At 70.5% G+C, this 115,343-nt stretch carries 100 protein-coding genes, 1 tRNA gene and 2 pseudogenes (1 of these 103 running past the window's edge); 45 read left to right on the top strand and 58 right to left on the bottom strand.

Going from position 1 to position 115,343, the window contains the following annotated elements; translation table 11 throughout:
• Positions 1–22: 22 nt before the first annotated feature.
• Entirely contained in the window at positions 23–595 is a 573-nt protein-coding gene (locus ABD269_RS16045; RefSeq protein WP_425572905.1) for a hypothetical protein, read from the bottom strand.
• Positions 596–816: 221 nt separating this feature from the next.
• Here ABD269_RS16045 and ABD269_RS16050 point away from each other — a divergent pair, with 221 nt between their 5' ends.
• Positions 817–1,308 (top strand): PH domain-containing protein, encoded by a 492-nt coding sequence (locus ABD269_RS16050; protein WP_344118450.1) that lies wholly within the window; start codon positions 817–819, stop codon positions 1,306–1,308.
• Between the two features lie 93 nt (positions 1,309–1,401).
• Here ABD269_RS16050 and ABD269_RS16055 read toward each other — a convergent pair whose 3' ends face one another.
• Positions 1,402–1,545, bottom strand: a complete 144-nt coding sequence (locus ABD269_RS16055) for a hypothetical protein (RefSeq protein WP_344118451.1) — start codon at positions 1,543–1,545, stop codon at positions 1,402–1,404.
• Between the two features lie 368 nt (positions 1,546–1,913).
• Between ABD269_RS16055 and ABD269_RS16060 the strand changes: the two genes are divergently transcribed.
• The 4 genes from ABD269_RS16060 (at position 1,914) to ABD269_RS16075 (ending at position 4,450) form a co-directional block, all read left to right on the top strand.
• Positions 1,914–2,351 carry a DUF6417 family protein gene (locus ABD269_RS16060; protein ID WP_344118452.1) on the top strand — a complete coding sequence of 146 codons (438 nt, stop codon included), beginning with the start codon at positions 1,914–1,916 and terminating at the stop codon, positions 2,349–2,351.
• 239 nt (positions 2,352–2,590) lie between these two features.
• On the top strand, positions 2,591–2,869 hold the full coding sequence (locus ABD269_RS16065; protein WP_344118453.1) for a hypothetical protein: 279 nt from the start codon (positions 2,591–2,593) through the stop codon (positions 2,867–2,869).
• Between the two features lie 493 nt (positions 2,870–3,362).
• The gene (locus tag ABD269_RS16070) at positions 3,363–3,752 is read left to right on the top strand and encodes a hypothetical protein (RefSeq protein ID WP_344118454.1); all 390 of its coding nucleotides are present in this window, start codon (positions 3,363–3,365) and stop codon (positions 3,750–3,752) included.
• 20 nt (positions 3,753–3,772) lie between these two features.
• A complete protein-coding gene (locus tag ABD269_RS16075; RefSeq protein ID WP_344118455.1) occupies positions 3,773–4,450 on the top strand; it encodes a methyltransferase domain-containing protein in 678 nt (225 codons plus the stop codon).
• A gap of 56 nt (positions 4,451–4,506) precedes the next feature.
• Here the strand turns inward: ABD269_RS16075 and ABD269_RS16080 are convergent, their stop codons facing one another.
• Positions 4,507–4,893: a PASTA domain-containing protein gene (locus ABD269_RS16080; protein ID WP_344118456.1), complete on the bottom strand. Its 387-nt coding sequence runs from the start codon at positions 4,891–4,893 to the stop codon at positions 4,507–4,509.
• Positions 4,894–5,291: 398 nt separating this feature from the next.
• Between ABD269_RS16080 and ABD269_RS16085 the strand changes: the two genes are divergently transcribed.
• Positions 5,292–5,825, top strand: coding sequence for a cytochrome P450 (locus tag ABD269_RS16085; RefSeq protein ID WP_344118457.1), 534 nt, complete (start codon positions 5,292–5,294; stop codon positions 5,823–5,825).
• 310 nt (positions 5,826–6,135) lie between these two features.
• Here the strand turns inward: ABD269_RS16085 and ABD269_RS16090 are convergent, their stop codons facing one another.
• Positions 6,136–6,831, bottom strand: a complete 696-nt coding sequence (locus ABD269_RS16090) for a TolB family protein (protein WP_344118458.1) — start codon at positions 6,829–6,831, stop codon at positions 6,136–6,138.
• A 382-nt stretch (positions 6,832–7,213) separates the two neighbouring features.
• Positions 7,214–8,254: a helix-turn-helix transcriptional regulator gene (locus ABD269_RS16095; RefSeq protein WP_344118459.1), complete on the bottom strand. Its 1,041-nt coding sequence runs from the start codon at positions 8,252–8,254 to the stop codon at positions 7,214–7,216.
• A 384-nt stretch (positions 8,255–8,638) separates the two neighbouring features.
• Here ABD269_RS16095 and ABD269_RS16100 point away from each other — a divergent pair, with 384 nt between their 5' ends.
• Complete coding sequence (locus tag ABD269_RS16100; protein WP_344118460.1) at positions 8,639–9,628, top strand: hypothetical protein; 990 nt, start codon at positions 8,639–8,641, stop codon at positions 9,626–9,628.
• Positions 9,629–9,658: 30 nt separating this feature from the next.
• Positions 9,659–10,561 carry an NHL domain-containing protein gene (locus ABD269_RS16105; RefSeq protein ID WP_486387805.1) on the top strand — a complete coding sequence of 301 codons (903 nt, stop codon included), beginning with the start codon at positions 9,659–9,661 and terminating at the stop codon, positions 10,559–10,561.
• 256 nt (positions 10,562–10,817) lie between these two features.
• Here the strand turns inward: ABD269_RS16105 and ABD269_RS35375 are convergent.
• From ABD269_RS35375 to ABD269_RS16125, 4 genes and pseudogenes are all read right to left on the bottom strand, one after another.
• Positions 10,818–11,001: pseudogene (locus tag ABD269_RS35375) on the bottom strand (ISL3 family transposase); the annotation flags it as partial.
• A gap of 104 nt (positions 11,002–11,105) precedes the next feature.
• Positions 11,106–11,471 carry a hypothetical protein gene (locus ABD269_RS16115; RefSeq protein WP_344118463.1) on the bottom strand — a complete coding sequence of 122 codons (366 nt, stop codon included), beginning with the start codon at positions 11,469–11,471 and terminating at the stop codon, positions 11,106–11,108.
• A 22-nt stretch (positions 11,472–11,493) separates the two neighbouring features.
• Complete coding sequence (locus ABD269_RS16120) at positions 11,494–11,862, bottom strand: hypothetical protein (RefSeq protein ID WP_344118464.1); 369 nt, start codon at positions 11,860–11,862, stop codon at positions 11,494–11,496.
• Positions 11,859–12,302: a hypothetical protein gene (locus tag ABD269_RS16125; protein ID WP_344118465.1), complete on the bottom strand. Its 444-nt coding sequence runs from the start codon at positions 12,300–12,302 to the stop codon at positions 11,859–11,861. Before ABD269_RS16125 ends, ABD269_RS16120 begins: the two co-directional genes overlap by 4 nt.
• Positions 12,303–12,939: 637 nt before the next feature.
• Between ABD269_RS16125 and rox the strand changes: the two genes are divergently transcribed.
• Both rox and ABD269_RS16135 read left to right on the top strand, forming a co-directional pair.
• Complete coding sequence (rox, locus tag ABD269_RS16130) at positions 12,940–14,367, top strand: rifampin monooxygenase (RefSeq protein ID WP_344118665.1); 1,428 nt, start codon at positions 12,940–12,942, stop codon at positions 14,365–14,367.
• A gap of 111 nt (positions 14,368–14,478) precedes the next feature.
• Positions 14,479–15,027: a hypothetical protein gene (locus tag ABD269_RS16135; RefSeq protein WP_344118466.1), complete on the top strand. Its 549-nt coding sequence runs from the start codon at positions 14,479–14,481 to the stop codon at positions 15,025–15,027.
• Here ABD269_RS16135 and ABD269_RS16140 read toward each other — a convergent pair.
• A complete protein-coding gene (locus ABD269_RS16140) occupies positions 14,997–16,028 on the bottom strand; it encodes an ArsR/SmtB family transcription factor (protein ID WP_344118467.1) in 1,032 nt (343 codons plus the stop codon). The genes ABD269_RS16135 and ABD269_RS16140 overlap by 31 nt on opposite strands.
• A 56-nt stretch (positions 16,029–16,084) precedes the next feature.
• Between ABD269_RS16140 and ABD269_RS16145 the strand changes: the two genes are divergently transcribed.
• Positions 16,085–17,311 carry an MFS transporter gene (locus ABD269_RS16145; protein WP_425572906.1) on the top strand — a complete coding sequence of 409 codons (1,227 nt, stop codon included), beginning with the start codon at positions 16,085–16,087 and terminating at the stop codon, positions 17,309–17,311.
• A 27-nt stretch (positions 17,312–17,338) separates the two neighbouring features.
• Here ABD269_RS16145 and ABD269_RS16150 read toward each other — a convergent pair whose 3' ends face one another.
• Together ABD269_RS16150 and ABD269_RS16155 are read right to left on the bottom strand one after the other, a co-directional pair.
• Positions 17,339–17,770: a nuclear transport factor 2 family protein gene (locus ABD269_RS16150; protein WP_344118468.1), complete on the bottom strand. Its 432-nt coding sequence runs from the start codon at positions 17,768–17,770 to the stop codon at positions 17,339–17,341.
• 145 nt (positions 17,771–17,915) lie between these two features.
• The gene (locus ABD269_RS16155) at positions 17,916–18,875 is read right to left on the bottom strand and encodes an alpha/beta hydrolase family protein (RefSeq protein WP_344118469.1); all 960 of its coding nucleotides are present in this window, start codon (positions 18,873–18,875) and stop codon (positions 17,916–17,918) included.
• A gap of 162 nt (positions 18,876–19,037) precedes the next feature.
• On the opposite strand from ABD269_RS16155, the gene ABD269_RS16160 reads away from it, so the two are divergent.
• The 8 genes from ABD269_RS16160 to ABD269_RS16195 all read left to right on the top strand — a co-directional run bounded on the left by ABD269_RS16160 (position 19,038) and on the right by ABD269_RS16195 (position 27,804).
• Positions 19,038–19,634: a TetR/AcrR family transcriptional regulator gene (locus ABD269_RS16160; RefSeq protein WP_344118470.1), complete on the top strand. Its 597-nt coding sequence runs from the start codon at positions 19,038–19,040 to the stop codon at positions 19,632–19,634.
• A gap of 153 nt (positions 19,635–19,787) precedes the next feature.
• Complete coding sequence (locus ABD269_RS16165) at positions 19,788–20,780, top strand: 3-oxoacyl-ACP synthase III family protein (protein ID WP_344118471.1); 993 nt, start codon at positions 19,788–19,790, stop codon at positions 20,778–20,780.
• Between the two features lie 232 nt (positions 20,781–21,012).
• Positions 21,013–21,867 carry an arylamine N-acetyltransferase family protein gene (locus tag ABD269_RS16170; protein WP_344118472.1) on the top strand — a complete coding sequence of 285 codons (855 nt, stop codon included), beginning with the start codon at positions 21,013–21,015 and terminating at the stop codon, positions 21,865–21,867.
• A gap of 307 nt (positions 21,868–22,174) precedes the next feature.
• Positions 22,175–22,651: a hypothetical protein gene (locus ABD269_RS16175; protein ID WP_344118473.1), complete on the top strand. Its 477-nt coding sequence runs from the start codon at positions 22,175–22,177 to the stop codon at positions 22,649–22,651.
• 120 nt (positions 22,652–22,771) lie between these two features.
• On the top strand, positions 22,772–23,320 hold the full coding sequence (locus ABD269_RS16180; protein WP_425572907.1) for a putative immunity protein: 549 nt from the start codon (positions 22,772–22,774) through the stop codon (positions 23,318–23,320).
• A gap of 269 nt (positions 23,321–23,589) precedes the next feature.
• Complete coding sequence (locus tag ABD269_RS16185) at positions 23,590–24,138, top strand: DUF1062 domain-containing protein (RefSeq protein ID WP_344118476.1); 549 nt, start codon at positions 23,590–23,592, stop codon at positions 24,136–24,138.
• Positions 24,139–24,289: 151 nt separating this feature from the next.
• Positions 24,290–24,940 (top strand): CatB-related O-acetyltransferase, encoded by a 651-nt coding sequence (locus ABD269_RS16190; RefSeq protein WP_344118477.1) that lies wholly within the window; start codon positions 24,290–24,292, stop codon positions 24,938–24,940.
• Between the two features lie 191 nt (positions 24,941–25,131).
• On the top strand, positions 25,132–27,804 hold the full coding sequence (locus ABD269_RS16195) for a glycosyl hydrolase (RefSeq protein WP_344118478.1): 2,673 nt from the start codon (positions 25,132–25,134) through the stop codon (positions 27,802–27,804).
• A 139-nt stretch (positions 27,805–27,943) separates the two neighbouring features.
• Here ABD269_RS16195 and ABD269_RS16200 read toward each other — a convergent pair whose 3' ends face one another.
• Together ABD269_RS16200 and ABD269_RS16205 are read right to left on the bottom strand one after the other, a co-directional pair.
• Entirely contained in the window at positions 27,944–29,308 is a 1,365-nt protein-coding gene (locus ABD269_RS16200; RefSeq protein WP_344118667.1) for a condensation domain-containing protein, read from the bottom strand.
• A 40-nt stretch (positions 29,309–29,348) separates the two neighbouring features.
• Positions 29,349–30,695, bottom strand: a complete 1,347-nt coding sequence (locus tag ABD269_RS16205) for a condensation domain-containing protein (RefSeq protein ID WP_344118479.1) — start codon at positions 30,693–30,695, stop codon at positions 29,349–29,351.
• Positions 30,696–30,976: 281 nt separating this feature from the next.
• Between ABD269_RS16205 and ABD269_RS16210 the strand changes: the two genes are divergently transcribed.
• Genes ABD269_RS16210 through ABD269_RS16220 form a run of 3 tightly spaced genes read left to right on the top strand, consistent with a single transcriptional unit; the run spans position 30,977 to position 33,338 of the window.
• A complete protein-coding gene (locus ABD269_RS16210) occupies positions 30,977–31,816 on the top strand; it encodes a class I SAM-dependent methyltransferase (protein WP_344118480.1) in 840 nt (279 codons plus the stop codon).
• Between the two features lie 23 nt (positions 31,817–31,839).
• Positions 31,840–32,109 (top strand): acyl carrier protein, encoded by a 270-nt coding sequence (locus tag ABD269_RS16215; protein WP_344118481.1) that lies wholly within the window; start codon positions 31,840–31,842, stop codon positions 32,107–32,109.
• Entirely contained in the window at positions 32,109–33,338 is a 1,230-nt protein-coding gene (locus ABD269_RS16220) for a beta-ketoacyl-[acyl-carrier-protein] synthase family protein (protein WP_344118482.1), read from the top strand. The genes ABD269_RS16215 and ABD269_RS16220 overlap by 1 nt, the downstream gene beginning before the upstream one ends.
• Before the next feature lie 27 nt (positions 33,339–33,365).
• Here ABD269_RS16220 and ABD269_RS16225 read toward each other — a convergent pair whose 3' ends face one another.
• Complete coding sequence (locus ABD269_RS16225; protein ID WP_344118483.1) at positions 33,366–33,950, bottom strand: hypothetical protein; 585 nt, start codon at positions 33,948–33,950, stop codon at positions 33,366–33,368.
• Positions 33,947–36,229, bottom strand: coding sequence for an NACHT domain-containing protein (locus ABD269_RS16230; protein ID WP_425572908.1), 2,283 nt, complete (start codon positions 36,227–36,229; stop codon positions 33,947–33,949). Before ABD269_RS16230 ends, ABD269_RS16225 begins: the two co-directional genes overlap by 4 nt.
• A gap of 214 nt (positions 36,230–36,443) precedes the next feature.
• Between ABD269_RS16230 and ABD269_RS16235 the strand changes: the two genes are divergently transcribed.
• The 4 genes from ABD269_RS16235 to ABD269_RS16250 all read left to right on the top strand — a co-directional run bounded on the left by ABD269_RS16235 (position 36,444) and on the right by ABD269_RS16250 (position 40,016).
• Entirely contained in the window at positions 36,444–37,514 is a 1,071-nt protein-coding gene (locus ABD269_RS16235; RefSeq protein WP_344118485.1) for an AfsR/SARP family transcriptional regulator, read from the top strand.
• A complete protein-coding gene (locus ABD269_RS16240; RefSeq protein WP_344118486.1) occupies positions 37,511–38,233 on the top strand; it encodes a DUF6585 family protein in 723 nt (240 codons plus the stop codon). The genes ABD269_RS16235 and ABD269_RS16240 overlap by 4 nt, the downstream gene beginning before the upstream one ends.
• Before the next feature lie 56 nt (positions 38,234–38,289).
• Complete coding sequence (locus ABD269_RS16245) at positions 38,290–39,045, top strand: PE-PPE domain-containing protein (protein WP_344118487.1); 756 nt, start codon at positions 38,290–38,292, stop codon at positions 39,043–39,045.
• 131 nt (positions 39,046–39,176) lie between these two features.
• Complete coding sequence (locus ABD269_RS16250) at positions 39,177–40,016, top strand: class I SAM-dependent methyltransferase (protein ID WP_344118488.1); 840 nt, start codon at positions 39,177–39,179, stop codon at positions 40,014–40,016.
• Positions 40,017–40,115: 99 nt separating this feature from the next.
• Here ABD269_RS16250 and ABD269_RS16255 read toward each other — a convergent pair whose 3' ends face one another.
• The gene (locus tag ABD269_RS16255; RefSeq protein ID WP_344118490.1) at positions 40,116–41,042 is read right to left on the bottom strand and encodes an SGNH/GDSL hydrolase family protein; all 927 of its coding nucleotides are present in this window, start codon (positions 41,040–41,042) and stop codon (positions 40,116–40,118) included.
• Positions 41,043–41,260: 218 nt separating this feature from the next.
• Here ABD269_RS16255 and ABD269_RS16260 point away from each other — a divergent pair, with 218 nt between their 5' ends.
• Positions 41,261–42,343: an alpha/beta hydrolase gene (locus ABD269_RS16260; RefSeq protein WP_425572911.1), complete on the top strand. Its 1,083-nt coding sequence runs from the start codon at positions 41,261–41,263 to the stop codon at positions 42,341–42,343.
• 45 nt (positions 42,344–42,388) lie between these two features.
• On the opposite strand, the gene ABD269_RS16265 is transcribed toward ABD269_RS16260, so the two are convergent.
• The 7 genes from ABD269_RS16265 to ABD269_RS16295 form a co-directional block, all read right to left on the bottom strand.
• Positions 42,389–42,462 (bottom strand) — tRNA-Met (locus tag ABD269_RS16265).
• 87 nt (positions 42,463–42,549) lie between these two features.
• The gene (locus tag ABD269_RS16270) at positions 42,550–43,512 is read right to left on the bottom strand and encodes an amidohydrolase family protein (protein WP_344118492.1); all 963 of its coding nucleotides are present in this window, start codon (positions 43,510–43,512) and stop codon (positions 42,550–42,552) included.
• A gap of 58 nt (positions 43,513–43,570) precedes the next feature.
• The gene (locus tag ABD269_RS16275; protein WP_344118493.1) at positions 43,571–45,145 is read right to left on the bottom strand and encodes a bifunctional 3-(3-hydroxy-phenyl)propionate/3-hydroxycinnamic acid hydroxylase; all 1,575 of its coding nucleotides are present in this window, start codon (positions 45,143–45,145) and stop codon (positions 43,571–43,573) included.
• Positions 45,146–45,148: 3 nt separating this feature from the next.
• Positions 45,149–46,387: a VOC family protein gene (locus tag ABD269_RS16280; protein WP_344118494.1), complete on the bottom strand. Its 1,239-nt coding sequence runs from the start codon at positions 46,385–46,387 to the stop codon at positions 45,149–45,151.
• Positions 46,384–47,298, bottom strand: a complete 915-nt coding sequence (locus ABD269_RS16285) for a fumarylacetoacetate hydrolase family protein (RefSeq protein WP_344118495.1) — start codon at positions 47,296–47,298, stop codon at positions 46,384–46,386. Before ABD269_RS16285 ends, ABD269_RS16280 begins: the two co-directional genes overlap by 4 nt.
• Before the next feature lie 84 nt (positions 47,299–47,382).
• Positions 47,383–48,885 (bottom strand): MFS transporter, encoded by a 1,503-nt coding sequence (locus ABD269_RS16290; RefSeq protein ID WP_344118496.1) that lies wholly within the window; start codon positions 48,883–48,885, stop codon positions 47,383–47,385.
• Between the two features lie 42 nt (positions 48,886–48,927).
• On the bottom strand, positions 48,928–49,527 hold the full coding sequence (locus ABD269_RS16295) for a TetR/AcrR family transcriptional regulator (protein WP_344118497.1): 600 nt from the start codon (positions 49,525–49,527) through the stop codon (positions 48,928–48,930).
• A gap of 239 nt (positions 49,528–49,766) precedes the next feature.
• On the opposite strand from ABD269_RS16295, the gene ABD269_RS16300 reads away from it, so the two are divergent.
• Positions 49,767–51,302 carry an alpha/beta hydrolase gene (locus ABD269_RS16300; protein ID WP_344118498.1) on the top strand — a complete coding sequence of 512 codons (1,536 nt, stop codon included), beginning with the start codon at positions 49,767–49,769 and terminating at the stop codon, positions 51,300–51,302.
• A gap of 24 nt (positions 51,303–51,326) precedes the next feature.
• Here ABD269_RS16300 and ABD269_RS16305 read toward each other — a convergent pair whose 3' ends face one another.
• The gene (locus tag ABD269_RS16305) at positions 51,327–52,136 is read right to left on the bottom strand and encodes an SGNH/GDSL hydrolase family protein (protein ID WP_344118499.1); all 810 of its coding nucleotides are present in this window, start codon (positions 52,134–52,136) and stop codon (positions 51,327–51,329) included.
• 171 nt (positions 52,137–52,307) lie between these two features.
• On the opposite strand from ABD269_RS16305, the gene ABD269_RS16310 reads away from it, so the two are divergent.
• A complete protein-coding gene (locus ABD269_RS16310; protein ID WP_344118500.1) occupies positions 52,308–53,465 on the top strand; it encodes a VIT1/CCC1 transporter family protein in 1,158 nt (385 codons plus the stop codon).
• A 232-nt stretch (positions 53,466–53,697) separates the two neighbouring features.
• Positions 53,698–61,299 (top strand): SDR family NAD(P)-dependent oxidoreductase, encoded by a 7,602-nt coding sequence (locus ABD269_RS16315; protein ID WP_344118501.1) that lies wholly within the window; start codon positions 53,698–53,700, stop codon positions 61,297–61,299.
• Here ABD269_RS16315 and ABD269_RS16320 read toward each other — a convergent pair.
• Positions 61,238–63,514, bottom strand: coding sequence for an MMPL family transporter (locus tag ABD269_RS16320; RefSeq protein ID WP_344118502.1), 2,277 nt, complete (start codon positions 63,512–63,514; stop codon positions 61,238–61,240). The two genes, ABD269_RS16315 and ABD269_RS16320, sit on opposite strands and share 62 nt — an antisense overlap.
• Positions 63,515–63,768: 254 nt before the next feature.
• On the opposite strand from ABD269_RS16320, the gene ABD269_RS16325 reads away from it, so the two are divergent.
• Positions 63,769–64,395, top strand: coding sequence for a hypothetical protein (locus ABD269_RS16325; protein ID WP_344118503.1), 627 nt, complete (start codon positions 63,769–63,771; stop codon positions 64,393–64,395).
• Positions 64,396–64,453: 58 nt separating this feature from the next.
• On the opposite strand, the gene ABD269_RS16330 is transcribed toward ABD269_RS16325, so the two are convergent.
• The 11 genes from ABD269_RS16330 to ABD269_RS16380 form a co-directional block, all read right to left on the bottom strand.
• Positions 64,454–65,044 carry a hypothetical protein gene (locus ABD269_RS16330; RefSeq protein ID WP_344118504.1) on the bottom strand — a complete coding sequence of 197 codons (591 nt, stop codon included), beginning with the start codon at positions 65,042–65,044 and terminating at the stop codon, positions 64,454–64,456.
• 175 nt (positions 65,045–65,219) lie between these two features.
• Entirely contained in the window at positions 65,220–65,531 is a 312-nt protein-coding gene (locus ABD269_RS16335; protein ID WP_344118505.1) for an NUDIX hydrolase, read from the bottom strand.
• 105 nt (positions 65,532–65,636) lie between these two features.
• Positions 65,637–65,786 carry a hypothetical protein gene (locus ABD269_RS16340; protein ID WP_344118506.1) on the bottom strand — a complete coding sequence of 50 codons (150 nt, stop codon included), beginning with the start codon at positions 65,784–65,786 and terminating at the stop codon, positions 65,637–65,639.
• 9 nt (positions 65,787–65,795) lie between these two features.
• Entirely contained in the window at positions 65,796–66,296 is a 501-nt protein-coding gene (locus ABD269_RS16345) for a S26 family signal peptidase (RefSeq protein ID WP_344118507.1), read from the bottom strand.
• Positions 66,296–68,230 carry an ABC transporter ATP-binding protein gene (locus tag ABD269_RS16350; protein WP_344118508.1) on the bottom strand — a complete coding sequence of 645 codons (1,935 nt, stop codon included), beginning with the start codon at positions 68,228–68,230 and terminating at the stop codon, positions 66,296–66,298. The genes ABD269_RS16345 and ABD269_RS16350 overlap by 1 nt, the downstream gene beginning before the upstream one ends.
• Positions 68,227–68,784, bottom strand: a complete 558-nt coding sequence (locus ABD269_RS16355) for a thioredoxin domain-containing protein (protein WP_344118509.1) — start codon at positions 68,782–68,784, stop codon at positions 68,227–68,229. The genes ABD269_RS16350 and ABD269_RS16355 overlap by 4 nt, the downstream gene beginning before the upstream one ends.
• Positions 68,693–69,409, bottom strand: a complete 717-nt coding sequence (locus ABD269_RS16360) for a MauE/DoxX family redox-associated membrane protein (RefSeq protein WP_344118510.1) — start codon at positions 69,407–69,409, stop codon at positions 68,693–68,695. Before ABD269_RS16360 ends, ABD269_RS16355 begins: the two co-directional genes overlap by 92 nt.
• A gap of 154 nt (positions 69,410–69,563) precedes the next feature.
• Positions 69,564–69,770 (bottom strand): hypothetical protein, encoded by a 207-nt coding sequence (locus ABD269_RS16365; RefSeq protein ID WP_344118511.1) that lies wholly within the window; start codon positions 69,768–69,770, stop codon positions 69,564–69,566.
• A 474-nt stretch (positions 69,771–70,244) separates the two neighbouring features.
• On the bottom strand, positions 70,245–72,293 hold the full coding sequence (locus ABD269_RS16370; protein WP_344118513.1) for an ABC transporter ATP-binding protein: 2,049 nt from the start codon (positions 72,291–72,293) through the stop codon (positions 70,245–70,247).
• 133 nt (positions 72,294–72,426) lie between these two features.
• Entirely contained in the window at positions 72,427–72,906 is a 480-nt protein-coding gene (locus tag ABD269_RS16375) for an NUDIX domain-containing protein (RefSeq protein WP_344118514.1), read from the bottom strand.
• On the bottom strand, positions 72,900–73,772 hold the full coding sequence (locus ABD269_RS16380; protein ID WP_344118515.1) for a phosphotransferase enzyme family protein: 873 nt from the start codon (positions 73,770–73,772) through the stop codon (positions 72,900–72,902). The genes ABD269_RS16375 and ABD269_RS16380 overlap by 7 nt, the downstream gene beginning before the upstream one ends.
• Before the next feature lie 565 nt (positions 73,773–74,337).
• Between ABD269_RS16380 and ABD269_RS16385 the strand changes: the two genes are divergently transcribed.
• Positions 74,338–75,462, top strand: a complete 1,125-nt coding sequence (locus ABD269_RS16385) for a GDSL-type esterase/lipase family protein (RefSeq protein ID WP_344118669.1) — start codon at positions 74,338–74,340, stop codon at positions 75,460–75,462.
• Positions 75,463–75,561: 99 nt separating this feature from the next.
• Entirely contained in the window at positions 75,562–76,425 is an 864-nt protein-coding gene (locus ABD269_RS16390; protein ID WP_344118516.1) for an alpha/beta fold hydrolase, read from the top strand.
• Between the two features lie 24 nt (positions 76,426–76,449).
• Here the strand turns inward: ABD269_RS16390 and ABD269_RS16395 are convergent, their stop codons facing one another.
• On the bottom strand, positions 76,450–77,793 hold the full coding sequence (locus ABD269_RS16395; protein WP_344118517.1) for a cytochrome P450: 1,344 nt from the start codon (positions 77,791–77,793) through the stop codon (positions 76,450–76,452).
• A gap of 253 nt (positions 77,794–78,046) precedes the next feature.
• On the opposite strand from ABD269_RS16395, the gene ABD269_RS16400 reads away from it, so the two are divergent.
• The 3 genes from ABD269_RS16400 to ABD269_RS16410 are packed head-to-tail and all read left to right on the top strand — an operon-like array spanning position 78,047 to position 80,411.
• A complete protein-coding gene (locus ABD269_RS16400; RefSeq protein WP_344118518.1) occupies positions 78,047–78,262 on the top strand; it encodes a hypothetical protein in 216 nt (71 codons plus the stop codon).
• Between the two features lie 60 nt (positions 78,263–78,322).
• The gene (locus ABD269_RS16405) at positions 78,323–79,603 is read left to right on the top strand and encodes an aminotransferase class I/II-fold pyridoxal phosphate-dependent enzyme (RefSeq protein WP_344118519.1); all 1,281 of its coding nucleotides are present in this window, start codon (positions 78,323–78,325) and stop codon (positions 79,601–79,603) included.
• Between the two features lie 31 nt (positions 79,604–79,634).
• The gene (locus tag ABD269_RS16410; protein ID WP_344118520.1) at positions 79,635–80,411 is read left to right on the top strand and encodes an SDR family NAD(P)-dependent oxidoreductase; all 777 of its coding nucleotides are present in this window, start codon (positions 79,635–79,637) and stop codon (positions 80,409–80,411) included.
• Positions 80,412–80,424: 13 nt separating this feature from the next.
• Here the strand turns inward: ABD269_RS16410 and ABD269_RS16415 are convergent, their stop codons facing one another.
• From ABD269_RS16415 to ABD269_RS16440, 6 genes are all read right to left on the bottom strand, one after another.
• Positions 80,425–81,651, bottom strand: a complete 1,227-nt coding sequence (locus ABD269_RS16415) for a beta-ketoacyl-[acyl-carrier-protein] synthase family protein (protein ID WP_344118521.1) — start codon at positions 81,649–81,651, stop codon at positions 80,425–80,427.
• Positions 81,648–81,962 carry an acyl carrier protein gene (locus tag ABD269_RS16420; RefSeq protein ID WP_344118522.1) on the bottom strand — a complete coding sequence of 105 codons (315 nt, stop codon included), beginning with the start codon at positions 81,960–81,962 and terminating at the stop codon, positions 81,648–81,650. Before ABD269_RS16420 ends, ABD269_RS16415 begins: the two co-directional genes overlap by 4 nt.
• Before the next feature lie 198 nt (positions 81,963–82,160).
• Positions 82,161–83,330: a Gfo/Idh/MocA family protein gene (locus tag ABD269_RS16425; RefSeq protein WP_344118670.1), complete on the bottom strand. Its 1,170-nt coding sequence runs from the start codon at positions 83,328–83,330 to the stop codon at positions 82,161–82,163.
• A gap of 97 nt (positions 83,331–83,427) precedes the next feature.
• A complete protein-coding gene (locus ABD269_RS16430) occupies positions 83,428–84,171 on the bottom strand; it encodes an SDR family NAD(P)-dependent oxidoreductase (RefSeq protein ID WP_344118523.1) in 744 nt (247 codons plus the stop codon).
• A gap of 164 nt (positions 84,172–84,335) precedes the next feature.
• Positions 84,336–85,115, bottom strand: a complete 780-nt coding sequence (locus tag ABD269_RS16435) for an SDR family oxidoreductase (protein WP_344118524.1) — start codon at positions 85,113–85,115, stop codon at positions 84,336–84,338.
• Positions 85,116–85,274: 159 nt separating this feature from the next.
• A complete protein-coding gene (locus ABD269_RS16440) occupies positions 85,275–86,441 on the bottom strand; it encodes a copper resistance D family protein (RefSeq protein WP_344118525.1) in 1,167 nt (388 codons plus the stop codon).
• A 255-nt stretch (positions 86,442–86,696) separates the two neighbouring features.
• Here ABD269_RS16440 and ABD269_RS16445 point away from each other — a divergent pair, with 255 nt between their 5' ends.
• A complete protein-coding gene (locus tag ABD269_RS16445) occupies positions 86,697–88,061 on the top strand; it encodes a glycosyltransferase (protein ID WP_344118526.1) in 1,365 nt (454 codons plus the stop codon).
• Between the two features lie 55 nt (positions 88,062–88,116).
• On the opposite strand, the gene ABD269_RS16450 is transcribed toward ABD269_RS16445, so the two are convergent.
• Positions 88,117–88,800 (bottom strand): alpha/beta fold hydrolase, encoded by a 684-nt coding sequence (locus ABD269_RS16450; RefSeq protein ID WP_344118672.1) that lies wholly within the window; start codon positions 88,798–88,800, stop codon positions 88,117–88,119.
• Between the two features lie 174 nt (positions 88,801–88,974).
• On the bottom strand, positions 88,975–89,778 hold the full coding sequence (locus ABD269_RS16455) for an aminotransferase class IV family protein (protein ID WP_344118527.1): 804 nt from the start codon (positions 89,776–89,778) through the stop codon (positions 88,975–88,977).
• Positions 89,779–89,902: 124 nt separating this feature from the next.
• On the opposite strand from ABD269_RS16455, the gene ABD269_RS16460 reads away from it, so the two are divergent.
• A complete protein-coding gene (locus ABD269_RS16460; RefSeq protein WP_344118528.1) occupies positions 89,903–90,382 on the top strand; it encodes a GNAT family N-acetyltransferase in 480 nt (159 codons plus the stop codon).
• 34 nt (positions 90,383–90,416) lie between these two features.
• Here ABD269_RS16460 and ABD269_RS16465 read toward each other — a convergent pair whose 3' ends face one another.
• Positions 90,417–90,899 (bottom strand): SET domain-containing protein-lysine N-methyltransferase, encoded by a 483-nt coding sequence (locus ABD269_RS16465; RefSeq protein ID WP_344118530.1) that lies wholly within the window; start codon positions 90,897–90,899, stop codon positions 90,417–90,419.
• Between the two features lie 84 nt (positions 90,900–90,983).
• Positions 90,984–92,075: an alpha/beta fold hydrolase gene (locus ABD269_RS16470; RefSeq protein WP_344118531.1), complete on the bottom strand. Its 1,092-nt coding sequence runs from the start codon at positions 92,073–92,075 to the stop codon at positions 90,984–90,986.
• A 104-nt stretch (positions 92,076–92,179) separates the two neighbouring features.
• Here ABD269_RS16470 and ABD269_RS16475 point away from each other — a divergent pair, with 104 nt between their 5' ends.
• Both ABD269_RS16475 and ABD269_RS16480 read left to right on the top strand, forming a co-directional pair.
• Positions 92,180–92,896 carry a TetR/AcrR family transcriptional regulator gene (locus ABD269_RS16475; protein WP_344118532.1) on the top strand — a complete coding sequence of 239 codons (717 nt, stop codon included), beginning with the start codon at positions 92,180–92,182 and terminating at the stop codon, positions 92,894–92,896.
• A gap of 72 nt (positions 92,897–92,968) precedes the next feature.
• Positions 92,969–94,093: a serine hydrolase domain-containing protein gene (locus tag ABD269_RS16480; RefSeq protein ID WP_344118533.1), complete on the top strand. Its 1,125-nt coding sequence runs from the start codon at positions 92,969–92,971 to the stop codon at positions 94,091–94,093.
• A gap of 65 nt (positions 94,094–94,158) precedes the next feature.
• Here the strand turns inward: ABD269_RS16480 and ABD269_RS16485 are convergent, their stop codons facing one another.
• The 4 genes from ABD269_RS16485 to ABD269_RS16500 all read right to left on the bottom strand — a co-directional run bounded on the left by ABD269_RS16485 (position 94,159) and on the right by ABD269_RS16500 (position 98,074).
• Positions 94,159–94,716 carry a hypothetical protein gene (locus tag ABD269_RS16485; protein WP_344118535.1) on the bottom strand — a complete coding sequence of 186 codons (558 nt, stop codon included), beginning with the start codon at positions 94,714–94,716 and terminating at the stop codon, positions 94,159–94,161.
• A 53-nt stretch (positions 94,717–94,769) separates the two neighbouring features.
• Complete coding sequence (locus ABD269_RS16490) at positions 94,770–95,903, bottom strand: catalase family protein (RefSeq protein ID WP_344118537.1); 1,134 nt, start codon at positions 95,901–95,903, stop codon at positions 94,770–94,772.
• Positions 95,904–95,914: 11 nt separating this feature from the next.
• Entirely contained in the window at positions 95,915–97,300 is a 1,386-nt protein-coding gene (locus tag ABD269_RS16495; RefSeq protein ID WP_344118538.1) for a Dyp-type peroxidase, read from the bottom strand.
• 177 nt (positions 97,301–97,477) lie between these two features.
• Positions 97,478–98,074, bottom strand: a complete 597-nt coding sequence (locus ABD269_RS16500) for a dihydrofolate reductase family protein (protein ID WP_344118539.1) — start codon at positions 98,072–98,074, stop codon at positions 97,478–97,480.
• Positions 98,075–98,331: 257 nt separating this feature from the next.
• On the opposite strand from ABD269_RS16500, the gene ABD269_RS16505 reads away from it, so the two are divergent.
• Entirely contained in the window at positions 98,332–98,730 is a 399-nt protein-coding gene (locus ABD269_RS16505) for an SH3 domain-containing protein (RefSeq protein WP_344118540.1), read from the top strand.
• Positions 98,731–98,789: 59 nt separating this feature from the next.
• On the opposite strand, the gene ABD269_RS16510 is transcribed toward ABD269_RS16505, so the two are convergent.
• The 3 genes and pseudogenes from ABD269_RS16510 to ABD269_RS16520 form a co-directional block, all read right to left on the bottom strand.
• Complete coding sequence (locus ABD269_RS16510) at positions 98,790–99,410, bottom strand: alpha/beta fold hydrolase (protein WP_344118541.1); 621 nt, start codon at positions 99,408–99,410, stop codon at positions 98,790–98,792.
• Between the two features lie 299 nt (positions 99,411–99,709).
• Positions 99,710–106,645 (bottom strand): annotated as a pseudogene (locus tag ABD269_RS16515) (SDR family NAD(P)-dependent oxidoreductase); the annotation flags it as partial.
• Between the two features lie 117 nt (positions 106,646–106,762).
• Complete coding sequence (locus ABD269_RS16520; RefSeq protein WP_344118542.1) at positions 106,763–107,875, bottom strand: alpha/beta hydrolase; 1,113 nt, start codon at positions 107,873–107,875, stop codon at positions 106,763–106,765.
• A 322-nt stretch (positions 107,876–108,197) separates the two neighbouring features.
• Here ABD269_RS16520 and ABD269_RS16525 point away from each other — a divergent pair, with 322 nt between their 5' ends.
• Positions 108,198–110,006, top strand: a complete 1,809-nt coding sequence (locus ABD269_RS16525) for a hypothetical protein (protein ID WP_344118543.1) — start codon at positions 108,198–108,200, stop codon at positions 110,004–110,006.
• A gap of 74 nt (positions 110,007–110,080) precedes the next feature.
• Here ABD269_RS16525 and ABD269_RS16530 read toward each other — a convergent pair whose 3' ends face one another.
• Positions 110,081–111,025: a GlxA family transcriptional regulator gene (locus ABD269_RS16530; RefSeq protein ID WP_344118544.1), complete on the bottom strand. Its 945-nt coding sequence runs from the start codon at positions 111,023–111,025 to the stop codon at positions 110,081–110,083.
• Between the two features lie 212 nt (positions 111,026–111,237).
• On the opposite strand from ABD269_RS16530, the gene ABD269_RS16535 reads away from it, so the two are divergent.
• From ABD269_RS16535 to ABD269_RS16545, 3 genes are all read left to right on the top strand, one after another.
• The gene (locus ABD269_RS16535) at positions 111,238–111,906 is read left to right on the top strand and encodes a DJ-1/PfpI family protein (RefSeq protein ID WP_344118545.1); all 669 of its coding nucleotides are present in this window, start codon (positions 111,238–111,240) and stop codon (positions 111,904–111,906) included.
• 20 nt (positions 111,907–111,926) lie between these two features.
• Entirely contained in the window at positions 111,927–112,406 is a 480-nt protein-coding gene (locus ABD269_RS16540) for a DUF2269 family protein (RefSeq protein ID WP_344118546.1), read from the top strand.
• A gap of 95 nt (positions 112,407–112,501) precedes the next feature.
• A complete protein-coding gene (locus ABD269_RS16545) occupies positions 112,502–113,965 on the top strand; it encodes an MFS transporter (protein WP_344118547.1) in 1,464 nt (487 codons plus the stop codon).
• 10 nt (positions 113,966–113,975) lie between these two features.
• Here ABD269_RS16545 and ABD269_RS16550 read toward each other — a convergent pair whose 3' ends face one another.
• Both ABD269_RS16550 and ABD269_RS16555 read right to left on the bottom strand, forming a co-directional pair.
• The gene (locus ABD269_RS16550; protein WP_344118548.1) at positions 113,976–114,839 is read right to left on the bottom strand and encodes a geranyl diphosphate 2-C-methyltransferase; all 864 of its coding nucleotides are present in this window, start codon (positions 114,837–114,839) and stop codon (positions 113,976–113,978) included.
• A gap of 72 nt (positions 114,840–114,911) precedes the next feature.
• Positions 114,912–115,343, bottom strand: the 3' end of a protein-coding gene (locus ABD269_RS16555; RefSeq protein WP_344118549.1) for a family 2 encapsulin nanocompartment cargo protein terpene cyclase. It continues 762 nt past the right edge of the window; only the last 432 of its 1,194 coding nucleotides appear in the window; its start codon lies off the right edge, out of view; its stop codon occupies positions 114,912–114,914.

The raw sequence follows: 115,343 nt of genomic DNA on the forward strand, positions 1-115,343 counted from the left end.
GGCGTCTCTGGATCTCTGGACCTTACGACGGCCCGTCCAACCCGCCAACAACGTAGGACCGGCTGATCGCCGTGTCGACGGGGCGGTCCGGGAACGCGCCGCGGATCGTCTCGGTCACACCGGCCTGCGTGATCCTCACAGTGTCCGGGGTGGCGACGCGCGTGGTGTCCTGCGAGGCGAGCGCATCCAGAGAGGCACTCAGCGCCGCCCACCATGAGTCCGGCAGCTTCGGCTCGTCCACCAGCCGGCCGCCGGATCGCACCGGGGCAGCGGCAATCAGATCCGTCTCGTCCGCCCGCCACATGGCCTCCGCACCGGCCTCCCGCCACGCGACTCCGGCATGCCACCGGGGCATCGCAACGCCACGGAGCACAGCCGCGCACTCGACACCGTTCCATCCCTGCCCGCCGATCCGCTCCAGCGGGCGCCGTTCGATCCGGACCCACGTGTCGCGGTCCGACAGCGCCCCGACCGAGCGGCGCTTACGCACCACCGATGCCCGGTCGAGCCGGACTTGGAGCGCCTGCTCGACGTGATCGAGAACTCGGTCGACGGACTTGGCCCGCAGGTCCACGGACACAGTAGAGAGCGCCATGGACCCGGTCTACCACTGACGGCGCCAGGGAACCGCTGACTCCGGTGGCAGAGCACCCATGGGCATGAAGGGGTGGCGAGCACGCCCTGGCCCGTCAACGTCCAAGCCGTCGTCGTACTCCGCGTGCGTGGACGGGACGGCAGCGGTCTCCTGCGTCCGAAACATAGGATATGGGCGTGCAAATGATTGAATTTCGTGCTGTTTCCCGCCGGTGGCAGTGGTTGACCGCCGCTGTCTTTCTCTTCGCTGGCGCGATCTTCCCGTGCTTCATCACCTTCGGCATGGGCTGGGACGAGTTCGGCCGCCGCTACCAGGAGTCGCCGCGCGGCAGAGGCCTGGGCTTCTGGTCCACCGGGATCTTCGTGATTGCGGCCATATCCCTCGTGGGGTGCTACTACTTCGCCGGGCGCACGTTCGTCGGGGCCGACGGCATACGCACCAGGACCCCGCTGCGGCGGCGGTTCATCCCCTGGGGTGACATCAAGTACATCGACGTGGACAAGGGGATCGACGAGCTCCTCGGCCGCAAGGCAGGACCCCTGTACCGGATCCGGCTGGACCTGGTGAACGGCAAGAGCCTCTGCCTGCCCGCACCGATGAGCCACGAGTTCGACTCCGACATTGAGGCGGCCAAGACCGCGATCATTCGCCGCCGGAAGACCTGGGCCGATCAGCCCTTCAACCGGATGCCGGAACCATCAACGAAGCCCTGAGCCAATGCGGTGGAGCGTGCCGCCCCTCACCGGTCGCCCCGGTTGAGGGTTCGAATGCTGAGAAGGTTCGGCACTCGACATCGCCGTGACCGGCTAGACCCAGGCCGCTGCCGCTCGGGCCAGCTCCGCGTCGTACTGGTCGGCATCGAACCGGAACTCCAGGGGCAGTTTTCCGTCGCCCCCGTTGTTCTCCCAGTCCGTCCAGTGCACATGGGCGCCTTCACGGCGGATGGTCACCCAGGCCGAGCCGCAGCACGAGGTGCTGCACTCCGCCGCCGCCATCATGACCCGGCGGCTGGTCTCCGTTGCGGCCAGCCCATAGCTCCCTGTAACGGGACATCCTTGTTTGATGGCAGGCCAGGTGCATCGATTCCCCGGACCAAGTCCCGCGAACTGCCCACCCGGTGGCCGTGCGGTGCGGCATGCTGCCCACGAACCGCAGATAGCACTGGAGGGCAGGCGGGGGCGTCCTGAAAGACTCGGAGTACCAAGACCTGGCCGCCCTGCGCGACGGGCAAGAACAGCACCAGCACGGATGGGCCACGGACGGCTGCGGCATCGGCTTCAAGGCCGTCGACCGTCTCCGCAAGACCGGCCTGTGCGAGATGGCCACCGCCGACACCCTCCTCCAGCTGCGCCCCGGCCCGCCACAGTGGGCAGCCCGCCTCACGCCCGAAGGCCACGACACTCTCGTCTACTTCCCCGCCCGCCAGGCCACCAGGCCCGCGCCCCGCCCCGCGCACGAGACCCCCGAGACGGCCCGGGAGGTAGAACTCCGCCCCACCGCCATGGAAGCCGTACGCCTCTACCTCTCCCTGGCCGACGACCTACGCCGGCCTCCCGCACCCGGCCTGACCGACGCGGTACAGGCAGCACAGCGCGCCGACTCGGGCAGCGGCTGGCGGCTGCACCTCACCGGGCCGCAGTTGGACTCCGTCGCGTATGCGCTGTGGCTGGAGACCCGCGCACGCTCCGCAGGCCCCGCGCACCGCCTGGCCCAGAACTACCGCAGTAAGTACGAGCCGACGAGCCGCAGCTCATGAGCGCACTCGCCAGCTTTGCCAGCTGCCTTGAGAGGGGACGCGTCTTTGTCGCAGCGACGAGGATCACACGGCCGCCGCTCAAGCGGTCCAGGCGTACCCGGCCCCTGGGGGTGTGCGCCCCCGGACGCCCCGTGCACCCGCACGCCGGATGCCGCCCGCAGGGGTACGTGGTGTGCTGGCTCCGGCATGGACCGTCACGGTGGCGGTGCGCGGGTGCCGGGCACACGGAGGAGACCTCGATGGCGATCTTGGTGAAGGCCGAGCTGGCGGGCGTGACGACCGACCAGTACGACGCCCTCAACGACAAGCTCCAGGCGCTGCCAGGCAACCCCTTCGAGGGCTGTCTCTCGCACGTCTGCGTCCCGACGGGCTCGGGACTGGTGATCTACAACGTGTGGGAGTCGGAGCAGGCCATGGAGAAGTTCATGGGGATCGTGCTGCCGGTGGCCCAGGAGCTGGGCCTGCCGCAGGGTTCGCAGCCGGAGATCTCGCCGGTCCACGGGCACTGGACGCCGTAGCATTCCCGGCCGAACGCGTCCGGTACGGGACCGGCGTCACCCTGGGGCGGGGAACTGTGTGACCAGCCACGCACGGCCCGCAGCGAACCGAGCGCCCATGCCTCGCCCGCAGTGCCTGGCGCTACTTCGTCTTACGCGTCGACGGCCCGGCCGCTACCTCGCCCTCGATAGTCGCGCGACCCGAGGAGCGTGGGCTGCAATGGCAGGAACGCGAAGTCTTGGGGCTCATGGCCGCAGAGGAATTGAAAGGCGGCGGCGAGACCAACGTTCTGCTGTCCGCACTGGACAGGAGGGGTCTCGGCGCCCTGGCCGCTGGGTTCCGCCGCGACTCCACCGCGCACAGACGGGCATCCGTTGCCGCTATGCGAACGGCAGTTGCACCTGCCGGCCGTCGCAGAACAGAGAATGCGCGAAATCCTCCAAGAAGCGGGCCGCGCCCCTGGAACTGCCCGACGTCGCGCGGGACTGTACGGAAGACCGGTGGGACGCCTACGTGGGCAGCGAAGAGGAGTTGGCGTTCCTCCGTGGTGACGCCCTGCTGCACACCGACATCAACCCGGACAACCTGACGGTAGAGGAGGTGGGCTCGTGGATCATCGACTGGGCATGGCCCACGTGCGGGCCCGCCTTCATCGACCCGGCCTGTTTCGTCGTGCAGCTGATCGCAGCCGGCCACAGCTCCGAGTCCGCCGAGTCCTGGGCCGCCGGGTGCACGGCATGGGCGAATGCAGATGCGAAGGTGATCGATGTGTTCGCCGGGGTTTATCTGCGAATGCTCCGTGCTATCGCCAACCGATGTCCCGATGAGGGGTGGCTGATGGCCATGGCGGAAGCGGCTCAGGCATGGGCGGACCACCGGGGCATCCACAAGACGGCACTGTAAGCCCACTGCGAAGTCGTTGCATGAGTCCTCCCGAACGACTCGTTCAGATCCTCACGAACAAGGGATCGCTCCCGCCCGCATCGCCCTGGGCCGAGGCTGTCGCCCAGGTACGGCGGGAGCTGTTCCTCCCCGGCGTCATCGAGGCCGACGACCGGACTATCGACCGCTTCCAGAGCCCGGAGCGGTGGATGCGGGCGGTCTACGGAGACCTGGCCCTCGTCACCCAGGTCAACGAAGGCCGCGAACTCGGCGAGAGCGCCTACCAGCGGCCCACGTCCTCCAGTTCCATGCCCTCGATCATGCTGGAGATGCTCGACCTCCTGGACGCCCAGCCTGGCCAGAGGGTTCTTGAGGTCGGCGCGGGCACGGGTTACAACGCCGCCCTGCTCAGCCACCGCCTCGGTTCCACCAACGTCACCACCGTCGACATCGACGGCGTCCTCGTTGAGCGGGCGGAGAAGAACCTGACCACAGCCGGGTACGAACCCCGCGTCGCCCGGGGCAACGGACATGAAGGCTGGGCGGCAGGCGCACCGTACGATCGGCTCGTCGCGACCTACACCGTCAGCGAAATCCCCAATGGCTCGACAGCCCAGGCAACATCATCCACTGAGAAACACCACGGCGCCGGTTCCCCCCTGAACGTCTCCTGGGGAAGCCGGCGCCGTGACTTGTGGGGTAGCGCGCTCAGTTGGTGACCAAAGCCAGGTTCACTCGGGTGGATGGCCACGACCGAGCCCCGGTGCTACTGGCCTTACCTGGTGGCCGTAGCCATCCGCGGACACTCTTCGGCTTTCTTCACGGCGCCGATCTTGACGGTCTTACCGACTGGCCGTCCTGGCGCCGGTGATTGATCACAGACCTTCCAGTTGTTGGGCCACAGGATGTGACGTCCTTGGCCGCTGACGTCCTTGGCTTCCACCTTCGTGCCGGCTCCAAGGGTGTTGTAAGCGGCCGTGAGGCTCTTGGACTTGAGGTCGGGCATGGGGGGATCAGTCTGCGTCTCCGCCACAGAGGCGACCGAGGTAGCGGAGGCGCTTGTCGGCACTGCGGTGAGCCAGAAGCCGGAGATGGCGAGGACCATGCACGTGGCCGTGATGGTCATCGTGTTCTTGCGGGGCCGGGCAGTGTGTTCAATCATCGAGGCGCCTTTCGTTTGAGTGCCGGACTCGATCTGCTCTCACCCCGTCTCTTGGATGCCACCCGAGCCAACGCTTCACTCAAACGGGGTACCGAGATATACGGGACGACCCCGCAGGGCTGCGTCACTGAGCATCGCTCAGGCGGGCCGGTACTCCGCATGCGGGACAGCTCGCTCCCACACCGCTTCGAACGCGCTCGTGCACAGCTTTAGCACCCGCTCGTCCAGAAGATCTTCACCCTCGGCTTCGCCCTCTCCCACAACGCCACCAGCCACCACATCCACCACGCCTCGACCGGTACCCCGGTCAGACCCCACCCGCGACGACCGCGCCTTCTCACCCGGATCGAGGGTGAACTCCCGGTCATACCAGCAGCCCTGTGGACCCACGGATGGGGATGCCCAAGCGCACCCCGCTGGCCGACATCGAGGCGGCCGACGTCACCATCCCCAAAGGCGCCCCCCTGGTCCTGGCCCTCGCCTCCGGCAGTCGCGACCTGCTGCGGTTCGACGACCCCGACCGCTTCGACATCACCCGCCCGGACAACCAGCACCTCGGTTTCGGCAGCGGCGTCCACAACTGCTTCGGCGCACCACTCGCCCGCGTCGTGGCCCGGACCGCGCTGAACACCCTCCTCGGCCGCCTCGACGATCCCCGCCTCGTCGAGGACCCGCCCCCTTACCGGTACGGGGCCGTCCTGCGAGGCCCCCCGCCACCTGCCCGTCGAAGTGTCCCCCCGGTGACTCCGGGCTCCGGACCCGCTGCGGACACACGACGATCCTTGTCCCGACCGAAAGCGTCACCGACACCCGTGACCACCACGCCGGGACCGGCCGAGTCGGCACGGGGGCCGCGGACAACGTCGAGATCACCGAACCTTGTTCCTTATGGTCGGTTGTCACGCAGAGCGGCGATTGTCTCGGGCGTTTGACGGTCTTGCCCACGTCGTAGCGGGTAATGGGCAGTGGGCGATCTCGTGGCGCTGCCACCGAACACGCACTGGGCCCCTGTCGCTCATCTCAGGCGGCGGAGAAAGACATCGCCGGTGTCGTTGGTGTCGCCGGGGACGAGGTTGTGCGCCCAGCTGTCGAAGAGCACGCGGTGGCCGGACCGGTCGACCGCGATGTTGCCCGAGGCGCCGGTGCCCTGGGCTCCGTCACAGCCGCCTTGCTGTCCCGGCTCTGCGCAGCCGGGCGGGTGTGCCCGGTCCGCATGTCATGGACATAGAAGCTCTCTTCGGGTCAGGGGGTGCTTCTCGCCGCGCCCAGGTTGTCGGCGAGCGAATGGAAGCCGATCTTGCTGCCGTCGGCGCTGATCACCGGCCATTTCGAGAAGTGGTTCGCTCGGCTGCCGTCGGAGGCGACGCTCACCCGACGGGTGGTGTGCTTCCAGCGATCCCGCACATACACGTCCTCCTGGCGTTCGCTCCCTCCGGGGGTGAGGTCGGTGCGGTCCGAGGTGAAGGCGACGTAGCGGCCATTCGCGCTGATCGCAGGGTAATTCGCGTCGCCCTGCCGGTTCTTTTCCCCCAGGAGGGGCTCGGTCCGTCCTGTCAGCCGGTCGCGGATGTAGATGTGGTGGTCCCGGACGTGGCCGGGCCCATTCTGTTCGGCGTTGGACGAGAAGGCGACGTATCGGCCGGTGGCGCTGATCGAGAACTCGTACACCCAACGCAGGTCCGGATCGGCGTCGCTTGCCACGTTGGCCTGTTCGACGGCCCCGCTCCGCAGGTCCTTGAGGTAGAGCGTGACGGTGCTCGGAGCACCGGGCAGCAGATTGCGCGCGCGGGATTTGAAAGCAGCGTAGTGGCCGTCGGAGCTGATCGCCGGGTCGAACGACATCCCGTTCGCCTGGGTGCCGTCCGCGGCGACGCTCACGCGCTCCAGGCGCGGGCGGTGGTGTTCCGTGCCGGAGGCGGTCGGCACCACCGCGGTCAAGGTTCCCAACGTGGCTGCCAGCACAGCCAGTTGTCTCGCGCCCCGCATGTTTCCCTCCCGGTGTCGTACGGTCGGGCGCAGCCAACCCCGGCGGGCATGCACCGGTCAACGGGGAGGGAGTGGATCCGGCCGTCGCCGGAGTTGGCTGGAGGCCCGCGCACGCTCCGCAGGCCCCGCGAACCTCATCTTCTCCGAGGAACACGTACTGGGCATCTCTGCGGGGCTGAGCGATGCCCGGTGCACGAACGACGTGCCGTCGTCGTCAAGCCGGGGCAGGATCGCGAGCACGATGAACACGATCGCAGCCGCACCGCTACTCCTTGGCCGGGGCCCGGTAGCCGCTGCTGTCGGGCCCCGACCGGCCTTCGAGCGGATTCGTTCGTCATGCCCCGAACGTGGCGAGCAGTTCGTCACGGCCGCTGACACCGGTCTTACGGAATACCGTCTTCACATGCGTGTTGACGGTGTGCAGGGACACGCACAGGCTGCGAGCGATCTGCTTGGGTGCCGCACCGGAATGCAGGTGCTGGACGATTTGGCGTTCGCGGGCCGTGAGGCCGTGCCAGGCCGAGAAAACGGGCAGCAGCAGGTCCCCTGTCGCTTCCTGAAGGATCACGGCGACATCTCCGTTACCGTCCGCGTCGAGTGTCTGGGCGTGAACGGCGATCCGGCGACCGAGAAACGCGGTGGGGCTGCAGGCGACCGGGCGCGGAGCACTCGGATCGATCAGGTGGCGACGTGCGGCGAGGCTGATCTCATGCATCGACACACCCGGCATCCACTCCGGCGCCAGGCCTCGTGCCGGATCGATCTCCCGCATCCATGCCTGTGCTTCGGGTGTGAGAGAACGCACCTCATGGTCGGCGCCGACGATGACAACCCCGGCCGGGAGGTGTGGCCGACCGAGGCCTGGCTCCCCAGCGGTGGCGTACCGTCGCAGCAAGGTGATCAGGGGCGAGGAGAACCGGGCGAGCCGCTCGGCGTCATCGGGGCCGAAAGGTCTGCCACCCTCCTCCCTCAGCAAAGCCAGAAGACCCCACGAACCCCGGCTGTCCCGCAACAGTAACCGCAGTTCACACCCGGCGCCGTGCGCCGCCAGGGTCTCCAGGGCGCGTCGGTGCCCTGGAGACCCCGGCACGGCGCAGTTGTCCCTGCTGATCAGCCCCACCGGGGTCGGCAGCCGGGCGATATCGACCGGGCTGAAGGGGTCCTCACCCAGATAGGACTCGGGTAACTGCTCCCGGACAAGACCGGGGCTGAAGTCGTGCAAGAACCCGAACGAGATCGCTCCGGTGACCGGATTCATCCCGAACAGACGTAGCCCGTCATGAGCCACCCAGGGGCCGATCGCCTGCGAGACCAGCTCGGCCAGTTCGTCCCGGACGAACCGCTCCCCTGCCTCCGCTTCCAGGCAACGTGCCACCTGGGACGCATCTCCGCGCAACGGCCACCGCCAGCCCCCGGCCGCGCCGCCTCGGCCATCGTTCGCTGAGGGCCGCGGCGCCATCGTCATGCGGCGCGGATGAACCCGATGTTTGCCGCTCCCCCTTCTGGAGGGTCCTTATGGCTCGAGGATGTCGAGAGAACCGGGAAACGGGAAGGGCTCGGTTCACTGCGTGGACCGCGGTGGGCCTTTTCCGGCCTGCTTGGACTCCAGCCGTGGGGGGCAAAGGAGAGGTTCCGCTCCGCGCGCCCATAGCACGGCCGTGGTCTGCGCCCACCTCCCCAAATCTGGGTACTACACGGGAACTCACGGCCGGGCCACAGTCAGGTATCCGTCCGTAGTCTGCGCAGAAGGAGGAAGACCATGCGAACTCCGACAAGATCCAAGCCCGCGCTCGCGCTGTTCGCGATCCTGCTGGCCGTATTCGGGGCTCAGTTGGGCGGCTCGGCGGCAGCGGCCGATCACAGGCCTCTTCCGCAGAGACCCGCGCAGGGGCGGTCCAGCGAAGTGGCGAGGTATCACGACGCGAGCGGCCGCATCACCGTGGCGGTCTTCAGTGAACTGGCCCAGCCGGCACAGGAGATCTGGACCGACCACCAGGTCCAAGTCACCGACCCTTCGATGATCGCTGTCGGCGGGGGCGCGACAGGAGCGGAGTATCCCTACGGCGCGTACCTGACCGCCTCCTATCCGAGCAACGACCTCTCGTCGTGGATCGTGTCCTCGAAGGACCACAACGGCCGCCGCCAGGCGCACGAGCTCAACGGCTACGCGATCGGCCTGAAGATCGAAGGCGTGGACAGGGACCAGTTACGCGCATGGATCAACTCGTGCAGCGGTTCCCGGCCCAGCGGCGCTCCGGCGCACTCCCCCCAGGCCGGCGCGAGCATCAATTCGGACCGGTGCGTGATGCTCGGTGGCGGGTTCAAGGTGGACTGGAAGGGGCCGGGTAACATCGCCACCGCCTCGTATCCTGCCATGGCGTCGTCCTCTTCCTCGGGCTCCACCTGGACGGTGCGCTCAAAGGACCACATGGTCGACGATTTCGCCAGGATCACCAGCTATGTGATGGGGATCCCGAAGTCGCTGCCGGTCGGCACCGTGCTCTCCCGCGCCTTCTCCGGGGCGGGGGCTGCGGCCCAACACCCCACCACCACGGCCCAGGTGGATGACGGATGGTCGTTGACCGGCATCGGCGCGAGGGTCTTCTATCACGCCGATGGCAGCCTGCTGTGGAACCTGCAGCCGGTCGTCAACGACACTCAGCAATATGTGATCGCGGCCTCCAAGGACCACGACAGCCCCGACGCGGCATCGATCGTGGCCTGGGCCATCGCCATCCGGCTCGTATGAGGTGACGAGCGTGCGGTATCGCGTGTTGCCTTGCGGCCACGCGGTACCGCAAATACTCCAGTTGCAGATGGGTGTGGTTCTTGTCCGGATAGCCTGGGGAATCGGACCCATCGGATAAGGCCCTGCGGAACAGCGCGGCAAAGCCGAGGGCGACGGCCGCAAGGCCATCGAGGCCCCCTGCGCCGGCCCACCGACCTGGCCATGGACCGGGCGGGCAACCTGTTCATCGCGGAGGACGTACGGGTCCGCCGGGTCGCACCGGACGGCACGATCGACACAGTGGCCGGCAACGGCACCCAGGCCCCCGCGAAAGACGGCTCCAGGGCCACCGAGTCGGGCTTCACCGGGATCGTGGGAATCACTGTCGACGGGGCCGGGGACCTGTACATCGCGGAGACCCGTACGCACCGGGTGCTCAAGGTCAGCCGAGGTGTCCTCACCATCGTGGCCGGTACGGGGAAGGGCGGGTTCAACGGGGACGGCGGCAAGGGGGATGGCGGCCCGGCCACCGGAGCCCAGCTCGGCACCGTCACCGGTCTGACGGTCGACCACAACGGCAACCTGTTCATTGTCGACAACCTGAAGCATCGCGTCCGCATGGTCGTCCAGGCCGCCCGGCCTCCCCGCAAGACCCGCACTGTCAGGGCCCTCTCGGGCTTCGACCGCCTCAACAACCAGCACGCCAAGCCAGGGGAGCCCTTCGGGCAGCCGCTGGAGGTGGAAGCCCGCGACACCCACGGCGAGTTCGTGCCCGGTGCCCGGATCCGGTTCGAGGTGGACTCCGGCACCGGATCGACGTTCGCCACCCCGAAGCCCGGCCGCACCGCCGAGGCGGACACCAACGACGACGGTCTCGCCACCGCGCCCCAACCCGCTACACGGCCCACGTCGACCCGCTGGACTGACCGACCGCCCGACCAGGACCGGCCATGACACCTACGGAACCGCCCGAGTCCGGCCCTTACGTTCCTACTTCCCATGCGACGCGGCTGCAGCCATCGCCGTTAAGGTTGCGCGGATTACCTACCATGATGACGCGATCGCAGACGAATGTCTTGTCCAGGTTCTTCATGTCCATGAATGCCTTGGCGCCGTCGGGAAAACGATCACCGGTGCAGTTGAATCCCCGGACTTCACTGCTATTGGTGGGTTCGTATCCATCCTGACAGGTGTATGTAGTGGGTTCGTCGGCCTGCGCACTTCCTGCCATTCCGAGCGTGCGGCGCTGGTATCGCTCCAGCACTCCAGGCACCTGCTCGCGGAAGGTGTGGCGGCAGCCGCGCGTGGGGCACACCAGACGCCGCAGCCGTACGCGGACCGCCACCCGCCGACCGTCGACCGGTACGTCGGCCACCACCTCAGTGATAGCCGTGACTGGGCGGCCGTCCCATTATGCCTACGATCCTGGCCCCGGACCGCATGATCCGGCACCAGGACGCCCCAACATCTTCACTGCCGCTTTTAAGGAGGATGTGGCTCAGGAGCAGGCGACGAGGTCGCAGTCGAACTTCACTGCCAGCGCGGCGGGGCTTCCGTCCGGTTTACCCCATGACGTGCCTCTTCCGGTTCCGGGATCGGCCGCCACGGTGGCAATTTCTCTCGTGCTGCACTGGGCGTCCTGGAAGAGGTGAGCCTTCTGGTTGGTCGCGTTGGTGACCCTGACGACCGGATAGGGGAGCTTGATGCACCTGCCCGAGGGCGGGTTGTTCATCTCTCCCGTTCGGCTGGCCGCGTTCTCGAAAACGAAGTGGCCGTTCGCCGCGTATGCCGGGGCTACACCCGCCGTGGTGGTGAGCAACGCTGCTACGGGCAGCGCGAGCAGGATGCTCATACGGTGCTTCATCCGGCCTCCCTCCTCGCCGTGCTCATGTGTGTGTGACCTCGATTTGGGTGTGACAGCTCGGGCTGGGGTTGATGTCCCGGGTGTGGAGAACCTCGCGGGTGCCGATGTAGGCGCTGGCTGCGAACTGCCGGACGTCGGAGCAGGGGCCGAGGTCGAAGCTCGCTGTGGCTCCTGACACCACGTGGCGCTGAGTCTGCAGCCGGATGACAGGGTCGCTGAAGCGCGCAACGGCGAGGTCGACCTCGTCCAGACCGAAGCCCGAGTGGTTGACGACATCAACCCGGTAGTTCGATGCGGCTGCCTGGCGTACGGCCGAAGCCGGCGAGGCGGGTGCGACCGCCGCGGTGAGTGCCAGTGAGGCGGCACAGATTGCCTTGACCGCGCTCCTCATCGGACTTTCCTGTGCATTTCGAGTGCTGACGTGCTCCGGATGGTGACGATGTCGTCGCAGCCGACGGGATCGGCGTCGACGTCACCGGTGGTGAACTTGCGCTCGCCGCCCACGAGGCCGCTGACCGCGTACTGCTTGACGTCGGAGCACGGCCCGAGATCGAAGATGATGACGCTGGAGGCCGGCACGTTGAACTGGTGGAGGATCTGGGTGACGGGCGTGCTGTTGCGAGTGAAAGCCAGCGCGATCTCGTCGAAAGCCTGGGTGGAGAAGTTGTCCACCTCGACTTGGTAGTTCTTCTCCTGGCGCATCATCACGTGTGGAGCCGACGCCGATGCCGTTCTCGTCTCAGCCGCATGCCCGGAGGCCGGAGTCGCGGCCAAGGCTGCGAGGCAGGCCGCTGTCACGGCCGTGGCGCGGTTGAGCAATGAGAATCGCATGGTTTCCCCCTGGACGAGCTGGCGGGGGCCAGCCCACCCGACCCCCTACGGTAAGTAGCGAAGCTATCGCCTGCCGTAGTGGACCGGCCAGAGCCTGATCGGGTGAATAGTCCGACAGTCATCGCCAGGCCACACGCGTCTCGACCGCATGAGCGTCGAACGCCTCCAGCAGGGGCGCCGGTTGTGGCAGCCGCCCGAACGACATCCTGATGAAGCGGGTGGTGCAGCGCGGTCCATCAGTTTCTCCGCCCGCCGCTCGGCGACCACAGTGCTGCCGGTGTCCACGCGGCCGAGACTCACGAGAACCGATAGATCGTCCCCGGTGAAGCGCTTCCCGCACACCGAGGGCTTGGCAATCCCGGCGCCATCGGACGTCGTCGAAGTCCCGGCGTCCTGCAAGGACTGGCTGTACGTCCAGAGCGGACGGCAAAAGACAAAGGCAAGGAGGTTACCCACTCCTTGCCACTCTCAATGTATAGCGCACTGGGGGCCTTGCGGCAAGGCCCCGGTCGTGCCGCAGAATGGTCGGCCAAGGCCAGGGCCTGCGGAAATGGCAGGTGTGGAGGTGCGGTGTGCGCGCCGCACGGACTGCGTGGAGCAGCTGGCCGGGGATCGATCTCGTTACATGGGGGAGTTCATGATCGACGTCATCGTGGTCGGCGGCGGACCGACCGGTTTGATGCTGGCCGGCGAGTTGCGGCTGCACGGTGTGCACGTGGTCGTGCTGGAGAAGTTGACCGAGCCGACCAAGGAGACCCGCGGACGCGGCCTGCATGCGCGCAGTGTCGAGCTGATGGACCAGCGCGGTCTGCTGGACCGGTTTCTCGCGGTGAGTGAGAAGTTCCGGGTCGGCGGTTTCTTCGGCGGCATCATGAAGGACTGGCCGGAGCGGTTGGACACGGCCCATCCGTACGGGCTCTCCACGCTGCAGCCGGTCACCGAGCGGCTGCTCAACGAGCATGCGCTGGAACTGGGTGCCGAGATCCGGCGCGGTTGCGACGTGGTCGGGCTGAGCCAGGACGAGGACGGGGTGACCGTCGAGCTGGGAGACGGCACGCGGCTGCGCTCGCGCTACCTCGTCGGGTGCGACGGCGCCCGCAGTGCGGTGCGCAAGGGGCTCGGTGTGGGTTTCCCCGGTGTGCCCGCCAAGGTCGAGACGCTGCTGGGCGACATGGAGATGACCGAGGATCCGGCGACGGTCGCCGCGGTCGTCGAGGAAGTCCGCAAGACCCAACTGCGGTTCGGCACCATCCCCAACGGGGACGGGACGTACCGCGTCATCGTGCCCGCCGAGGGTGTGGCCGAGGACCGCGCGACCGCGCCGACCCTCGAGGAGTTCAAGCAGCGGCTGCGGGCGATCGCGGGCACGGACTTCGGCGTGCACTCGCCGCGCTGGCTGTCCCGGTTCGGCGACGCCACCCGACAGGCCGAGCGCTACCGGGTCGGCCGGGTGCTGCTGGCCGGCGACGCGGCGCACGTCCACCCGCCGACGGGCGGACAGGGGCTCAACCTCGGTGTGCAGGACGCGTTCAACCTCGGCTGGAAGCTGGCCGCCGCGGTCGGCGGCTGGGCGCCGGAGGGGCTGCTGGACAGCTATCACGCCGAACGGCACCCGGTGGGCGCCGCCGTGCTGGACAACACCCGTGCGCAGATGGCATTGCTGGGGACCGATCCGGGTGCGACAGCGTTGCGGGAGCTTCTCTCGAAGCTGATGGATTTCGAGGAGGTGAACCGGTACGTGACCGGGATGATCACCGCGGTCGACGTCCGCTACGACTTCGGCGAGGGCCACGAACTGCTCGGCAAGCGGCTGCGGGACGTGAAGCTGAAGCAAGGCCGCCTCTACGAGCTGATGCACGGCGGCCGCGGACTGCTGCTCGACCAGACCGGCCGGCTCTCGGTGGAGGGCTGGGGGGACCGGGTCGACCACGTCGTCGACGTCAGCGAGGAACTGGACGCACCCGCGGTGCTGCTGCGGCCGGACGGCCACGTGGCATGGGCCGGTGAAGATCAGCAGGATCTGCTCGGCCAGTTGCCGAAGTGGTTCGGCGCTGCCGCCAGCTGAGTGCGCAGCCGTGGCGACGGGAGGCGGTGAGCCTGCCGCCTTCCGCCGCCCGGTTTCCGTCCGTCTCCTCGGGCGCAGTATCGAGAGGGTGGTGCAGCGGAGGGGGAGACCATGACCGTGATCGTCGGGCTCGTACACAACGCGCGGGTGCACCTGGGCGGGGACTCGGCAGGTGTCTGTGGCCTGAGCCTCACCGTCCGCCGGGATCCGAAGGTCTTCCGCAACGGCCCCTACGCCATGGGCTTCACCACCAGCTTCCGCATGGGCCAGCTGCTGCACCACGCGTTCAAGGCGCCCAAGCCCAAGGGCGACCTGGACCGGTTCATGACCACCGTCTTCGTCGACAGGCTGCGCACCTGCCTCAAGAACGGCGGCTGGTCGCGCAAGGACTCCGAACAGGAGAAGGCCGGGACGTTCCTCGTCGGCATATACGGCCGCCTGTTCGCCGTCTACGAGGACTACCAGATAGCCGAGCCCGCCGACGGATACGCAGCCGTGGGGTGCGGGGACGAACTCGCACTCGGCGCTCTGCACGCCACCGCGGGCCTGGGCCTCGCACCACGCAAGCGTCTGGCTCTGGCTCTCGCGGCTGCCGGCCACCACAGTGCCGGAGTCTCCGAGCCGTTCAGTTACGTCACCGCGCGGAAGCCCCCCTCCTGATCGTGATCGGGCCCGGAGGTCCGGCGCTCTCCGATCAGTTGGTCGCCGAGGGAGCTGCGGCGGTACAGAACCTGGCGTCCGTCGCGCGCCCGGGTGACGAGGCCGGTCGCGTACAGCACACGCAGGTGCTGGGACACGGCGCTCGGAGTGACCCTCAGGCGGCGGGCGAGCTCGACCGTGGGCAACGGCGCGTCGAGGAGGCCGAGCAGTCTCGCCCTGGGCGCACCCAGAAGGGACACGAGAGCAGGTGCGTCCGCGGTGGGCGCCGGGGCCCAGAGCGTCGCCACTCCGCGGCTGGGGTACGCCAGCATCGGCGGTTCCTCCGGGCTGACCGGCGGCGCGGGCTTGTGGGAGAACACGGACGGTACGAGCAACAGCCCCCGGCCGGACGCCGCGACGTGGTGCCGGCTGATCATCTGGTCGATGTGCAGTACGCCGTCGTGCCAACGCAGATTCGGGTGCATGTCGGCGAACAGCAAACGGGCACCGCCCACGGCCAGTTGCCGTGCGCGGTAGGTCATGTCGGCTTCCAGGAGCAGCCGCATCTGCGGCCACATCGGCTCGACGGCCACCTCCCAGTACTGCCGCAGAAGCTCGCAGATGGCATCGCGGAGTCCGACGACGGGCGCGTCGTCGGCGGCGGTGGCATCGTGCAGAGCGTCGGGGAGCGGGCCCGGCGCGTGCGTGGCCAGCAGATCGCGGCGGACGAGGGCGGGGGAAGTCCGGCGGACGACGGCCAGTTCTTCCTCGAAGGACGGGGCGAAGATCGCGGGCCGCGGGGTCAGGAAGTCGGGAAGGGTACGCCTCACCGCGACCAGGGACATCAGCAGGTCGGTGTCGAGCGTGCCGAGTCCGCCGAGAACGGACCTGCGCCATGGGAGGTGCAGCGCGGACAGCCCTGGCTCGCGCAGCACCCGCAGACTGAGGACGGTCTCGTGCATGGGGGAGAGGGCGAACCGGGTGTCCGCGAGGTCCTCGACGCCGAGCTCGAAGCTGATCATTAAGCCATACGCTACATCGATTGGCGGCGGCGTACGGGTGCCGTGAACTGCCAGGTATGACACACACGCAGCTCACGCACGGCGCGTGGCGCATGAACCGACGGATGGTCCTGATCCTGGCCACGACCTGCGCCGTCGGCGTGGGCAACATCTATTTCCCGCAGGCGATCAGCCCGCTGGTCGCCGCCGGGCTGCGCGAGTCGCCCGATGCTGCCGCCCTGGTGGTGACCGCGACCCAGATCGGTTACACCGCCGGGATCTTTCTGCTGGTGCCGCTCGGCGACCGGATCCCGCACTGCCCGTTCCTCGTCACCCTGCTCACCCTCACCGGCATCGGCCTGCTCGCCGCGGGCTGCGCCCCAGCCCTGCCGCCCCTCGTCGCCGCCAGTGCCCTCATCGGCCTCACCACCGTGGCCGCCCAAGTCGTCGCTCCGCTGGCCGCCGGGCTGGTGGCCGCCGACCGCCGCGGAGCGGTGATGGGCACGTTGCTGAGCGGGTCCATCGGCGGCATGCTGCTGGCGCGCACCTTCAGCGGGACGCTCGGCGAATGGCTGGGGTGGCGCGCCCCCTATCTGGTGGCCGCGGTGCTGGTCCTGCTTCTCGCGACCGTCCTGGCCCGTACCCTGCCGGTCACTACCCCGCCCTCGCGCCAGCCGTACCCGGCGCTCCTGGCCGAGTCGTTGCGCCTGCTCCGTACCGAGCCGGACCTGCGCCGTTCCTGCTTCTACCAGGCGACGTCCTTCGCCGGGTTCTCGGCCGTCTGGACCTGTCTGGCGCTCCTCCTCACGGGCCCGGCCTACGACTTGGGCGCCCAGGCGGTGGGGATGCTCGCCCTGGTCGGCGCGGCGACCATGCTCTGCACCCCGTTCGCCGGCCGTCTGGTGGACCGCAAGGGATCCGATCCGGTGAACCTGGTCTGCATGCTCGGGGCTCTCGTCTCGGCCGCAGTCCTCGCCGAGGGCGCCCGGGGTGGCGCGCCGGGTCTTGCCGCCCTGGTTCTGGGCACGTTGCTGCTCGACGTCGCGATGCAGTCCGGCATGGTCGCCAACCAGGCGCGGGTGTTCGCCCTGCGTCCCGACGCCCGCAGCCGGCTCAATACTGCCTATATGACCTGTGCTTACCTGGGTGGCAGCGGAGGCTCCTGGGCCGGGCTGCGCGTCTACGGACGGGCCGGGTGGCGGGGCGTGTGCGCGCTCGTGGCGATTCTCGCCGCCCTCGCCCTGGTCCGGCACTTCGTGGCGCTGTACGGCCGAAGGCCCCGATCGGCGGAGACCGCACAGTGACCCACAGAATCCGATCCCGGGCACGGCTCAGCGCAGTTGGTCGCCCCAACCGCCCTGGATCATCGTCTGGAACGCCCATGAACCGTCCCGCCGGATCAGGATGTCGGCGTAGCGGAGCCGTTGGGTGTGCCCGTCGGTGGTCATCACCGAGTCGGTGAAGACCACGGCGATCGCGGGACCGAGGAAGACCGGTGTGCGGGTGGACTCGAAGGTGATGCCTTCGGCGCCATCGCCCATCACCCGGGTCATGGTGTCGATGAACCGCTGCCGGTCCCACTGGGCGCTCGCGCCCTGCCCTTCGGCGTTGTCGCTCACCAGGTTGAGCGGGAAGACCGCCAGGTCGGCCATGCGCTCGATGTCACGCCGGCCCGCGGCGGCGTCGTAGTCGGCGAACCACTTCTCGATGCTCGCCAGTTCCTCGTCGGTGGGCTGGTAGGCGGTGTCGGGCGGGATCGTCATGCTCTTTCCTCCGTGCCGTCGTGGGTCCAGTTAATCAAATTTGACTAGCACGGAAGGTAGCTCGGCGAGATCTGTGCCGCAAGCCGCCTCCGGAACTCGGCGGTGAGGCCGCTGGGTTGCCGGCAGGCGGCCCGACGATTTCGGCTTACTTTGATTCGACTCGTCCGAGCGGGTCGGGGTCGGCCGTCAGCGCGTCACGCGCCGCCTGCCAGGCGGCATCCCCGGGGTAGAGCTCCGTGCGGAGGTAGGCCCAGGTGAGCCGCTGGACCGCGGAGACTCGCTCGGGGTTCTCATCCGTGGTCTCGGCGACGTCATATCCGGAGACCCCGCCGAGCCCGTGCTCCGCGTCGAACAGGGTGAGCAGGGACTTGGGGCCCGGAGAGAGGAAGTACGGATCGGCGTGCCAGTCAGGGCCACGAACCGTCAGGTGGGGGGAGTCGTCCTTGTCGCCGGCGACCACGAGCGCGGGCGTCGTCATCTTGGAGAAGTCCGTGGTCGAGAGGAAGGGAAGATTCGCGGCCACGGACTCGGTGAGGGCATCGCCGCCCCTGCCGGGCGCGGCAAGCAGGACACCCGCCTTGATGCGGGGCTCGGCCAGGTTCGCTTCCGTCCCGTCCTGCGGATCGGTGAGCCGGGCGCCCAGCAGCAGGCTCGCGGTGTGCCCGCCCATCGAGTGCCCGGCCACGGCGACCTTGCTCCGGTCCAGGCGCCCGAGGAGCTGCGGGACGGCGGTCTCGATCGCGTCGAGCCGGTCGAGGATGTGTTTCATGTCCTCGGCCCGAGATCGCCAGTACAGGGGCGCCCCGGGGGTGTCGGGGTCCAGGCTCAGCGTCGTGGAGCTCAGATGGGTGGGCTGTATCACGACGAAACCGTGCGCCGCCCAGAAGTTGACGAGGGGGGCGTAGCCGTTCAGCGAGGAGAGGTGGTTCGAGTGGCCTTGGCCGTGCGAGAGGAGGATGACCGGAAGGTCGTTCCCGGTCACGGGCGCGGAGACCCGTACCTCCAGATCCACGGCGCGGCCGGGCGCCGGCAGCACCGCCGGGCTGACCGAGAGGACGGGAGCGGGTGAGCCGGCGATGGCGGCTGGGCGGGTCGATTCGCTCATGATGCGTATGTCCCTTCAACGGCCTCTGCTGCCGGTCTCATTCGACAGGCAGGGGGGCGGTCAGGAGCATCCGGCTTCAGCTAAGCTGAAAGCGGAGCATTGTTCCGTTTAGTATGCGGAGCGCTGTTCCGCTTTGTCAACGGTCCTCGAAAGGAGAGCTCGGTGCCCGCTGCAAGCCAGCCCGGAGAGGTGCCGGCCCGAAGCAAGCGGGTCGACGCGCTGCGCAACGAGCAGAAGCTGCTCACCGCCGCCGCCGCGGTGTTCGTCACCTCCGGCGTCGATGCGCCGATCCGTGAGATCGCTGCCAGGGCGGGCGTCGGGATGGGGACGATCTACCGCCACTTCCCGACCCGGGCGGATCTCGTCGTCGCCGTCTACCGCCACCAGGTCGAGGCGTGCGCCGAGGCCGGCCCGAGCCTGCTGGGCGGTGCCGACTCCCCGCTCGAGGCACTCCGTCAGTGGGTCGACCTCTTTGTCGATTTCCTGGTCACGAAGCACGGACTCGCGGACGCGCTGCAGTCGGACAGCAGTGGCTTCGACGCGCTGCACGCCTACTTCCTCGACCGCTTGGTGCCCGTCTGCGCGCGATTGCTCGACGCCGCGGTCGCCGCTGACGAAATCAGGCCCGGTACGCACGCCTACGAACTGATGCGCGGCATCGGCAACCTCTGCATCGGACGTGACAGCGACCCCCGCTACGACCCCCGCCGATTGGTCGAACTGCTCCTTCAGGGGCTACAGCGGCCGCAGTCGTCCTGATATCGACGGAGGGGGCACAGGCAGGCCGGGGCGGGTGGGGATTGTCTGACCCTGAGAGTGGCCGGAAAAGGTACGTCCTGTTGCTCCGTCAGGACCCTGTCGCGATGATCATCCCCGGTTTCTCGGTCGTTCGGCACTTCAAGGAGACACTTCATGGCGGTTGGGATTGTCGGTACGGGCTACGCGCTCGGGTCGGACATAGTCGACAGTACCGAGCTGGCTCTCTCCCACGATCTGGAGCCTGACTGGTTCGTGCGGCGGACCGGTACCCGGCAGCGGCGCGTCTACGCCGAGGGCGAGAGCCTGCTCTCCCTGGCGGCCGACGCGATCGGCAAGGCCTGCGCTGATGCGGGGGTCGCCCCGCAGGAGATCGGCAGCGAGACCCTGCTGATCTTCCCTCAGGTCGGCATCCCCACGTACCTGGTTCCCTCCCAGGCGGTCCTGCTGGCCGAGCGCGCAGGCATCCGGTGCGCGAAGACGATGAGCGTGGACGGCTCGTGCGCGGAGGTGATCCCCGCGCTGGAGACGGCGATCACCATGCTGGAGGCGGGCCGCTGCGAGCGTGCGATCGTCGTGGCCGGCCAGGACGCGGTCAACCTCTCGGGCCACAAGGACCTCAGCCTGGCCGGCCTCTTCGGCGTCGGCGCCGCGGCCGTCGTCCTCTCCCGCGACGCCGACCACGGGATGAAACTTGACGTGCGCGGCAGCCACTGGGAGACCCACCCGCAGCGCTGGGAACTCGGCACCCAGCCCGTCCACTCCAACCGCAGGACCGACGAGGGCTTCGAGGTCAGCATCGGCTACTACACGATGCAGGGCCCCGAGATCGTCCAGGCCTCCCGCAGGCTCGTCCCCCCGGTCGTGAACACCGTCCTCACCCAGGCCGGCTGGACCACCGACGACCTCGACGTGGTCTTCGTCCACCAGCCCAACACCCGGTTCCTGCAGATCGTCATGAAGGCCTGCAAGATCAGCATGGACATCGTCCCCAACCCCTGCGCCGACATCGGCAACCTCGGCCCCGCCAACGTCCTGGCCACCCTCGCCATGACCCGGGAGGAAGGCACCCTGCAGCCGGGCACCCGGGCCCTGCTCTTGTCCTTTGGTGTCGGCTTCTCCTGCGGAGCCATCGCCGCCGTTCTGTAGAACCACATGCCCGCACCGGCGCCGCTGGGCCACGCCGCGCCGGATCCCCGACACGGGCACCCCTGCGGCGCGGTCCACGGACGACGCACGCGATCGAACCGTCGCGTCGGTCCCCGGTCCTAGGTCCAAATGGTGAGGGTCATAGGACCCCCTGGCAGAGGTCCGGGGGACACCGGCCGCCTACGGTCGGAGCAGCGGAAACGTTGAACCCTTGACCACGAAGGCTGGATCCATGACGAAGACGGACGCTGGAAACGGATGGCACGGCGACGAGTTGGACCTCGACGCCTATCTGGCCCGGATCGGCTACGAGGGGGAGCGGGCGCCGACGCTGGAGGTGCTGCGCGGGGTGCAGCGGGCGCATGTCACGTCCATACCCTTCGAGAACCTCGACGTCATGCTGGGCGTGCCGATCCTGCTGGATCCGGAGTCCGTGCAGGAGAAGCTGGTGCGTAGCCGGCGCGGCGGCTACTGCTTCGAGCACGTGGTGCTGTTCGCCGCGGCGCTGGAGCGGCTGGGATTTGAGTTCACGGGGCTGATGGGGCGGGTGACGCTGGGCACGGAGAAGATCCTGCCCGCCACGCACGCCCTGCTGGCGGTCACGGCCGTCGACGACGAGCGGCTGTGGCTGTGTGACGTCGGTTTCGGCAAGGGGCCGTTGGAGCCGGTCGAGATCGCCGACGGGGTCGAGGCGGACCTGGACGGCTGGCGGTTCCGGATGGAGCGGCGGGACGGGGTCTTCGGCATCGACCACTGGTGGCTGTACCAGCACGGCGAGGACGACTGGCTCGACCGGCACACCTTCACGCTGACCCCGCAGCACACCATCGACTATGTGGTGAGCAGTCACTATGTGGCGACCAACGCCCGTTCCCCATTTGTGAAGCGACCGTTTGTGCAGGGGTTCAGCGCCACCCGTCACGACCGGCTCGACGCCACCACCTGGACCACCTTCCGGCCGGACGGCTCCTCGACCGAGCGGAAGATCGACCCGGATGAGCTGGGGCAGGTGCTGGAGGAAGGCTTTGGGATTGTGGTGGGTGCCGAGGAGCTCGCGCGGCTCAGGGACGGGCTCGACTCCGCCTGATCAGGCCATTTGGGGGCGCGGGCCAGGCATGCGGCGGTGCGTGTGCGCATGGCTGGAATGAGTGGGTCCGCTTGGTGACGTCGGTGTCGCGGGTCTCGTCGGGGCCGCCGCCGATGAAACCGCCGACGTGAGAGCCTGGCTCTCCCTGGCCCCTGCGCGTGCATCGTCCGACCCGAACGGATCCGGCCTCCGGCCCGCCGCCCCGGGGCTGGCCAGTTCCCTCACTCCGCCATTGCCGGTTGCCCGTTCCCTCGAGATGATCACCTCTCGTGTCGAGTCGATCACTCAGACGAATGGAGACCCAGACGTGGCACCCCGCATGGTGTTCCGAGCCCTCGCCGCAACTGTCGCCGTGGCGACCTTGAGCCTGCCGCTCACGCAGGCCGCGTACGCCGCCGCCGAGCCTCAGCACGCCGCCTCGGCGAGCGCCCGGGACGACGACAACCCGTTCCGGTGGATGGAACTGGACGGGCTGAAGGCCGAGTTCCGGTTCATGTGCCCGGCGGGGCGCTGCGTGGGCTACTGGTCTCTGGCCCTCACCGAGGACGTGGCCGCGAAGACGTACGCGGGTGGGAAGTTCTTCGCCTACGCCCCCGCGACCGGTGACTTCGGGTTCTTCCTGGACACCGACATAGCCGCCCGTACCGTCGACCATCCGGAACAGGTCCGGCTGATCGACAGCGACTTCATCCGGTCGCACCCCCGGGTCGAGGTGCGCTACGGCAACCCGGAGCAGCCTCGCAAGGCCAAGGTCGTGGCCTCCGCCACGACGCTGATGCTCTAGGACCGAGTGGAGCCCTTCCTCCCGATCGACGGGTTCGGACGCCGGCAGCCCGCAGTTCACCCCCGTGCTCAAGCGAGTAGCGAGTACGGGGGTGGCCGTCTGCCGGTGTGGTTGGCGAGGATGACACTCGTGGTCAACGAATCCGGCGAAATCATTCTGAGCAAGCAGGACCTCCGCGAGGTCACCAGGTATGCCACCGAGATCGCGCAGGAAGTCCTGGAGATCTTCGAGAGAGCGCACCCGGTCGACCCGCGGCCTCGCGATGCGATCGACGCCGCTTGGGCTTTCGCCCGGGGCGGCGAACGCGGGAAGGTACTGCGCGATACCGCGTGGGCGGCGCTCAAAGCGGCCCGAGAGGCGGGCACCGCTGCCGCGGGCGACGCGGCGCGAGCGGCGATGGCCGCGGCATCGGCTGCATACCTGCATCCATTGGCCGACGCCCATCAGGTGAAGCACATTCTTGGGGCAGCGGCCCATGCGGCGAGAGCGGCCGAACTTGTGGCGGGTGATGATCGACATGTGGGTGCCGATCGCATCCAGCAAGCTTGTCGGCGCGCGACACCAGCTGTCGTCGACGTGCTCAGCCGCTACCCCGCGGCACCGCCTGGTGGAGGGCGCGTAGGGGAGATGCTTCGCGATCTGGACGAGGCCCTGCGCAGCCGCTTCTGAAGTCACCCGGACCCCAGGGCGATCGCGACTCAGTACGCGCCGTAGGGGTCTGTCCGGCGGTCATGTGGCTGGTCTGTCAGTGAGGCGCCCGAAAACCAGTGGAGCAGCGCCGCTGTGCGCCGTTACCGTGCTGCCGAACCAAGTCGTCTGGTCAAGGACGTGCCGTTGTACACCCTGTGAGACCTCCCGAGCGCTGAATCGTCGCGCGTCGCGCATGTGCGCCGCGCTCCTTTTTGCTGCGGACTTCTCACCGAAACCGGTGTACTTCTGTGCTCAAAAACTGGGTGGTCGTGCCCACCTGCCTGCCGCTCGTTCGCCGCCGCTGCCACGCGTGCGCGTCCGAGCACTTCCGGGCAAGCGGGAAATTTCGCGTCAACGCCAACCACAAGCTCATCGACGCCTGGCTTCTCGTGCTCTGTACCGCTTGCGGGGAAACCGCAAAGCTCACGGTCCTGGAACGGATGAATGTGCGCTCCGTACGGCCCGAGCTGCTGGACCGGCTGCACGACAACGACCCCGTCCTGACAGCCGAGTTGCTCCAGGATCCGGTCGTGCGGCGCCGTAATCGCATCGCCCTCGACTGGGACGACGCCTGGCGCCTCGACACCGGCGAGCCGGATCACCTGGACCGCGAGGTGATCGACGTCTCGGTCCGCTTCGCGGCGCGGATCCCCGTCCGGGCGGTGCGGCTGGTCGCTGAAGGTTGCGGTCTCTCGCGGGCCGGGATCGAGAGGCTGATCACGGAAGGGAAACTCGTTTCGGCAGTCCGGCTGAGCGGCAGGCTCTCCGGCGACTTCACCTTCACGCTCAAGCGCTGAGCCCTCCTCGGCGCCACGGCCCGATCCTCACACCGGCCCCGGCGAACGCCGGGGGCCGGTGTCCTGAGCCGGTATTTCGGTGTTCCGGTCGGCGCGATAGCGCGATCATGGGACCGGACACTGACACGCAACCCGTAAGGAATCGCTCGCCATGCCTGTGCCTGCCGACCCGACGGTGGTCCACCCGATGCCCGGTCAGCCGCGGGTGGTGCTGCTCAAGCCGCTGGTGAAGTCCCCGTTGATCGAGGTCGGGGAGTACTCCTACTACGACGACCCGGATGACCCGACCGCGTTCGAGACACGCAACGTGCTCTACCACTACGGGCCGGAGAAGCTGGTCATCGGCAAGTTCTGCGCGCTGGGCACGGGAGTGCGGTTCATCATGAACGGCGCCAACCACCGCATGGACGGCCCCTCGACCTTCCCCTTCCCCACCATGGGCGGCTCGTGGTCCGAGCACTTCGACCTGCTCACCGGCCTGCCGAACCGAGGGGACACGGTCGTCGGCAGCGACGTCTGGTTCGGCTACGGCACGACGGTGATGCCCGGCGTACGGATCGGGCACGGCGCGATCATCGCTGCCGGCTCCGTCGTCACCACGGACGTGCCCGATTACGGGATCGTCGGCGGCAACCCGGCCCGGCTCATCCGTACCCGCTACAGCGATCGGGACGTCGCCCGGCTGCTGGCGCTGGCCTGGTGGGACTGGCCCGCGGAACACATCACCGAACACGTACGGACGATCATGTCGGGCAGCATCGACGAACTCGAAGCCGCCGCCCCGGATGCCCGCCGTATGTGACGTGAGGACGGGAGTCCCGCTCGGTGGCGGCGCGCGTACAGCTCGGCCGCGCCGCGCCCCACCGGGATCGGGCCGGAATGGCAAACTCCATCCCATCTTTCCCGGCTTCATCTTCCGTTCTGTCGCGAGCACGCCAAGCTCTCCCCGCGTCGGGCCGCATTCAGCGCCCGGTCGTAGGGAGGAGAGCGCAAATGATGCGCCAACGGTATCGGCGGCGGTTCATGACCTGCGCCGTCGTGGCCGCCGCGTTCGGACTGGCCGGCGCGCAGTCGTTCGCGGCGTCGGGTGACACCAGACCCCGGCCCTGGAACGCGCGCCACCAGGCCGACATCGGCCGCCGACACGCCCAGGCCCTCGTGTCCGGCCATTCCGCCCTCGCGGCGCCGGGAAACAGCGACGGTGGTTCCGACGAGGCGGAGAACTCCGCCGAGGGCACCGCCCAGTACACCGAGGCCCGTACCGCTCCCGGTGTGGTCGCGCCCGGTGCGTACGGGGCGGCCTGGTCCCAGCTGCAGTCGATGCGGCACACGAACGGAGACTGGTCCCACGTCACCAAGAAGGCCTACAACTCCGACGATCCGCGCTATCGCGATGTGAACTCCAACTCCAGCGGCGGCTCGGGGAACGTGACGGGCCGGATCACCGGGATCGCCGCCGACGACCAGGGCTATGTGTACGCGGGCGGTGCCAACGGCGGTGTGTTCCGCTCGCGCACCGGCGGCGGGCACTGGGAGCCCATCGCCGACAAGCTGCCCTCGCTGTCGACCGGCACTCTCGCGCTGGACGGCTCCCGTCGGCTCTGGTACGCCACCGGCGAGTCCAACACCGGCGCGACGTCTTTCGTCGGCACGGGCGTCTACGTGCTGGCCGACCCGCGGCACGGGCAGTTCCGGCCCGGCGGCCGGGTGGGCGGCGCCGAGCTGGAGAGCACCGTCATCCACGCGCTGCGCTTCGCCGGCACCACGGTGTGGGCGGCCACCAGCCGGGGTGTGTGGTCGCACTCCACCGCCACGCTCTCGGGGCCGTGGAAGCTCGAGTTCGCGCCCAACCCCGACTATCTGCCGGGTGGTTCGAAGGCGTCCGATCCCAGTGCCCCGTACAAGAACATCGCCAACGACATCGCGGTGGACCCGAAGGACCCGGGCAAGGTGCTGCTGGCCGTCGGCTGGCGCGGCGGGGACGGCTACAACGGTCTGTACGGCAAGCAGGGCGGCAGCTGGAAGCCCGTGACCGGGATCGGCGACCTGCCGACCGACAGCGGCGACGTCGGCAACGTGACGTTCGGGGCCGCCGCCGACGGCTCGCGGCTGTACGCCGTGGACCAGTCCCCGGCGCAGACGGCCGCCAATCCGGACAGCGGGCTCAAAGGCGTGTACGTCTCCAAGAACGGCTCGCCGCTCGGGCCGTGGACGCAGATCGCCGACTACAACAAGCTGAGAACCTCGGGCTCGGCGCTCCAGAGCGCCGGCTACATGCCGGGCGTCCAGTCCTGGTACAACCAGTTCCTCCAGGTCGACCCGGCCAATGCCGACCATGTCTACCTGGGGCTTGAGGAGGTCTTCGAGACCAAGAACGGCGGTGCGAGCTGGATCACCCCCGGCCCGTACTGGAACTTCCCCTTCCCCTGCTGGAGCATCGACCCCACGAAGCAGACCGGCGACTGCTCGCCGACCACCCACTCCGACCAGCACGCGGTCGCCGTCGGCAGCTACAAAGGCAAGACCTGGGCATATGTGGGGAACGACGGGGGCATCTACCGCCGCCCGTTGAACGGCGCGGTCGACTCCGGCGGGCACGCCAAGGACTGGCAGTCGCTGAACGACGGCACCATCGACACGCTTCAGTACTACTCGGTCGGCGTCGGCAAGGACCGTACCTACGGCGGGACCTCGGTCACCGGCGGGCTGCAGGACAACGGCCAGTCGATCCTGCGCGGCCGCGACAAGGTCATGGGATCGAACTTCGGCGGCGACGGCGGGGACACCATCACCGACCCGGAGAACGGCTGCAACATCGCCCAGGAATACGTCTACCTCGACATGTGGGTCACCCAGAACTGCGGCGTGAACAAGGGATCCTGGGCCACGGACCCGTCCAAGGCCACCGAGTACGAGGTCGCGCCGCCGGACAAGGACCTGGGAGGCGCGGGCGCACGTTTCATCGCACCCATCATCTCGGACACCAAGGACACCAACACGTGGGTGGCCGGCGGCCGTCACGTGTGGGTGCAGAACAAGGGCTTCGCGATCCGGTCCGGCGGGGAGTGGAAGAGCCGCTACGACCTCGGTGAAGGCCATGTGGCCACCGCCGTCGCCTCTTCGGGCGGCACCGTCTACGTCGGCTGGTGCGGCCCCTGCAACAACCAGGGCTTCAGCCGCGGCATCGCGGTCGGCAACGCCGACGGTACCGGCTGGCACCAGCTCGGCCTCCCCGTCGACGGCACGATCCCGAACCGGTACATCTCCGGCTTCGAGGTCGACCCGTCCGACGCCCAGCATGTGTACGTCGCCGTCAACGGCTTCTCCCGCACGTGGACCGAAGGCCCGGGCGCCGGCGTCGGCCACCTCTTCGAGTCCCGTGACGGCGGGGTCAATTGGACGGACATCTCGGAGAACCTGCCCGACGTCCCCGCCAACACGGTCAGGCTTCTGCCGAACGGCGGCCTCGCCCTCGGCACCGACCTGGCCGTCTTCTACCGCCCCGCCGGCGCGCACCAGTGGCAGGTACTCGGCAATGACCTGCCCACCACCGCCGTCCTGCAGCTGAAGCTGGGTCCCGACGGCAACCTGTACGCCGCCACTCACGGACGCGGCATCCGGTCCTTCGACGTACGGCTGAACCTGTCGAAGCGGCCCACACCGTGAACACCCCTGTTGTCAGGACTCCTTGACGGATGCCATGCCTGTCAGGGTGGCCTGACAGGCATGGGAGTTTCGGAGGAGTCCCCGGCCGCCGATCTGGGAGGCCTCGACAACCCCCAAATGGTCAGCCTCCTGGCTCTCTTCAGGGTGCCGGGCGAGGACCGGACGCTGCGCTGAGCATGATCTCCCTGACCCGCTCGAGGTACTTCGGCACACCCGTCACGGCCTCCGGGGTGTCCGGCATGCTGACCACCAGGTCGGCCCGGTCGGGGAACCAGTTGAGCCACAGCGATACGCCGCTGGCGTTGTCGGGGCCGGTCAGGACCGTCGCGTCCGTACGCAGGTAGTCGCAGGAGCCCGGTGCGGCCCGTCCGTCCACATAGGACGCCATCGGGGGGATGGCCGGGGCGTCGCCGTCTTCGAGGAGCAGTTCGAGCGCTCGGTGCAGCGGCACGTCGTATCCCGCGCGGGCTTGCTGGAAGCCTTCCTGTGCGGCGGCGATCGCACCGGCGAGAGTCGGCGAGGCGGGCAGCCGGAACAGCAGCGGCACGAGGTTGACCAGCCAGCCGTGCACCTGGAGCAGCCGTGGGTAGGCCCTGGTCGACACGGCGGTGAGCACTCGGTAGACGTCGTTGCCGGTGAACTCCCGCTGTGCGAGAGCCAGCGCGGCGAAGGCGCCCGCGCCGAACCCGCCGCCGTGCCGGGCGCAAAAGGCGCGGAACGCGCGTGCCTCGGCACCGGTGAGCACCGGGTAGTGGAGCCGCGTGGCGGCAAGCAGTTCGCCGGCGTCGTTGCCCAGCCCGACGGGGAAGTCGGGGAAGCCGCCGTCCTCCACCGCCAGGAACTCCGACCATGCGGCGAGCTCCGGCGCGGCTGCCGTCAGTGACGCGGAGCGTTCCCGCTCGCGGCGGTTGTGGTCCAGATAGCCGAGTGCCGGTGCCAGGTCGAGCGAGGCGTCGCAGTAGGCCGCGTGGTACCTGGCGCGGATCTCGTCGAACAGCAGGGCCAGGGAGTGTCCGTCGGTATAGGCGTGGTCGACCGCGAAGTACACCGTGGACGCCGTGTCCCGTCGGATCACTCCGGCCAGCACACCCGGCCGGCCCGCCGTGGTCTGCTCGTCGATCCGCCGGTGCAGGTAGGTGCGCAGGTCGTCCGTGTTCGTGAAGTCGCCCACGCGCATGGGAAGCACCGTGAGGGATTCAGGTGGCAGACGGAACCCGGCCAGGTTCTCGGGCTCGTACCAGGTGTGGAAGGCCTCGTGTCGCTGCACAAGCCCTTGCCACGCGTCGGTGAGCGCGTCGAGATCGGCCCGGCCCGCCAGGTCGAACGCCATGGCCACCCAGGGCGACTGCCGTCGTCCGGCGGCGCGGTTGGCGGCCGCCGAGAGCAGGTGCGCCTGCTGGAAATGCGAAGCGGGCACGTCGTGCGGTACGGGGGTCCGGTCGGTGGTCAGCTCGAACTCGACCACTTCACCCGGCTCGGGTCGCCAGTCGAGGATCTGGGTCATACGCACGGTGGGGTCTCCTCCTCCATCGGGCGGCGGGCGGCTAGGCGGGCGTGGGTACGGCTTCGGTCCGGTGGCCGTCCGCGACGCGGGCGGCGGCGTGCGCGGCGGCCAGAACGAAGCGTTCGACGTTCGCGCGCGCAACGGCCGTGTCGGGGAAGCGTGTTGACAAGTGCACGCCGCGCTCACTCCTGGTCAGCCACACGTACACCTCGGCCGGACCGTGGATGCGGCTGCGCAGCATCATGTCTTCCGGCTGTGGCGGGCTGCTGCCCACCACCCGGCGCACATCGAGATAGGACACGACGAACCGGGGGTGGATCTCCGTACGCAGCATCCGGCTGATGTGAGGCAGCGAACTGCCCGGCCCCGGGCTGCGACGGCGCAGTTCGGCGGCGGCGAGGGCGACGGTGTCGGCGAAGGCCGACCCGGGAGCCGTCGGGATCCGGACCGGGTGCAGGCCGACGAACCAGCCCGGCGCCGCTCGCCACCGGTCGGGCCGGGTGTTGGCCAGACTCACCACGGACAAGTGCCGCTCACCCGCGACCTTCGCCGCGGCGAGCGCGAGGCAGGCGAGCAGCCCTGCGGCGGTGGTGCCTCCGCCGTCGCGTGACGCGGCGGCGAACCTGGTGGCCGCCGGTCCGTCGAGCAGCCAACGGTAGGAGCTGCACTGCGTGAGCTGCCCCTCGGACGGGCCGAGGGGCAGAGGGAAAGCGGGTGTCCTGCCGCGGGCGTTGCAGAGCAGGCTCCGCCAGTGGTCCGCGTGCTCGGACCCCATCGGCAGCCGGTCGACCAGGCTTCGTTCCTCGGCACCGAAGTCCAGGAAGGTCAGCCCGGGCATGTCCACGGCGCGGCCTGCCAGGGCGCCGCGGATCTGCCCCGGGATCATGGCGAGCGTGTAGCCGTCCACGACACCGTGATCCGCCCCCGCGAACACCGTCACCCCGTCCGCTCCCTCGACCGTCGCGAAGACCACCTGCGGCCAGCCCAGCGCTCCGGCGCTGCGGTCGAAGAACGCCTCGATCTGCCGCCGGACCGAGGCGCCGTCGGCGAAAACGCCGATGTCATCCCGGCACAGCGTGAGCATGCTCGCGGGGAGCGTTCGGCGCACGCAGCGTTCACGGGTCGGCACCAGCGTGCTGCGCAGATGCTCATGCCTGCGCAGCCAGGCCGACAACGCGGAGCCGACCTGGTGCCGATCGACCCGGCCCACGCCGAACGACACCCCGACCCACGCCGGATCCACATGCTGCGGTCCCCGCGCGGCCGCGGCACGTACGTGGTGCTCGTGGACGAGTGCGGGTGCTCGTGGGTCGTCCGCCCAGGCCGAGGCCGGGGCGGTCGGTGTCCAGAAAACCAGACGGCCGGCGGGGACCGTACTGTCGCTCAATTCTGTGAACTCCAATGTCTTACCGACCCGACCGAATGTGACGCCGGCCTCGAATCACTGTCACGATGCTCTCTCCTTGATGCCTCGGTGCGACTCGCCGAAGCTATCCGGTCGCGATGGAACCAAGATGAAACAGAGATGTGCTTGCTGGTCACACGGATCAGGATGGGGTCACGGGAAACTCGCCTCTTGTCGCTCCTTGAGCGCGCTGGTAGCGTCCGCTCCCGTCATTCATTCCGGACCGCGTCGATTCGTCGACCGCATTGACGGAAGGTCAATTCATGAACGCACGGGCAGGCACCGAATTCCCTCAAGTCATGGGCGGCGCAAAGCCGTCCATGGACTACGCCGAGCTGCGTCGCGACCCGGAATACGCCGAGTTGAACCGCGCGCTGCTCGATCTGGTCCCGGTCGGCTCCGGGCCGTCCGTCCTCGATCTGGGGTGCGGGGACGGAGCCGTCAGCGAGCAACTGCTGCTGCGCGACCCGGCGATGTCCCTGGTCGGCGCCGACCCCGACCCCGCCCTGCTCGACGAGGCACGGGCCCGTCTGGGTCACCGGGGCCGTTTCGTCGTGGGCGACGCGGCCTCCGTCTCCCGGTTGTTCCCACGGGACGCCTTCGACACCGTCGTGCTGGCCAACTGCATCCATCTCGTCCCGGACCTCGCCGAGGCGCTCGACGCGATCGGGGAGGTTCTCGCCGGTGGCGGACGGCTGGTGTTCAACTCGGCGTTCTACTCGGGTGCGGAGGACGCGGCCGATGTGCCGGTGTACGCCGAGCTGGTCGGCACGGCCCGCCGCGTCGCCCGCAAGCGCGGGCTCCCGCTGGCCCGGTCGGCCGCCGGCCGGCCCGCGGGGCTGCGCAGGAGTGCCGGGGACTATCAGGCCGCTCTCGCCGCGGGCGGTTTCACCGGTGTGGCCACCACCGAGCGGGCGTTCACCCTCGGCCGGCGCTTTCTCACCGCATTGTGCTCGACCCCGATGTTCGCCACCGCCGCGCTACCCGGTATCGACCGGCATATCGCCGCGGAACTGCTCACCGAGACGTTGGAAAGGCAATACCGGCGCGCCCCGTTCACGATCACCCGGCGCTGCGTGTACTTCTCCGCGATACGGCCGTGAAAACATCACGAGAGGAATTTCTCATGACCGAGGTAATGAACGTGGTCACCCGTGCCATTGTCGATGTCCGGCCGGACCTGGGCGTATCCCGTACGGAAATCACCCGCGACTCGGCTCTGTTCTACGCCGCCGATCCCGACCAGCCGGTGCTGGGACTCGATTCCATGGAGGCGCTCGAGCTGATCGCCGCGCTGGAGCAGGAATTCGGGGTCGAGCTGGCGGACACCAGCATCAGAATCACCGACCTCCGTACGGTCGGGGACGTGGTCGACGCCATGTCCGGGGCGCTGTGATGGCAGAGGCGGCGCGCAACCGCGTGCTGGTGACCGGCATCGGCGTCGAGTCGTGCGCGGGCGGCACACCGGACGAATTATGGGACGCCCTGTCCGCGGGACGGCCCGCGATCTCGGCGCTGGAACTCGAGCAACCGCTGCCATGCCAGGTCGGCGGCGTGGTCAGGGGGTTCGACCCCCGGGAGCACCTGTCCGCCCAGCAGGTCCGCCGTACCTCGCGCTTTCAGCAGATGTTGTTCGCCGCGGCGATGAAGGCACGGGCGGACGCGGGGCTGCGCACGGCGCCGGGGGCGCTGTACGTCGGCACCGGCGGCGGTGGGCTCGACGAAGCCGCGCAACTCGTGACCGTCCTGCGTCAGAGCGGGTGGTCGCGGATGAACCGGCTCGGCCTGCTCCGCCTGCTGCCCAACCAGGCCGCCGGGCTCGTCGCCCAGGAACTGGACATCACGGGTCCGGTGCTCACCATCTCGACCGCCTGCGCCTCCTCGACGGACGCCATCGGAGCCGGAATGCGCGCGGTGCGTGACGGCACCGCCGACGTGGTCCTCGTCGGCGGTGTGGAGAGCTGGCTGGACCTGCCGTGCCTGGCATCGTTCTGCCTGCTGGACGCGCTCTCCCAGCGGCCTGCGGCGGAGGCGGCCGGCGCCTCCCGGCCGTTCGACCGTGACCGCGACGGCATGGTGCCGGCCGAAGGCGCCGCCGTGCTCGTGCTGGAGTCCGAGCGGTCCGCGCTGCGCCGCGGCGCGACCGTGCACGGCGAGGTGCTCGGCGCCGCGTCCACGTGCGACGCCCACCACGCCGTGGCTCCCCGGGCGGACGGATCGGTGGCGGCCAGGACGATCGAGCTGGCCTGCGCCGACGCCGGTCTCGACACCGCTGCCGTGGACCTGGTCAGCGCGCACGGAACTTCGACACCGCTCAACGACCGGGCCGAAACCGCGGCCATCAAGCTCGCGTTCGGCTCTTACGCGCGACATGTGGCCATCACGGCGCCCAAGTCGGTCATCGGCCACGCCTGCGGGGCGTGCGGGATCCTGGAGAGCGTCGGCGTGCTGCTCGCCATCCGTGACAAGTATGTGCCGCCCACGGCGAATCTGGAGAACCCCGACCCCGACTGCGACTTGGACTACACCCCGATGGTGGGCCGGCCCGTCCCGATCAATGTCGCCATCAAGCAGAACTTCGGGTTCGGCGGCCAGAATTCGGCGGTGGTGTTCGGAGCCGCGTGACAGTACCGAGCCGTCAGGCGGTCGTGGTCAGTGGCCGCCGCTGGGGCGGTCGCAGCCGGAGTGGTCGGGGTAGCCGCCGAAGGCCTCGGCCTGTGTGGAGTCCCGGCTCATCGTGCCCTCCAGGCACAGGGGAGAGGCGTCGACGTCGATGAGGAAGCCGACCCCGGTGGGGCCGTTCTGGTACGACTGCACCTTCCCGGTGGAGTAGCCGAGGCCGGTGAGCGCGCTGCGGACGCTCTCCGGGGCGAAATCACCGCGCTTGCGCAGTGGTTCGAGCGCACTCTTGACGCGCCCGACGGCCGCGAGCCCTTCGCAGCGCTGCCGGCCGTGCAGGGGAAAGGGGACCATGAAGCCGTGGTTCTCGGCGTAGTGGTCGGTGGGCGGTACGGCCGGATCAGAGGTGCCCGCGGTCGTCGGCGGCGCCGGTGCGGAGCTCTCGTCGGGGCACGGGAAGTCGGTCGGCGTGCCCGGCGTCGCCACGGCGGCCTGCGAGGACTTGGCCGCACCGGCGTCATCCCCTGAACGTTGCGTTCCGCACCCCGCCGCGAACATGGCCATCACCGCCAACGGCAGCATCCCGAGCCGGATCCCTGTCGCCCTGGTCATCGTCATGCCCTGATTCTCCCCGGCGTCGCGGCGGGGGCCGAGTCGGGGTAGGTGCGGGCGAGGTGGTCCTGGAGGCGCGCGTGGCGGAACTGGTAGACCGCGCCGGCCTGGCGGAGCACGCCCCGCTGGTAGGCGTCTTCGAGGAAGGCGACGACGGGCCAGGGCAGCCGGCCGGTCAGCGGCAGCCAGATCCGGGCGAAGACCGCCCACTGGCCCCAGGCGGACAGGCAGAGTCCGTAGCCGAGGGCACCGCCGAGTCCGCTGATGAAGCCGAGCTTGAGCCCGGACGCCAGACTCCAGATGAACACGCTGCCCAGGAGCGCCGAAACGGGCCGGATCAACGCCCCGGCCCCGAAGGCGACGAGGAGCCCGAAGGCGGGTGCCCAGACGATGAATTGGGCGACGACCGCTCGGTGGTTCGTGCGCAGCAGGCTGACCGGATTGACGGCGGACCGGATGTCGAGAGGGGTTTCGAGAAGGGCCAGGAGCCCGAAGGCGGGGCCGGCCGCCAGCGTCAGCACGAGCCCGAAGAACACGCCGTCGTCGAAGCCGATGGCCAGGGCGTCCGGGAGGCTGCGGCGGTTGAGGACGCCGACGAGCACTCCGTGCGTGAAGCCGTAGCTGAAGCCGAAGACGATCCCGCACAGCGACCCGATCAGGAATCGGGTGCCGGTTCCCTGTCTGGTCCTGCCTGTTCTGCCGAATATCTTCATGCCCACGTTGGACGGTGGCACCGCGGTGTCCTTGGCCGCGACCATGAACCAGTGGGCGATCCCGAAGATGATTCCGGCGAGGGGTCCCACCAGCAGCCCGTCCGCGAGCTGGAAGCCGAGGGGGTCGAAGAGGACCCCGATCAGGTTGACGAGCCCGATGGTCAGACTGATCACCAGTGCGGTCACCAGCGTGCGGGTGGAGCGGCGCAGCCCTGAACCGAGGCGCCACCATTCCAGGTTGGGGGTGTCGAGCCGGGTCAGGTGGTGGGCGAGGTAGCCGAGCCAGTGCCGGGCGCGCTCCGGGTCGACGCCGTGGTGCGGCCCGCCGCCCGGGCCATGCTCCGGCCGGAGACGGTAGGCAGTGGCGATGAAGTTGTCGAGGAGGTGGACCTCCAGCTCCTCGGGGCTGCCGAACCGCCGGGTGTCCAGGAGCGCGGCCGGGTCGCGGCCGGGGGTGTCGCTGTAGACGGCGCGGGCGAGCGTGACCATCAGCGGGGTGGTCAGCACCGTGGCGAGATTGGCACTGCCCTGGCCGCGCGGCTGCTCGTGCAGCTCGCTCAGCACGGGCTCCCACGCGGTCGTCGCGGGGTCCCCGCCGCGGGCCTTGCGCGTGGTGCGCGGCAGGTAGTCGGCCAGGTCGCTCAGGGTGAGATCGGCGAGCTCCACGGCGGCGGCGGACGTGAGCACGTCGGTCTCGGCCACCGCGGCGGCGTACTCGGACGGACGGCTCGTCAGCAGCAGGGGAAGCGTCGTGGCGTTGAGCGCTTCCAGCGCGGGGCGGTTCAGTCCGTCGGCGATCTCGTCGAAGCCGTCCAGCACGGGGAGCACCCGGCCGGTCTCGACCAGCGCGGCGGCGAGGCTCGGCCCGCCGGGTGCCGGGGCGGCGAGACCGGGATGGTCGCGGGTCAGTTGTGCGGTGAGCCAGTCCCGGAACGTGATGGCGGTGGGATCCCACGCGCCGATGGTGAAGATCACCGGTACGGCCTCGGTGCGGGCCCTCGACTTCACGTAGTCCAGGAGGAACCGCGTGGTGAGGATCGTCTTACCGGAGCCGGGCCGGCCCAGCACCACCAGCCGCCCGGACGGTATTCGCCGGTACACGCCCACGATCTCGTCCAGCCGCCCGCCGAGGTCCAGCGGGCCGTGCGTGCCCCCGGCGGGCAGGCGCCGGATGTTGGCCCAGTGGTCGGTCAGCTCTTCGGGAGCCTGCCGCCAGCGCACCGGCAGCGGGTACGGATCGTGCACCTGCCGCTGCTCCTCCTCGCGCTGCCAGCGGGCGGCCACCGCGTGGGCGAGCTGCTCGGCGACGTCTGCCAGGGTCTCGTGGAACACCGAAGCCGGTTGCCCGGTGACCGGTTCGACGTGATCGGGCGAGTCGTCGGGCCGGCTCTCGGGCCCGGTCCGGTGGACGGCGGCCGCCAGTAGTTCCTCGCGTTCGGCCGGTCCCAGCCCGAGGGCGTCGGCCAGCAGCCGCACAGTGGTCACCCTCGGGTCGGCGCGCTCACCGGTCTCCAAGCCGCGGAGGGTGCGCACGCCCACTCCGGCGCGCTCTGCCAGGGTCTCCTGAGTCATTCCCGCGTTGTGCCGCAGCCGCCGTAACAGCGCGCTGAACTCACTGGACACAGGTCACGGCCTCCCCCTCGAATAGGTGGTTTCCCCAGGTGAGGGACTCTAGCGCGGCGACCGGCCGCATACGGCCGGTCGCTTGGCCTGTCCGCTGTCCGGCGCCGGGGCCAGCGTCGAGGGCATGCGCCGCAGGAAGCGGCCCGAAGCCCGGGGAGCCACGATGCCGATCACCGCAACCACCGGCCAGCCGACCGCCACCACGCTCAGGAACCAGGAGCGCGAGGTGCTCTACGCGGTCGGCTGCGGCCTCAGGGACAACGAGATCGCCGCCGTCCTCGCCATCCCCGAGGACGCCGTGGCCGGACACCTCGCACGGATCCTCGTCAAACTCGAGCTGCGCGACCGGGCCGCTGCCATCGTCCACGCGTTCGACTGCGGTCTGGTCGCCCCCGGCCGCGGCCCCCGCAGGCGCGCGACGGGCCCGGTGTCATCGGCCGGTACCCGTCGTGCGCCCGAGCCGCGGTTGCAGATCTCGATGCTCGGACCGCTGCGGGCATGGCGCGACGGACAGCCCCTGGACCTCGGTCACCTGCGCCAGCAAGCCGTACTGACGGCGCTGGCGCTGTGCCTGGGCCGGACGATCAGCCAGCAGGAACTGCTCGACGGGGTGTGGGGGGAGGAGCCGCCGAACACGAACGTGGTGCCGGTGTACATCTACCGGCTGCGCAAGATCCTGCGCGGAGGCGGCAGTCCGGACTCGGTGATCGAACGCGATCGGTGCGGCTACCGGCTGCTCTCAGGCGCGGTCACCGTGGACGTGGCGCGCGTGGAGGAACTGGTCACCGCGGCCGGTGCGGCCGAGCGGGCGGGCGAACTGACCGAGGCGGTCCGTGCCTGCTCCCAGGCGCTTGACCTGTTCCGCGGGGAGCCCCTGGCCGGCCAGCCCGGGCCGTTCGCCGAGCTGGAGCGGCTGCGGCTCACCGAACGCAGGATCGTCCTCGTGCAGCGGAAGCTCGAGTGGCAGCTGCGGCTGGGCCGGCACTCCGAGGCGATCGCCGAGCTGTCGGCCCTGGCCGTGGCGCAGCCCCTGAACGAACCGGTCGCCACCATGCTGATGCGCGCGCTCTACCTCGGCGGCCGACAGGCCGACGCATTGGCCGTCTTCGACCGCACCCGCCGCCGTCTGGCCGATGACCTGGGGGTCTCTCCGGGCCGGATGCTGCGGCAGACGCACCAGATGATTCTGCGCGGGGACGAAGCCTGCCTCGGCCTCACCGGACCCACGCGATGACCGGACCGATGCGGCGTACGCGCAACGAGGAGCTGCTGCTGGCGAGGATCTCGGCGGCGGCCGGCCGCGAGCACCTCGGCAGGCGGCGCGCCACCTACGCGGGAGCCGCGCACACGGCACACGCGAAGGCCCTGCGGGACCGGGGGATCCGCGGCCTGTCGGCCCTCCTCCGGTACGGCGGGCCTTCCCCGGCGAACGCGCGCGATGACGCGCGACTGGACCTGTACGAGTACGGAATGACGGTCGTCGTCAAGAGGCGGATCCACGTCGTCCGTTACGACACCACCTCCGTATTCCGGACGAGCACCCCGCACTCGCACGACGCGGCCCACGTCGGGACCATCTACACGCTCACCGGCGTCGACGGGGAGCGGGTCGTACTGCGCGGCGGGCCGGAGCACGGCGACGCGGAGGAATGGTGGTCCGAGATCCAGCTGGGCGTCACCCGCGCCCAACTGCCCCTGGCCCTGTCCGCACTCGACAAGGGCGAGCGCCTGACCTTCGGTGACATATGGCTGACCAGGGAGGAGGTCGGGTACGGAGAGACTCGCGCACGGTGGCCGCAGATCCGGAACATCTGGATCCGGAAGGGCGCCGTCAAGCTCGACATCGACGGGACGTGGCACGAACCGGGCTGCAGGATCTCCGAGATCCCGAACCTCTTCCTCCTCCGTGCGCTCGTCGAGCTGTTTCATCACAATGTCAACGGCTGTGACTAACGTTGCATCGCTTCACGGAAGTTGCGTGCTGTCCCAAATCGAGGAGGAACACATTGATGACTCCGGCCCGCAGATGGAAGACGGCCATCCGCGCCGTCGGCGCGGCAGCGGCCATGATGGCCGTCACCGCCCTGGCGCCCACCGTCGCCCACGCCGATCCGGCGCGTCATTACTACCTGGAGGTCGGCGGCACGGGCTCGGCAGCGCCCGCGCCCGACTGCACCAGCAGCTACACCTTTGCCAATAAGCACCTCAACGGGGGCATACCGGTGCCCGTCTGCTATCCGGCGAGCGCCGGACCCTGGCTCAACGGCCACAACGTCCCGGACCTGACCGCACCGAACTTCGACGCCAGCGCGCGCGAGGGATACCGCAATCTGCTGGCCGCCGCCGAGGACACCCACCGTCGCGACCCGGACGCCCGTCTCACGATCGTCGGCTACTCACAGGGCGCGCAAGTGGCCGACCAGGTGCTCCAGACGATCGCCAGCGGCGGCACCGGCATCCCCCGCTCGCAGGTGAACGGCATGCTCTACGCCGACCCGATGCAGCCGGGCACCGGCATCTGGGCCCGGCTGCCCAAGGGCTGGAGCGCCCTGGGCTTCACCTCTCCCGGCGCCGGCCCGGCGAAGCTCGAGGGCATCCCGGTGCAGCGCTTCTGCATCCGCACCGACGGGGTCTGCGACGCGACGTCGCTGACGTCCGTCAGCGGCTTCCTGACCCAGCACCCCAAGTACTGGCAGGACGGCAACATCATGACCAAGACCATCGGCAACGACGGTGGCGAAGGGATCGTCTGGTACGACTCCTGACCGCCGGCCCCGTTGGCCGTGCCGTGATCCGGGCCGTACGTGAACGCCGCTATTTTCTCGGCAGCCGATGGGTAACGGCCTGGGTGTGCGGTCGCCGCGTGGCGGCGCGCTGTCCATCACGGAGGTGGAGCATGACGCAGTGCCCCGGGGCGACCCCGTACCCGATCCCGCCCGCGGTCCAGGAAGCGTACGGCCCGGCCGATCTCGGCTCGATGCCCCTGTTCGCCGGGGGATTCATCAACTTCGGCTACTGGCAGGGCATCGACCTCGACCAGCCGCTGACCGAGCACGACCGGATCAGCAGCGAGCTGGCCATGTACCGCCACGTGCTCGCCGCCTTGGCGCCCACCGAGGGACTACGGGCCCTGGAGGTCGGCTGCGGGCGGGGGATCGGTAGCGCGGTGGCACTGGAGGAGTACGGCTTCGCGCACGTCACCGGCATGGACATCCATCCGCAGCAGCTCGAACGGGCCCAGCAGGCCAACTCCGGCCTGCTGGCCCGCCACCCGGAACAGCTGCGCTTCGCCCACGGCGCGGCGGAGAGCATGCCGTTCGGCGACGGCGAGTTCGACCGCGTGCACAGCGTCGAGGCCGCCCAGCACTTCCGCGACCTCGACGCGTTCGCCCGGGAGACCGCACGCGTGCTGCGCCCCGGCGGCCGCGCCGCCGTCGCCAGCTTCTTCGTCCCCGACGCCGACCCGGCCCGAGCCGCACGGCTGGCCGAACTGCTCGACTCCTTCGCCACCGGCCTCGACGTCGCGCACACCATCCCCCTCCTGACCGACAGCCTCGAACGGGCAGGCCTGACCGGAATCCGCGTCACCCCGATCGGGACATCGGTATGGACCGGCTGGGACCGCTGGCTGGCCAAGACGTGGAAGCCCGACACGTGGCCTCGCAATTTCCTGCGGGCCTACGGCGAAGGAATCCTCGACTACTTCACGGTCACCGCGGAGCGGCCGGAGAAGTGACGGGCGAATCGACGGCCTTCAAGCGCGTCCGAGGCATCACCCCCAGGAATTCCGCGCGGGCACCACGCCCGCCGCCCCGGCGCAGGATCCCCGGACCGTTCAGCCGCGGCTCAGAGTGTCCTGCACGGCCTCGGCCATGCCGGCTTCGCCCTTCGCGTTGGGGTGGAAGGCCATGGCCTGGAGGGGGTTCACGGGCACCATGCCCTCGACCCAGCGGTCGTCGCGGGGCTGGCAGGCGTCGTGTCCGACGGTCCGTGTGTAGGTGTCGACGTAGGTCGCGCCGGCCGCTTTCGCCTCATGGCTCAGCATCGTATTGAGGCTGCGCATCGTGTCGCGCAGGTAGGGAATGTCGCCCACCGGCAGCCGCAGGGAGGTCTTGCAGCCCTCCGCGTCCTCGGACTTCTCCGAGAGGAACGCGGGATAGCCGACGACGAGCACGCGCGCGTTCCGCGACCGCTCGTGGATCTCCTTGAGGACGTCGGCGACCTTGGGAGCCGTCTGCAGGATGCGCTCTTGGAGCTCGTCGACGCCGCCCGCGGTGTAGCGCCGCTCGCAGGGGTTGCCGTCCGGGATCGGCCGGAGCGCGTAGGTGCAGTTCTTGATGATCTCGCCGAAGCCGATGTCGTTGCCGCCGATGCCGAGCGAGACCAGGGTGGTGTTCTCCTTGAGCGCGTCCAGCTGCGCGGGATTGTCCATCCCGGGTTGCGGCCGCCACATGTCGTTCGTCGTGGCGCTGCCGCAGCTGATGTCCCGGAAGCTTTCGGGCGTCAGTGAATGGGCGGTCAAAGACGGGTAGTTGCTGTTGGAGCGCGCACACCAGGAGCCGTCCTGGACCGGGATGAAGGGGCCGGAGGTGAAGGAGTCGCCCAGGGCGACATAGTGCTCGGCTCGCGGCCGCGGGGCCGACTGGGGCGCGGCGGTCGCAGGCGCGAGGGCGCCTGCGGTCAGGGCCGCCGCGGCGCCGCAGGCCGCGAGAGCTAAGCGGGCTCTGCGTCGGCCGGCCGACGCAGTGGGGGTACAGGACATCTCTGCCTCCTCGTGGTGGAAGTTCCGGGCGCCACATTCGAGGGCGGCATGACCGGCGTCAATCGACATCCCTAAATGTCAGATAAATGTGGCCGGATACCCGGACTTCAGCGTCCAGTTGGCCGGGCTTGACGGAATCGTCCGCGACTCGATGCGTTCGGACGCGGGTTCGTGCAATCCTCCTTGACATCCCAAGACGCTTCAGGAGGCACAGCGTGATCAAAAGACTCGTAGTGCTCATCACGGCCCTCGGGCTGACCCTCTTACCAATAACCGGCGCCGCCCAGGCTCAGGGCACCACCCAGGCCCGGGCCGCCGCGCCGAGTGATACGGCCCCGCCGCCCCTGACCGACGGCTACGGCCTCACCCAGGTCGGCACCGCGACCGGCACCGCCATGAACTTCGTCATCACCGTGACCACGCCCCAGGTCGCGGGCCGGCATCACATCAAGATCATCCTGCCGAGCGACTACAACGCCGATCCGGACAAGCGCTACCCGGTGCTGTACTTCCTCCACGGCGCCGGGGACGACCCGGTCAACCAGAACTACCCGGCTCTGTTCAAGTCCAAGTCGATGATCACGGTCGTCCCGGACGGCGGTCTGCGGGGCTGGCACGCCGACTGGCGTGACCAGAACACGGCCGCCGGCGCACAGAACTGGGAGACGTTCCACATCAACCAGGTGATCCCCTTCATCGACGCCAACCTCCGCACCATCGCGGCCAAGAAGGGCCGGGCCGTCGCGGGCGTCTCGATGGGCGGGTTCGGCGCCTTCCACTATGGCCAGGACCACCCCGAACTGTTCAGCCAGGTCGCCTCGTTCTCCGGTGACATCGACCTGTCGGTGGACTCGATGGACCTGCGTCTGGCCGTCGTCGCCTCACTCACCAACGCTGCCGGCGCGCTCTGCGGCAACATCTTCGGCAACTGCAACGGGCCCTACGGTCCCACCGTGTCGAGCGACGCCCTCTTCGGCTCCCCCTACCCGGTGTTCAACGCCGACTGGAAGTGGAATCAGATCGACCCTTCCCGCCACATGGACAAGCTGAAGGGCATCGGCATCTCGATCTACGTCGGCAACGGCAACGGCAACCCCCTCGAAGCGGAATTCTGGCTGGAGGGAGCGTCCAAGCACGTCAGGGACAACCTGAACGCCCTCGGAATGCCCTACTACTTCGCGGACTACGGCAACGGCTCCAAATGGGGCCCGAAATGCAACGGTGGCCACAACGGCTACTGCTGGGCACAGGGCCTCGAGGACTTCATCCCGCGCCTGGAGCAGGCCTTCGCCTCCTCCTGACAGCGATGAAGGCCCGGCAGCCGAGCTGCCGGGCCTTCATGCGAGTAGCGGGGACAGGATTTGAACCTGCGACCTCTGGGTTATGAGCCCAGCGAGCTACCGAGCTGCTCCACCCCGCGTCGTTACGGTGAACAGTACGGCATCGAACCGGTGAAGCCGAATCGGCCATGGGGGAGCCGGTGCGGTCCGCTCCGAAGCCGCGAAGGTCAGCCGAGGCGCAGGAGCCGCTCCGCGTTGGTGTGGGCGATCTTGTTCAGGTCCGCGGCGCTCAGCGGGAGGTTCCGGAGGAAGCCGACGGCCTGGGCGCTGGACTCGTACGGATAGTCGATGGCGAACATGACGTTGTCGATGCCCACGGCGAGGACGGCTCCCAGGAGGGCGCTGGTCGCCATGACACCGCTGGTGGTGATGTGGAAGTTGTCGATGAAGTATTCGGAGGGCTTCCTGGCGAGCTTCACCTCGGACTGGACGAAGGGCAACCGGGTGTCGAGGCGGGACAGGTGGAAGGGCAGCAGCTCGCCCATGTGGCCGAGGATGACCTTGGCGGTGGGGAACTGGTCGAACAGCCCACTGGTGATCAGGCGGAGCGCGTGGGCGCCGGTTTCGGCGGCCCACGCGTATGTCGGTCCCATGAGCTCCGGCCGGTCCTCGAACACCGGCCAGCCGAGGGCCGCGCTGTTGGGGTGCAGGTAGAGCGGCACGTCGTGCCCGGTGAGCGCTTCCCAGAAGACGCGGAACCGCGGTTCGTCGAGGTAGTGGCCCAGGGTGTGGCCGTTGACCAGGACGCCGGACAGGCCGAGGTCGTTCACCGCGCGGCCGAGCTCGCGGACCGCGGCGGCCGGATCCTGAAGGGGCATCGCGGCGAGGCCTGCGAACCGGGTGGGATTCTCGTGGACGACGCCGGCGAGGACGTCGTTGGCCAGTTGTGCGTCGGAGACGGCGACGGCGGGGTCCGGCTGCATCTGCACGCCGGGATTGGTGAGCGAGAGCACCTGCATGTCGACGCCGTGCTCGTCCATGTCCATCAGACGCAACTCGGTGAATTCGGGCAGCCGGCGCTCCAGGTCGGCCAGATACGACGGCAGGAACTTCTGCGGCTGATGCAGGGCCGCCCCGGCGGTGGCCATGGCGGGCACGCTGAACGCTTCTTCCAACGCGATGATCTTCATGGCGGATCCTTTGCACTTAGGAGATGGCACGGCCGGGCGCTGCGCCCCGAATCGGCAGTCACGTCAGAACGCGCTCGGCCAGGTCATGCACCAAGGCGTCCGCGGCTTGTGCGTCACGGGCTCCGCCGAACACCTGGAAGTCGGGGCGGATCGCGACCACGGAGGCGTTGAGGCGCTTGAACCAATGCGCGTACGTGCCCTCGGCGTCCTTGAGCCCTTCGGGTCCGAAGTGGGCGCTGCGGCCGCCCAGTCGCCGCCAGGCGGCACGCCGCGGAGGGGAGAGGAGCTCGACCGGGTCCCGGTCGCGTCCGAGGAGGAGGAAGCCGGGCGGGGCGATCACTTCGTCCAGGAGCGCCGTACGCCCTCCGCCGCCCACCGTGGCCTGCAGCCCGAGGTTGCCTCCGACCCCGTCGTCCCGCAGGGTGCCGCCCCGTAGAAGCCAGTTCTTGTGAGCGTCTTCGATCCCCGCGGTCGCGTCGCGTTCGAGCTCGGCGTCGCGCCGCGCGGTCTGCTCCGGATCGAGCATGCAGATGAGCCGGCCGATGGCCACGGTCTCCTTGACGATCTGTGCGACGTGCGCGGAGCGTTCAGCGGTGTAGTCGTCGAGGAGGGATTCCTTGCCCTCTCCGTTCACCAGCAGGGCCAGGCGCCAGGCGAGGCTGGCCGCGTCGCGGATGCCGGAGTTGAAGCCCTGGCCGAGGAAGGGAGGCATCTGGTGTGCGGCGTCGCCGGCCAGGAGCACGCGACCCTTGTGCCACCGGTCGGCCCAGCGGCCGCGGAAGGTGTAGCGCGCGTGCCGGACGAGGTCGGCGTTGCCGGGGTGGATGCCCCAGGGGGCGAGAAGCTGCCAGGCGTTCTCATCGGTGTCGATGCCGGCCGGGTCGTCCGTGGGCATGACCATGAACTCCCAGCGCCGCCGCCCCGGACCGGCCGGCACCAGGGTGGTCGGCCGCGCGGGACCGAGACGCTGGCAGGCATAGGGAAGCCAGGTTGGCGGGGTGTGCGGAACGACGTCGACCACCACCCAGTCGCGATCGAAGCCGAGGTCCGTCATCTGTGGTCCGAGCAGGGAGCGGACGGTGCTGTTGGCTCCGTCGCAGCCCACCACGTACGCCGCGCGCACGGTGCGGGGACTGCCGTCCGCCACCGCGGCGAGTCCGGTGTGCGGCACGACGGTGGCATGGACCGCGGACCCGTCGTCCGTGAAGCCCTCCAGGGCGAAGCCCCGGTACTGGTCGATCAGCGGGTCGGCCCGTACGCGCCGCTCCAGCACCTCCTCGAGGTCCGGTTGCGAGAAGCCGGACATCTGGGCGTACCCCGAATCGGATTCCAGCGGATAGCGCGACTCCACCAACGTCCGCCCGGAAGAGTCCGCGAAGCTGAAGCGCTGCCCGTCCTGGCCCCAGGGCTCCAGCAAGACGGAGAGCTCCTCGCCCAGGCCGAGCTGCCGCAGGACGCGCTGGACGTCGTGGCTCATGGCCACGGCGCGTGGCAGCGGGTAGGGCCGCGCCCACCGTTCCACCACGCCCACGCGCAGCCGGTGCTGTGCGAGCAACAGCGCCAGCACCTGACCGACCGGACCGGCTCCCGCGATCAGTACGTCGCAGTCGAGTTCTTCGATCTCGTCGGTCATGGCTCAGCCCAGCGGTCCCATGTAGGTCTGGTCGGCATATGTGTCGGACAGCGGGGCGAGCGTCTCGGGCCACGGGTCGGTCACAGCGCGGCGCAGCCCGGCCGGCCTGGGCCTGCCGTCCCACCCCACCTGCTCCATATAGGAGTACAGGCAGACCAGGTGACCGTCGGGGTCACGGAGATGCGCCGCGTAGTCGATACCCAGGTACAGCTCCGGCGGTACGCCCTCGACCAGGGCGTACCCGGCGTTCACCAGATGCTCCACCGCGGCCCGCAACTGGGCGTAGCTGCCCACCTCCATGCCCACGCTGAGGCACGAGGTGTGTTCGCTCAGACCGAGCCGGCCGCGCAGCGCCTTGTCCACGAGGACGAAGGTGTGGTGCTCGGTGCCGCTGCGCAGGTACACGATGCGCTTGCCCCGGTGCTCGGCCTCTTCGACGACCTCGAAGCCGAGCAGCCCGGTGTAGAAGGCGAGCATCTCCGCCATCCGCTCGGTGAACATCGAGACCGGGCCGATCCCGGTCACCTTGAAGGGGCGTGGCAGGAGGACGCCGCCGACGTCGTGGGTCTCCTTCAGGTGTGCCTCGGACGGGCTCCAGCCGGAGTGGATGTCGATTCCCCGCTCCAGTGCTTCGCGCACCTCGGCGGCCTCCGACATCTGGGGCAGCGGTGGCACTTCGTCGAAGCCGCGGTCGTGCATGCCGTGCGGCCTGGACCGGCGCGTCCAGCCGATCTGTTCCATGCCGTAGTACAACTCGACCGTGTTGTCGTCCGGGTCACGGAAGTAGACGTGCCAGTTGCCGCCGGGCATGTCCCGGCCGGTGCGCCCGATCTCCACTCCGTGCGCGCGCAGGTACGCCCCGGCGTCCACGACTTCCCGCAGGCTGCCCACCTGCCAGGTGATCTGGCTGAGCGTGATGTCCTTCGCCTTGCGGTCGTTGCCGTTGAGGACGCCGAAGGTGCGGTGTGCCAGCAGCAGCGCGTGGTGGTCCGAGGAGTTGCTGGTGAAGATCATCCGCGGGTCGGTGACGACCTCCTCCACGACGGGACGCAGCTCCGGGGGCACCTGGTCGAAGAGGCTGACCTCGTCGGTGACGCGGAAGCCGAGCAGGTCGGTGTAGAAGGTGACCGCTTCGTCGAGGCGGTCCATGTTGAGGCCGAAGTGGCCGAAGCGCCGGATCTTGAAGGGGCGGGGCAGGAGGATTCCGCCGACGTCGTACTGCTTCGGTGCCGTGGTCGTCATGGCTGTTCTCCTTCCTGGCCGGTGCCGTCGGGGTGGCCGGGGCCCGCTGTCACGGGGTTGCGCAGCTCCCCGATGCCGGTCACCCAGCTGACGAGCGTGTCGCCGGGCTTGAGGAAGAGGGGCGGCTCGCGGAAGGCGCCGACGCCGGCCGGCGTGCCGGTGAAGATCACGTCGCCGGGCAGCAGCGGGCATGCCGCGGAGATGCGGGCGACCAGTTCGGCGACGGTGAAGACCATGCCGCCGGTCCGGCCCTTCTGCATGAGCCGGCCGTTGACGCTGCAGCCGAGCTCCAGGTCGTCGGGGTCGTCGAGCTCGTCGGGCGTGACGAGTACGGGGCCCATCGGCCCGAACCCGGGGAAGGACTTCCCCATCGAGAACTGCGGTGCGGCACCGGCGAGCTGGAGGACGCGTTCGGAGATGTCCTGGCCCACGGTGAGGCCCGCGACGTGGCGCCATGCCTGCTGCTCGGAGACGCGTTCCGCCCGCCGTCCCATCACGACGACGAGTTCGACCTCCCAGTCGACGTTCCGGCTGGGCAGAGGGATGGCGTCGTAGGGGCCGGACAGACTGCTCCTGAACTTGGTGAAGACCAAGGGAGTGTCGTGCTGCGCACCCGTGGGGAGAGCGTCGCCCTGTGCCCCGTGGCGGGCGGCGGCCTCCGCCACATGGTCGAGGTAGTTGGCACCGATACCGAAGACCTGGCGCGGTGCCGGGACGGGGTTCTGCAACTGGTCGAGGGGCAGCCGTTCCCCGCCGTGCTCGTATGTGGCCGCCCAGTCGACCAGTGCGTCCCAGCTGTCGAAGATGCGCGCGGGATCGGCCGGGAACCGGCCGCCGCTGGCTCGTTCGATGTCGATGGCCGTATCACCGTCGACGAGGACCGGCCGGTTTGCCATCACTCCGAGGCGCATGATGACGCCCTCCTTTCGATCTTGTGGTGCGCGTACAGATCGTCGACTGTGGCGACCAGCAGCCGCTCGCGCGGCGTCCAGGGGCTACATATGGACGACAGGTGCGGCGTCGACGTCCTGCCGGGGTACGCCGCGGCGGTAGAGCAGGCCGCTGACGATCAGGCCCGCGGCGAAGAAGCCGGCGGCCCACCAGTAGGCCGTGGAGTAGCTCTCCAGGGCGGCCCGGGCGAGGACGGCGGGATCCTTCGGGTTCTTGTCCGCGAGGTAGTGGGTGGCGGCACCGGTGGAGAGAGTGGTGAGCAGCGCGGTGCTGATGGAGCCGCCGACCTGCTGCATGGTGTTGACGGCGGCCGAGGCGACGCCGGCGTCCTCGGCTGCCACGCCGGAAGTTGCCAGGCTCATCGCCGGGGCCATCACCAGGCCGATGCCGAGCCCCGTCACGATCAGCGGTGGCATGACGCCCGAGGCGTAGCCGCTGGTCAGGTCGAGGGCGGTCATCCAGGCCAGGCCGCAGGCGGCGAGGCCCATGCCCAGCGGCACGACCGGCTTCGGGCCGACTCGCGGAATGAGGACATTGGTCGCGAGGAGAGTGGTGACCATCAGACCGGCGACCATGGGCATGAAGGCCAGGCCGGTCCTGGTCGGGGTGTAGCCCAGGCTCTCCTGCATGTAGTACGTCAGGAAGAGGAAGACGCCGAACATGCCCGCGCCACTGATCAGTACGGCGAGGAAGGAAGCGCCGCGATTGCGGTCCAGCAGGACGCGCAGCGGCAGCAGAGGGTGGGCGGCCTTGGTCTGCCACCAGGCGAACGCCACCAGCAGGGCGGCACCGGCGAGCAGGAAGCCCCAAGTGGCCACCGAACTCCAGCCATGGCTCTCGGCGTTGGAGAAGCCGTAGACCACGCCGAACAGGCCGGCCGAGACCAGTACCGTGCCGGGGACGTCCAGGGCGGAGCTCTTGTCGCGGGCGCCGCGGGTCAGCAGCAGGGCACCGCCGACGAAGGCCATGGCGGCGAAGGCCAGATTGACGTACATCGTCCAGCGCCAGTCGAGATACTCGGTGAGCACGCCGCCGAGGAGCAGTCCGATGGCGGCGCCGGCGCCCGCGATGGTGCCGTAGACGCTGAACGCCTTCGCGCGTTCCTTGGTGTCGGTGAACGTGGTCGTCAGCAGCGACAGCGCGGCGGGTGCGAGCAGGGCGCCGAACAGGCCCTGTCCCGCGCGGGCGGCGACCAGCATGCCGAAGCTGTCGGCCGCGCCGCCCAGGGCGGAGGCGCCGGCGAAGCCGACCACTCCCACCAGGAACGTGATCTTGCGGCCGAACAGATCGGCTATTCGGCCGCCGAGCAGCAGCAGGCTGCCGAAGGCCAGCGCGTACGCGGTGACGACCCACTGCCGACTGCCGTCGCTGAAGCCCAGGTCGTGCTGGGCCGAGGGCAGGGCGATGTTCACGATGGTGGCATCGAGGACCACCATCAGCTGGGCGACGCAGATGACGGCGAGGACCCACCACCGGTGGCGGGGCGCCCGGTCGGCCGGGGCGGGTGCGGTGTCGACGTCGGTCACGTCGGCAGTGGTGCGGGACATGGTGTGAATCTCCGGAAAGGGGGCGGGCCGGGGGAGGCCGGGTCAGGAGTGCAGCAGCGCGGGCAGGAGCGCGTGGTCGACACAGCTGGTGAGGAAGTCGGCATCGGCGAGGCCGCCCGACAGCAGCGGGCGAGTGACCGTCACGCTGAGAATCAGTTGCGGCAGGAAGTTCGCGGCGGCGGGCCGCGAGGCCAGCTCGCCACGCTCGACGGCTCGGTCGACGACCCCGATCAGGTCGTCGGACCAGGGCTCCACCAGCGAGGTGCGCACCGCTGTGGCGAGCTCCTCGTCCGTGAGCACGGCGTGCGCCATCGCGGAGATCAGAGCGGTGTCCTTCGCCGCCTGTGTGGCCAGCAGCTCGACCATGGTCAGCAGATCGCCGCGGAGCGTGCCCGTGTCGATCTCCTCCGGCTTCATCGGCCGCGTGGCGTAGAGCGCGGCAGCCACAAGCTGCGGTTTGCCCGGCCACATCCGGTAGAGCGTGGCCTTGCTGCAGCGCGCCCGGGAAGCGATCAGGTCCATCGAGAGGCCCTCGTAGCCGACCTCGCGCAGCACGTCCAGCGCCGCATTGAGCAGATCCATCTCCCGGTCGGGGGTCATCCGGGGGCGGCGGACGCGTGCGGCCTCGGTGTCGTCGGGCATCGGGACCTCCATTTGGTACGGAACAGTTTCGTACCATCATGGTAGGCCGGGCTCGGGAGAAACGCAACCGTACTATCTGCCGCCCGACGGCATGGGTGGGGCAGGCCCCCGCAGGATTCGGGGGACAGCCGGAGTGGTCATGGGCGGGTGCGTCACTAGCGTCTTGATGCATGACACATGTATTGAATGGCGAGAGAACAGCCTCTTCGGGAAGGCGCCGACGACACCGCGCCTCGGCCATGGGCCTCGCCCTTGCCGCCTGTCTCGCCGCGGCCCCCGAGGCCTTCGCCGCCCCCGTGACCGCACCCGCCGCGGCGACACCCGGGGCCGGTCTCGACCGTTACCACCGGCAGCGCCTGGACTGGGGCAGCTGCGTCAAGGGCCCCGACGACACCATGGGCCGCGGCCTGGAGAAGGCCGGCGCACAGTGCGCGGACGTGACCGTGCCGCTCGACTACGCCGACCCCGGAGGCCGTACTATCACCGTCGCGATATCCCGGCTCAAGGCCACCGACACCCGTCATCGCGTGGGCCCGCTGTTGGCCAACTTCGGCGGCCCCGGCGGGCTCGGACTCGACGGCCCGCCGGTCGTCCGCAAGTCGATGAAGGGCGTCGGCGCGCGCTACGACATCATCGGCATGGATCCGCGCTTCGTCGGCCGCAGCACCCCGCTCGACTGCCACTGGCCCGTAGGCCACTCCATCTTCTCGGCCGGCCCCGACCGGGCCGGCTTCGACCGGCAGGTCGCCCTGCACAAGGACCTGGCCGCGAAGTGCCGTGCCACGAACGCCTCCGTGCTGCCGTACGTCAGCACGCGCAACACGGCCCGCGACATGGACGTCATCAGGGCCGCGCTCGGCGCGCGGAAGCTCTCCTATCTGGGCTACTCGTACGGCACTTACCTGGGTACCGTCTACACCCAGATGTTCCCCGGGCGCTACGACCGGGTGGTCCTCGACGGGACGATCGACCCGCGCCGTTACAACCCCCGGCTGATGCGCGGCGCCGAGCCGGAGAACGAACAGGCGCTCGCCGGCTGGGCGGCCTGGGCGGCGAAGCGGCACGACACCTACGGCCTCGGCCGCACCCGCGCCCAGGTGCTCGCCACCGTCGACCGCGTTGTCGAGAGGTCCGCGCGCGGGCTGACCCTCGGCACCGCCCCCGATGTCTTCCGGCTCGACGACTCCCAGGTGCCGACCCTGATCTTCAGCGGGATCGCGGAGGACACCGATGCCGCACGGGCGGTCTTCGGTGAGCAGATGTCCGTGTTGGCCAAGGCGGCGCAGGGCCGCCCGACCCGGCTCTCGGCGGAGTTCAAGGAGCTGCTGCAAGCGAACGTGACCGGCAGGAATTCGCACTTCGGCAGTGTGCAGACGGCCATCCTGTGCGGGGACGTCGCTGCCCCGCGTGACCCCGAGCAGTACTGGCGCGACATCGAGCGCAGCCGGGCCGCCCACCCGCTGTTCGGCCCGCTGACCAACAACATCGGCCCGTGCGCCTTCTGGGACCGTCCGCGCGAGGAGCCCACACAGGTGCGGCACGACGCCCCGGCACTGATCGTGTCCGCCACGGGCGACCCGCGCACCCCCTACACGGGCGCGGTCGCCCTGCACGGCATGCTGCCCAGCTCCAGGCTCATCACCCTGAAGGGCGCCAATCAGCACGGTGTCTACGGTTACTACGGCAACACCTGCGTGGACGCGCAGGTCAACTCCTATCTGGCCACGGGTGAACTCCCTGCGAACGACCGGACTTGCGTCAAACCGACCGGCTGAACAGGACGACACCGGCCGCCTCGCTCACATGCGGGCGGTCCCGGTGAACGCCGGAAGATAACCCTGTGCATGACCGACAGCCGTGGGGTGGTACGACTCGCCGACAGGGAAAGTGGCGGAACGGATCCAAGGCGCCTCGGAACAGATCTCGTGCCCGGTGAAGCGCCCCCTGACATCCGCGAACGCGAAGCCGTGACCGGCGGCCCGCTTGGCCATGACCGCGTCCAGCACATCGGCGGCCTCGTCGATGGCGGCCCGCCTCGTCTCGCTCATGCCGAGCAGACAGCTGCCGTGCCGCGCGAAGAGCCGCGGGTAGCCGAGGACGACGACGCGGGCGGCGGGAGCCTTTCCCCTGATGGCGCCGTACATCGCGTCCAAGTCGTGGGGGAGGGTGCGCTGGATGTACGTACGCGCCTCGGCGACCCGCGTCTGGCACGCGTTCTCTCCGCCGAGCGCGCAGGTCTCCATCACCTCGCCGAACCCCGCGTCGTTGGCGCCGGCGGTGATGCTGATGAGCGCGGTGCGTCTGTCGAGCGGCCGCAGCTGACTCGCGACGACGTCTTTGGTGGTGGCCCCGGAACAGGCCGTGAACGCGAACTTCCTGCCCCGATGGGCCGCCGCCCACAGCGCCGGGTAGGAGCTGGAGCTGCGCTTGCACTCTCCGCTGCCGTCGTCGTAGTGGCCGGCGCCGAGGCCGGAGGAGTAGGAGTCGCCGAGGGCGACATAGCCGTCGACAGGCGGCGCGTCGGCGCGGGCGGTGACCGCCCCGCCTCCGGCGAGCAGCAGTGCGGACAGCAGGAGGGCGAGTCGCCGGCGGCGCGGTTTGTGGGTCATGTTCCGCTGAACGAGCCGGAGCACGGGGCGGATACGGGAGTGTCCGCCCCTCTCCTCGATAACGAACGGTGACCCGCGAGTACAACCCGTATGCGGGCAGCATGCTCGTAGGCGATGGGCGGTATATTGCATATTGTCCAAATGTGGGGGCGGCTCACGATGGGCCAGGCGATGAACACCGACACGCATGACCGTGACGCCCGCGCAACCCGGCGGGCGGCCGCGCGGTACCGGGAACTGCTCGGCTCCGAACGGCGGAGCGCGGCGCTGTACCGGGGGCTCGCGGAGAGCGCCGCCGGGGAACAGCAGCGGATCTTCCTGGAGCTGGCCTCGGTGGAGGAACGGCACGCCGCCCACTGGGAGGACAAGCTCACCGCCCTCGGTGCCCGCGTCCCCGGGCCCTGCCGGCCGGGGCCGCGCACCAAGCTGCTTTCCTGGCTGGCCCGCCGGTTCTCCGTCGACGAGGTCCTGCCGTTCCTGGAGCGCGCCGAGCACTCCGACGCCGGGCTGTACGAGGGCGACCCCGAGGCCGCGCCGGGGATGGCCGCCGACGAGCGCTCGCACGCCCGCGTGCTGACCCGGCTGCGTGACGAGTCGCAGGGTGACACCGGCGAAGGCGGCCGGGCGATCGCCCGGCGCGAGCGCTGGCACCGCAGCGACCGCTCCGGCGCGCTGCGCGCCGCCGTGTTCGGCGTCAACGACGGCCTGGTCTCCAACGGCTCCCTGGTCATGGGATTCGCCGGCTCCGGAGCGGCGGGCACGACCATCCTGTTCGCCGGAGTCGCCGGGCTGCTCGCCGGCGCGTTCTCCATGGCCGCCGGCGAGTACATCTCCATGCGCAGTCAACGGGAAGCCTACGAACGGGAGATCGCCCTCGAGGCCGAGGAACTGCGCGACGACCCCGAGGCCGAGGCCGAGGAGCTCGCGTTGATCTACCGGGCCAAGGGGCTGGACGGTGACGAGGCGCAGCGCGTCGCCGCGACCATCATGAAGAACAGCGACACCGCCCTGGACACCATGGCCCGCGAGGAGCTCGGGCTCGACCCCGACGAACTCGGCTCGCCCTGGTCGGCGGCGTTCTCCAGCCTCATCGCCTTCGCCCTCGGCGCGGTCGTGGTCGTCCTTCCCTACCTGTTCGGCTCCGGCACCGCCGCACTTGTCGTCGCGATCGCCCTGGCCGCCACCGCCCTGTTCGCCGTCGGCTCCACCCTCGGACTGCTCAACGGCAGAACGGCCCTGCGCTCGGGCGCGCGTCAGCTCCTCGTCGGCGCCGGTGCCGCTCTGGCCGTCTACTTCATCGGACACGCGCTCGGCGCCGGTCAGATCTGATCCGACACGTCCTCGGCTCTTTGGCGGCGAGAACGGCGAGAACGGCGAGAACGGCGAACACGGCGAACACGGCAGGAAACTCCCACGCTTGCTACCCGAATGGCACGGCGGATGAACACAACCGACATATCCGCATGAGTTATGTTCTCGCGCATCGTGCCGTGCGGCACGCTCCTGCCCAGCCCGTCGGGCGTTCCCGCCCCTCGGCTCTCAAAAGGAAAGCTGTTCGTACATGCGTGATAAAAGGACCGCGGTTCTGGATCCGGCGATCGCGGTGGTCGGGGTGGCATGCCGCTTTCCGGGAGGCATCAAGGATCTCGACGGGCTCTGGGAGGTGTTGGAGCAGGGCCGCGACGTGATCGGCGAGGTGCCGGCCGACCGCTTCGAGTCGCGCCGGTTCGTGGACACCTCGATGCCGCGCGCCGGGAAGAGCTACACGGCCGCGGGCGGATTCCTGGACGACGTCGCCGGATTCGACGCGGGCTACTTCGGCATCGCGCCGAAGGAAGCGGCCCGGATGGACCCCCAGCACCGGCTGCTGATGGAGCTGGCCGTCGAGGCGCTGGACGACGCCGGTATCGCCCCGGACCGGCTCGCGGGGTCGGACACGGCGGTGTACGTGGGGGTTTCGGACACCTCGTACGGCGGTCTGCAGATGACGGCGCCGGAGTCGGTCAACGCGTACACGATGTCGGGGGCCGCCTCCTCGATCGCCGCGAACCGGCTGTCCCACTTCTTCGACCTGCGCGGTCCGAGCATGGCGGTGGACACCGCCTGCTCCTCGTCCCTGGTGGCGCTGGACCGGGCGTGCCGCACCCTGCGGGACGGCACCAGCCGCTCCGTGCTCTCCGCCGGTGTCAACGTTCTGCTCAGCCCCTACCTCTACGTGGGGTTCTCCCAGGCGGCGATGCTCTCGCCCACCGGCAGGTGCGCGTCCTTCTCGGCCCACGCCGACGGGTTCGTGCGCGCGGAGGGAGGCGGCCTTGTCGTCCTCAAACGGCTCACGGACGCCATGGCCGACGGCGACCGCGTGCACGGGGTGATCCTGGGCAGCGCGTCCAACAGCGACGGCCGGACGATGGGCCTGGCGCTGCCCAACGCGGAGGCGCAGGAGGACCTGCTGCGCGCCGTGTACGCCGAGGCGGGCGTCGGCCCCGACGAGCTGGTCTACCTCGAAGCGCACGGCACCGGCACCCTGGTCGGTGACCCGCTGGAGTGCCGGGCCATCGGACGGGCCATCGGCAGACACCGCACCGGCGGGGTGCTGCCGATCGGATCGGTCAAGACCAACATCGGGCACCTGGAGCCCGCTTCCGGCATGGCGGGCCTCCTCAAGGCCCTGCTGGTACTGCGGCACAAGGTGATCCCGCCCTCCCTGCACGCCTCCCCGCCCAACCCGGACATCGATTTCACGGCGCTCAACCTCGCACCCGTCGACACGGTCCGCCCGCTGAGCGGCGCCGAGCGCCCCGTCGTGGGAGTGAACTCCTTCGGCTTCGGGGGCTCCAACGCCCACGTCGTCGTCACCGCCTCCCCGGCGCTTCCCTCCCCGCCACGGGAGAGCGCCCCTGCCGCAACTCCCGCCGCGCAGGGCGAGACGCTCCCGGTGATCGTCTCCGCGCGTACCGCGCAGGCGCTGGAGGAGGCCGCGACCCGGCTGGCCGACCGGCTGGCGGACGCGACGCCGCAGGAGTTCTACGACATCGCGTACACCACGTGTCTGCGGCGCGGCAAGCACCCGCACCGGGCGGCGGTGCTGGCCACCGCCGGCACCGCCGCCCAGCGGCTGCGCCGGTTCGCCGGTGAGGCCGCACCCGCCGGCGGGGGAGAGGCGGGCGCGGCGGAGCCCCCGGCCATTCCCTCCCCGCGGGACGACGAGGCCGTCGGCACCACCGCACAGGCGGTCGACCACGGACGCGTCGCGTTCGTCTTCTCCGGCAACGGCTCGCAGTGGGCGGGGATGGGAGCCGAACTGCTCGCGAGCAGCGAGGCGTTCAGGGAAGCCGTCGCGGCCGTCGACGCGGCCCTCGCCCCCCACCTGGGCTGGTCGGTCACGGAGGAGCTCACCGTACCCGCCGACCGGGCGCGCCTGGAGCTCACCGAGATCGCCCAGCCGCTGCTGTTCGCCGTGCAGGTCGGCGTGGCGCGGATGCTCCAGGAGCAGGGCGTCGTCCCGCACAACGTGCTGGGCCACAGCGTCGGGGAGGTCGCCGCCGCCCATGTCGCCGGCGCCCTCGACCTGGAGCAGGCCGCGCTGGTCGTCGCCGTGCGCAGCCGGACCCAGGCGGCCACCGCCCACATGGGCCGCATGGCCGCCGTCGGCCTGCCGGTGGCACGCGCGGAGGAACTCCTCGCCGCCCGCCCCGGGTTGGAGGTGGCGGCGGTGAACAGCGCTCGGGACGTGACCGTCGCAGGGCCCGCGGCACAGGTCAGGGACTTCGCCGAGGAAATGTCCCGGCAGGGAGTGATCTGCAAGGAACTCGACCTGGACTACGCCTTCCACAGCGCCGCGATGGATCCGATCCGGGAACCCCTGGCCAAGGAGCTGACCGGACTGCGGCCCGGCCCGGCACACATCGCGATGATCTCCTCCGTCACCGGCGGACCGGTCGACGGCACGAGCCTGGACGCCGACTACTGGTGGCGCAACGTCCGCGAGCCCGTCCGGTTCGCGACGGCCGTCGAGCACGCCCTCGACGACGGCGCGGACGTCCTCGTGGAGATCGGGCCGCACCCCGTGCTCCGCTCCTACCTGCGACGGATCGCCGCCTCCCGGCCCCGTACGCCGATCGCGGTGACGCCCACCCTGCGGCGCGGCATCGACGCACGCGCGGCCATGCGCCAGGCTGTGGCGGCACTCATGGCCCAGGGCGCCCGGTTCGACTGGAGCGTGCACTTCCCCCGGCGGGGCCGGGTGACCGAGCTGCCTGCCTACCCATGGCAGCGGGAGCGCCACTGGAACGGCACCCCGCAGATGTGGCTGCGCACCAGCGGTTCCGGGCTCCTGGAACACCCGCTCCTGGGCGAGCGGCTGCCGTCCCCGCTGCCGACCTGGCAGGGTGCCGTCGAACCGGCCCTGGTGCCCTGGCTGGTCGACCACAAACTCGCCGGCTCGGTCGTCGTCCCGGCCACGGCCTACATCGAAATGGCGCTGTCGGCCGGGCGCCTCACCCTCGGCGCGGCCACGGAAGTGGACTGCCTGGAGATCGCCCGCCCCCTGGTCGTGCCCTGGGCGGACGCCGGCAGCGTACGGGTCCAGTTGGCGATGACCCCGGACGACGGGCTGGTCGAGATCACCAGCACCGACGCGCAGACCCGCCAACCACGCCCCCACGTACGGGCGAGGGTCCGCACCCTCCTCGGCCGGACACCCGCGCCCCTGGACATCCCGGCCGTCCACTCGCGCTGCGCGCGTGTGGTGACCGGCGAGGAGCACTACGAGGCCGTCGGGCGCGCCGGTCTCCAGTACGGCCCCGCCTTCCAGGTGCTGCGCGAACTGCGCGCGGGCGACGGCGAAGTGCTGGCCGCCTACCGGCACGACGCCCCCGCCGAGGAGTACGAAGCCCACCCCGCCCTGCTGGACGGAGCACTCCAGGCAGGTGCGCCGCTGCTCGCCGACGCGGTCGCCGACGGCGAGGTGTACCTGCCCGCCGCCATCGGAGCCGCCCGGGTATGGCGCACTCCGGCCGCCTCCGGATGGATCCATGTGCGGCAGCGGTCGTCCACGGCGAACGAGGCCTGCTGGGACATCGTCGTCACCGACGAGGACGGAACGGTCACCGCCGAACTGCAAGGGTGCCGGCAGCGGCGCCTGGCCGCCGGTCACCGCACACCGCTGACCTCCCACCACACCGTGCTGCGCGCCGCGCCGCACGCCCAGGAGCCGGTGGCCGACAAACCACCCGTCACCCCCTCGGACATCGCGGCAGCCGCGGCCGACCAGGTGGCAGCGCTCCGCGAGGACTGGCACCAGTACCCCTACGAGCGTTTCGTGGCGATGCTCAAGGAAGCGAGCGCCCACCGGCACGCCGCGGCCGTCGCGGCGCTCCTTCCCGACACCTCCGCGCCCTTCGACGTCACCACCCTCCTCGCGGCAGGCATGGACCCGCGACGCACCTCCTACTTCGAAGCGATGATCCCGGAAATGCTCCGCCACGGCCTGCTGGAACGGGAGGCGGCCGACCGGCTGAGACTGACCCGGACGACCTTCGCCGACCAGGAACTGCTGCGCCGGCTGGTACTGGAATTCCCGGGTGGTTCGACGGAGACCCGGCTCGCCGTCCGCGGCCTGCGCGACGTCCTCACCAGCGACGGCACCGACCCCATGGAGCTCCTGCTGTCGGACGGCAGCCTCACGGACGTCGAGCAGCTCTACGACACCGCCGTCATCAGCCGCTTCCACAGCCGTCTCGCGCAGACATTCCTGCGCGAGGCGGTACGGGCCTGGCCCGCCGACCGGCCACTGCGCGTCCTGGAAGTGGGCGCCGGCACCGGTGGCGCGGCGGCCGCCCTCCTCCCACTGCTCCCCGCCGAACGCACCCAGTACGTCTACACCGACATCTCACCGGTGTTCCTGGCCCGTGCCGAACGGCGCTTCGCCGCATACGACTTCGTGACCTACCGCCCCTTCGACCTGGACGCCGACCCCGACGGCCAGGGACTGCCCGAGGCGGGCTTCGACATCGTCATCGCCGCCAACGCCCTGCACACGGCCAAGGACCTCGGCGCGGCACTGCGCCGCGTCGCCACGCTGCTGGCCCCCGGCGGACTGCTCCTGGCCGCCGAGTCCCACGACCCGTACCTTCTCGCGCCGTACTTCGGCACGCTGGACAGCTTCTGGAACCGCACCGACCACGAGGAACGGCCGGATTCGCTGCTGCTGCCCGCCCACCGGTGGCCGGACCTGCTCACACGGTGCGGATTCACCGACATCGTGCAGACCGGCGACGACGCCCCGCCTTGTCGCGACGGCTTCTCCGTCATCCTCGCCGCCGCCCCCGATCGCACCGTCGCCTCCCCGCCCCCGGGTGACACGCCGTCGGCCCGCTGGGTCGTCGCCGCGGAGACCCCCGGCGAAATGGCGCTCGCCGAGGCGGTGGCCGGGCTCCTCCCGCGCGCCGACGGCATGGAATCCCAGGCGCGTCCGGTGGGCGAGGATCCGGCCGACTGGATGCCCGAGCGGTTCGGCGACGGCACGGCCCTCTGCCTCGTCCTGGGTGACACACCTCCGCGCGACCCCGGTGACCTGGTGGCGCTCACCACCCGGCGCGCGGCCCTCCTGCGCACCGTCTCGGCGGCCTGCGAGCGGCTGCCGGAGAACGCGCGAGCGCCGCTGACCGTCGTGACCCGGCCCAGCGGCGCGCTCCCGGCCCCCGAGCGGGCCGCCGCCACCCAGGACGCCGCGGTCTGGGGGATCGCCCGCAGCCTGGCCAACGAGGAGTCCCGGCTGACCGTCCGGGCCGTCTCGCTCGACCGCAGCGGGGAGACGGCCACCGACGCGCACCGGCTGACCCGGGAACTCCTCGCGGACCACACCGAGACCGAAGTCGTGATCACATCGAGCGGCGGCAGGTTCGTACCCCGCGAGATGGCCCTGCCCGTCGACCACCGCATGGTGACGCCCACCGGACCGGACACGTTCGCCCTCGACGTACGCACCCCCGGCCTGTCCTACCGACTGGCCTGGTCCGAACAAGCACCGGTCACAGCGGGACCCGGCCAGGTCGCGATCGCCGTACGGGCTGCCGCCCTGAACTACCGCGACATGATGCAGGCGGTCGGACTCCTGCCGACCGAGGCGATCGAAGGCACCTGCACCGAGAGCGGCCTCGGTCTGGAATGCGCCGGGGTCGTCACCTCCGTCGGCCCCGACGTCACCGGATACCGCCCGGGCGACCGGGTGTTCGCACTGGCACCCGCCTCCCTCGCCTCGCACACCCTCACCGCAGCCCAGGCCGTCGGCCACATCCCCGACGGGATGAGCTTCACCGAAGCCGCGACCCTGCCCGTCGTCTTCTCCACCGTCCACTACAGCCTCGACCACCTCGCCCGGCTCTCGGCGGGCGAGACGGTCCTGGTGCACGGCGGGGCGGGCGGCATCGGGCTCGCGGTCCTCCAGTACGCCCGCCTGCACGGCGCCCGCGTGATCGCCACCGCGGGCACCCCGGCCAAGCGGGAACTGCTCCGCCACCTGGGGGTCGACCACGTCCTCGACTCCCGCAGCCTGGACTTCGCCACCCAGGTCATCGACGTCACCGGCGGAGCCGGCGTGGACGTCGTCGTCAACTCCCTCGCGGGGGAGGCCATCACCCGCAGCCTCGAACTCCTGCGGCCCGGCGGCCGCTTCATCGAACTGGGCAAGCGGGACATCTACGAGAACAAACCACTCCTCCTGCGCCCCTTCCGCAAGAACATCGCCTTCTTCGGCGTCGACCTCACCGCACTGGCCTTCGACCCCCACGCCGGCGCCAAGCTGTTCGCCGACGTCACCGAACACGTACGCAACGGGTCCTACCGCCCGCTTCCCCACCACGTGTACCCCGCCGCCCGGGTGGCCGAGGCGTTCCAGCTCATGCAGCACTCCCGCCACGTCGGCAAGGTCGTCGTCGCCCTCGACCCGCTGGACGAACCGGTGCGGGTCGAGCAGCGCACCCAGGCACCGGACCTCGACCCCGACGGCACCTACCTCGTCACCGGCGGCCTCAGCGGCTTCGGCGCCGCCACGGCCGGCTGGCTCGCCGAGCGAGGCGTACGGCACCTGGCCCTGGTCAGCCGCCGGGGCGAGGAGTCCCCCGAAGCAGCGGACCTGCTGGCGCGGCTCGGCGAGCGTGGCGTGCGGGCCACCGCGTACGCAGCCGATGTCTCCGACCTCTCCGCGATGCGACGCGTCATCGACGAGATCGACGCCGGCGGGCACCCGGTGCGCGGCGTCGTCCACTGTGCGATGCACCTCGAGGACGACCTGCTGACCACGCTCACCGACGAGCGGTTCTCGGCCACCCTGATCCCGAAGATGGCCGGCGCCATGGTGCTGGACCAACTCCTCGGTGGCAGGGAACTGGAGGTGTTCCTGATGTACTCCTCCGGCACGACGCTCCCGGGCAACGTCCGGCAGTCCAACTACGTGGCCGCCAACCTCTGGCTGGAAGCCCTCGTCCGCAGACGCCGCGCCGACGGAGCGGCCGGACAGGCGGTCGCCTGGGGCGCCATCGGGGAGACGGGATATGTCGCACGCAACGAACTCACCAAGCCCCTGACCTCCGCCGGCATCGAACCCCTCGCGCTCCGCGAGGCCTTCGCCGCCGCCGACCGGCTGCTCGGCCGCGACACCGACGTGGCGGGCGTCGGACGCTACAACTGGGCCCGGCTGCGCGCCTTTCTCCCGGCCCTCGAAGCTCCCCGCTTCACCCTGCTGCTCCCCGAGCGGATGGACGACGCGGACCGCACACGGGAGGAGATCCTGCGAGCCCTGGCGGGCATGACCCCCGAGGAGGCGGTACGGGCCGTCGCCGACAATCTGGCACAGCTGCTGGCCGAGGTCCTGCACATGGAGCCCAAGGACCTCGACCACAACCGGCGGCTCGACGAGTACGGACTCGACTCGCTCATGATCGCCGAGACGCTGGTCCTGCTGCGCAGGCGGTTCGACGTCGAGATCCCACCGCTGGAACTCCTGCGCAGCGGCGGCACCATCACCGACGTCTCGCACCTGGTGCTGCTGCGCCTCGGCCTCGCGGGCAACCCCGACAGCACCGGGACGAGCGAAGCGGCTGCTACCGAGGGGGCCGTGGCGGTAGGTGCCCAGGCCGGGGAGCGGACGACGTCACCGGTGTGAGCGAGGTGTCCCGGGGGCCCGGCACGCCCTCGACGCCCCCGTCCCCGGACCGGTGCCACCGGTCCGGGGACAGGCGCCGGTGCAGCGCGGCGAGGGGCCGGGGCGCCCACCAGTTGGCGTGACCGGTCAGCCGCATGAAGGCGGGGACGAGCACACCCCGTACGACGGTGGCGTCGACCAGGACCGCCAACGCCAGCCCGCAGCCGAAGAGTTTGAGCAGGACGATGTCGGAGGCGACCAGGGGGAACAGTGCGGCAGCGAGGATGGCCGCCGCGACCGTGACCGTCCTGCCCGTGCGGGCGATTCCGGCGACCACGGACGCCCGGTGGTCGCCCGAGATCCGGTACTCCTCCTGGATGCGCGAGATGAGGAACAGCTCGTAGTCGACCGACAGCGCGAAGGCGGCACCGAAGATCAGCACCGGCATGGAGGTGTCCAGCTCGCCCGTGACCGTGAAGTTCCCGAACAGGCCCCGGAGATGACCGTCCTGGAAGACATGGACCATGACCCCGAAACTCGCGCTCAGACTCAGGGCCCCCATCAGCACCGCCTTGAACGGGATGAGCACCGAACCCGTGAAGAGGAACAACAGCAGCAGGACGCTGCCGACGACGATCGCCGCCGCCCATGGCAGGGCGTGGAGGATCGCGTTCTCCGTGTCCAGCAGCCGGGCGGGACGTCCGGAGACCAGGTGTGGACCCGGCGCGGGCAGCGCACGCAGCTCCTCCACCAGGCGCTCGTCCCCGGACGGGGAGCCGCTGCTGGTCACGGCCAGCCAGGTCGCGCCGCGGGTGATGTACAGGAGCGAGCCGACTGTGGGACCCGCCGTCAGTCGGCCCCGCGCGTAGACACCGCCCGCGGTGGAGACCTCGCCCACCGAGGGGAGGGCGGAGACCCGGCGCGCGTAGGCGTCCAGCTGCTCCTGCTGGTTCACGGCGTCGACGTCGGTCAGCACCACGGCCAGGGTCCGGTTCCACGGCAGGTCGAATTCGCGCTCGATCCTGGAGGCCGTCGCGTGCGACTCCACCCGAGCCGGCAGGACGCGCTCGTCGGCGACACCGAAGCGGACATGGGCGAAGGGCAGCGCCAGCGTCACCAGGAAGAGGGCCGCCAAGCCGCCCACCGGCACCGGCCGAGCCGTCGCGACCCGGGCCGCGCGGTGCCACAGTGACACATGGCCGTCCCGCCGCGGCCGGCGCAGCGGCGCGAACAGGTCGCCCCGGTCGATACGGGTCCCGATGACGGACAGCAGGGCGGGCAGGACCAGCGCGGTGGTTGCCGCCGCCAGCGCCACCACGCTCATCCCCGCGACGGCCAGGGAGCGCAGGAAACCCAGCGGGAAGAGGAGCAGCGTGCTCAGACAGATGACGACCGTGGCCGCGGAGTACATCACCGTCCGGCCCGCCGTGCGCATCGTGCGGGCGATGGCCTCCGCGGTGCCGATGCCGGTGGTCACCTCCTCCCGGTAGCGCGTGACGACGAACAGGCCGTAGTCGATGGCCAGTCCGAAGCCGAGCGCGGTGGTGATGTTGGATGCGAACGCCGAGACGGGCATGACCGCCGTCAGCAGCCGCAGCACCGCGAACGTGCCCGCCACGGCGAGCCCCCCGACAGCCGCGGGCAGCAGGGCGGCCGTCAGCGAGCCGAACGCGAACAGCAGGACCAGCACGGCCAACGGCGCACCGACCAACTCGGCCTGGAGCAGCTCCCGTCCGCTGACCTCGGTGGCCTGCGCCATCACCCAGGCCGGGCCGGTCGCCGTGACCCGGAGCGGACCGTGCCGGCCCGTCAGTCGCGGGACCAGCGCCGCCGCACGCCGGGCCGCCACGTGCTCACCCCCGGCGAGGTCGACGGTGACGAGGGCGGCGTGCCTGTCCCTGCTCAGCAGCCGGGAGTCGCCGACGGTCCAGTAGGACAGCACCCGGCGCACCCCGGGCTGCTCCGCGGCCTTTCGGGCGAGCTCGCGACCCGCGCGGTCCACGGCGGGATCGGTGACGGGCGCGTCGGCCCGTACGTGCAGGACGAGGTCGGGAATGCCCGCGTCGAACCGGTCTTTGAGGATCTTCTCGGCGTGCGTCGCCTCGGTGCCGTTCGCGATGTAGCCGCCGTTGGACAAGCGGGCGGGGGAGCCGGCCGCGGCGAGGGCCAGCAGCGCGCCGAGCATCAGTGCCGTCGCCAGCACCCACCACGGATGGCGGACGGACCACCGGGCCACCCGGCCCCCTCCCGCGCCATGCCTTCGCGGACGGGCTGTTGGATCGGGCACGGAACGGCGCCATCGCATGTGCGGGTCCTTTCGTCGGCGGGGCGATCATGACGAAAGGTGCTCCACTGGAGCAAATGGCTTGTAGGCCGTGTGGGCTATTAAAGCGGGGCAAATGTGGCAAGTCGTGGATGGTTCGGCTAGCTTGCGTCACCCGCGCTCGACCGAGCGACCGCATGAACCTTCAGTGGCAAGGGAAAAGACACATGCCCGACAGGGCTCACACCATCCACACCGCCGGAGCCGCCCGGGTGCGCCGCGGCATCAAGGCGCTGGCAGTGACCGGAGCGACTCTCGTCCTGCTCGTGACCGGCACCACCACCGCTCGCGCCCAGCCGCGGGTACGGGCTTCCGTGCGGGCAGGTGACACCCTCAAGTGCCACCTGCAGACCGCACCGGGCGGCCGGATCACCTTCTCGCCCGCCGTCTCCAACGTACCCAGGCGCATCTCCGCCCACGGCACCGTCGACCTGGACAACTGCACCTCGCCCAACGGCCGTCAGCCACGGATCAAGTCCGGCCGGCTGGTGCTAGGCGGCAGTGGCCTCGCGACCTGCTCCGGAGCGACCGGCGTGCAGGGCACCGGCACCGTCACCTGGTACTCCGGCCCCAACCGCACGGGCCGCACCCTCGGACGGACCACGCTCCAGCCCGCCTCCCACGGCGGCCAGGGCTACACACCGGTCGACACCTTCCTCAGCGGCACGGCCACCTCCGGCCTCATGTCGGGCCGCCCCTTCTCGGGCACGGCGGTGCCCACCAACGACGTCAGGAGGTGCTTCACGGCAGGCCTGGGCTATATCGAAGGGCGCGGCAGCCTCACGGTCGGCTGAAGGTCTCGGCCGGAGGGCACCGCGTGGTGCGCGGTCCCCTTCGGCGGATCCGACCGGATCAGGCCTTGAGCAGGAGCCAGCCCCCGAGGCCGCCGCACATGCTCGCGTTGAAGGCGCCGGCGCGGTAGCCGGCCGGAATGGGCTGGTAGGGGCACATGTACTCGCCGGCGCGGGCCAGTTGCGTGAACCACGAGCCGATGTTGCCGCAGCCGGCGTTGATGTGGCCGGTGTTCACATAGCCGGGGGTGATCGGCGAGCCCGCACAGGTCCACTGGCCGTCGCGGGCCAGCTGCATGAACCAGGAGTCGATGCCACTGCAGCCGGTGGCATTGTGGAGGGTGAGCACGTAGCCGGGAGGTATCGGCGAGGTGGCGCAGGTCCAGATCCCGTCCCGCACGGGCTGATTGAACCAGGCGCCGGCACCGTTGCACCCGTTCGGATTGCGGAGGGTGACCACGTAACCCGGCGGTATGGGCGTGCCGGGGCAGGCCCACCCGGGGGACGCCTGGGCGGCGGCACTGGCCGTGCCGGCAGCCGTGCCGGTGAGGGCGGCCACCAGCAGCGCGACCACCCCCACCGCCGCGGCGAGCCGGCTCCGGACCACCGCCACCGATGAACGACCGAGCACATGGCGATACTTGATGTTCACTTCACACCGGTCCAATCGACGGATCCACGAGGCGCCGCACGATGACCGTGCGGCGCCGGGCTGCAGAGCTGAAGTGACCCTAGTGGGAACCGATGCGGTTGATCATCACGGAAGGGACACATCATCAACCTGACCGGAAACCGATATGAGGAACCGTCAGCTGTCCCCCTTCCCGCTAAGGATCCGAGCGGGGCGGCTGGGCGACGGGATGGCGGTGGACGGGAGGCAGCCCTGGCAGGAGCCCGGGCCAGACCGACTCCAGGACGTGCGCACTGGGGGTGAACAACGCCGCGCCGAGACAAGGCAGGTCGGCGGGGTCGTGCCATTCCCAGCGCCGGATGAGGTGCGGTTCCCGCACGACCGGGTCGCCGGAGAAGGCGGCGACGCGGACCGCATCCAGCAGGTTCCGCTCGGCCCTGGACAGGGTGCGGAAGGACTTCCCTTGTCGATAGTGCTCGTCCCATTCGGTGGGGCGGGTGTGTCCCATCGTGGTTCTCCTCCCTCGCGAAGTCGTCGGCCGTCTCACCCGTCCTCACCCGTTCCGGGCGGCATCGCCGCTTGGTACGCGGCCGCCTGCAGGGTGAACATCCGCTCATGCAGCGCAGCTGCGAGCCGTGGCCAGGTTCTCGAACTCCTCCTGCCGCAGCCATACTTCGCGCTGCCAGGCGGGAGTCGCGAGGGCGAGGACGGCTGGCACCACGTGCAGCCGGAAAGCGGGGAACTCAATGCCGTGATCAGTCACCTCGCGAGCCTAATGGCCCCGCCGGGTGCGCAGCACCGTGCCCAGGACCCGGGCAGTGGGGAAGAATCCGGCCTGCCTGGAGTCGTAACTGTTGTGCGCGTTGTCGCCGATCAGCACGAGCGCCCCGGGCGGTACACGTCCGCCGTCCGAGGCGGACGACGCCGGGACCCCGGGCGGGAGCGGGTCACCCGCGACCGCCGCCACGCGCTTGATGATCCACTCCCGTCCGGCGGGTACGGCGGCCTCCACGGTGGGTGGCGCCGGTCGCCGCCGTATGTCCCTCTCCCCGCCTTGTTCCACCACTCGTTCCACCACGATCACCCGTCCCACCGCGTATCGTCCCCCGCGCCGGACGAGTACCCGCTCCCCGTCGTGGAACGCCGGCTCCATGCTGGCGCCCCGTACGGTCACCACGACCAGCGTGCGCCTCAGCACCACGATGGTGAGCACGCCCATGCCCAGGCCCCAGCGCAGCGCCGCCGTTCGGCGCCCGGAGGACCGTACCGCCATCAGGCCACCTCCTCCGCGGTCGTCCGGGACGCGTCGGCGCCCAGCTGGTAGCCGGAGGCCTGGAGCGTGAAGAGCCGTGCGTATGCGCCGCCCGCCGCCATCAGCGAGTGGTGGTCCCCGCGTTCGGCGATCTGCCCGTCCTTGAGCACGACGATGAGGTCCGCCTCCCGGACCGCGCTGAGCCGGTGTGAGATCAGCAGGGTGGTGCGCCCGCCGCGGTGGGCCCGCAGCGAGGCGTGGATCTCGTGCTCCGCTTCCGCGTCCAGTCCGGCCGACGGTTCGTCGAGGATCATCAGTTCGCGCCGCTCCCGGGCGTCGCGCAGGAAGGCTCTCGCCAGTGCCAGCCGCTGCCACTGCCCACCCGAGAGGACCACACCCGTCTCCGGGTCGTTCTTGTCCGCTTCCATGAAGAACATGCGGGTGAGGAGGGTGTCGTAGCCTCGGGGGAGCGCCATCAGCTCCTGGTCGATCCGGGCTTGTCCGGCGGCCTCGCGCAGCAGCTCCCGTGACCGGTCGTCCGGTTCGCTCAGCGTGCTCGGTTCGCCGAGCGCGATGTTCTCCGCCGCGGTCATGTCGTACTGCATGAAGTCCTGGAAGACGGCGCCCACGCGTCGCCGCAGCTCCGCCGGGTCCACCTCGCGGATGTCCACTCCGTCCCACAGGATCGCGCCCCGCGTCGGGTCGTAGAACCGGCACACCAGCTTCACCAGCGTGGACTTGCCCGCACCGTTCAGCCCGACGAGCGCGAGTGCCCGGCCGTGCGGGATGTGCAGGTTGACGCCGCGCAGCACCCATGGATGGTCGGCCGAGTAGCGGAACCACACGTCGCGGAACTCGATTCCGCGGCGCAGTCGCGGCAGGTCGACCGGCGGCTCCGGTGCGGCGAGGTCCGGCCCGGCCGTCGTCACCGCCGTGAAGTGGTCGAACATCAGCAACGTGTGCTGTCCCTGCGCGGCGTCCCCCGCGAGTGAGACGAGGGCTCCCTGTACTCCGGCGACGGCGGCCACGAACATCGTCACGTCGCCCACCGACAGCGCCCCGTCGCGCGCGGCGAGCACCGCCCACAGCAGCCCGCCACCGGAGACGAGCGCGGCCAGCAGCCCCAGCCCCGTCTGCACGGCGGTCTCGCGCAGGTTCATGACGCGCTTCGCCGTGTTGGCCGCGCGCCGCTGCGCGAGCATCCTGTCGCGCAGCAGCGAGCCGATGCCGAAGAGCCGGATCTCCTTGGCGGCCTCCACGCTGGAGAGGAGGTCGGTGTAGAAGAACTCGCGCCGCTCGACGGGGCCGATCTCCCACAGCATCCGCGCCCGCCGCCGCGCGAGCGCGACCTCGGACCACAGCACGGGAATCCCCGCGGCCAGGACCACCCCGGTCATGACCGGGGTGAGCAGGAGGAGCGAGCCGAGGAAACCGGCGACAGTGATCCCGGTGCGGACGGTGCCCAGGAGGCTGTCGAGGGTCCGGGTGGCGGCCTCGTGACCGGCCTGCTGGGCCAGCCGCAGCCGGTCCAGGAAGTGCGGGTTCTCGAACCGCCCCAGCCCGGTGAACCCGTCGACCGCGACGAACAGCCGGTCCTTCATCACCAGCCCCACCCGGCGGTCGAGTTCCGCCTGCGCGAACCGCAGGCCCTGGCCCGCCACCACCGCCAGGAGCCCCAGCCCGGCCAGCCCGGCGCCCAGCCCCACCAGCCTCCCGGTCATCCCGCGCATCACGTCGTCGAGGACGAACTTCGTCAGCCACGCCGTGGCCACGGGCACCGCGCCCACGGCCACCGTCAGCGTCGCGTAGAGAGCCACCGTCCCGGGAGCGGCGCGGGCCGTGACCGCGAGGACGGCGGCGATCCGCCGCAGCGCGGCCCCGGCCCGCGCCGGACGGCCGGGGGGAGCGCAAGAGGGGTCGGCCGTCTCCCGGGAGGTCTCCTGCGAGTCACTCACGGCACCCGTACCGGCACCTCGGGCAGGGACAGGTGCGCCGAGTCGGAGGTGACGACGACCCTGCCGTCGGTGTCCGGCATGACTTTGAGGACGGTGGGGAACGCCATGATCTCGAATGCCAGACCCACGGCCTCCTCGTTGCGCGCCTGAGTCACCACCTGTGCCACCGCGCGCAGTTCATCGATCATCGGCCTGATCTGTTCGGCCTCGCCGACCACCGTGGCGAGCACCCGGGCCCGGCCGCCGGGCATCGTCCGCGCGTGTTCCACGAACCTCGGCAGCAACTCCTTGCACGGCCCGCAGTTCGGTGTGAAGAAGCCCACCAGCGTCTCGCCGGTCATCATGTCGCGGCTGACCGGTTCGCCGTCCACGGTGTGTGCCGTGAACTCGCCCACCTGTTCGCCGAGTTGGATGGACGATCGCGGGCCGTTGGTCGCTTGTGATCTCAGCAGTTCACCGTGTTCACGCAGGCGTTTGACCACGCCCACGGTGAGGATCAGATCCAGCGTGCACAGTGCTCCCACGAGGACCAGGACGCTGATCAGAACCGGCATGGACACCCCTTGTCAGTTGCGTATGTGCCTGCGGTCGTGCGTGTTTGCGTGGTCGTGCATGTGCCTGCGGCCGCCTCGGCGCGCTGTCCGCGTGCGGTCCGGTCGGCGCGAAGAGCGCGGCCAGGTCGTCGAGCAGGGTCACCAGAGCGCCCAGGATCAGCCCGGCCACCGCTGCCACCGCACCGCCCGCCGCCGTGGCCTTCGCCGTCCCCCCGAGCGCCGCGAGGGCGCCGCCCACGCAGACGGCGATCAGGAATACGTTGCGTACGACGTGCCGGGGGCCGAGCGGAACCGTCGTCGCGCCGAAGCAGCGGCAGGACGTCCGCGCGCCCCGATGGACCGAACGGGCGATGACGACGGCAAACGCGCTCAACAGAACGGCTGCCAGGGACAGTCCCGCGGCCGTCGCCTCATCCGACGGCGTCACGAGCAGCACCCAGATCGCGCCCTCCGCTGCCACCACCGCTCCTGCCACCGGGGCGGTCGGCCCCGACGGTGCCACGCCGAGGGCGGCGACCGAATCCACGAAGGCGGCGAACGCGGCCCGCCCACGCGCCTTGCTCCAGAAGGAAACCAGGAAAACCACGCCGATCAGAGCGCGGCTCGCGATCACGAAATACTGCACGGCGCTCCTCCGCGTCGGTGGCGCCGCGCGCGGGGCGCGGCGCCGGGAGCGGCCCCCGTGTTGTCCGGAGGGGACCGCCCGTCGGCTGCCGTCGGCGACGACGTACCCGTACGAGGGAGCCGTCACCGAACGGTCAGCGTGGACACGAATCGATTCAGCAGCCGCGGCAGCCGGAGCAGTCGAAGCCACCGGCGCTGTTCTTGCAGCAGTAGGCGTTGCAGTCACACTGCCCGCCGTACGCCTTGTTGCACTGCCAGCACTGCGGCCAGCACTGCTTGATCTGCAACGCCGAGGCGTCCACCTCGGGGACGAACAGGCCGAGCAGCTTGCTCCCCATGGATTCGAGTTTGTTTCTGAGCACGTCGACTCCTCTCAAGCCGGACCCGCGCCGTCGGCTGACGGGCGTGGGCTGACTGACTGATCCGTCTTGTGTGCGCAGATGAAGGTGGCAGTCGAGGAGAGTCGTCCACAAGTGGCCCACGAAGCACTGTGGTTCCTTCTCGGACACCTGCCGCAGCTGTGTACGTGCGTCACTGGGCTACCGGAGTGCGTACGGCACGGGTGCCGTACGCCGGACGCGGGGTGACACCGCCCGGGGGCCGGGAAGCCGAAGGAGCGCTGGTGAGCGGAACCGGGGCCACCGCGCGTGCCTCCGTCCCGGCACCCGGGCCGGAGGGCGGAAAGCCATGGCCCGGGTGCCGAGTACGGTTACTGTGCGCAGTCCCCGCATGTCGGTTCCCTGATCGCGAATGACCAGAAGATGATGGGCAGTTCAACTTCCTGCCCTTGGGCGCGCACTCATCTTGGGCAAGGGCGATCAGGGCGGAGCGTGGTGTCAGGAGTCCGCCGGGCGGGTATGGGGCTGACGATCACGCGCCGCCTGACCCGCCCCGGGCGGCATCGCCGCTTGGTACGCGGCCGCCTGCAGGGTGAACATCTGGGCGTACTCGCCCGGTTCACCCGTGGGGGAGCGCCGGGCCATGAGCGTGTGATGGTCGCCGGACTCGATGACGCGGCCGTCGCGGAAGACGTAAATGCGGTCGCAGTCCGTCACGCTGCTCAGGCGGTGGGAGATCAGGACGGTGATGCGGTCCGGGCGGCGCGGGCCGTGGAGGACGGCGTTGTAGACGGCGTGTTCCGCGCGGGCGTCCATGCTGGCCGTCGGCTCGTCCAGTACGAGTACGCAGCCGTCCTGGTACAGGCCCCTCGCGACGGCCACCTTCGACCAGTTGCCCCCGGAGAGCTCCTGCCCGCCCTTGAAGCGCTTGGACAAGGGGGTGGCCCACTGCTGCGGCAGGGCCGCGATGACGCGGTCCGCCCCCGACTCGACCACCGCCTGCCGGGCCCGCGCCGGGTCGGCCTCGGTGATCGTGCCCGCGCCGATCGTGACGTTGGCCAGCGCCGTGAGGGGCCATTCGACCGGGTCCTGGAGCACCATGGCGACCTGGGTCTGGATGCTCTCGGCGTCCACCTCCCGGACCTCGACCTCGTCCCAGTGGATCGTCCCGCCGGTCGGCGCGTACAGCCCGGCCAGCAGCTTGGCCATCGTGGACTTGCCCGAGCCGTTGGCCCCGACGAAGGCCACGGTCGAGCCCGCCGTCAGTGTCATCGACACCCCGCACAGCGCGGGCCGGGCCGCCTCGGGGTAGGTGTACCGGACGTCCGCCACGGTGATGGTCTTCACGTGGTCGGGCAGCTGACGGCCGGTCCGGTGCGGCTGGAGGCCGCGGCACCGCTCCAGGTGCGCTTCGAGATCGTCGATCCACAAGGCGTGCTCGTAGGCCATGTGCATGGCGGTCACGACGCTGACGAGCGTGCCGCGGCTGGAGCGGATCGCCAGGAACGCGCCGCCGCCCGCCGCCAGCGGCAGCCACCCGGTGGCCGTCATCCACCCCAGCGCGGCATAGGTCGCACCGACCGCCAGGCCGCCCACCGTCCTGCCGGCCAGCGAGACGTTGGCCTCCTCCCGCCCGAGGCGGGTGTCCTCCGCCTCGATCCTGCGGGCGAAGCGCTCGTGTTCCTCCAGCAGCGCCCGCTGCGCGGTGGAGGAGCGCACCTCCGGCGCGGAGTCACGGTCGAGCAGCAGCCAGGTGAAGAGCCTGATGCGGCGCTGGAGAGTGCTGTAGCGGCTGTGGGAGAGGAACTTCTGGCGTGCCGAGCGGATCGCCGCGTACCCCTGCGGAATGACGGAGACCACCAGCAGCGGGAGCAGCGCGGGGTGCAGGACGGTCAGGACACCGGCGGAGCCGATCAGGGCCAGCACGGCGTGCGCGAGCTGGATCAGCTGGGGGACGGCCTCGCGCATGTAGTACAGGCCGCGGTCGTTGGCCTTGTGGGCCTCGTCGGACCAGTTGGCGTCGTCGACCGCTTCGAGACGCACGTGGGCGTTCAGCCGCAGGAACTCCTGCTCCACCGCTCGCCGGACCTTCGGGGTCAGCGCGGCCTGGCCGCGCGCGACCCCGTAGTCGAGGACCCCCTGGGCCGCCATCAGCCCCGCGACCAGTGCGAGTGAGGGCAGGGCGTTGTGGATGCGGTCGGAGGTCGCGCCCTGGGTGAAGAGCGCCGACAGGACCCGTACGGAGGCCAGCAGCCCGAACGCGCTCATCAGCGCCGACCCCAGCTGAAGCACCACCACCATGACGGTGGCCCGCGGGTCGGCCCGGTACGCCATGCCCAGCACGCGGCGGCTGATCGAGGGCAGCCGGCGGAGGATCCGCCACACGCTGGTGCGTGCGGCCTCACCGTCCCACTGCGCCCAGTACGCGCCGGCCAGCTCGTCGCCGACCTCTTCGCCCTCGGGGGCCGCCGAGGCCGAGGCCGGGGGCAAGGACAGCGGCTTGCGGCGAGGACCGGGAACCGTCCCGCCCGCGGTCGTCCCGCTCACGCGTGCCTCCCCGCTCGTCGGAGCGGCAACAGCGCCGCATCGGATAAGGCGGCGCGGGCGGGAGCCGGTCGTGGCGGGGCGGATTCGTACGGGTCGCGCATGGTGGCCTCCAGGAGTGTGATCGGGTGGAACGTCAGGCCGGGTCGGTGGCCATGGCGGGGCGGGTGGGCGCGGTGATGTTCGCGTAGAGGGATCCGGCGACGAAGTGCGTCAGCACGGTCCGGGTGTAGGAGTGGCAGTCGGGCGGCGGGTTGCCGGGGTCCACCCAGAACAGGCCCGTGTGGGTGGGCTCGCGGTTGTACGGCTCGCCCTCCCAGCGCCGCGCGGTGAACGCCATGCCGATCCGCCGCCGTCCGCACGGGGCCAGGTAGTGCACGAGCTGGCAGAACTCCAGATCCGCCGGGGCGACCCGGACCCCCACCTCCTCGTACGCCTTGCGCAGCGTCGCCTGGTCGGCGAATTCACCGTCGCCCAAGTGCCCGCCCACGGCCGTGAGCAGGCCGGGCGCGTGTGCGCAGGACGCGTCGCGGCGTACGGCCAGGACGCGGCCGTCGTTCCACCGCTGGAGCAGCACGATCACATTCACCGCGCCCGGGCCGCGGCCGGTCAGCACGTGAAGTCTCCGCTCGCCAGCCGTTCGAGGGTGCGGCGGCCGTGTGTGGCGTCGGGTGCTCCCCACGCCAGGCGGCTCGCGGCGTCGAGGGCGGCCAGGCACCGCAGCACGCGCCGTTCCTCGGCGGTGAGCCGGCGCCCGTAGCCGGTGAAGAAGGCCGCCCGCCGGTCGGGGTGATCGGCCCAGGTGCCGCACGCCATGGCGGTGAAGTCCTGCACCGCGGCCGCGAATCGCGAGCGTCCGAAATCGATCAGCGCCGTGTGCCGGCCGGACCACAGGAGGTTGTGGGGCCGAACGTCTCCGTGAAGGAACGCGAACGGCACGGGATCGGCCAGCCGCAGCTCCTCCGCACTGTCACGGACGAGCTTCTCCTCCCGCGCGGACAGCAGGCCGCCGCCTCGCCCGAGGTATCGCTCGGCACCGTCCGCGGCCGCTCCGAGCGAGGCCCTGGCCTCGGCGTACGTCTCGCCGGTCCACCGGTCCACCTCGTGGAGGCGGGCCAGGAGGGCACCGGCCTGCCGGTGCGCCGTGCGGTGCTCGGCCGACGTCGGCCGCAGGCGCGAGACGGGGATGCCCGGCAGCGCCGTCAGCAGCAGGGCGAGAAGTCCGGCGTCGCTCTCCACCAACCGCGGCGCGTGCCCGCCTCCGAGCGCCGGTACGGCGTGCCGGTAGGCGAAGGTCTCCCGGGTGAAAGACACCGCGCTGGGCGAGAGCTTGAGGAAGAACCGGGCGCCGTCGGACCGGGTGAGCTGCCAGATCCGGGAGCCCGGCCGGGCGCGAGAGGCATCGCGTACGGAGTCGAGCGGGCCGAGGAGCCGCTCGGCCCATGCGCGTGGCGCGGCAGGGATGTCGTGCCGACCGGTCATGCCCCCCACCTCGGCGCCGGACTGGACGGGTCGAATGCGCGGACGAAGAAACCGTCAACCACAGCATCGCCGCCCTCCGGCCGGTCGGCAGGGAGGTTTTCGAACGCGAACCGAGGGGTGGCGGGGATGGGGACGGGATTCATGATTCCTCCGACGGGTCGTGGTCGCGCGTGGATGTCTGGAGGAACGGTGCTGATCAGCGACCCGTCACGGTGATGGATGGGCGAACTGGCACATGAAGGTTCGATTTTCGGCGCTGGTCCAAGGCGCGCTTGGGGAGCGGCGCGGCCGTGTCCCGTTCGATCACTCCTGAGGGGGTGGCTCACTCGTAAGGGGTATTGCTTGCTCGGGTGTCACTCGCGCATCCGCTCGCATCACCGGAGCCGGCAGGTGCGGCTTCCCCTGGTCCGGCCGTGGGACGTGCCGGGCCGTCGATAGGGTGGCATGGCCCCGTCGACATGGCCGGGTGGCCGGTGGCGAGTGCCTCCCGGCCGCGGGTCTCCCGCACTGCCACCCCGTAAGGACCGACGTGACCGACTGGATCACCACGCCCATCGAACCGCGCATGCTGCGCGGCGCCCTCGACGTGGAGCGCACCGCGCGCGGCGTGCTGCCGCACCGGCTGCCCGCCCGGGCCCGCAAGCAGTTCCCCGACGGGAACCTGGCCATGGTCGAGGCCCAACCCTCCGGCGTACGGCTGGCCTTCCGCACCCGGGCCACCGCCGTCGAGCTGGACGTGCTGCCCACGAAGACGGTCTACCAGGGCGCCCCGACCCCTCCCGACGGCGTCTACGACCTGCTCGTCGACGGCCGTCTCACCGGCCAATGCAGCGTGGCGGGCGGCAACGTCAACGTCGTCGACATGGTCACCCAGTCCATGGTCACCCGTCCCGGCCCGGCTGGCACCGCCCGGTTCACCGGGCTGTCGGCGGACGAGAAGGACGTGGAGATCTGGCTGCCGCACAGGGAGGTCGTCGAACTGATCGCCCTGCGCACCGACGCCCCGGTCGAGGCCGCGCCGGACCACGGCCGCAGGGCGTGGCTGCACCACGGCAGTTCGATCAGCCACGGCTCCAACGCCGACAGCCCGACCTCGACCTGGCCGGCGCTGGCCGCCGCCCGAGGCGGCGTGGAGCTGATCAACCTGGGGCTGGGCGGCAACGCCCTGCTCGACCCGTTCGTCGCGCGCGCCATGCGGGACACCCCCGCGGACCTGATCAGCCTCAAGATCGGCATCAACCTGGTCAACATGGACCTGATGCGCGTACGCGGCTTCGCCCCGGCAGTCCACGGCTTCCTCGACACCATCCGCGAGGGGCACCCCACCACGCCGCTGTTGGTCGTGTCCCCCATCCTCTGCCCCATCCAGGAGGACACCCCGGGCCCCCTCGCCCCGGACTTCAGCGCCTCGAACCTGAGCTTCCGGGCCGTCGGCGACCCCTCGGACCGCTCGCGGCTGACGCTCACCATCATCCGGAACGAGCTCGCCCGCATCACCGCCCAGCGGGCCGCCGACGACCCGAACCTGCACTACCTCGACGGCCGCTCGCTCTACGGCGAACAGGACTTCGCCGAGCTGCCCTTGCCCGACCGGCTCCACCCGGACTCCGCCGGGCACCGCCGCATAGGCGAGCACTTCGCCGAGCAAGTCTTCGGCGAAAGCGGACCGTTCGCCGTCAAGGGCGACTGAGCGACCGCCTCGGCACCTCCGGCCTCTTCTGTCTCACTTTCCGGGTGCCGAGGCGAGTTGTAGGTTGGCCTTCGCGATCGATTCAAGTCGGAGGCAGCTGTGCCCGTCAGCACACCGGTGGATGGTTTTCGGATCGGCTATGACCGCTCGGGTTCCGGCGACGCGGTCGTCCTGCTGCACGGCTGGCCGGGCGACCGTACGGACTACCGCGACGTCGTGCCGCTGCTGGGCGGGAACTGCGATGTCGTCGTTCCGGACCTCCGGGGATTCGGCGAATCGGACAAGCACGCCGCCGACCCCTCGCAGCAGTACGGCGCCGCCGCCCAGGCCCGCAGCGTGGCCGGGCTCATCCGGGAGCTGGGCCTGGCCCGGCCCGTGATCGCGGGCTACGACATCGGCAGCCGCATCGCGCAGGCCGTGGCACGGGATCACCCGGAGCTGGTGCGTGCGCTGGTCGTCACGCCGCCGCTCCCCGGGATCGGCGGGCGGATCCTCGATCCGCAGGCGCAGCGGGAGTTCTGGTACCAGTCGTTCCACCAGCTGGCGCTGGCCGAGGACCTGCTCGACGGCCGCCCCGAGGCGCTGCGCGACTATCTGCGGCATTTCTGGTCCCACTGGTCGGGTCCGTCGTTCACTCCCGACGCCGGCGCCCTCGACCACCTCGTCTCCGTCTACGGCCCTCCGGGCGCGTTCACGGCCTCCATCGGGTGGTACCGGGCGGGTGCCGGCGCTGTTGCGAGCGCGCTGGGCGAGACGCCGCCCGCCCGTGAGGAGCGGATCACCGTCCCGACGACCGTGCTGTGGCCCGAGCACGACCCGCTCTTCCCCAGGAGCTGGTCGGACCGGCTGGACGACTTCTTCCACGATGTCACCCTCGACTTCGTGGACGGGGCCGGGCACTTCGCGCCGCTGGAGTACCCGGACCGCTTCGCAGCGGCCATCAGCGTCGCCATCGCGGGGTGAACGGCCACTTTTGCCGAAGTGGCTTCAGGACGTGAAGGTCACGACCGTCCCCTCCGAGGGGACGACCATGTCACCGAGGAGCCGGCCGGGGCTGACCACCGGATTGACCAGGCGCAGCCCATCCTCGAGCAGGAGGCTCGCCGCCATGGCCTGGAGCTCGTTCAGAGCGAAGTAGGCGGCAATGCACTTGCGTGCGCCGCCGCCGAAAGGGACCCAGGTGTACGGGGCCGGCCTTGTGTCCAGCCACCGTTCGGGACGGAAGCGGCAGGGGTCGGGATACGCCACTGCCCGGCGGTGGGCACCGCAGCTGTTGACAGCGACGTGCACACCGGCGGGCAAGGGAACGCCTGCGACGGCGAATCCGGGCCCGAGCACGCGACGGGGCACGATCGGGTTGATCGGGTAGAGGCGCAGCGCTTCGGTGACGGCCGCCGTGAGGTAGGGGAGCCGCGGCAGATGGTCCACGGTGAGAGGTGAGCCTCCGGTCACCTCGCGCAGCTCGGCCCGGGCGCGATCCGCTGTCTCCTGGTGCGCCAGGATGGCTTCCATGACCCACGCCAGGCTGTAGGTCACGGTCTCCGCACCGCTGCCGAGCACGACCACGAAGAGGTCGCGAAGTGTGTCGTCGTCCAGTGGTGGTACGCCGCCGGGCCTGTCCGCCCGGAGCAGCGCGGTCACGAGGTCGTCGTCCGCCGTGCCAGGGGATGTACGGCGTGTGGCGCAGAGCTCCCGCAGGCATGTGTCCAGCCGGTCGCGGGCGCGGTTGTACCGTTGCCAGGGCCCGGCGGACAGCCTGGCCGGGAACCGTGGCAGGTGGAACACCAGCGGCTGGTGGGCGGATTCGATGAACGCGTGCAGGAGTTCCTTGACGTGCAGTGATTCGTCCCGGTCGGCCTTGAGGAACTTCCGCATGAGGACGTCGGTGGTGATCGACATCAGGCGGGGCACGAGAGGAAAGGGCCGGTCGGCCGGCCAGGTCGCCACGGCCTCGCGCGTCGCCTCCAGCGCCAGCTGTTGCCCGCGAGTGACATGGGAACGGTGGAACAGCGGCATGAGGAAGCGGCGTTGCCATGCCTGTTCGCCGTCGTCCCGGGTCAGCAGCGAGCGGGTCCCGTAGATCACGTCGAGTATTCCCCGGGCCCGGCCCGCGGCCAGCATGTCCGGGGGAGCGGCGACGATGTTCCGGATCCCCTCGGGGTCGCTCACCATGACGAGGGCGCCCATGCCGGCGAGCCGCAGGGTGAAGGCGTCGCCGAAGCGGGTGTGCTGTGCGGCCAGCATCGCGTAGGGGTCGCGCAGGAAGCGCACCGACTGGACGAGGGTCGGTGCCGAGGGGCCCGGAGGCAGGCGACAGCGCGTGTTCTTCATGGCCCTGTCCTCCTGAACGCCCTTGGGAGCGTGCCCATATGGCCGTATGTCCCTGGCTTTCGTGCCGGAAACCGCAGGGTGGAGGCGCCGGTGCATCGCCCGTGCCCGCAGGGGGCGTCCGTTCCCCGGACACCGCTCCCGCCGTCCGCCCCCGAGCGCCCTGGTGCGGGCCCGGTCCCGGATGGGACCGTGAAGGACGTGCCGGAGCAGCGCCCTCCGTGCGCGGATCCAGGCCCGGAAGCGAGGACACACGTTGGCAGCGCCCCTCCGTGAATCCTCCGCCGACCGGCTGGCCTCCGTCGTCGCCTTCGCCGTCAACCCCAACAAGTGGATCCATTGGCTGAACCCGTACATCTGGTATCTGGCCCTCCGGGGCGGGCCCGTTCCCAAGGGGCCTTTGGGCAAGGGCATGCACGCCGCCCAGGTCCGGGCCTGGCAGGCCGAGCGCTGTTCCCGCAGGCCCCGCTGAGCCCGCTCCGCACCAGTCGAAGACCGTCGAGGACCGTTGAGAAGGCTGGAGAGGCGAGTCATGGACATCGTCGGCAGGTGTGCGTCGTTCACCCGCTCCCGCCAGGCCAGGAGCCTCGGCCTGTACCCGTTCTACTCCGCGTTCTCCGGCCGGGGTCCGGGCGCCGCCCGCACGGTGGGCGGCCGGGACGTCATCGTCTGCGGGTCCGGCGACTACCTCGGGCTCGCCGCCGACCCGCGTGTCACCGAGGCCGCCGCCGAGGCGGTCCGCCGCTACGGTACGGGTTCCTCGGGCTCTCGGCTGCTCAACGGCAACCTCGATCTGCACGAGCAACTGGAGGACGAACTCGCGCAGTTCTTCGGCAAGCCCGCCGCCCTGGTCTTCGCCACCGGCTACCAGGCGGGCCTCGGTGCCGTCGCCGGACTGTGCCGGACCGGCGACCACGTGCTCGTCGACCAGGAGGCCCATGCCTCGCTCGTCGACGCCGCACGCCTCAGCCGCGCCAGGGTCCACTGGTTCCCCCACAACGACACGGACCGGCTCGCCGCCGGGCTGAAGGCCCTGCCGGGCAACGGCGGCCGCATGGTCGTCGTCGACGGCGTCTACAGCATGCGCGGCGACCTGTGCCCCCTGCCCGACCTGGTCCGTGTCTGCCACGAACACCGCGCCACCCTGGTCGTCGACGACGCCCATGGTGCCGGAGTGCTCGCCGAAGGGCACGGCACCTGCGCGCAGTACGGCCTCACCGACGACGTACCGGTCATCTCCCTGACCTTCTCCAAGGCGTTCGCCTCCATCGGCGGTGCCGTCCTCGGCGACAAGGCCGTCATCGAATACCTGCGCCACTACGCCCGTCCCCTGGTCTTCTCGGCCGGGGCCAGCCCGGCCAACACCGCCGCCGCTCTGGAGGCCCTGCGCATCGTGCGCGACGAACCCTGGCGCGGCCGGGCCGCCCTCGACAACGCCCATCGCATGCGGCACGCACTCTCCGCACTCGGATACCGGGTGCCGCCCGGCGAGACCCCTCTCGTACCCGTCGACATCGGTGACGAACTGCGCACGGCCGTCGCCTGGAAGCTCCTGCTGGACCGCGGTGTGCACGTCAACGCGGTCATGCCTCCGGCCGCGCCCGCCTGTCTGCGCGCGAGCTTCTGCGCCTCGCACACCCGGGAACAACTCGACGCGGTCACCGCGGCGTTCGCGGACATCCGCGAGCCGCTGGCCGCCCTCGCTCTACCGGAAAACGGTCTCACCGCCTCGCACACCAGCCACCTCCGGCTCCCCGGCACCGAGGACTCCGCCGAGACCTGGGCCGCAGGGATCCGTCACCTGCTGCCCTGAGCCGCCCGCGCCGTACCGCACTGGAGGAACCGTGGCCACCGCCCTCGTCACCGGCGCGACCGCAGGTCTCGGCAAGGCACTCGCCCGGGCCCTGGCACGGGAAGGAACCGCCCTCGTCCTCGTCGCCCGGACCCGGAAGGACCTGGAGGAGACCGCCCGGCAGCTGCGCGCCGCGGGCGCCGCACACGTGGACGTCCTCCCCGCCGACCTGGCCACGGCCACGGGCTGCGCCGCGGTCACGGCACGGCTCACCGACCGGGAAGCACCGGTCGACCTGCTCGTCAACAACGCGGGTATGGGCTACGCCTCGTCCTTCTCCACGAACACCGTCGCGGACGAGGAGTACCTCCTCGACGTCAACGTCCGCGCGACGCTGCGCCTGACCCACGCCGCCCTCGGCGCGATGATCCCGCGCCGCCGCGGAGCCGTCGTCAACGTGGCGAGCGTAGCCGGACTGGGACCCGCCTGGCTCGCCTCCACCTACCCCGCCAGCAAGGCGTGGACGGTCAACTTCACCGAATCGCTGGCCCGTTCGCGCCAGGTCAGGGAATCAGGGGTACGGCTGATGGCGCTGCTCCCCGGCTACACCCGCACCGAGTTCCACCAGCGCGCCGGCATCGGCACGGCCTGGCCCCCGGCGTGGCTGTGGCTGGACGCCGACTACGTGGCCCGCACGGCCCTGCGGCACCTGCGGCGCGGTGCCGTCCTCAGCGTCCCCAGCCTGCGGTACAAGGCCGCCGCCTGGGGGCTGCGCCACCTGCCGCGCACCCTCACCCGGCCCTTCGCCTGGGAGGCGCCGCCCCGGTGAACCGGCGTGCCCGTCACGGCCGGGTGAAGACCAGGCAGGCGTTCTGGCCGCCGAACCCGTAGGAGAAGCTGGCCGCGGCCTCGAGGCGGCACGGCCGTGGCTTCTCGTGGACCACATCCAGATCGATCTCCGGATCCAGCCGGTCCAGGTTGGCGGTGGGGTGGATCAACTGCCGCCGCACCGCGAGGACGCAGCACACGGCCTCGATGGCGCCCGCCCCACCGATGGCGTGCCCCAGGGCGCCCTTGGTCGCGGTCACCGCGGGCGGAGTGCCGAACACCCGGCGCAGCATACGGGCCTCGGCCAGGTCGTTGAGCCGCGTGGCCGTCGCGTGCGCGTTGACGTGCCCGATGTCCCGGGGCGCCAGAGACGCGTCCGCCAGGGCGGCGTGCACCGCCCGCGCGGCACCCTCGCCGTCCGGGTGCAGCCGCGTCGAGTGGTAGGCATCGGCCGAGGCGCCGAAACCGGCGAGCAGGGCGTGGACGCGCGCGCCGCGTGCCCGCGCGTGCTCCAGCCGCTCCAGGACCACGATCCCCGCGCCTTCGCCCAGGACGAACCCGTCGCGCTCGGTATCGAAAGGGCGCGACGCCGTCGCGGGATCGTCGTTGCGGACGGACAGGGCGCCCATGCGCCAGAACGCCGCCACGGCCAGTTGCGAGGCCGGTGCCGATTCGCTGCCTCCGGCGACCACGATGTCGCAAAGCCCCGACTGAAGAAGAGTCTTGGCCACCCCGATCGCCGTCGCGCCGGACGCACAGGCGGTGCTCACGCAGAAGTTGGGGCCCGACGCCCGTAAGTCGATGCCGACTTCGCCTGCCGCCATGTTCGGCGCCGACCGCGGGACCGCGGTGGGGGAGATCGCCTGGTAGCGGCGCTGTGCGAGGTGCGCGTAGGCCTGTGTGCAGGTGTCGTGACTGCCGGTGCCGACGCCGATGACGACTCCGACCCTGCTCCCCTCCCAGGTGAGCGGATCGAGCCCCGCGTCCTGCACGGCTTCGCGCGAGGTCACCAGCGCCAGCTGGATGAACCGGTCGAGGCGCCAGCCCAGCCGGCGCCCCACCGCGGCCTCCAGGGCACCGTCCGGGACCCGGCAGGAGAACGTCACGGGCATCCCGGCGAGCCGTGGGTCGGTGGTCGCCGTCGACACGCCCGCGCAGAGGGCCTGCCACCCCGTCTCCACTCCCAGCCCGGCCGGGGTCGTCAGCCCGAGTCCGGTGACGGCCACCTGCGTCCGGCTCAACTCCCGCTCCGCGAGCCGACGTCGCCCGCCGGCTCGCGCTCGCCGGCGTCCGGTGTGGACGGCGACAGGGCGACGGGGCGTCCGGCCCGCTGCAGGAACTCCACGGCCTCTGCCAGCGTGGTCGACAGCCCCAGCCCGCCGGCGTCGTCGGGCAGCCGTACACCGAGCTTGTCCTCGACGATCACCGCGACCTCCACCAGAGCGAGGGAATCCATCTCCAACTCCTCGAAGGTGGCCTCCGGGCGCAGCTCCGATTCCTCGAAACCGAAGTGTTCCGACAACAGGCGGGCCAGGACGGGGAATGAGATCACAGAGGCATCCTCACTCGGTACCGGCAAATGTTTCTCTCGACCATCCTCTGCCGACCACGGAGGTGAAAGAGCGCAGAGGCGCGCGGCCGGGGCGGAGCCTCCGTCCGAGTGTGGCAGGGCAGACCGCTGATGCGCAGGCGTGCGCTGCGTCCCCGCGCCGCACGGTCTTGCGGTCCAGGTGCCATGCAGGGCGCGCTGCTACGAGCCGTGCTCCGTGAGTGTGACCTTCCGGCCGGTCCGTGCCGCCTCTTGGATCTTTTCCAGCATGCTGTGCCGCCGGACCGCGTGCCGGAAGTCGGGAACGCCGTCGGTGTCCGGCGCAAGGCTCCCGGTGATCTGGTCGCGCAGAAGCGCGTACTCGTGGGCGACGCCGTAGGCGGGCTCGGCGGATCGCCCGGTCCATTGCGTCAGCGACCGCTCGTAGCGGGCGGGAACCGGGAGTTCGGTCAGGTCGCCGTCGTCGCCCCGGGCGCCGTACAACCGCAGCCGTCCCCACCACCACTGGGCCTGGTCGGCCTTGACGACGAGATCACCGTCCGTGCCGTTGATCTCCCAATGGAACCCGGTGGCGCGGGACGCGCCGCCACGGAAGTGCACAGCGGCCACGGCCCCCGATTCGAGCACACCGGTGACGGCGATCTGGTCCTCGGTGGTCTTGGCCGCGACCGCCCCGCTCGTCACGTGGGTGACCTCGGGGCGCAGGTTCTCCATGAGGGCCGCCACCTCGCGGAACTCCCCGAGCACCATGGCGAGCGCGTCGACGGAGTGCCCGAAGGGGATCGACAGCAGGGTGGCGCCGCTCGTGGCGTCCAGCAGGTACGTATGGCCGTCGTCGTAGGTGGCGCCCCAATAGCCGCCCGACCCGAGCATGCTGGTCGACAGCACCCGCCCCACGTAGCCCTCGGCGACCAGGTCCCGCAGATACCGCAGCGACGGAGCCGACCGGGCCTGCAGGCCCACGGCCGTCAGCACGCCCCTGCGATGCGCGAGGTCCGCCAGCTCCTCGGCCTGTGCGAGGTCGGCACCCAGGGGCCACTCGCTGAACACCGTCTTGCCCGCTTCGAGCGCGGGCCGGATGAGCTCCAGGTGCCGCGGGACCCTCACCGTCACGACCACGAGATCGACTTCCTCGCTGCGCGCCAGCTCCTCCGCACTGCCGAAGGCCAGCGGCACCGCATACTTCTCGCCCGCCGCACGCGCCGACTCGTCGCTGCTGGCACTGAGCGCCCGCAGCTCGTATCCGTCGAGCCCGGCCAGCGCCGGCACATGAGCGGTGGCAGCCCACCCGCCGCTCGCGCTCAGACCCACGACACCGACACGAATCGGCCCTTGACGAGGAGGAACGGACGTCATCTCTACACCCCACATGTTCGCGGCGGCCTGCTCTCCCGCCAACGGCCAACAGCCATGCGGGACATGGTCTTGGACGTACAGCGGCGTTGTACATTCACATGCGAGTCAGGGTTCAGATGGCGGTGCGGCCGCCGTCGACGGCGACGGTCGCGCCGGTGATGTACCCGGCCTTCGGCGAGGCGAGGAAGGCGACGACCTCGGCGATCTCGGCGGGTTCGGCCGCGCGCTTCATCGCGGTGGTTTCGGCGATCGCGTCGAACAGGTCGCGGGCCTCGGGCCGGGTGTAGACGGGGCCGGGCGCGACGGTGTTGAAGCGGACGCCGCGGCCGCTGTATTCGGCGGTCCAGCTCCGCGTCAGGGATGCCAGCGCGGCCTTGGTCGCGCCGTACGCGGCGGCGTCGGCCAGCCCGAGGGTGCCGGCCATGCTGCCCATGTTGATCACGCTGCCCGATCCCCTCGCCGCCATCGCCGGGGCGAAGGCGGCCACGAGGAAGAACGGTGCCCGGACGTTGCCGGCGAACATCGCGTCGTAGTCGGAGATCTCCGTCTCCTCGGTCGGTGCCCAGACGGCGTGCCCGGCGTTGTTGACCAGGACGTCGATCTCGCCGACCTCCGCGGCGAGCCGGTCGATACCGGCCGGGTCCGCCAGGTCCGCCGCGACGAACCGGGCGCGGCCGCCGGCCGCGGTGATCTCCTCGACGGTCTCGGCGCCGCGCCGGGCGTCGCGGCCGGACACCACGACGGACATTCCGTCGGCGGCCAGCCGCTCGGCGACCGCCCGGCCGATGCCGGACGTGGCCCCGGTGACCAGGGCGGTGAGGGGACGCGGGTCGGCGTTCGCACGCTCCGCGGACATGGCATGCCCCTTTCGGCCGGCCGGAGCGGCGCACGCCCGACGGGCAGGTCGATCACTATGCGCCGGCCCTTGACTCCTGCCCTCCACTGTCCGTTCCACCACGGGATCCGGCATCCCCGGCTACTCCGTCCCGGGGCGCCGCATCGACGTCGGATCACCGGCCACTACAACCGGCGGCCCGCACGCGCACGGGCGGCCAGGTACTCCTCGAACGTCCCCGTGCCCACGGCCCGGTCCGGGGCGAGGTTGGCTCCCGCGCGCAGGCTCCGGCCGAGCCTGCCCGGCAGCCGTACCGGCACAAGCCGTCGGCGCAGGCCCGCCGCACGGAGCGTGGCGTTCGCGAGGTCGCGGGCATCCCGTACCTCGGGTCCCGCCATGTCCGGCACGCGTCCGGCCGGTGCGCCCTGGGCCAGCTCCGCCATGCGGTCGGCTACCTCCGTCACCTCGACGGGCTGGAAACGTACGCCACTTGGTGTCAGCACCACCGGCAGCCGCCGCTGCACGGTGGTCAGGGTCGCCACGAGGTCGTGGAACTGCGTGGTGCGCAGGACGGTCCACGGCAGCCCCGATTCCCGGACGATCCGCTCGGCCTCCAGCTTCGACCGGTAGTAGGGGAGCGGTACCTCGTCAATGCCGACGATCGAGATGTAGAGGAGGTGCGGGCCTCCGGAGCGCCGCGCGGCCTCGGTCAGCCGCCGGGTCGTCGCCACGTCGTTGCGCGCGTTGGTCGCGCAGTGCACCACTGTCCGCACATCCGTCAGGGCGGCGTCGAGGCCGGAGCCGTCGGCGAGGTCGCAGACCGCCCACTCGCACGGCCGGTCGTCGTCCGCCCGCCGCGGTCGGCGGCTCATCACGCGTACTGCCACGTCGTCGGCGAGGAGCCGCGCCACGACGGCGCGGCCGAGCGTGCCGGTGCCGCCGGTTACCAGGATCGGCCTGTTCATTGCTCTCGTACCTCCGGGTCCGGTTCCACTGTCACAGAGAAGGACGGGAGGGGACTCCGGGATGTGACATGAGGGTTCGCGGTGGGGAAGAGCGGTGTACGCGTACGGGCCGGCAGTCTTTTCCGGACGGCCGGCCCGTAGGTGGTACATCGGCCCGCGTCAGGGCGCGGCCAGGGCCTCGCGCCGGGACAGGGCGTCGGAGGTCCTGACCGTGATGCAGAGCGACGCCGCCAGCGTGAGGACCAGCGCGGCACCCACGGCGAAGATGCTCCCGTCCGAGACGGGCGGCGCGCCGCCGGCCTCGGAGCGGGCGGAGCCGCTGAGGAACGGGACGACGGCCAGGACGGCGCATCCGAGGGCAACCTCCGCCCACACGACCTTCGGGAAGTGCCGCAGGGTCAGGTGCAGGAGGGAAGCGGTGGAGTCGGCGCGGCGGGCCCGGGCGATGCGGGGCATCAGCCAGAGCTGGTTGAAGGCGCCGGCCGCCACCATGCCGAGGACCAACAGAATCTTGATGAGGAGGAAGAAGCCGTAAGTGGTCGTCCACAGCTGTCCGATGGAGCCGACGTGCTTCCAGCTCATCCACAGGCCGGAGGTCAGCACGGCACCGACGCAGATGAGCGCGACCAGGCTGAAGCGGCGCCAGAGGTCCGCCCACAGGACGCCGGCGTTCTCGCTCAGCCGGCCGCGGGTGCCTGCGACGGTGGCGAGCAGGGCCAGACCGCCGGTCCACACCGCGCCGCTGATGATGTGGACCTGTCCGAAGAGGAGGTCGAGCACCTTGTCCGCGTCCTTGAGCGCGGTGGCCGGTATCGCCGAGATGAGCGACACTGCGAGGGAGAGAGGAAGTGCGGTCAGCGCCAGCGTGTTCAGGTGCCGGCGCGCCCGCGGGACGAACAGCGCGATCAGCGCGGCGGACGCCAGGACCAGAACGACGTTCTGGACCAGGTAGATCGTGCCCTGGGCCACCCAGGCACCCTTCGCCGCGGGCGCTTGCAGGAAGTCCCAGATCCGCCCCGGCATGAGGGCATCACCGAAAGGCATGCCCTTGCCGGCCCGGGCCACGCGGGCGGCGAGCTGGAAATATCCGGCCACGAGCAGGGCGACCCCGGCCCACGCCAGGTAACCGGAGATCCGGTGGCGCATGGCGGCGACATCGCCGCGCTCGCTCTCCGGCGCGCGAAGTGCCGGACGGACTGCTGCCGCGTACGTCACTGTGGCACCGACGGCCCCGGACAGGCCAAAGAAATAGCCCGATTTGGTGAGAATCCTCCAGAGCGGAGGCATGCTGTAGCCGGCCGAGGCGGCCAGATGAACGAGGGTCATGGTAGGTAAGGCTAACCTAAAGTTACCGGGGGTCCGGTCGTGATCCCGGCGGGCATCGCCCGGCCATGGCGGTCGACGACGGCCGTCCGTACGGATATGCGTACCACCTCCCCGTTCCGGTGAAATCGGCGCCGGACGGCTGTTCGCTGCCGATGTGTGGTGCTTTTCTGACGATCGGCAGTTTGACGAGCAGGAGGCATCGAGCGGGGGCAGGCCTCCTCGGCCGTGAACCGTCCCTGTGAGGGAGGGCTTCCTGTGATTCCTTGGGAGACCACCGCACGAATCGCCACTCTCGCCATCGTCATGATCACGCTGCTCTACAACGGACCGCTCGTCGTCATGGGCGTCCTCTTCGCCCGCCGCTCCGACGGATCACTGGGCAGCCAGCTCGTACTGGACGGGCAGCCGCCCGCCGCGCTGCCGGCCGGCTGGAGCGTCTTCGTACTGGTCCCGTGCCTGAACGAGGAACGGGTCATCTCCCATACGGTCCGCGGCCTGCTGGCCTCCCAGCCGGGAACCCGGGTGATCGTCGTTGACGACGGCAGCGACGATGCCACGGCCCGCCGCGCCATGTCCGCGGGCGCCGGCCGGATCACCGTGGTGACCAGGACACTGCCCGAAGCACGGCTGGGGAAGGGGGCCGCGCTCAACACCGGTCTGCGCTGCGTGCGTCGTCGCGTCGAGTGCGAAGGTCTGGATCCCGCGCGGGTGCTGGTGTGCGTGCTGGACGCGGACGGCCGGATGACACCAGGAGCCGCGTCCCAGGTGGTTCCGTTGTTCGGCGTGCCGACCGTCGGCGGTGCGCAACTGGCAGTGCGCATCCGCGGCCGCGGCCACGGGGCGCTGCGGCTGCAGGACCTGGAGTTCTGGGGACTGAGCGCGATGAACCAGTTCGGCCGGGTATCCACGGGGTCGGTGAGCATGGGCGGCAACGGCCAGTTCACCCGCCTGTCCGCCCTGGACACCATCGGGGAGCAGCCATGGTCCGACTCCCTGACCGAAGACCTGGACCTGGGCATCAGCCTGGCAGTGCACGGCTGGACGGTCACCTCCACCACCGGCGCCTACGTCTCCCAGCAGGGCCTGACCGACCCGCGCCGCCTGCTGCGCCAGCGCACCCGCTGGTTCCAGGGCCACATGAGCGCCGTCAAGCGCCTGCCCGAACTGTGGGCCGGCTCCCGGGCCACCCCATGGGCCCGGGTGGAACTCACCTGCTACCTCCTCAACCCCTACCTGGTGACCCTGCCCTGGTCGGTGGTCCAGCAGTACGTGCTCTTCCGGATCGTGGGCGGCCACGGCGCCGGGCTGTTCACGCTCCCGTCCGGCCCGCTGTGGCTCCAAGTCCTCGGCGGCATCGGCTGGTACGCCCTGTCCTCCGTCGGCTACCTCGCGCTGGCTCTGCTGTACTGGCGGCGCACTGGCGATCTGCCGATCTGGAAGGCACTCCTGTACTCCCACGCCTTTCTGCTGTGGATCTACGTCAGCTTCATCGCCGCCTGGCGAGCCGCTTGGCGGATGGCCATCCGCCGCAAGGGCTGGATCAAGAGCGAGCGTACGGAGGAAGCCGCTGTCGCCACCGCGCGGGCGGTTGTACCGCCCGTCACGAGGGGTGCGCGCTGACACCGGCCTACCCGGCCGCGACTTTGAAACGGCCGCGGGAGGGCGCGGCCCGGCGTCAGCGAGTCGGCCGGTCCAGGAAGGCGGTGATGAGCCCGAGCCATTCGTCGGGGCGCTCGGCGAAGGGCAGATGGCCGGTCCGGATCCCGACGAGTTCGGCACCGGGGATCGCGTCGGCCACTTCGTGGTGCAGATCGGGTGTGACCAGGAGGTCTTCGGTCGTGGAGACCACCAGGGTCGGCACGGTGATGCGGGACAGATCCTCGCGGACGTCGACGCGGGTGACCAGGTCGGTGTGCTCGGCCGAGCCGGGCGGGAGGGTCCGGGCGGTCGCCTGCACCAGAGCGTCCAGATCGTCGGCGGGTACGGCTTCCAGCACTGAAGCGCCGAGCGCCAGAGGTACGAGGAACTGCGCCAGCGATGCGTGGGCGCCGGACACGTAGAGGTCCCGCCAGTGTGCGGCGTTCAGGCGCAGTCGCGCGTTGGGCCGGGCGAACGGGGCGGTCAGCACCAGGGCGGTGACCCGCTCGGGGTGGCGGGTGGCGGCGCGGATCGCGACGGCGGTGCCCAGGGAGTAGCCGGCGATCGCAAAGGTCTCCAGGCCTTCGGCCACCGCGGCGGCCACGAGCTGGTCGGCCAGCTCGTCCAGGACGAGGGGCGTGGCCGAACGGGGGGTGTCGCCGGTGCCGGGGAAGTCGACGCCGACAGTGGTGCGACCGGCGGTCAGCCCGGGCAGGCCGATCTGGAGCGGCTCGCCGAGATCGCCATGGCCGCCTGGCCGACGTAGCCCCGGGTGCGCCGCGCCGGTGCCTGTCGATTACGAACAGGGCCCGGCGGGGCGCGACGCCCTTGGTCCGCAGGGTGGCCGGGGCCGGGAACTCCCGTGTTCAGCCCGGGTATGCGGTCGGATCAACCCTCACGGCGAGGTGAGCGGCTCGGCCTGGTAGGCCCGGTGGAGCAACTCCAAGAAGGACGGCGCCTCGGGCAAGGGCACAGAGCCGATCCGGTGTACCGCCACGCCCGGCGTCCACGAGTTCATGACCACGCCACCGGCCAGCGCCGGCAGGTCGGCGAGCGTGATCTCCTGGACGCGCTGGGGCACACCGAGACGATCCAGCTGCCGGCGGACGATCCCCATCGTGGTTCCGCCCAGCATCCCGGCCAGGGGCCACACCACAGCGGAGCCGTCCCAGAAGGCCAGATTCCAGATCGTCCCCTCGCTGAGCCGACCTCGGCGGTCGACGAAGGCGGCGTCGTCGAAGCCTTCTCCGACGGCCTGACGGAGGAAGTACGTCTTGGCCACTTCGCCGACGTGCTTCACGGCCGGGAGGACCCGTTCGTACTCGACAGTCGCCAGTGTCAGCGGACCCTCCGGGCCGGATGCGGCCGGTCCGGTACGGACCAGTACCTCCGGCTCCACATTCCCTCCGGCCGCGGTGAATTCGCCCGCCGGTGAGTACACCGTGGCTGTCAGCGAGAGGTCGGCCGGACCGGCCTCCAGCGCCGCGCGCAGGTAGGAGCGCATCCGGTCGTCGGGCAATGCCCGGCCGAACAACTCCACGGAGGCGACCCGCAGCCGCTCCAGATGAAGGTCGAGGCCCCTGACCCGGCCCCCACGCACCTGCATGGCAGTGAAGTGGGCATAGCCGGCGAACGCGAGCGGCGCCAACTGCTCGGCGGTCGCCGCCCGTCCGTTACGGTGAACAACAAAAGTGGTCATGCCTCGGCCAACACACCGCATGACATGGCGATTCCCTCCAGGGGCGGCCCGTTCGAGGGCTTCGGCGTCCGTGCACCCACGCCAGAAGGAGGCACCGGCCCACCCGCCCCGTACGATCTCTGGAATGCAGATCGTGCCCGTCGCATACGACCACCCCGATGCCCTGAAGCTCAACGATCAGGTGCAGATGGAATACGTGGAGCGATACGGCGACAGTGACCTCACTCCGCTGGACCCGGCACATTTCCAGCCGCCGGGTGGCCTGTTCGTCGTCGCGTACGAGGGCGACGGCACACCGGTCGCCACCGGCGGCTGGCGGTCGCAGGAGCGGAACGCGGAGGGCTTCGCGGACGGGGACGCGGAGCTGAAGCGGTTGTACGTGGTGCCCCATGCGCGCGGCCGGGGCCTGGCCCGGCGGATCCTGGCGGAGCTGGAGGAGAGCGCGCGGAAGGCGGGGCGTACACGCATGGTGCTGGAGGCGGGGGACATGCAGCCCGAGGCGATCGCTCTGTATGTCTCCTGTGGGTACGAGCCCGTCGAGCCGAAGTTCGGGCTCTACCGTCTCGACGACAGCAGCCGGTGTTTCGCCAAGCCCCTGATCTGAAGGGCATTCGGTGCGGGCGTTTCCGCGAAACGGGTTACGACCGGTATTCGGAGATCAACTGCCGGATATGCGGGCTGAGCCGATGGCCGGACAGCCGGCTCCCGGACAGAGCGCGGGCGCCGCAGATGCGGCCGAGGCAGACATCCTCCTCGCACAGGCAGGTGAACGGCTCCGCCATCTCCCATTCGGTCGCCGGATAGAAAAGGGTCACTTCGTCGCCGACGGCCAGGTCTCGCACGGCCCGCAACGCGAGCACGGAGGTGTCGACAACCGCCGTGGGCGCGCAGGAGTGATTGACGTACCTCACATCCCCGATGCCCGGCCCCTCCAGGTGACGGTCCACATCCACCTGCAACGACATTCTGCTCGGCTGACGCACCGACACCCCCTGCGCCAGGGGCGCCAGCACCTGCCCGGAAGCGAACGGCCGGACGGCCACCGCACGGGCTCCGTACCGCGAATCGGCGGCCACTCGCAGACCGGCGCCGCGCGGGTGCTGGTCACCGTGCAATGCCATGACCACAGGCTATGTCGGCCGGACTCCGCGCGCCCCTCGAGCCATCCGGCGGGCCGGGCGTCCCGGCGTGCTTGCCGTGCCGCGTCAGAAGGCGCCGACCGTATCGAGGGCGGGACGGACGCGGGTGAGCAGCAGGTCGAGGAAGCGGTCGGGGTGCTTGAACGCGGCGAAGTGGCCCGCGTCGTCGATGAGCGCGAAGTCCTTGACGGGTGCGTGGACGTCGTCGAAGAAGCGGTGCGCCCGCTCGGGGGGAGTGATCATGTCCTGGGCTCCCTGGAAGAGGAAGAACGGGACCTCGAAGCGGGTGCCGTCGGCCCAGTCGTCGGAGCCGGTGATGGTGAGGACCACCTGCGCCGACAGCTTCATGCCGCGGAAGAATGTGCCCAGGTCCCGCAGGGAGTGGAGGGGTGAGTACCACAGGGACTTCATCACCACCGACTTCAGCGCGCCGAGCGTCTGGGGGTCGGTGGCCGCGCTGTAGCGGTGGTAGAGGCTGTGCTGCTCCGCCGTCCAGCTCCGTGCGTCCGGTCCCATGGCCTCGACGGTGGTGAGCTCCTTCTTCTTGCCCGCTTCACGGAGCCGCTCGATGACGTCGAAGTAGGCGGAGTTGTCGCGTCCGTCGTCGAGGATGTTCTGGTCGGTTCCGACGTAGGCGGACAGCAGCTCGGGATGGCTGCGGGCGATGCGCAGGCCGAAGACGCTGCCGAAGGAGTGCCCCAGGAGCACGACCCGCTGCACGCCCAGGCGTGTGCGTACGTGGTGGATGACTTCGAGGGCGTCGCGGTGGAGGCGCTCGAAGCTCACCTCGCCCTGCCCTTCGGCGCCGCCGTGCCGGAGGGTCTTGCCGGCGCCGCGCATGTCCCAGCGCACCAGCGTGAAGTGCTTCTCCCACGCCCGGGTGCGGGCGGTGAAGATCGAGTTGACCGAGCCGGGTCCGCCGTGGAGTTCCAGCAGCACCGGGTTGGAGATGTCGTCGCCGCGGATGGAGAGCCACTGGTCGATCCCGCCGATCGGGGTGAGGTACTGCTCGTCGATTCCGCGGGGGTCGGTGATGCGGATCAAGCGGGCGTTGCGGGCCCGCAGCAGGCCGCGTTGGGCGAGCAGGCCGGCCGCGGGAGTGGCGACGACGGTGGCGGCGGCGGTGGTGATGACGGTGCCGAGCATGAGAACCCCCAAGAACTGTATATTACGTACACAGAAGCTGGTGTGTATCTTATACACAGTTCTTGGGGGAGGGGTAGCCACCACCCCCGACAGCACTTCGAGCAAAGGGACTTGCGATGCCGGCGAACAGGGACAAGAAGCGGGATCCGCACGCGAGCCTGGCGCTGCTGTGGGGCGAGCGGGACCGGCCCCGCCGAGGGCCGAAGCCGAAGCTGACCATCGCCGAACTCACCGGCCAGGGCATCGCGATCGCCGACGCCGAGGGGCTGGACGCCGTCTCCATGCAGCGACTGGCCGAAGCGGTCGGCGTGACCACCATGGCGCTGTACCGCTACATCCCCGGCAAGAGCGACCTCGTCGACCTCATGGTCGACGCCGCCTTCGTGGACCCGCCCACCGTCACCGGCATCCCCGGAGGCTGGCGCCCCCAGCTCGCCGCCTGGGCCCGCGCCTGCCGGGACCGCTACCGCGAACACCCCTGGCTCCTGGCCGCCACCGGCATGCGCCGCCAGGCCATGGGGCCCCACCAGGTCGCCTGGCTCGACGCGGCCCTGGCGGCCCTCGCCCCCACCGACCTCAGCGCGAAGCAGCAGCACGACGCCGTCATCCTGATCCTCAGCCACATCCGCAGCGTCACCCAGCAATTCCTCGACTACGACGAGGCCGGCAGCCAGGACTGGGACCGGCTCACCGCCGACCTCCTCGACCGCAACAGCGAACGCTTCCCGGCCCTCACCCGGGCCATCGCCGCCGGAGCCTTCGCCCACACCGACGACGACCCCCTCGACTTCGGCCTGACCTGCATCCTGGACGGCGTCGCCGCACTCATGTGACAGGCTCCGGCTCCCGGCCGGTCTCCGACCGTGTGCCGGGCTGGGCACGCGGAACGGTGCCATGATGCACAAGTGAGTCGTAGCGCGAGCGCGGATGTGCAGGCACGAGTCGGCGCGGTCCTCGAAGGGCTCGTGGAGTCCGGCGAGGAGAGCGGCCTACAGGTCGCGGCCTACCTGAACGGTGAGCTGATCGTCGACGCCTGTGCGGGCGTGGCCGACCCGTCCGATGGTGCGTCGCTCCGTCCGGACACGTTGATCCACAGCTTCTCCACCGGCAAGGGCTTCACGGCCACACTGGTTCACGTGCTCGCCGAGCGCGGGCTGATCGACTACGACACCCCGATCGCGCACTACTGGCCGGAGTTCGGCGCCCATGGCAAGGAACGGGCCACCGTCCGCCATGCCCTGACCCACGCTGTCGGCGTACCGCAGCTCCCCGCCGCCATCACACCGGCCGAGCTGTGCGACTGGGACACCATGTGCGCGATCGTCGCCGGGCAGGAACCGCTGTGGGAGCCCGGCTCCGCCAGCGGCTACCACGGTTGGACGTTCGGCTGGATCATCGGTGAGACGGTGCGCCGGATCACCGGCCTGACTCCGGGTGAAGCCCTGCGTACGTACGTCGCGGAGCCGCTCGGCGTGTCCGACGAGCTCTTCTTCGGCCTGCCCGAGAGCGAGCTGGCGCGTACGGCACCGCTTGTGGAAGGCAACTGGGCGGCGTGGCTGGAGGCCCTTCCGTCGACGGTGCCCTTCCGCCAGCTCGTCGTGCCGAACCGCAGCGTGTGGACCACGGCCGAGCTGGCCAACCGCCGCGAATACCTGCTCGCCGACCTGCCCGCGGGAGGCACCACGACTGCGCGGGCGGCCGCGCGCATGTACGCAGCGCTGCTGGGCGAGGTCGAGGGCGTGCGGCTGATCTCCCCGGAGCGCTTGGAGCTCGTGGCAGGCGTGGCGGTCGAGGGGAAGGACCGGATGCTTCTCGGCAGGTACGCCAAGGGGCTCGGCTACTTCCTGGGCCTGCCCGAAATGGCCGGTGAACCGACGGCCTTCGGCCACCACGGCAGTGGCGGCAGCATCGCCTTCGCCGACCGCGAGCGCGGCCTGGCCTTTGCCTTCACCCGTACCCGGCTGGTCGGCGGCGCGGCGGACACGGCCGCGCGATTGCTGGCGGACGAGGTCCGGTCCCACGTGTCCTAGAGTCGGCCGGTGTGTCCCTGTGGCTGCCTCGCTCCGCCACGCGGGGCAGCGAGCCGGAGGGGCGGTCAGTCCTGGGCGGCGTCCAGCAGGTTGTCGAACGCGGCGGCCACCGCGAGGCTCTTGGCGATGTCCTTGGGGCTGGCCTCCGGGTTCGGGCCGCCGTACCAGACGTTGGCTTGCACCTGGTACTTCGCGATGTAGGGGATCGCGTCATCGGAGGCCAGCCCCGGGTAGCCCACCGCGACGTCGGTGAACATGTAGTCGATCCAGGGGGTGGCGAAGCGGATGACGTCGACGACGTAGGGCTTGAACTCGTCGCTGTAGGTCGCGCAGAACAGGACGTGCCGGCCGTCGTTGACGAGTGCGACCCGTAGATCGTGGACCGTCCCGAGGCGGCTCTCCCAGTAAGGCGCCTCGATGCAGGCCTTCTCGGCGTGCTCCAGGAAGACGGCGGGCCCGGTGGGCTGGATGACCGGTGCGAGCAGAGTGAACTCGGACCGGTTCACCGCTCGCAGCCCGACGCCGTCGGTCTGTGTGCGGGGGCTCTGGAAGTGCTTGGCGATCTCCTCGACCGGCACGTCCGGGGAGATCGGCTGGTAGGTCGACGGGTCGAAGTCGTACATCCGGGTTCCCTTTCGACAGGTTCGACAGGTTCGACAGGTTTCGACGAGAGGCGTCAGGACCGGTCGGGAAGCACGTCGGCTGCCGCGGCCGGCTCTGCGCGGTGCTGGCCGTTCAGCTCGTGACGCAGCACGGACGAACGCCGGTACACCTCTTTGCGAACGGTCTGGATCGGGCCGATCGGTACGTGTTCCGGCGGGCAGCGCCACGGCGTGAACGAGAGCGCGTCGGCGGCGGCGAGGTTGTCCTCGCCGCCGATGTCCTGGCGGGGGAAGCGAAGTCTGGCGACCGTGACGAACGGGGACTCGTGTTCCTCCCATTCGACGGTGAGGTCCTCGACGGGCATGGTCTCCAGGGACGCGCACAGCTGCACCTGGAAGTCGAACTCGTAATCCGACCGGGCCAGCTCGCCGACCAGGGCGGGCCGGAAGACCTCGTCCCGGCTCGCCGGGTCGAGGTCACGCGCCTGTACGCCGGCCGCCGAGCTGTCCGTCGGGCGGATGCGCAGTTTGGCCATGTAGTCGCCGTGGCGCACCGCGCCCATGGAGAAGAACGAGCTGAGGAGGAGGTTCTGCCAGCGGGCCCGCGCGCCCAGCCGCAGCATTGCGCCGAGCTCGTCCCAGGCCCACTCCTCCGGCGGCAGCGTGCCGTACCCGGTCACCCAGTCGTAGTACATCCGGTGGTTGCCCCGGCGGCCGTCGAGCCGGTACTTCGGCAGGTCGACGAAGAGCTTCGACAGGAAGGTGTAGTGGGCCGCGGTATTGCAGAAGAAGACGGGCCCGTTGATCATGTTGAAGTCCATGGTGTGGCTCGCGGCCTCGTCCGGCAGGGTGGTGGTGGAGTCCACCCCGAACACCTTGGTGGCCATGCCCACGACGTTGCCGAGCATCCGGTCGGCGCCCAGGTGGGACAGCCCGTTGGAGTAGCGGACCAGCGCGTCGTGCGTCCCGGGCCTGCCGTAGACGCCCTGGGCGTACTCGGGCGGGACGCCGTCGAGGATCTCGAACGTGCCGCGCACCAGTCCGTACGCCTTCGCGTGGGCGAAGCGCACTGCGCGGTTCTCGCCCTCGCCCTCCACCGAGCCTCTCTCGAAGTCCTCGACGACGTCGATGGCCTGCTGCAGGTGACGGTCGAAGTCCGGTTCCGGTGGCACGGCATCGGGTGAGTACCGCACAGGGGTGAAGTTCATCTTCGACGGCGTCACCTGTCGTCCTCCGGTGTCGATGAGGGTCGCGTGATGGATGGGTCCCCGGCCGGGTCGGGCAGCGTGGTGAGCCACTCGAGCGCGGTGAGGCCGGGCAGGAAGAAGTACTCGCCACCGCGCATGGTCACGAACCGGGGCAGCCCGGTGAGCCGGCGGCGGACCGGCCGGGCCGGGATGGTGTGCACGCCGGTGCCGTCGTTGTTGCCGACCAGCGGGTCCCGTTCGGTACCGAGACCGGCGAAGTCGCCGCCGTTGAGCCACACTTGCTGCACGAACTCGAACTGCCGGGACAGGCTGGCGCCCATGAAGACGAAGATGATCCCGCGCTCCGCGCCGTCGTCTTCGAGCACCCCGTCGGGCAGCAGCGGGCCGTACGCGGCGCCTCGCCGCAGCACACGGTGGATGCCGGTCGCGACCACGGTGTCCGTGAGGCCGTCCCTCGGGTTGGCGCGCCGGATGTGGGCGCCACGCGGCACGAGCAAGCCCCGTGGGTCGTCGTGGTAGCGGAAGTCGTTGTTGCGCATCGGGTCGGCGCCCAGCTCCGGATCGTCGCGGTCCGGCGCGAGCGCGAGCGGCGCACCGCTGCGCCAGCGACCGACGATCTTGGCCGCGAGCAGTTCTTCGTCCTCGGGCGAGCGGGCGTTGTCGCGCAGGTACCGGCGGAACCCGGCGACGTCGGCGTGCAACTGTCGGAAGGCGAGATAGCAGCCGTTGCGGCTGAGCGCGTCCGGGACCGGCCCCTTCGGCGGCGCCCCGGACTCGTCCGGGTAGCCGAAGACGAACTCGCCGGGCTGGACGGCGTCCTGACCGGGCAGCGGCTGGTCGGCGCTGCCGACCAGGTACGGGCTGGAGATGCCGTCCCGGAACCCGAAGTGCTCGCGCCCGGTGACCGGGACGCCGACGTCGAGCCGGTAGACCAGGCTCACCCCGGCCAGACACCCCGCCGCCTCCACCGGCTCGCGCAGCCCCTCGACGGTCCTCGCGATGATCATCACGCCGATGTGTACGTCGGGGCCGCCCATCGGGGGGATCCAGTTGCCGGGGTCATTGGCGCCGAGGTCACCGAGCACCTCCTTGCGGGCGGCCATGCCGGCCCGGAACTCCTCGGAGAAGGAGGCGAGCGAGTCCTGCGGCACGCCCAGCCGGGCCAATCCCCGGTAGCTGAAGGCGATGTTGAGGGTGAACGGACGGGGCTGCTCCCAGTCCACCGCGCTGGTGACCTTCGGCAGGACCTCCCGCAGTGACCGCTTCGTCGCGGCCGGATCCTCGATCCGGTACAGCAGATAGGCGCCGTGGTAGTCGTCCGGGCGACGGCGCAGCACGGTGCCCTGGATGTCGTCCAGCTCCAAGGCCGGCACCACACCCTGGCTGAGCCCGCTCACGCCTGTGGGTCGAACTGCCGGGTGGTTTCAAGCACCGAGGAACCTCCTTAATATATTGCAAATACGGACATACTATGCACCGTGAGTGCTGGTACTGGCGGGAATCCGCTCACAGTGTCGCGATGGCGATCCAAGGGTTGTCCTTGGTCCGGCCAGGTGCGCGGGTGTCTGCCGGACCTACTTGTCGGCGACCGGCCGATAGGTGCATACGTGCACGCCCGTGCCGCTGGTGACCGTGGAGACCAGCTCGAGCGTGCGCAGCGCACCGTCGTCCGGGAAGATCGTTTTGCCGCCGCCGAGGAGCACGGGCATGATCATGAGCCGGAGCTCGTCGACCAGGCCCTCGCGCAGGAGGGTGCGAACGAGGGTGGGGCTCCCCATGACCAGCAGGTCGCCGCCGCCGGTCCCGCGCAGCTCCCGGATGCGGGCGACCGCCTGGTCGCCCGGGATGCGCGTGGTGTTGTCCCACGCCAGCTCGCCGTCACCCAGCGTCCGGGACACGACGTACTTCGGGATGGCGTTCATCCGGTCGGCGAACGGGTCGCCTGCCCGCTCGGGCCACGCCGCGGCCATCGTCTGCCACGTGCAGCGCCCGAACAGCAGCGCCTCGGCCTTGGTCAACGCATCACTGAAGGCGCCGCCCACGACCTCCGGATCGAAGAACGGGTGCGACCAGCCACCGTGGGCGAAGCCACCGTCGGTGTCCTCCTCGGCTCCGCCCGGCGCCTGCACGACGCCGTCCAGGCTCATGAACTCACTGATCACGATGCGCACAGGATTTCCTCTTCTCGCTCCGCGGTAGGGCATGTGCTCACGCCGCATGAAGGGATCATCGCACCGACCACTGACAACGCTTCGGCGACGAGCGGGGGGCCGGAATCAATCGGGCCCGGCGCCTTCTGGCCGGAACGTGTCGGCTGCGCATGCCGATCCGGGCCGGGTGTGCGACTGCGGGGCAACCCTTCCGCGTTCCCGTGGGTCATACGCCATGTACCTCCCGTTAATGCCTTCAAGGATGGAAAGGGAGATAGATGATGTATCTGTCGATGCGTCGCACGGCCGCCGCGGGTGCGGCGATCCTGCTGGCCGGCTCCGGGGCACTCCTGGCCGCCGCCCCGGCCGGAGCACACAGCGCTCAGCCCACCCGGGTCGATGTCTCCGCGGCGCCGACCGCGGAGCCTGCTGCCACACCTGCCGCGCCGAAGGGCAAGGTGGTCTCCAGACTGCCCCTGTCGATCCGGGAGCAGCCCAAGTCCGCCTCCACGTTCCTCGGCGCGCTCAAGCCGGGCTCGGTCGTCGAACTGTCCTGCAAGAAGCACGGGCAGAAGGTCGACGGCAACGACCTGTGGTATCTGCTGGCCGTCAAGCCCGGCTACGTGTCGGCGCGCTACGTCGAGAACCTGTCACCGGTCCCTCTCTGTAAGAAGTGACAGTCCGTTAGGTTCGGGGTAGTCCTGGGTGGTCGCACCTGCGGTCGTGACGGTCAGGGCTACCCGTCGGCGCCGTCCAGTGTCCCCAGCCACGCCCGGACCGCCTCCGCCGTCGTGCGTGCGTGGTCCTCGTTCATGCTCCAGTGGTTGCCGGGGACGTCCACGACGTCGTACGGATCCAGCCAGGAGGTCCGCCAATCCGCGCCCCCTCCGTTGCTGTCGCTGTGGAGGGGCATCGGTTCCGTGGCGCGGACCAGCAGCGTGGGGACGCCCGTCGGCTGTGGGGACCAGCCGCGGGTCATGCGGGTGTAGGCCCCGAGAGCGGCCATGGACATGTCGTCCACGGCGGTGTCGAACTGCTCGCCCATCTCCAGGGGGAGGCGGGCGGGCAAGGCCAGGAGCCAGGGTTCGGCCTCGCGGTCCGGGGTGACGTGGTAGGTGTCGACGATGACGAGGCCGGTCGGCGGCGTGCCGGTCCTCGCGAGCCGGGCGGCCACCGAGTGCGCGGGGTAGCCGCCCATCGAGTAGCCGAGGATGGCGTACGGACGGTCGCCGAGGAGCTCTTGGACCGTAGCGGCATGGAGGTCCACGAGAGTCTCCCAGTCGCGCGGGACCGCCTCCCCTCGGTTGACGCCGGGGTGCTGGATCTCGAGGACGTTGCGGCCGAGGAAGGGGGCCATCGCCGTGTACCAGGGCCTGCCGAGATCGGGGGAGAAGCCGGGGAAGCACACGAGCGCGGGAGCGTCGGCGCCTTCGGCCAGCCTGAGCGGGGGGAGCGTGTGCCGGGCGCGGCGAGCGAGGCGGTCACCAGCAGGTGCATCGCCGAGACGACATCGCCGGTCTCGCACACCCGCCGGTAGAGGGAGGAGAGCGTCTGGGGCAGCCGCTGTTCCGGCAGGGCGCCGCCCAGCTCCTCGCACAGATAGTCGGCCAGCTCCGCGGAGCTGGGCCGGTCGAACACGATACCGGCGGGCAGCGGCAGGCCCATGAGCGTACTGAGACGGTTGCGCAGCAGCACCCCGGTCAGCGAGTCGAAGCCCAGCTCGGTGAAGGGTCGGTCGGGGGCCACGGTGGCCGCGTCCGGATGGCCGAGCACCGTGGCGACCTCCTCGCGGACCAGCTCCAGCAGGGCGGGTGCGCGGTCGGATGCGGGCAGCGACGCGATCCGTTCCCGTCGGCCCCCGGTCGCGTTCCCAGGGGCGTCATCCTTGGACCGGACCGCTGGGCGGGCCGTGCGCAACAGCCCTCGCAGTGGCGGTGGCACCGGCGTTCCGGCGGGAACGGTCGGCCGGGAGCGGTCCAGCAGCAGCGGGGCGAGCACCGGTTCGGCGCTGCCCAGCGCGGCGTCGAACATCGCCAGGCCCTGCGCGGGGGAGACCGCGCGCAGCACACCCCCTCCGGCCCGGTCGGTACGGTCGGTGCGCGCCGCCATCCCGTCCTCGTCGGCCCATGGCCCCCAGGCGAGGGAGAGCGCGGGCAGGCCGAGCGCGGCGCGGTGGTGCGCGAGCGCGTCCAGGAAGGCGTTCGCGGCAGCGTAGTTGGCCTGGCCGGGATTGCCGAGCAGCCCGGCCGCCGAGGAGAACAGCACGAAGTGTGACAGGGGCAGCTGCCGCGTCAGCTCGTGCAGATTCCAGGCCGCGTCCGCCTTTGCCCGCAGCACGTCGGCCGTCCGCTCGGGCGTCAGCGCCTCCAGTACACCGTCGTCCAGGATCCCGGCGGCGTGCACGACGGCGGTCAGTTCTTGCGCGTACTTATCGACAACGGTGGCCAGTTGGGTGCGGTCGGCGGTGTCACACGCGAGCACGTCCACGCGGGCACCGGACTGCTCCAACGAGGCCCGCAGCCGTTCAGCACCCGCTGCCCGCGGACCGCGACGGCTGACGAGGACGAGGTGCCGGACCCCGTGCCGGGCGACCAGATGCCGGGCCAGCAGCCCGCCGAGGGCGCCGGTGCCGCCGGTGAGCAGCACGGTGCCCGCGAAGCCGCCACCGGAAGAGGGCACCTCAGATTCCGTCAACCGGGGGATGTACACGACGCCATCGACGATGGAGAGCTGAGGCTCGTCCGTGGCGAGGGCGGCGGGCAGCAGGCGCAGCGACTCTGGCCGCCCGTCCGTGTCCACGACGGTGAGGCGGCCGGGATACTCCGACTGCGCGGAACGCACCAGGCCCCATACTGCCGCGGCGGGCAGATCCGGCACACGCGAGGAAGCGCCACGAGTTACTACGACCAAATGCCGTCCGGGAATCGACAGTTGGGACTGCAGTACGGTCAGGGCCCGTGTGGTCAAGGTGTGCGTGTCCCCGACCGGATCCGTGGATGCGGCGCACAGCGAGACGACCACCGTCTCAGCGGTGTCCCGTTTTCCGGAGGACAGGGCGGGGAGCGCGGGGCGCAGGGCCAGGTCGTCCGGGGCCGCCACGGTCAGGGCCGGTCCGTCGCCGCCGACCGGAATACCGGTCCACCGCAGGCGGTACAGCCCACCGACCCCGGTCGCGGTGTCGAGGGACTCCGGAATCGGCCGCGTGGTCAAGGACTCCAGCCGGGCCACCGGCCTGCCCGTATGGTCGGCGAGGTCCACGGTGACGGTGTCCGTGCCGGTGGGGCGTATGCGGACGCGCAGCGCCGTGGCGCCGGTGGCGTACAGGCTCAGGCCACTCCAGGCGAAGGGCAGCCGGACGGGCCCGGTGGGCGGGGCGATGAGCACTACGGCATGCAGCGCGGCGTCCAGCAGGGCAGGGTGGATGCCGTACCGCCGGGCATGGGTGTTCGCCGTATCGGGCAGCCGCACCTCGGTGAACAGCTCCTCGTCCCGTCCCTGCCAAGCGGCCGTGATGCCCTGGAATACGGGGCCGTACGCGTAACCGGCGGCGGCCAGGCGCTCGTAGGCGCCGGTGAGATCCACGGGCACGGCGTCCGGCGGCGGCCACGCGGGGGCTCCGGCCTCATGAACCGGATGTCCGGTGGCCGGTCCGAGCCGCCCGGTCGCGTGTTGCGTCCAGGAGCCGAGCGCCCCCGACTCCTGCGGGCGGGAGTGGACGTCGACCGTGCGGCGGCCGGAGGAATCCGGTTCGCCGAGGACAACCTGCACCTGAACCCGGTCGCCGGAATCCGGCAGGACCAGCGGGGTCAGCAGCGCCAAGTCCTCCAGCACGTCCAGCCCGCACTCGTCGCCCGCATGGATCACCATCTCGGCGAATACGGCGGCCGGTACGAGTACGCGTCCGGCGATGACGTGGTCGCGCAGCCATGGCTGGGCCGCGGCGGACAGGTGCCCGGTGCACAGCAGGCGTTCCGTGCCGGGCACGCTGGTCGTCTGCGTCAGCAGAGGGTGGCCGTGTCCTTCCGTAGTGGGGGCGGTGTCGTCCAGCCAGTAGCGCTGTCGCTGGAAGGGGTAGGTCGGCAGGTCCACCCGCCGGGCGCTGCTGCCCTCGTACACCTTGTGCCAGTCCACCGGCAGGCCGTGTACGTGCAGCCGGGCGAGCGCGGCCAGGACCGTCCCGGTCTCCGGTGCACCGGCCCGTGCGGTGGCTGTGAACAACAGCCCCTCGCCCTGATCGGCCAGGCTCGCCGTGGCGGCCGCGGTGAGCTGTGCGTCGGGCCCGAGTTCGGCGAGCGCGGTCACCCGCTCGTCCTGCGCGAGGCGGTGTACGGCGTCCGCGAAGCGCACGGTCTCGCGGGCGTGGCGCACCCAGTACGCGGCCGAGCACAGGTCGTCCCCGGTGGCCTGACGTCCGGTCAGCGTCGACATCACCGGGATGCGCGGCGCCTGGTACGTCAGCCGTGACGCGATGCGGCCGAATTCCGTGAGCATCGGTTGCATCAGCGGGGAGTGAAAAGCATGGCCCGTCCGCAGCCGTGTGGTGCGGCGTCCGCGCCCGGCGAAGCGTGCCGCGACGGCGAGCACTGCTTCCTCCTCCCCGGAGACGACGACCGACCGCGGACCGTTCACCGCCGCGATGGCGATGCGGTCGGCCAGGTCCGGCAGCTCCGCGAGCTGATGCGCTGTCTCCTCCTCGGACGCCTCCAGCGCCACCATGGCTCCGTTTCCGGGCAGTTGACGCATCAGCCGCCCCCGGGCCGCGACCAGTTCCACCGCGTCGGCTTCCGACAGGACGCCCGCGGCGTGGGCCGCCGCCAGCTCGCCTATGGAGTGCCCGGCCAAGGCGTCGGGCCGTACGCCCCAGAACGTCAGCAGCCGGAACAGCGCCACCTCGAAGACGAACAGGCCCGCCTGCGCGAAGTCCGTCCGGTTCAGCAAGGCGGCGTCCTGCGTCCCCTCGTCCGCCCACAGCACGGCCCGCAGCGGCCGGTCCAGACTGCGCCCGGCGTCGAACCGGTAGCACAGGGCGTCGAAGGCGGTGGCGAAGGCAGGGAAGGCGCCGTGCAGGTCCCGGCCCATGCCCGGCCGCTGCGCGCCCTGGCCGGCGAACAACAGGGCCAGCCGCGCGGTGGACGGTCGTGCCTCGGCGCTTCCGGTCTCCGCCAAGGCGTCCAGAGCGCTCAGCAGCGCTTCCCGGTCGCCACCGACGGGCACGGCTGCCCGGTGCGCGAGCGCGGCCCGGGTCGTGGCCAGGGAGAACGCGACGTCCAATGTGGAGAGTTGGGGTTGTTCCCGCAGAAGGGACGCCGTTCGCCGGGCCTGTGCGCGCAGGGCCTGCGGATCCGCGCCCGACAGCAGCAGCGGGGGCACCGCCTTCCACTGCGCGGGTGTGGGGGAGGGGGCGCCGGGATCGGCCTGTTCCAGGATGACGTGGGCGTTCGTCCCGCCGATGCCGAACGCGGACACCCCGGCCCTGCGCGGGCTTCCCGGCGCCGGAAGCCACTCCTCCGCCCGGGTCGGCAGCCGTACGGAGTCCGAAGACCAGTCCACGCGCGGCGAAGGCACCTCGCAGTGCAGGATGCCCGGCAGCCGCTCCTGGTGCATCGCCAGGACGGTCTTGATCACGCCGCCGACACCGGCCGCGGCCTGGGTGTGCCCGATGTTGGACTTCAGCGCGCCGAGCCACAGCGGCCGGTCGGCGGGCCTTTCGCGCCCGTACACGGCCAGCAGCGCCTGCGCCTCGACGGGGTCGCCGAGCGCGGTACCGGTGCCGTGCGTCTCGACGGCGTCGACGTCGGCCGGGGACAGCCCGGCGTCGGCCAGGGCCTCGCGGATCACCTGCTGCTGTGCCGGACCGCTGGGCGCGGTCAGGCCGTTGGAGGCGCCGTCGGAGCCCACGGCCGAGCCGCGCAGCAGGGCCAGCACCGGGTGGCCGTTGCGCCGGGCGTCGGAGAGCCGCTCCAGCAGGACCACCCCGGCGCCCTCGGCCCAGCCGGTGCCGTCGGACGAGGCCGAGAACGGCTTGCACCGGCCGTCCGGCGCCATGCCGCGCAACCTGCTGAACGCGACGAACGGCGCCGGCGTGGCCATCACGGTGACACCCCCGGCCACCGCCAGCGAGCACTCGCCGGAGCGCAGGGCGCGGGCGGCCCAGTGCATCGCCACCAGCGACGACGAACAGGCGGTGTCCACGGTCACGGCGGGCCCGCGCAGGCCCAGGGCGTACGCGACACGGCCCGACGCCACGCTGCTCGCCGAGCCCAGGGCGAGATGCGCCTCCAGTTCGTGCGGGCCGCGGTGCAGGAGGCGGCCGGCGTAGTCGTCGTGCATCACGCCGACGAACACACCGGTGTCGCTGCCGCGCAGGGCCGTCGGGTCGATGCCCGACCGCTCACAGACCTCCCAGGCGGTCTCCAGCAGCAGTCGCTGCTGTGGATCGGTGGCCAGCGCCTCCCGTGGGGACATTCCGAAGAAGGCCGCGTCGAAGTCGGCCGCCCGGTGCAGGAATCCACCGCGGCGGGTGACGGAGGTGCCGAGGTGGTCCGGGTCGGGGTCGAAGAGCTCCGCCAGGTCCCAGCCGCGGTCGGCGGGGAAGTCCGACGTGGCGTCCGTCCCGTCCGCGACCAGCTTCCACAGATCTTCGGGTGAGGCCACACCTCCCGGATAACGGCACGCCATGGCCACGATCGCCACCGGCTCCTCGGAGGCCGTACGTGCTTTGGTGCCACCCGCCTCCGGTGCGGGTTCCCCGAGCAGCGCGGTGTGCAGGAAACGCGCCACCGCCGCGGGCGTCGGGTGGTCGAACACCAAGGTCGCGGGCAGGTGCAGCCCGGTGTCCGCGCCGAGCCGGTCACGCAGCAGCACCCCCCCGAGGGAGGTGAACCCGAAGTCGGTGAAGGGCCGGTCCGGATCCAGCTCCCGCGCGGGCTCGTCGCCCGTGTGCGCCACCCGGTCGAGGACGAGGCGCAGCACGGCGTCGTACCGCCCGGACGGGGCCAGGGCCAGCAGGCTCTCCCGCAGGGCGGACGCGGCGGCTTCGCGGGCCGCACCCAACCGTTCGGCCAACTGCCGCGCCAGCGCCGGGCGGTCGGTCTTGCCGGACGGGGTACGGGGCACGGCGTCGGTCTCGTACACCTCGTCCGGCACCTTGAAGCCCGACAGCCGCTCCCGGCACACGGCGAGCACCCGATCGATGTCGACGCCGTGCGGGCCGGGGACCACGAAGGCGACCGGCACCTCGCCCAGCACGTCGTGCGGCCGGCCGACGACGGCCGCGTCCGCCACGCCGGGGCAGGTGAGCAGCACCTGCTCGACCTCGACCGGGTTGACGTTCTCGCCGCCGCGGATGATGAGTTCCTTGACGCGGCCGGTGACCCGCAGCCGGCCCTGCTGATCCCGGCGGCCGAGATCTCCCGTGCGGTACCAGCCGTCCCTGAACGCCCGCGCCGTCTCGTCCGGACGACGGTGGTAACCGATCATCAGATTCGGCCCACGAACCCAGATCTCGCCTTCCCCGGCGTCCTCGCCGCTCACCGGATCGGTCAGCCGCACCTCGACGCCGGGCACCGGCAGAGCGCCGCCGCCCTCCCGCCGCCCGTCGAGCAGGTCGACCGCGATCTTCCCGCAGGTCTCGGTGCTGCCGTAGCCGGAGAGCAGCGGGACACCCAGTAGCTCCTCGACATCCGCCCGCAGCGCCGGCGGGCACGGCGCGCCCGCCGTGACGCACACGCGCAGACCGGGCAGCGGCCGACGGCCCTCCCGTACCGCGTCCACCAGCAGGTGGTACGTGGCGGGCACCCCCGCCACCACCGTGAACGACTGCTCGGCGAGGGCCTGCGCGACGCTCGCCTTCCTGTCGAGGAGGTACGCGCCCGCGCCCACCGAGACCACACCCAGCAGGCACAACGAGTGCGCGTAGGCATGGAACATGGGCAGCGGCCACAGCAGCCGGTCCCGCGGCTCCAGCCCCCACAGCGGGACGTACGCCGCCGCCACCGACCACAGTGCGGCACGCTGACAGGACACCACGCCCTTGCTCCGCCCGGTGGTGCCCGAGGTGTAGTGGATCCAGGCCGGCTCGTCCAGACCGAGGTCGTCCCGGGGCGGTACGCCCGGATCCGTCCCGGCCAGCTCCTCGAACGCGACCGTGCCCGCGGGTGCCCCGTCCGGTACGGCGTCCGTGCCCACCGCCACGACCCGTAACCGCGGCTGTCCGGCTGCCAGTCGGCCGACCCGAGGCAGCTGTGCCGATTCGGTGACGAGCGCGACCGCGCCGCTGTCCTCAAGGAAGTACGCCAGTTCCGCGTCCGCCGCCCCTGGATCGAACGGAACCCCCACCGCCCCCGCGCGCAGCACGGCGAGGCAACTCTCCACCATTTCCACCCGGTTGCCCAGATGGATGCCCACGCGGTCGCCACGTCCCACACCGAGCCGTGCCAGATGCCCCGCCAACCGCCCGGTCCGTTCCTCCAGTTCCCGGTAGGTCACGCTGCGCCGGGCATCCTCGAACGCGGTCTTTCCCCCCAGCCGCACCGCGTGCTCCTTGAGCACATCCGGCAACGCACGGATCAACTCACCATGAACCCTCGCCATGCCCACCCCTTGGTCACGCGTCGAACGAGAGAGCGCCCTGCCCGGACACCGTACCCATCGATGCTCCGGGAGCCGGGCTTGCCACCGGGCGTGACCATCCTCCAGCCCGACAGCGGATCACAGATGGTCGGCGAACCAGTCGGCGATCAACTGCCGGGCGGGGTCGGGGTCGTCGGCGTTGCAGTGCTCGGAGCCGCCTTCCGCGACGGTGAAGACGCGGAGTTCCTTGTCGGTCGAGCCTGCGGCTTGGAACGCCTTGCGGGCGTCCTCCAGCGGGATGGCGCCGTCGTGTTCGCCGTGGACGATCAGCAACGGCTGGGTGAGGTGAGGCAGCGCGTCGCGGAGAGTCCACTGCTTGACCCGCTCCAGCGCCTGCTCCATGGTCTCGGTGCCCATCACCCAGGGCAGCTGCCAGAACGGCACCGAGGTGGTCGTCGACCGCGTGGCCCACCGTCGCTGCCAGACGGCGCCGTAGTCCCACACCCCGCCCCACGCGACGCAGGCCTTGATCCGGTGCTCGAACGAGGCCCCGCGGGGCGCGTAGTAGCCGCCGAGGCTGATGCCCAGCAGGCCGATCCGTGCGGGGTCGATGTCCGGGCGCGTCACGAGGTGGTCCACGATCGCGGAGGTGGGCACCTCGTAGTCCGGGCGGGAGGGGACACCACGGAGCCGCAGTGGCTCCCCGGTGCCGGGCGTGTCGATGACGAGGCAGGCGATGCCCCGGTCGGCGAACTCCTCGCGGATGATCCCGTAGAGGAGCTCCTTGGTGACGTCGAAGCCGTTGTAGAAGATCACGACCGGTGCGCGCCCGTGAGCGCGGGCGGGGATGAGATAGCCGGGCAGGATGCCGTCCGGTGAGTCGATCTCCACCCGCTCCAGGGAGCGGGGCATGTGCTCGACCGCCTTCGCGAAGGCGGTGAGCGCGCACTGGTAGCTGCGCGTCTTCGCCGGGCTCGGTGGCGTCTGCCGCTCACCGGTCAGGTAGTAGGTGGACGCCCGCAGGTAGCGCGCGCTCGCGCTGCGCCGGAATCCGCGACGTACGTCCTCCTCGGCGAGCTCCTCCTGCTGCGCAGCCGCACCGTCCCATGCCTTCGTCCACGACTCGGTATCGGGTTCGGCTTCGCGCAAGGGGGCGAGCCAGCGGTCGATCTGCCCCAGCTGCCCGTCGGCCATGATCGACAACATCACCGCCGACGACCACATGTAGTTGTTCGGAAAGTAGGTGAACACCAGGTCTCCTCCGTCCGTTCGAGCCTTGCCCGGTGAACGCTAACCGCGAATGCGAAGCTCCGACGGTTGGCTTCGTACGTGTCGAGGAGCAGCGTTCTGCGCACACGATCCCGAACCCTCGGGGGCCTGGACCGACCCGGGCGGACCCCGCACAGAGGTGGGTGAACGCTACTCCCCGAGGATGACCGGTATGGCCACGCGGCCGATGGTGCCCGGTACTGGAGAACGAAAACGTAGGGGATGCCAGGCACCGGCCCACTCGAAGAACGAGTCCCTTTCAGTTGCCCTCGCGTGACATCGGAACGACACATGCAGAGGAAAGATGAACATCCCCAGACACCGGAATTCCGTACGGCGTGTCACGACCACTGCCGTGATATCCACCATGGTGTTCGCCATCACCGGTACGGCGGTCGCCCAAGCCGCTCCACCCGTCAAGTCGGACAGCGGCGCGAGCACTTCGCAGGAACACGCGGACGAGTACACGCACATAGTCGTCGACAAGCGTCCCCGCGGCGAGGCCGACACCGCGGAGCTGCGGGAATCACTGAACAAGAACGGGTTGCAGACCGCGAAGAGCCGCTGGACCGCCGAGGGCAAGGACGTGGAATCCGAGCTGAGGAGCGCGGGCTCGGGTTATTCGAAGAACGGGCATCACGAACACGTCTTCATGTGGGACTCGACGAAGAAGGGCATCGAGGGCAGCAATGCCATCGAGAAGAACGGGGACGCCATCAGGGTCAAGATCCGGTGGGACGCCCTGAAGAAGGACGGGCGCATCTTCAGCGGCACGCTCAAGGGCGACCACGGCGGTGGCCCCCTCGGCGGGGAGTCGACCAACGGTGCCTGGGCCTACAAGGGGGACATCCCCAGGAAGTACCTGTTCATCGTCGGTGTCGACGACCCCGCGCATCCCGGCATGAGCCAATGGCTCGCGGGCAAGGGCTGGCCCGACGGCAACGGCGTCTGCTCGACCGGTGGCTCCTCGGGCCGGGCGAAGCGGTCCGTGAGCGTGTGCGAGAACGGCGAGTCGCCGGCCAAGCCCTCCGAGGAGGGAACGGCGGGCAAGCCGTCCGGAGAGGCACTGGAGAACCTGGAGGCCAAGCAGATCGAGCAGGCCTTCGGCGAGCTCGCGGGCAAATACGGGCTGAAGGTGGTCGCGCCCGACGGCAAGCAGCTGTCGCCCTCCGAGATCCATGCCCGGATCCGCGGCTACAGCAAGCTCTCACCCGAGGCGAAGTCCGCGCTGCGGGCGAACCTGAAGTCGGCCGGCAGCACGGCCAAGGGCGCACTGCTGGTCGCCGGCGGTGTGCTGTGGGCGAAGGGCGTGCACGACGCCTTCGCCAACGACACCACGAGCCTGGACAAGGCGGCCGCCATCACCGCGATCGTCCCCTTCGTGGGATGCGGTACCCAGGCCGGGGCCGCCGCCGACCACGGGCGATTCGACGCCGAAGACACCGCCGCCTGCTTCGGCGCCGACGCACTGCTGGTCACCCCGCTGTGGCCCGCCGGACTCACCCTCCACGGAGCCCGCTACTTCACCGACAAGTGGAAGGAGGCGCAGATCCCCTCGATCACGGTCTTCCAGCAGGCCCGTGACGAAGCATGGAAGAAGACCCTCGCGGACTTCCGCGCCGACGGCCTCCAGAAGCTGGTCAAGTCGGCCACCGAGATGGAGCGCCAGCAGCTCGAGGCCGAAAAGGCCGTGATCCTGCACAACGCCGCCGAGAAGATGGCCGAGATAGACAAGGGCGGCGCTTCCGCCGAAGCCAAGAAGCTCCTCAAGTGGAGCACCGAGCGCACGGCACGCGAACAGATCAAGAACCTCCCGCAGAAGCTGCGCAAGCAGTTCGACACGGCGATCCGGGACGCGCTCGTGGAACGGGCGAAGCAGTACAACGAGGAATTCATCAAGCAGGAAGTCAACATCGGCCGCTGGACCGAGGAATCGTGGCAGGCGGCACTGCACGGCCCCAGCCAGTCCCGAGAAGAACGCCAGCTCTACCTCGACAAGCTGATCCAGCGACTCCGTGACACCGACATGCTGCCCCCGGTACCGGACACGACCACCCTCAACGCGGACATCGAGCAAGCACGCAAATCCCTGACCAAGGCCGACAGCCGGTAACACCCGGCGGCCGACGTCACCACACCCGGAACAGCCGGGTGGACGTCGGCCGCCGAGTTCCCGGCGTACCCCGGTCACGCCCCCTGGAAGGTGCGCCGGTAGGCGTGAGGGCTGGTGCCGACAAGGCGTTTGAAGCGGTCGCGGAAGGCGGTGGGGGAGCCGAAGCCGACCTGGAGGGCGATGCGGTCGACGGGGTGGGTGGTGGTCTCCAGCAGGTACTGGGCCTGGCGGATTCTGGCCCGGTGCAGCCATTGGAGGGGTGAGGTGCCGGTCTGTTCGCGGAAGCGTCGGTTCAGAGTGCGGACGCTCATGCCGGCCTGCGAGGCGACGTCGTCGAGGGTGAGTTCCCTGCGGGCGTTGTCCTCCATCCACCGGAGGAGGGGTTCCAGCGTCGAGCCGCGAGGGGTGGGCGGGCGCTCGTGGACGATGAACTGCGCCTGGCCGCCCTCCCGTTCCAGTGGCATGACGGACAGACGGGCCGCGTCGGCGGCCACCGCCGAGCCCAGGTCGCGCCGGACCATGTGCAGGCACAGGTCCAGCCCGGCGGCGGCTCCGGCCGAGGTGAGCACCTGCCCGTTGTCCACGTAGAGCACGTCCGGGTCGACCTGGACGGCGGGGTGGAGGGCGGCGAGCTGTGCGGCGGCGGCCCAGTGGGTGGTGGCGCGGTGGCCGTCGAGGAGTCCGGTGGCGGCCAGGACGAAGGCGCCCGTGCAGATGGAGGCGAGTCTGGTGCCCCGGGCGGCGGCCTGCCGCAGAGCGTCGACGACTTCGTCCGGTACGGCGGCGGCGAGGTCGGTGATGCCGGGGACGACGATCGTGTCGGCCTCGGCCAGGGTGTCCAGTGGCCAGGGCGCGCGCAGGGTGAATGCCCCGGCGTCGATGTCCTCGGTGGGCGCGCACACGCGGACGCGGTAGGCGGGGCGGCCGTCGGGGAGCCGGGTTCGCCGGAACACCTCGATGGGCGTGGACAGGTCGAAGGGGATGACTCCGTCGAGGGCGAGGACAGCCACGGTGTGCATGGCTCAACCATAGGCGGGCGCCAGGTTCCGGCCGACCGCAACCGGAGGCCTTCTGCCCTTTCCGCGCTGGTGGAGGGCCTGCCAAAACGTGTTGGCCATAATCCGTTGGGATCTGGCATTTCAGCCACTACTGGGTCGTTCGGCCAGTGATTAGCGTCGGTGTCGGCGCCCCACAAAGGGGCACCTGCTCCGACAGAAAGGGACCCGTCCCGATGCTGTGCCAGATCGTGCTGTTCGACGGCTTCGACCCGCTGGATGTCATCGCCCCCTACGAGGTGCTGTTCGCCGGCGGGATCGCCGCGCCGGGCGCGCTGAAGGTCGAGCTGGTCTCGGCCGAGGGCCCGCGCGAGGTGCCCAGCGGCGCCGGGCTGCTCTCGTTGCGAGCCGTGGCCGCACTCGACCCGCAGCGCGCGGACCTGGTCCTCGTACCGGGGGCGGTGGGTCCCTTCGGCGACACCTCAGGCCCCGGTGCCACGGGCAACGAGGACTCCATCCCCGCCCTGCTCGGCCGCGCGCTGCGGACCGGACTGCCGGCCCTGCTCAAGGAGGCCCTCGACCGTCCGGGCCTGATCATGACCACGGTCTGCGGCGGCTCCATGCTCCTCGCCATGGCCGGGCTGATCGACGGCAGGCACGCGACCACCAACCACCTGGGTCTCGACATGCTGGACGCCACGGACGTGATCGCGGTCGACGCGCGCGTCGTCGACGACGGTGATCTGGTGACGGCTGCGGGCGTCACGTCCGGCCTTGACCTCGGCCTGTACCTGCTGGAGCGCGAACTGGGGCCGCGCATCGCCCACGCCGTCGAGAAGCTCTTCGCCCACGAGCGCCAGGGCACCGTCTGGCGTGCCACCGGCCCGGTTCCCGCCGGTTTCTAGCAGGAGCTTCCGCAACGCTCATGACGAAATTCCTTCTCGCCGTCCACGTTCTGGCGGCCATCATCACCATCGGTCCCGTGACCGTGGCCGCGAGCATGTTCCCGCCCTCCGCCCGCCGCGCCCTGGCCGCACCCGACGACGCGGCAGCCCTGGCCACGGTGCGGACCCTGCACAGAATCTGCCGGGTCTACGCCGTGATCGCGGTCGCGGTACCGGTCTTCGGCCTGGCAACCGCCAACAGTCTGCACGTGCTGGCCAGCCCCTGGCTCGTGACCTCGATCGCGCTGACCGTGGCCGCCGCTGCCGTGCTCGCCGCCCTCGTGCTGCCGCGGCAGAGCTCCGCCCTCGCCGCCCTCGACGGCACGGGCGGAGCGCGGAGGGCCACGGACGTCGGCCGGACGGCCCGGCAACTGGGCATGTACACAGGCGTGTTCAATCTGCTGTGGGCCGCCGTGACCGTCCTGATGATCGTCCGCCCCGGATCCACCACAGGCGTCTGAAGGCGCGCCCGAAGGCTTGGGCTGTTCGGGGGATGAGCGGTGTACGGCGCGCGCCGCCGCGTGGTGTGGCGGGCGCGGTGTGCACGGTGGTGCGTATGAAGGAACAGGCCGGTGGGCTGGGGGAGAGGCTGCTGCGCGAGCGCGATCGGCCGCGCTGGGTGCGCGAGTCGGCGTATTCATGGCAGCTGGTGGTACTGACCGTCTGCGTCGGCGCCTTCATGGGCCAGCTCGACTCGAGCATCGTCACCATCACCTATCCCAGCCTGGAGCGGGAGTTCGGTGCTCCGCTCGCCACCGTGCAGTGGGTCTCGCTGGCCTATCTCCTGGTGACGACCGCCTTGATGGTCACCGTCGGCCATATGTCCGACCTGCTCGGCCGCAAGCTGGTCTACCTCTACGGCTTCGGTCTCTTCACCCTCTCGTCCGCGGCCTGCTCCCTCGCGCCGGACCTGGCCGCGCTGGTGTGCTTCCGCGTCGTCCAGGCGCTGGGCGCGGCGATGATCTCCGCCAACAGCGTCGCCCTGGTCACCGTCGCCGCCCCGCCCGGGAAGCTGCGCAGCGCGCTCGGCATCCAGGCGGCCGGCCAGGCACTCGGCCTGGCCGTCGGGCCGACGCTCGGCGGTGTCCTGGTGGCCACGGTGGGCTGGCGCTGGGTGTTCTGGATCAACGTGCCGGTCGGCATCGCCGCCGTGGTCATGGGCCGCCTCCTGCTGCCGCCCACGGGGCAGCGGGCCACCGACATCCGTATGGACCTGCCCGGCATGGCCTGGCTGGGATCGGGGGTGGCGGCGCTGCTGGGCGGGGTGTCGGTGTTCTCCGGCCTGCCGGTGCCCGGCTGGGTGGGCGCCGTGCTGGTCGTCGCCTCCTCGGTGCTGTGGTGGGGATTCGTACGGCGTGAGCGCCGCGCCCCCGCACCGCTGGTGTCCGTCGCTCTGATGCGCGAACGGCGGATCTCCTGGGGGCTGCTCGGGGCACTCGCCGGATACCTGGTGCTGTTCGGGCCGCTGGTGCTGGTACCACTGGCGCTCGTCAGGCACACCGGTGCGGACGAGATGAGGGTGGGTCTGCTGCTCAGCCCGCTGGCGGTCGGGTTCGCGCTCGCCGCCAACACGCAGGAGGCGGTGCTGCCGTCGTCGTGGTCCGGCCGCCGCCGCTCCCTGGCGGGGTCCCTGCTGGTGCTGGGCGCTCTGGCGGGGCTGGCCTTCGCCGCACCGGGGGATCTGTGGCTCGTCGTCTGGCTCGGCGTCCTCGGCCTCGGGCTCGGCCTCTTCACCCCGTCCAACAACGAGATGGTCATGGGGGCGGTCCCCAAGGAGCAGGCCGGTACCGGAGGAGGGATGATCAACATGACGAGATCGCTCGGCACCTCCCTGGGCGTCGCCCTGGTCACCATGGCCTATCACATCGGCGGCGGCCACACCTGGGACTCGGTGCTGCCACCACTGCCCGTCCTCGTACTGGCCGTCGGCGCCGTGCTGATGGCAATGAGCGCCGCGGCGGGCGGGCGCCCCGGCCCCTCCTCGGACCCGGGGCGCCCGGGAGCCCACGCCCCGGCCTGACCGCGGTGGTTCAGATGCGGTCGGCGGCGATGAGGAGGTAGTGGAAGCTGCCTTCGCGGTACGCGGTCAGGAACGGGTCCTCGACGCCGGTGGCGAGGGAGGACTGGGCGCGCAGCTCCCAGTACGGGATCGTGGCGGCCGTGAGGTCGACGACGTTGATGGGGACGAGACCGTTGGCGGCCATGGCCTTGAAGTAGGCGCTGCGGGGGTGGATGTTGCAGGTGTAGTGCTCGTCGATGCGGCTGACCGCCTTGGAGCGCAGGCCCGTGACGTCGTTGGAGCAGCCGGTGATGGTGACGTAGCGGCCGCCGTACGCCAGTTGGCGGGCGTGCTCGGCGAAGAGCTCGTGCAGGTCGACGTACATGGTGGACTCGTTGTTCCAGACGCCCTGGAAGGCGCCGGTGGGGAAGCCGGTGTCCAGCATGTTGCGGAAGTGGTAGCGGACCTTGTCGTCCACGCCGCGCTTGTGGGCCTGGCCGTTGGCGAAGTCGACCTGGGACCGGGAGATGGAGATGCCGTCGACCTGGCAGCCGAAGCGTGCGTTGGCCATGATGCTGGTGCCGCCGCGGCCGCAGCCGGCGTCCAGCAGGCGCTGGTCGGCGGAGATGGGGCCGAGGTGGTCGAGGAGGACGTCGGCCTGTGCCGACTCCAGGCGGTGCAGCTCCTCGATGATGCGCGCGTCCCGGGTCTCCTCCGGGCCTTCCAGTACGGACGGGTCGTAGTCGCCGAGACCGTAGTGGTGGTGGTAGAGGCCGTCGACGTCGCCCAGGCGCAGGTTGACGGGGTCCTTCTCGTTGTTCCAGTACTCCGCCACGGACTTCTGGTAGGCGGTGCGCAGGACGCCGGCGGGGGCGGGGGCGGGCGTGGTCGTCATGGGTTGCTCCTTACGGCATGCGTGAGTACGCGTGTGGGGATGTGTGTGGTGACAAGAGAGAAGGGCGCGGGGTTACGCGCTCTGGTAGCGGGGGCTGCCGCTGTGCCATTCGCGGTTGCCGCCGAGCCAGGCCCACACTCCCGCGAGGAACCTGCGCAGCTGGGGCGATCCGGTGAGGGCGAGGGCCGCGGCCTCCGCCTCGAAGGTGCGTACCAGCTCGTCGTGGATCTCTGCGCTCCGCTCGATCGCCTCGCGCGGAGAGCAGCGCTCCTCCTCGGCGAGCACGGTGGGCAGGTTGAACTCCACGCCCGAGGAGTCGTGTTCCTTCGTCATCGAGTAGAGGTCGTTGACGAGCGTGGCGGCCGTGGCGGCCATCGTCGCGGCGCGGCGCACGCGCGGGTCGGCGTACTCGGTGGCGGGCAGCACGTAGCCGCCCACCACGTCGGTGAGCGCGATGCAGGGGAGGAAGCTGTTGATCTGACGGTGGGCCAGGTATTCGGGGAC

Source organism: Streptomyces blastmyceticus, from assembly GCF_039521185.1.
GTDB classification, from domain to species: Bacteria; Actinomycetota; Actinomycetes; order Streptomycetales; family Streptomycetaceae; genus Streptomyces; species Streptomyces blastmyceticus.

Bases quoted from the DNA above. Each gene is read 5' to 3' on its own strand.
- ABD269_RS16535 (WP_344118545.1), top strand. From the start codon at position 111,238: ATGCTGTGCCAGATCGTGCTGTTCGACGGCTTCGACCCGCTGGATGTC.
- ABD269_RS16170 (WP_344118472.1), top strand. From the start codon at position 21,013: ATGACGAAGACGGACGCTGGAAACGGATGGCACGGCGACGAGTTGGAC.
- ABD269_RS16060 (WP_344118452.1), top strand. From the start codon at position 1,914: ATGGCCACCGCCGACACCCTCCTCCAGCTGCGCCCCGGCCCGCCACAG.
- ABD269_RS16490 (WP_344118537.1), bottom strand. From the start codon at position 95,903: ATGAACTTCACCCCTGTGCGGTACTCACCCGATGCCGTGCCACCGGAA.
- ABD269_RS16315 (WP_344118501.1), top strand. From the start codon at position 53,698: ATGCGTGATAAAAGGACCGCGGTTCTGGATCCGGCGATCGCGGTGGTC.
- ABD269_RS16380 (WP_344118515.1), bottom strand. From the start codon at position 73,772: ATGACCGGTCGGCACGACATCCCTGCCGCGCCACGCGCATGGGCCGAG.
- ABD269_RS16300 (WP_344118498.1), top strand. From the start codon at position 49,767: ATGGGCCTCGCCCTTGCCGCCTGTCTCGCCGCGGCCCCCGAGGCCTTC.
- ABD269_RS16550 (WP_344118548.1), bottom strand. From the start codon at position 114,839: ATGACGACCACGCCCGCCCCCGCCCCCGCCGGCGTCCTGCGCACCGCC.
- ABD269_RS16345 (WP_344118507.1), bottom strand. From the start codon at position 66,296: ATGGCGGTACGGTCCTCCGGGCGCCGAACGGCGGCGCTGCGCTGGGGC.
- ABD269_RS16220 (WP_344118482.1), top strand. From the start codon at position 32,109: ATGGCAGAGGCGGCGCGCAACCGCGTGCTGGTGACCGGCATCGGCGTC.
- ABD269_RS16255 (WP_344118490.1), bottom strand. From the start codon at position 41,042: ATGTCCTGTACCCCCACTGCGTCGGCCGGCCGACGCAGAGCCCGCTTA.
- ABD269_RS16230 (WP_425572908.1), bottom strand. From the start codon at position 36,229: ATGACTCAGGAGACCCTGGCAGAGCGCGCCGGAGTGGGCGTGCGCACC.
- ABD269_RS16085 (WP_344118457.1), top strand. From the start codon at position 5,292: ATGCCCAAGCGCACCCCGCTGGCCGACATCGAGGCGGCCGACGTCACC.
- ABD269_RS16505 (WP_344118540.1), top strand. From the start codon at position 98,332: ATGATGTATCTGTCGATGCGTCGCACGGCCGCCGCGGGTGCGGCGATC.
- ABD269_RS16135 (WP_344118466.1), top strand. From the start codon at position 14,479: ATGACCGTGATCGTCGGGCTCGTACACAACGCGCGGGTGCACCTGGGC.
- ABD269_RS16430 (WP_344118523.1), bottom strand. From the start codon at position 84,171: ATGTCCGCGGAGCGTGCGAACGCCGACCCGCGTCCCCTCACCGCCCTG.
- ABD269_RS16165 (WP_344118471.1), top strand. From the start codon at position 19,788: ATGGCGGTTGGGATTGTCGGTACGGGCTACGCGCTCGGGTCGGACATA.
- ABD269_RS16190 (WP_344118477.1), top strand. From the start codon at position 24,290: ATGCCTGTGCCTGCCGACCCGACGGTGGTCCACCCGATGCCCGGTCAG.
- ABD269_RS16310 (WP_344118500.1), top strand. From the start codon at position 52,308: ATGAACACCGACACGCATGACCGTGACGCCCGCGCAACCCGGCGGGCG.
- ABD269_RS16510 (WP_344118541.1), bottom strand. From the start codon at position 99,410: ATGGCCCCCTTCCTCGGCCGCAACGTCCTCGAGATCCAGCACCCCGGC.
- ABD269_RS16305 (WP_344118499.1), bottom strand. From the start codon at position 52,136: ATGACCCACAAACCGCGCCGCCGGCGACTCGCCCTCCTGCTGTCCGCA.
- ABD269_RS16355 (WP_344118509.1), bottom strand. From the start codon at position 68,784: ATGCCGGTTCTGATCAGCGTCCTGGTCCTCGTGGGAGCACTGTGCACG.
- ABD269_RS16460 (WP_344118528.1), top strand. From the start codon at position 89,903: ATGCAGATCGTGCCCGTCGCATACGACCACCCCGATGCCCTGAAGCTC.
- ABD269_RS16540 (WP_344118546.1), top strand. From the start codon at position 111,927: ATGACGAAATTCCTTCTCGCCGTCCACGTTCTGGCGGCCATCATCACC.
- ABD269_RS16210 (WP_344118480.1), top strand. From the start codon at position 30,977: ATGAACGCACGGGCAGGCACCGAATTCCCTCAAGTCATGGGCGGCGCA.
- ABD269_RS16125 (WP_344118465.1), bottom strand. From the start codon at position 12,302: ATGCGATTCTCATTGCTCAACCGCGCCACGGCCGTGACAGCGGCCTGC.
- ABD269_RS16145 (WP_425572906.1), top strand. From the start codon at position 16,085: ATGACACACACGCAGCTCACGCACGGCGCGTGGCGCATGAACCGACGG.
- ABD269_RS16195 (WP_344118478.1), top strand. From the start codon at position 25,132: ATGATGCGCCAACGGTATCGGCGGCGGTTCATGACCTGCGCCGTCGTG.
- rox (WP_344118665.1), top strand. From the start codon at position 12,940: ATGATCGACGTCATCGTGGTCGGCGGCGGACCGACCGGTTTGATGCTG.
- ABD269_RS16325 (WP_344118503.1), top strand. From the start codon at position 63,769: ATGCCCGACAGGGCTCACACCATCCACACCGCCGGAGCCGCCCGGGTG.
- ABD269_RS16240 (WP_344118486.1), top strand. From the start codon at position 37,511: ATGACCGGACCGATGCGGCGTACGCGCAACGAGGAGCTGCTGCTGGCG.
- ABD269_RS16065 (WP_344118453.1), top strand. From the start codon at position 2,591: ATGGCGATCTTGGTGAAGGCCGAGCTGGCGGGCGTGACGACCGACCAG.
- ABD269_RS16425 (WP_344118670.1), bottom strand. From the start codon at position 83,330: ATGTGGGGTGTAGAGATGACGTCCGTTCCTCCTCGTCAAGGGCCGATT.
- ABD269_RS16475 (WP_344118532.1), top strand. From the start codon at position 92,180: ATGCCGGCGAACAGGGACAAGAAGCGGGATCCGCACGCGAGCCTGGCG.
- ABD269_RS16120 (WP_344118464.1), bottom strand. From the start codon at position 11,862: ATGAGGAGCGCGGTCAAGGCAATCTGTGCCGCCTCACTGGCACTCACC.
- ABD269_RS16235 (WP_344118485.1), top strand. From the start codon at position 36,444: ATGCCGATCACCGCAACCACCGGCCAGCCGACCGCCACCACGCTCAGG.
- ABD269_RS16395 (WP_344118517.1), bottom strand. From the start codon at position 77,793: ATGAAGAACACGCGCTGTCGCCTGCCTCCGGGCCCCTCGGCACCGACC.
- ABD269_RS16075 (WP_344118455.1), top strand. From the start codon at position 3,773: ATGAGTCCTCCCGAACGACTCGTTCAGATCCTCACGAACAAGGGATCG.
- ABD269_RS16485 (WP_344118535.1), bottom strand. From the start codon at position 94,716: ATGTACGACTTCGACCCGTCGACCTACCAGCCGATCTCCCCGGACGTG.
- ABD269_RS16295 (WP_344118497.1), bottom strand. From the start codon at position 49,527: ATGCCCGACGACACCGAGGCCGCACGCGTCCGCCGCCCCCGGATGACC.
- ABD269_RS16270 (WP_344118492.1), bottom strand. From the start codon at position 43,512: ATGAAGATCATCGCGTTGGAAGAAGCGTTCAGCGTGCCCGCCATGGCC.
- ABD269_RS16440 (WP_344118525.1), bottom strand. From the start codon at position 86,441: ATGACCCTCGTTCATCTGGCCGCCTCGGCCGGCTACAGCATGCCTCCG.
- ABD269_RS16155 (WP_344118469.1), bottom strand. From the start codon at position 18,875: ATGAGCGAATCGACCCGCCCAGCCGCCATCGCCGGCTCACCCGCTCCC.
- ABD269_RS16545 (WP_344118547.1), top strand. From the start codon at position 112,502: ATGAAGGAACAGGCCGGTGGGCTGGGGGAGAGGCTGCTGCGCGAGCGC.
- ABD269_RS16080 (WP_344118456.1), bottom strand. From the start codon at position 4,893: ATGATTGAACACACTGCCCGGCCCCGCAAGAACACGATGACCATCACG.
- ABD269_RS16045 (WP_425572905.1), bottom strand. From the start codon at position 595: ATGGCGCTCTCTACTGTGTCCGTGGACCTGCGGGCCAAGTCCGTCGAC.
- ABD269_RS16245 (WP_344118487.1), top strand. From the start codon at position 38,290: ATGACTCCGGCCCGCAGATGGAAGACGGCCATCCGCGCCGTCGGCGCG.
- ABD269_RS16385 (WP_344118669.1), top strand. From the start codon at position 74,338: ATGCTGCGCGGCGCCCTCGACGTGGAGCGCACCGCGCGCGGCGTGCTG.
- ABD269_RS16115 (WP_344118463.1), bottom strand. From the start codon at position 11,471: ATGAAGCACCGTATGAGCATCCTGCTCGCGCTGCCCGTAGCAGCGTTG.
- ABD269_RS16140 (WP_344118467.1), bottom strand. From the start codon at position 16,028: ATGATCAGCTTCGAGCTCGGCGTCGAGGACCTCGCGGACACCCGGTTC.
- ABD269_RS16465 (WP_344118530.1), bottom strand. From the start codon at position 90,899: ATGGCATTGCACGGTGACCAGCACCCGCGCGGCGCCGGTCTGCGAGTG.
- ABD269_RS16225 (WP_344118483.1), bottom strand. From the start codon at position 33,950: ATGACGATGACCAGGGCGACAGGGATCCGGCTCGGGATGCTGCCGTTG.
- ABD269_RS16275 (WP_344118493.1), bottom strand. From the start codon at position 45,145: ATGACCGACGAGATCGAAGAACTCGACTGCGACGTACTGATCGCGGGA.
- ABD269_RS16435 (WP_344118524.1), bottom strand. From the start codon at position 85,115: ATGAACAGGCCGATCCTGGTAACCGGCGGCACCGGCACGCTCGGCCGC.
- ABD269_RS16280 (WP_344118494.1), bottom strand. From the start codon at position 46,387: ATGACGACCACGGCACCGAAGCAGTACGACGTCGGCGGAATCCTCCTG.
- ABD269_RS16405 (WP_344118519.1), top strand. From the start codon at position 78,323: ATGGACATCGTCGGCAGGTGTGCGTCGTTCACCCGCTCCCGCCAGGCC.
- ABD269_RS16200 (WP_344118667.1), bottom strand. From the start codon at position 29,308: ATGACCCAGATCCTCGACTGGCGACCCGAGCCGGGTGAAGTGGTCGAG.
- ABD269_RS16530 (WP_344118544.1), bottom strand. From the start codon at position 111,025: ATGCACACCGTGGCTGTCCTCGCCCTCGACGGAGTCATCCCCTTCGAC.
- ABD269_RS16180 (WP_425572907.1), top strand. From the start codon at position 22,772: ATGACACTCGTGGTCAACGAATCCGGCGAAATCATTCTGAGCAAGCAG.
- ABD269_RS16525 (WP_344118543.1), top strand. From the start codon at position 108,198: ATGAACATCCCCAGACACCGGAATTCCGTACGGCGTGTCACGACCACT.
- ABD269_RS16250 (WP_344118488.1), top strand. From the start codon at position 39,177: ATGACGCAGTGCCCCGGGGCGACCCCGTACCCGATCCCGCCCGCGGTC.
- ABD269_RS16335 (WP_344118505.1), bottom strand. From the start codon at position 65,531: ATGGGACACACCCGCCCCACCGAATGGGACGAGCACTATCGACAAGGG.
- ABD269_RS16215 (WP_344118481.1), top strand. From the start codon at position 31,840: ATGACCGAGGTAATGAACGTGGTCACCCGTGCCATTGTCGATGTCCGG.
- ABD269_RS16285 (WP_344118495.1), bottom strand. From the start codon at position 47,298: ATGCGCCTCGGAGTGATGGCAAACCGGCCGGTCCTCGTCGACGGTGAT.
- ABD269_RS16150 (WP_344118468.1), bottom strand. From the start codon at position 17,770: ATGACGATCCCGCCCGACACCGCCTACCAGCCCACCGACGAGGAACTG.
- ABD269_RS16290 (WP_344118496.1), bottom strand. From the start codon at position 48,885: ATGTCCCGCACCACTGCCGACGTGACCGACGTCGACACCGCACCCGCC.
- ABD269_RS16455 (WP_344118527.1), bottom strand. From the start codon at position 89,778: ATGACCACTTTTGTTGTTCACCGTAACGGACGGGCGGCGACCGCCGAG.
- ABD269_RS16100 (WP_344118460.1), top strand. From the start codon at position 8,639: ATGCGAACTCCGACAAGATCCAAGCCCGCGCTCGCGCTGTTCGCGATC.